Here is a 115,343-nt window from a genome sequence, read left to right on the forward strand (position 1 = left end):
ATTGCATACGTTTTAAATGAAGAAAGCTTAAAGATAGCTGTAAAAGTACTTGCCGAAGCTTTAAAAGTTTACAAAGACTAATGACGATATCCCACAATGTTTCTTTAAAACCTTTCAATACTTTTGGCATTGATGCTAAAGCAAATTCATATTGTAACATAACTTCAATTGAAGATTTGCAGAAAGTTTTAAAAACCGAAAGTCAAAAACCTTTATTCATTTTGGGTGGTGGCAGTAATATGCTACTAACCCAAAATGTGAATGCTTTAGTACTTCACATTAACCTAAAAGGAAAAGAAATTGTTGAAGAAACTGAGGATAAAGTAATCGTTAAAGCCATGGCAGGCGAAAACTGGCACGAATTTGTTTTATGGTGTCTCAAAAATGGTTATGGTGGTATAGAAAATTTATCACTAATACCTGGAAATATCGGTACTGCTCCTATTCAAAACATTGGCGCTTATGGAGTAGAATTAAAGGATGTGTTTGTTAGTTGCGAAGCTGTAAATATTAAAGATCAATCTTTAAGAACCTTTTCTAAAAACGATTGTAATTTCGGCTATAGAGAATCTATTTTCAAACAAGATTTAAAAGGTGAATATATTATTACAAGCGTTAATCTTCAGCTTACTAAACACAACCATACGCTGCATATGGATTATGGAGCCATTAAACAAGAACTTGAAAATTCAAATAGTACTAAACCAACAATTCAAGATATTTCAAAAGCTGTTATTGCCATTAGAGAGAGTAAATTACCAAATCCTAAAGACATAGGTAACAGTGGTAGTTTTTTCAAAAACCCGATAGTTTCAACAGAACATTTTAATCGACTGAAAGAAAATTTTCCTGAAATACCTTCATATAAAATTTCAGATTCTGAAGTCAAAGTTCCTGCCGGATGGCTAATAGAAAAAGCTGGTTTTAAAGGTAAGCGTTTCGGTGATTATGGTGTACACAACAAGCAAGCTTTAGTACTCGTTAATTATGGTAACGCCAACGGAAAAGATATTTTTGAATTGGCACAACTCATTCAAAAAACAATAAAACGACTTTTTGAAATCGATATTGAAACTGAGGTCAATATTATCTAAAAAAAACAAAAGTCATAATTCCAATAATTATGACTTTTGAATTTAGAATAATTTTAAAAATGCTATTAACCAATTACTTCGTATGAAGAATAAATTATTCTAATTTATGTAGATCACCTTATCGGTGCATTATTTTATTCTGATAAAGTGTATTTAATTATATTTACGTTTTTAAATCCCGATTTGGATTACAAATATCAAAAAAACTTTGATTTAATAAATTTTGAGCATCACACCTACCGAACAAAAAATCATCGATTTCCTTCAAAAAGGAGATAAGCGTGCTTTGAATTTACTTTACGAGCACTATTCCAACAGTTTATATGGAGTAATTTTAAAAGTAACTATCAATGAGGAAATTGCTGAAGATGCTTTACAAGAAACTTTTGTAAAGGTTTGGAAAAATGCTTCTAAGTACGACCCTAAAAAAGCAAAACTCTTTACATGGCTATACCGTATAGCTAGGAATACTGCTATCGATAAACTGAGAAGTTTTAATAATAGATACAAAAAAGAAGTCCAAATCGATACTTCAAACGTATATATATTACCAACATCGAAAATAAACCAAGATGTCTTGGATATTAAAGAGCATGTTGGACGATTAGATGAAAAGTACCAAATTGTGTTAGATGCCCTATTTTTTCAGGGAATGACACAACAAGAAGCGAGTGACGAGTTAGACATTCCTTTGGGTACTATAAAATCTAGATTAAAAATAGGATTAAGGGAACTGAAAAAGGTTTACAATCCATAAATTATTTGATCATGGAAACAAAATTACATAACTTCTTAAATTCTGATTTGCTTAGCAAATATATACTAGGTGAAACTTCTCATGAAGAATCTAAAGAAGTTGAACATTTTATTTCTAATTATCCAGAGGCTGAGAAAGCTTATGATGAACTTCAAGATAATTTAGAAATATTAGCAAAAATTGACGCTGTTGATGCACCTAATGTTTTAGGTGATGTGTTAGAAGCTTTAAATGATGAGCCAAAGGTGATACAACTTCAACCAAAAAGAAGTACGCCTTGGTATAGCATTGCTGCTAGTGCAGCTGCTGTATTGTTTGCTGTAACATCTTTTATGTTATATCAAAAGAACCAAAATTTAAATGCTGAAAACAATGTTGTTGTAGATGAAATCTATGACTTAAGGAGTGACATTGAAAAAAACAATTCTAAGTTAGATGAACTTTCTAAAGAATTGATGAAGCTTAACAACCCAGACGCTAAAAAATATGTTTTTAATGGTAATGATCGTGCTAAAGATTTAAAAACTGTAGCATACATTAACCCAGTAGATAAAACATCTATGATTGATGTTATTACACTACCTCAATTACCAAAAGAACAACATTATCAAATTTGGGCCGAGCTTCAAGATAAAATGGTTAATCTTGGTATTTTAGATGAGTCTGACCGTAAGTTGAAACAAATTCCTTATATGGAAGATGCACTCGCACTTAGTATAAAGATTGGAACTGATGGTGATGACACTAACGAAAACAACACTGAAGTTGCTGAAATCTCATTAAAAGAAGAGAAATAAGATTTTTTTTTTTTTGAATAAAGCACATGACTCTTTATGAATCATGTGCTTTTTTATTATATATAGTTAAAAAGTATTGTTAACTAATTGTCCTTAATTTATGCAATAAATGTAAAAGCATTATCTTTGCACCAAATAAAAGTTATGAAGTTATTACTACTTACATTAGGATTATTAGCTCTTGGATTTGCAGGAATAGCTATTAAAATCTGGGCAAAAAAAGATGGGAAGTTTGCAGGAACTTGTGCTAGCCAAAACCCAATGCTAAATAAAGAGGGTGAAGCTTGTGGTTTTTGCGGAAAAACTCCAGATCAATTTGAAAACTGTAACGAAACTCAACATTCTTAAAGCTTAATGTTGTCACTTCCCTCGGTGCTCTTCATTACGTTTATTGTAATTGTTGGTATCCAAATTGGTTATTATTTAAGTTTTCTTGTTACTTTCTCTGTAAAGCGAGCTGAAAATAAGCAAAAGACAAATATTCCACTTTCAGTTATAATTTGTGCAAAAAATGAAGCCGAAAATCTTAAGAAAAACCTTCCTTTAATTTTAAATCAAGATTATCCGAATTTTGAAGTTGTTTTAGTAAACGACAGCTCTTCTGATGATACATTAGAAATTATAGAGGACTTTGCATCCAAACACACTAACATAAAGTTAGTAGATGTAAAAACCAATGAAAGGTTTTGGGGTAATAAAAAGTATGCACTAACGCTTGGTATAAAAGCATCTAAACATGAGCATCTAGTTTTTACAGATGCTGATTGCAAACCAATATCAACCAAATGGCTGTCTTACATTGCAGGAAGTTTTTCTAAGGAAAAATCAATTGTTATTGGTCATGGAGGCTACTGTAAAAAACCATATTCGCTATTAAACAAGCTCATACGCTTTGAAACCACTATGACAGCTTTACAATATTTCTCCTATGCCAACCTAGGTTCACCTTATATGGGAGTTGGTAGAAATATGGCTTATAAAAAGGATTTGTTTTTTGGTAATTCCGGTTTTAGCAATCACGTATTTATTAATTCTGGTGATGACGATTTGTTTATCAACGAAACTGCAAACAAATCGAATACATCAATTTGTTTCAATACCGATAGTTTTACGGTTTCTGAACCAAAACACAAGTTTAAAGATTGGATTTTACAAAAACGAAGACATATCAGTACTTCTAAATTCTATAAGTTTAAGCATCAGTTTTTGTTAGGATTATTCTATATGTCACAATTTCTATTTTGGGCATTAGGAATCTTACTTCTTTCCCTAAATTTTAATTGGCAATGGGTTTTAGCTTTAATTGTATTGAGATTTGTCATATACTTCTTCTCTTTCGGGTTCACTGCTAAAAAATTAGGAGAAATAGACTTATTAGTTTTATCACCTTTTTTAGAATTATGCCTTATTACATCTCAATTATTTATCTTTATTGCTAATCTTATATCTAAACCCAAACATTGGAAATAAAAGACGCTATTAGCAAAGCCAAAAACAACAATCAAATTGCATTCAATTTTCTATTAGATACTTATTGGAATGATGTTTATGCATTTCAACTAAAAAGAACTGAAAACGAAAATGATGCTGAAGACATTACCATACAAACATTTTCTAAAGCTTTTGATAAAATACATACCTATAATGAGGATTATAAGTTTAAGACTTGGTTAATTACCATTTCCAAAAACATACATATAGATTTAGTTAGAAAGCAACAACGTAGTTTTAGAAATACATCAAAAGACAACGAAGACAGCTATCTCGATATTATAGACGACTCTCCTTCTCCTGAAGATAAAATTATTACAGAGCAAAACTTAGCTAAACTCTTACGTGATATTAAAAAGTTGAAACCGCATTATCAGGAAGTTATTAATTTAAGGTATTTCCAAGAGCTTAGTTATAAAGAGATTTCAGAAGAACTTAAAGAACCTATAAACAATGTAAAGGTGAAGTTACTTCGTGCTAAAAAACTATTAGCAGAGATTATTCAAAAGAAATAATGCGATTTAGTCTAAAAACATTAGGACCAGGTTTATTATTTGCCGGTGCAGCAATTGGTGTTTCTCATTTAGTTCAATCTACAAGAGCTGGTGCAGAATTTGGTTTTGGTTTTATTTGGGCTTTATTACTCATTAATGTAGTAAAATATCCTTTTTTTCAATTTGGTCCAAGATATGCATTAGCTACAGGCGAAAGTTTATTGGACGGCTACAAGCGACTTGGCAAACCTGTTTTGATAATTTATTTCATATTGACTTTTTTAACCATGTTTACTATACAGACTGCGGTTACTATTGTAACTGCTGGTTTGGCCAGTAGTTTATTTGGAAACTTTATTTCGGTTGAAATCTGGACAATCATTATTCTTGCTGTTTGCCTAGGAATTGTACTTAGAGGCAGATATAAGTTTTTAGACCAGCTGATGAAAATTATAGTCATTATGCTTACCGTAAGTACTATTATAGCTGTTTTTTTAGCTTTAAAAACTGATAACCAAACTATTGTTTTCACCCAAATCATTCCTGAAAATGCTAGTAGCATAGGTTTCTTAATTGCTTTTATGGGATGGATGCCAGCACCTTTAGATGTTTCTATTTGGCAATCGCTTTGGGCCATAGAAAAGCATAAAGATAATAACGATTATGATGTAAAATCCTCTCTATTTGATTTTAATGTAGGATTTATAGCTGCCATATTTGTTGGGCTTGGTTTTATTGCGCTCGGCACTTTAGTAATGTTCAATTCTGGTGAAACTCTCAGCGATAAAGCTTCTGTTTTTGCCAATCAGCTCATTAGCATGTATACAGAACAACTGGGAAATTGGTCTTATATTATAATTGGTATTGCGGCATTTACAACAATGTTTAGCACTACGCTTACTACTTTAGACGCTTCTCCTAGAGCAATGCATAAAACCACAGAGCTATTATTCAAAAAGAAACAAAACAACGGTTTTCTTTTATGGGTTTTAGTTTTAGTTGTTGGTACTATTTCAATATTTTTATTTTTAAAATCTGAAATGGGTTTCCTAATAGAATTGGCCACGATACTTTCTTTTGTTACAGCGCCATTTTATGCTATTGCTAATTACAAATTAATTACCAGTAAGCACACACCAAAAGAATGGAGACCAACACTAAAACTTCATGTTTTATCATGGATTGGCATTCTGTTTTTAATTGGTTTTAGTATTTGGTATCTATTAACACTCTAGCCTATTTTTATTATTAAGTTCGTATCTTTGTAAATTGAAATTACAATTTGCATGGAAACAAAAGTTGCTTCAAATATATTACCAGAACGTAAACCAAAATGGCTTAGAGTTAAGCTTCCTACCGGAAAAAAATATACTGAGCTTAGAAGTTTGGTAGATAAATATAAACTAAACACTATTTGTACTTCGGGAAGTTGTCCTAATATGGGTGAATGTTGGGGAGAAGGTACTGCAACTTTCATGATTTTAGGTAATGTTTGTACACGTTCTTGTGGATTCTGCGGTGTAAAAACCGGAAGACCAGAAACAGTAGATTGGGATGAGCCAGAAAAAGTGGCACGTTCCATAAAAATAATGCAAATAAAACACGCTGTTTTAACAAGTGTAGATAGAGATGATCTTAAAGATATGGGAAGCATTATGTGGGCAGAAACCGTGAAAGCTGTACGACGCATGAACCCTGAAACCACTCTAGAAACTTTAATTCCAGATTTTCAAGGTATAGAAAAGCATATCGACAGAATAATTGATGTTGCGCCAGAAGTTGTATCCCACAATATTGAAACGGTTAGACGTCTTACGCGTGAAGTAAGAATTCAGGCAAAATACGACCGTAGTATGGGAGTATTAAAATACCTAAAAGAACAAGGTCAACGAAGAACAAAGTCTGGTATAATGCTAGGCTTAGGTGAGACTAGAGAAGAAGTTATTGAGACGCTACATGATCTTAAAGATAATAATGTAGATGTCGTAACTATTGGCCAATATCTTCAACCTAGTAAAAAGCACTTACCTGTTCAGCGTTTTATAAATCCTGATGAATTCAAGGAATACGAAGAAATTGGATTGGATTTAGGCTTTAGACATGTTGAAAGTAGTGCATTGGTTAGATCCTCTTACAAGGCTCAAAAACACATTAACTAATGATTAAGGTTGCCATCAATGGCTTTGGTAGAATTGGCAGAAGAGTTTTTAGATTATCACTTCAAAATCCAAAAATTCAAATTGTTGCTATAAATGATCTCGCTGACAGTAGAACGCTTAGTCATTTATTAAAGTATGATAGTATTCATGGTGTTTTAAATGAATCCGTTTCATTTGATGGAAATCATATCATCCTCAATGATATTAAAATTCCACTCTACAGGGAAACGAGTCCAAAATCTATAGATTGGTCATCTGTAAGTCCAGATGTGGTAATAGAGTCAACAGGAAAATTCAAAACCAAAACAGAACTCCAACAACATATAAACAACGGTGCCAATTCTGTTATTCTCTCTGTTCCTCCTTTAGAAGATGATATTAAAACTATTGTTTTAGGTATTAATGATAATCTTTTAGATGATTCTGACACTATATTATCAAATGCTTCTTGTACTACAAACAATGCTGCACCAATGATTTCTTTAATTAAGGAGCATTTAGGCATCAAGCAGGCTTATATTACTACGGTTCATTCCTACACAACAGATCAAAGTTTACACGATCAACCTCACAGAGACTTAAGGCGTGCTAGAGCAGCTGGACAATCTATTGTACCTACAACAACAGGTGCTGCAAAAGCATTGACTAAAATTTTCCCAGATTTATCTGATGTTATAGGTGGTTGCGGTATTAGAGTCCCTGTTGCCAATGGTTCATTAACTGATATTACCATTAATGTTAAGAGAGATACCTCAATAGAAGAAGTTAATTCTATTTTTAAAAATGCAGCAGAATCAAACTTAAAGGGGATATTAGAATACACTGAAGACCCTATAGTTTCAGTTGATATAATCGGAAATTCTCATTCCTGCATATTTGATTCTCAAATGACGTCTGTTATCGGAAACATGGTTAAAATAGTAGGCTGGTACGATAATGAAACTGGCTATAGCTCAAGAATTTTAGATTTAATTTGCAATTTATCGAATAAAAAAGCACTTTTGTCGAATAAATAATTATATTTGTTCAAATAAAGAAAGCTGAAATGTCCCAGATCAAATATCACATATTTGTTTTTTTAGCATGTTTTTGTAGTCTGGCTTTTGCACAAGAAGAAAGTGTAGAGGACGCAGACATGCTGTCATTAAGACTTCAAAACCGCATCGAACAAGCTAAGTTAGAGAGCGATAGAGGTGATTACTATAATGCTTTAGATAACCTTAATAAAGCTTTTGAAATTGCCGAAAAAATTGAAGATAAAGCCAGTCAAGGTAAAATTCACACTAAAATTGCCAAAGTCCAATTTTTGGTAAATGAGCAAGATCAAGCTAATATCTCCTTAAATAAAGCTAGTCAAATTCAACGTGAAATTAGCGACTATTCTGGTTTGGCTGTAACCTACAATATTAAAGGTGTAATTCACAGCACAAAAGGCGAATATCAAGATGCTTTAGAATACTTTACCGCATCAAAAAACTTATTTGAGCAAGAAGATTTAGAAGAATACATCTCTGAAGTAACCCTAAACGAAGCAAAAGTATTTATTGCTGAAAAACGTTATGAAGAGGCAAAAGATCAATTAGAGAAGACAATCATTTTAGCTAAAAAATACAATCAGGATAGACTCTTAAGTAGTGCTCTTATTCAGAATGGTAAAGTTTCAAGTGCTCTTGGAAATGATGATTTAGCACTTTCGCAAGCTGAAGAAGGTCTTATCATTGCTCAAGAAAATAACATTATTGAAAATGTTAACCAAGCATATCTTATAATTAGTGATATTCATAAAAACAAAGGAGATTTTAAAAATTCTTATGATTTTATAAAACGTCACATTGAGCTATCAGATTCCATTCTTAATGTAAAACGCGAAAGTCTAGCTCAAGGAGCAACTGGTGAATCTATAAATAAATATAAAGATGATGAAAATGCTCAGCTTTTAGCTCAGATTGAAGAGGTTAACGCAGAGAGTACTTTTACGAGGATAACAACCATTTTAAGTATTGCTTTAATCACAATTCTCTCGCTTCTAACATTATCATTATATAAGAATAATAATATTAGATTGAAAACCAACAATATGCTTCATAAGAAAAATGATGAACTTATTGTTGCAAAAGAAAAAGCGGAATTAGCTTCAAAAACCAAAGCAAATTTCCTTTCCACTGTTACACACGAGCTCCGTACTCCGCTTTATGCAGTAACAGGATTAACAAATATGCTTTTAGATGAAGAACCAAAAGAGCATCAGATTCCACATTTAAAATCATTAAAATTCTCAGGAGATTATTTATTGACATTTATCAATGATATTCTTCAGATCAATAAAATCGAAGCTAACAAAGTTGAGTTAGACCCAGAACAATTCAATCTTAAAAATAAAATAGAAAACGTAATGTCTGCGCTTAGCAATTCTGCTAATGACAATGACACTTCATTACACTTTGATTATGAAAAAGGGTTGCCAGAAACCTATATAGGCGACCAGCTAAAGATTTCCCAAATCTTAATTAACCTACTAGGAAATGCCATTAAGTTTACCAAAGATGGAGACATCTGGGTAAGAGCGTACAAAATTGCCCAAAAGGACAAAATGTACACGCTTCGATTTGAAATCGAAGACAATGGTATTGGTATTACAAAAGAAAAACAAGACCAAATGTTTGAGAGTTTCTCTCAAGGTTCAGTACAAATCAACAGAAAATATGGTGGTACAGGTCTAGGACTTTCTATTGTAAAAGGGCTTATTCAGATTCTAAAAGGTAAAATTTACTTGAAGAGTGAACTTGGAAAAGGCACAACATTCTTCTTTGAAATTCCTTTAGAATACACCGAAAATATTGATGAGCCAATAGTAGAGGAAACGAAAAAAACGAATAAAATGGAAGATTTGGATCTAAGCGATGTTAAAATCTTGATTGTTGAAGACAACAAGATTAACCAGATGATCACCAAAAAGATTCTTACCAAAATGGGTCTTTACTGTGATATTGTAGACAATGGTGAAGCAGCTGTAGAACAGGTAAAAGCTGTTGAATACAATGTTGTTTTAATGGATATTCATATGCCTGGAATTAGCGGATTGGAAGCCACAAAAATCATTAGAACTTTTGACAAAGAACTAACTATTTTTGCGCTTACTGCCGTAACTCTTGAAGATAAAATGCATGAATTCGGTGAAGCTGGTTTTGATGATATTATCTCTAAACCTTTTAAGCAAGAAGATTTTGAAAAGAAACTGTTCGCTGCTTTATCTGGTGAAAAAATTGTCTCTAGCTTTTTTAGCTAACAAATGATTTTATAGTCTCATCAAATTCTTTATTATTGAATATTTGCATTTGTATTGGCAAATAGTATAGCTTATCCTTAAAGCTTTCATAGTCCGACAACCTTACGTAATCCTTTTCGGTTGTTAAAATAGTCCCCTTCCTTTCTAATAATTCTATATCATTTGGCCTAAAGCTATAATGATCCGGAAATTCTAAATGCTCGAATTTCACCCCTTGCTTCTTTAAAAACTCTACTAACGGAGTAGCATTAGCAATACCTGTTACCAAAGTAAATTCTTGTAATTGATTTAATGGTAATTCCTTCTGCCAAGAAATTACATTTTTAGCATAGTCTATATAACTAAAAAATGCTTTTTGATGGGATTTGAGTTTTAACCTTCTAGTAATTTCATTCCTTTCTGCCTCCGATATAGAAGGATTACATTTTGTTACAACAACAACATCTGCACGTTTAGAACCAGATCTTGGTTCTCTTAGATTTCCTGTTGGTAAAACCATATCATTATAATACGGATTAGCATAAGATGTCAATAGAATATTAAACCCTGCTTTTACCTTTCTGTGTTGGTACGCATCGTCCAATAAAATTACTTCTGGCTTACTCTCCAAACTTCTCAATTCTGCAATACCATTTTGTCGGTTGCCGTCTACAGCAACTTTTATATCTTCGAACTTTCTAAAAAACTGAAACGGTTCATCACCTATAGTATCTGCAGTTGCATTTTCATCTGCTAAAACAAATCCCTCAGTAATTCTTTTGTAGCCTCTACTCAATGTAGCCACTCTTTTTTCTTCCTTCAATAACCTGATTAAATATTCAATCATTGGTGTTTTTCCTGTTCCACCAACACTAAGATTACCTACACATATTATAGGAAAATCATAAGACTTTGAAGATTTAACACCATTGTCGTACAGTTTATTTCTGAACCATGTCACCAAATAATAAATGGGTACAACAGGAAACAATATTTTTCGAATCAACTTCACGAGCACTAAATTATATTATTTTTGAAACAAATATACACTTATGATTGTTCAAGATGTTATAAATCAACTTCACGATTTAGCTCCCCTAGCCTATGCTGAAGATTTTGATAATGTTGGTCTTTTGGTTGGTGATAAAAATCAAGAAGTTACAGGAATCCTTGTTACTCTAGACACTCTCGAAAGTATCATCGACGAAGCTATAGATAATGACTGTAACCTCATTGTGAGTTTTCATCCCATTATTTTTAAAGGTTTAAAAAAACTAACCGGTAAAACCTATGTTGAACGTGTGGTAATTAAAGCTATACAGCACAACATTGCCATTTTCTCAATTCATACAGCTTTAGATAATGCTATTCAAGGAGTTAACGATATTATATGTAACCAACTTGGTTTAAACAATAAAAAAATATTAATCCCGCAATCTGACACTATAAAAAAACTTCAAACATATGTTCCTAAAGCACATGCTGAATCACTTAGAAAAGCACTTTTTGAAGTTGGAGCGGGAAGTATTGGCAATTATGAATCTTGCAGTTTTAATATTGATGGTGAAGGCACCTATTTAGGAAATGAAAATTCTAATCCAGTTATTGGAGAAAAAGGTAAATTACATACTGAAAATGAAACTGCTATTTCCGTTACCTTTCATAAACATTTAGAATCAATAGTTCTAAAAACGTTATTCAACACGCATCCTTACGAAGAAGTTGCCTATGAAATAATAACTTTAGAAAACACCAACCAACATATCGGTATTGGTATGGTTGGTGAACTAAAAATCGAAATGGATGCAGAAAGTTGTTTAAAATTCATTAAAAACAAGATGAATACTGAGTGTATAAGACATTCTGAAATTCTTGATATACCCGTTAAAAAAATAGCCGTTTTAGGTGGCTCTGGTAGCTTTGCTATTAATGCAGCAAAAGCCTCAGGAGCAGATATATTAGTTACAGCAGATCTTAAATATCACGATTTTTTCACGGCAGAAAAGAGCATTATTTTAGCTGATATAGGACATTATGAAAGTGAGCAGTTCACAAAATCGTTTTTAGTAGACTATCTCTCGGAAAAAATTACTAATTTTGCACCTGCCTTGCCGGCAGGCAGGATCATTTTATCAAAAATTAGTACAAATCCGGTTAAGTATTTATAATTATGGCAAAAAAAGCTGAAGTTTCTGTTGAAGAACGTTTAAGAGCATTATACGATTTACAATTAATTGACTCTAGAGTAGACGAAATAAGAAATGTCAGAGGTGAGCTTCCTTTAGAAGTTAGAGATTTAGAAGACGAAGTAGAAGGATTAAACACCAGATTAGAAAAGCTAAATGATAGCCTTGCTATTATTGACGATGAGATTAAAGGCAAGAAAAACTTAATTGAAGAAGCTAAGGCCTTGATCAAAAAATACAGTGAGCAACAAAAAAATGTTAGAAATAACAGAGAATATAACTCATTGACTAAAGAAATTGAATTTCAAGAATTAGAAATTCAATTAGCTGAAAAGCACATCAAAGAATTCAAAGTACAGATTGAGCAGAAAAAAGAAGTGATTTCTGGTACTAAAGATCGTTTAAAAGATCGTCAAGCACACCTTAAACACAAAAAAGGTGAACTTAATGAGATTTTAAAAGAAACTGAAAAAGAAGAAGAAGCACTTTTAGGTAAGTCTGATGAATACCAAAAGAAAATTGATGAGCGTTTAGTAAAAGCTTACTTAAGAATTAGAAACAACGTTAAGAATGGTCTAGCTGTTGTTGCCATAGAACGTGGTGCTTCAGGTGGTTCTTTCTTTACAATTCCTCCTCAAGTACAGGTAGAAATTGCTTCTCGTAAAAAAGTAATTACTGATGAGCATAGTGGACGTATCTTAGTTGATGCTGAGCTAGCTGAAGAAGAAAAAGCAAAAATGGATAAGTTATTTGCTAAGCTAGGCAAGTAATCCTAAAATAAAATATTGATATAGCCTCTGCATTTGCAGAGGCTTTTTTATTTTAATAGAATTTTAAAACAATACGCATTAAGGTTTTGTAATTTTAAACGACTATTGAAAAAAGAAAAAATTATATGAAAAAGATTTTATCTATTCTAATACTGAGCGTCGTTTTTAGTTGCCATAATCAAGCTCAAGTAAATCCAAAACAAAAAGCAGTAATTGAAGCCGAACCTACAGAAGTTCCTTTAGAAAACGGCAAAGCAAAAGCCTATTTTGCAAGTGGATGCTTTTGGTGTGTTGAAGCTATTTACCAAAGTGTAAAGGGTGTTGAAGAAGTTTACAGTGGTTTTTCGGGCGGACATACAGATGACATTACATATGAAAAAAGTCACTCAGGCACAACAGGACATGCCGAAGCTGTTGAAGTGATTTATGATCCAAAAGTGGTGAGTTTTTCTACTTTAGTAGATGTCTATTTTGGATCACAAAATCCAACTCAAGTTAATGGACAAGGACCAGATAATGGACCTCAATACCGTTCAATAATTTTCTACCAGAATGATGAACAAAAGAAAATTATTGAGGAAAAGAAAGCTGCATTAGCTAAAAAGTTAGATGCTACAATAGCTGCTGAAGTGTATCCTTTTCAAAAGTTTTATAAGGCATCAGCCTACCATCAAGATTTTGAAAAACGAAATCCAAATCAAAGCTATGTAAGGGCTGTTTCTATTCCGAGATTAAATCGTTTTAAGGCTAAGTTTCCTGAATTGTTAAAAGACGAAGAAAAGCACTAAATTAAATGCTTGTTAGAAGACTAAAAAAACTGTCATTCTGAATTTATTTCAGAATCTGTAACGAGTTCAGATTGACAGAACACTTTTTTGCTAAACACCTTATTTTTTTGTCGCCTTTAGCTCAAAAATCATAGGAAACAATTGGTTTTTCATCTTATATAATCCTGTTTCAGTTTTTGTTAAATCAGGAAACACATCATAAGGACTCTCGTCATATTCATTAAGATAGTCTATTTGCAAACCAGCTTCAATAAGTGCGTTTACCACTTCACTCAATCCATGGTTCCAGCCGTATTCCTTACTCACCATTTTTGAAGATTGATTAGCATACGTACCTTCGTACTCTTCATAAATTACTTCATCTTGACTGTAATGATATTTCATTTCTGGTTGACCATCAACATAATCAAACATCCAAAGAATAGGATGAAATTCAACAATATAAAACATACCTCCAGTTTTTAAACGTTCCGAAATCATTTTAGCCCAAGGCTTCAAGTCGGGCAACCATCCAATAGTACCGTAACTTGTAAAAACAATATCAAACTTATCCTTTACGTATTCAGAAGTATCCAAAACATTACAACATACAAACTCAGCATTAAGCTGCAGTTCGTTATTAAGTTGCTTGGCAAGCTTAATGCCTTCATTACTTAAATCCACACCAACGCATTTGGCTCCCATCCTACTCCAACTCAATGTATCTTGCCCAAAATGACATTGCAGATGCAAAAGTGATTTCCCTTTAACATCACCTAAAGCCTTTAATTCATATGGCATTAAAGAAGATTTACCAGACTTAAAAGATGCTAAATCATACATTTCACTTTGCGCATGTATAGCTACTTTTTTGTTCCAAGTTTCTTTATTAACATCAAAATAATTAGCGTACTTATCCATGGTTGATTAATTTTGATGTAATTTAAAACATCTTTTTATATGAAACCGCTTTACCTCAGCTTAATATGTCTATTAGTACTTTCATCATGCAAATCTGAAAAAAAAGAAACAGCTATTGAGGAAGAAGTAATCGAATTAAGTGTTGCTGAAAAAATCGCTAATGCTCATGGTTACGAACATTGGAAGAATGTTGAAAAAGTAGCATTTACTTTTAAAGTAGATAGAGACACCATAAAAGGCAGTGGTCGTTCTTGGCAATGGTTTCCTAAAAAAGATAGTGTTGTAATGCATGCTGGAGAACAAAATGTAAAATATATAAGATCTAAAATCGATATTGTACCATCAAATGCTGATAAAAATTTCGTTAATGATAAATTTTGGTTTTTTGTCCCCTTTCAATTAGTTTGGGATACATCTGCAACCATATCAGAACCAAAATCAGCAATAGCTCCAATTAGCAAATCTGAGATGCAAATGATTACTATAACCTATCCAAAAGAAAGCGGCGGTTACACCCCTGGTGACGCTTACGATATTTATTTTGATAAAGATTATCTAATTAGAGAATGGACGTATAGACAAGGAAATTCACCAGAACCATCATTGTCTAATACATTTGAAAACTATAAAGATTTTAATGGTATTAAAATCGCTATTGACCATAAAAAGGAAGGTGGTAATTGGAATCTTAATTTCTCAGATATTGAAATTTCAATGAGGTAAAAATCTTAAAATTCAATTTTTAAAAATCCAAAGGAAAGTCTATCTGCGTATATATTACAAACTAAATATTCCGCCATAGGCGTCCATATATATTCAAATCGCTTCAATTAGAAAAAATTGAAGCGATTTATTTTTTATATGCATCCAAACGTCTTTAAGCACTCACTAATTATCCTTATTTTTATACTCAGATTACAAAAATCAACTAAAACTAAAACACATTGTCTGACTATAAAACAGGTCTTAATTATGCAAAAATACAAGACCAAAACGATTCTTTAGCGCAGTACCGCAGTCAATTTCATATTCCAAAAGACAAAGACGGAAATGATTGGTTATATTTTACAGGAAACTCGCTTGGACTACAACCAAAGAGCACACAAAAATACATTCAACAAGAATTAAACGATTGGGCAAACCTTGGTGTAGAAGGTCATTTTGAAGCCAAAAACCCATGGATGCCATATCACGAATTCTTGACTGAAAGTATGGCGAAAATTGTAGGTGCAAAACCTATAGAAGTTGTAGTGATGAACACGCTAACCACTAACCTACACTTGCTAATGGTTAGTTTTTATCAACCAACGAAAACCAAGTATAAAATTGTAATTGAAAGTGATGCGTTTCCGTCAGATCGATATGCTGTACAAACACAACTAGATTTTCATGGTTTTGATGCTAATGAAGATTTAATTGAATGGAAACCACGCGAAGGCGAAGAATTACTAAACATTGAAGATTTAGAAACAATCCTAGAAGAACAAGGCGATGAGATTGCTTTGCTTTTAATTGGTGGTGTTAATTATTACACAGGTCAATATTTAGATTTAAAACGTATTGCCGAATTAGGTCACGCCAAAAACTGTATGGTTGGTATCGATTTAGCTCATGGCGCAGGAAACATTCAACCAGAATTACATAATTCAGGAGTCGATTTTGCAGCTTGGTGTACTTACAAATATTTAAATTCTGGACCAGGTAGTTTAGCAGGTCTTTTCGTTCACGAAAAACATGCACACAATAAAGATTTAAAGCGATTTGCAGGTTGGTGGAGTCACAACAAAGACACACGTTTTAACATGCGTCAACCATTAGACGTTACACCTGGCGCCGAAGGTTGGCAACTTAGTAATCCGCCAATTTTATCTATGGCTGCCATAAAAGCATCTTTAGATATGTTTAATGAGGTTGGTATGGAAGCTTTACGCAAAAAATCAGAACAACTAACAGGTTATTTTGAGTTTTTAATTAATGAATTAAACAACGATAAAATAAAAATAATCACACCAACAGATCCAAAACAACGTGGTTGCCAATTATCGATTCAAGTTAAAGATGCCGATAAAAGTTTACATCACAAATTAACCAAAGCTAATATTATTACAGATTGGCGCGAACCTGATGTGATTCGTTGCGCACCAGTACCACTTTACAACAGTTTTGAAGATGTATTTAGAATGGTTGAAAAGTTGAAAGAAATTTTAAATTAAACGGTCACCTCGAGCGCAGTCGAGAGGTCAAAAAAAGGTCTCGACTGCTCTCGACCAGACAACTAACATAATGAAACAAAAAGAAAACATATTAATCATTGGCGCAGGTTTATGCGGTTCACTTTTAGCACTACGTTTAGCACAAAGAGGTTACAATGTCAATGTTTATGAAAGCAGACCAGATCTACGCACAACAGACATTTCCGCAGGAAAATCAATCAACCTTGCCTTATCAGATCGCGGATTTAAAGCTTTACGTTTAGCAGATGTTGAAGATAAAGCTCGTGAGATTTGTATCCCTATGAAAGGCCGATTAATACATGATATTGAAGGCAACACCTTTGCGTCCAACTATTCTGGTCGTGATAACGAATACATCAACTCAATTTCAAGAGGCGATTTAAACGGCATGTTATTAACTGAAGCCGATAAATACGACAATCTAACCATTCATTTTAATACAGAATGTGAAACAGTAGATTTAGATACAAACACCGTTCATTTTGTAAACCGAAACACAAAAAAAACATTTAACGTCACTGCAGATGTTATTTTTGGTACAGATGGCGCAGGTTCAGAATTAAGAAAAAGCTACTTTTTACAGCGTAAATTCTTGTTTAGTTTTTCTCAAAATTTCTTAACGCACGGTTACAAAGAATTAGAAATTCCTGCAGCAAAAGACGGAAGTCATCAAATCAACAAAGACTATTTACACATTTGGCCAAGAGGAGAATATATGCTTATCGCCTTAGCTAATTTAGATGGAAGTTTTACGGTAACCCTATTTTTAGGACATGAAGAAGGTACTTATAATTTCAAAGATTTAGATACTGAATACAAAATAAAAGCCTTTTTTCAAGAGCAATTTCCGGATGCTTTAGCGCTAATTCCAAATATTGCTGAAGAATTTGCAAACAACCCAACAGGTGCGTTAGGAACTATAAAATGTTCACCTTGGCATTATCAAGGCAAAACTTTAATTTTAGGTGATGCCGCGCATGCTGTTGTTCCGTTTTACGGTCAAGGAATGAATGCCTCTTTTGAAGATGTTGCTGTTTTAGATAGCATTATCGATAAAAATGAAGGCGATTGGGAAACCATTTTTAAAACCTACCAATCGGTTAGAAAAGCAGATGCAGATGCTATTGGCGAATTAGCAGAAGAAAACTATTACGAAATGCGAGATCATGTTGCTAATCCAATTTTCAAGAAAAAACGCCAGCTAGAAATGCAATTAGAAAAGCATTTCCCAGAGCAATATTTTTCAAAATACTCGATGGTCACATTCAATGAAAATATTGGCTATAACGAAGCTATGACCAAAGGTCGTGCGCAAGACAAAGCCATTTTAAACATGATTGCAGCCAACGAGATTGATTTAAATGATGACCTTTCAGTTTTATTAAAAATAGTACAAGAAAAAACTAACGACATCATTGATGATGACAACGTTGCAAAAACAATGCATCATTAAGATAAAAATATTATGAATACAAACGAAGGAACTAAAGTAACACCAAGAGGCGCATATCCACACGTAAAAGTGGTAGGCGATTTCATTTTCGTTTCAGGAACCAGTTCAAGACGAGCAGACAACACAATTGCTGGTGTAGAACTTATTGACGAAATGAACACCAAAAAATTAGATATCGAAGTACAGACTAGAGAAGTTTTAAAAAACATCGATAAAAATTTACAAACGGTTGGTGCAAGTCTAAAAGACGTTGTTGATGTGACCACTTTTTTAGTAAACATGAACGATTTTGCAGGTTATAACAAAGCCTACGCTGAGTTTTTTGAAAAAGCTACTGGACCAACAAGAACAACTGTTGCTGTACACCAATTACCACATCCAGATTTATTGGTTGAGATTAAGGTGATGGCTTATAAAAAAGAATAAAAACTGTCATGTCTAGCGCAGTCGAGACATCTCATTATGTGATTTCTCACATTCGTTCGAAATGACAAAACAGAAGAATGAACATCAAAAACTACATAAACGGAGATTTCTATCTTCCCATTGCTAATAAGTGGATTGACAATTACAATCCTTCAAATGGTGAAGTCTATGGACAAATCCCAAACTCATCAAAAGAAGACGTAGAGCAAGCTTATCAAAGTGCTAAATCTGCTTTTCCTAGCTGGAGTCAAACTACATTAGAAGAGCGAAGCAGAATTCTAATTAAGATTTCAGAATTATTAGAAGCCAATTTAGACCGTTTTGCAGAAGCCGAAAGTAAGGACAACGGAAAACCCGTAAATCTCGCCAAAATGGTCGATATACCAAGAGCAGCAAGTAACTTCAGGTTTTTTGGTAATGCCATTACCCAATTTGCAAGTGAAAGCCACGAAAGCGTTGGTCAAAACGCTGTAAATTATACACTACGCCAACCTATTGGTGTTGTTGGTTGTATTAGTCCGTGGAATTTACCTTTATATCTGTTCACTTGGAAAATAGCACCTGCAATCGCGGCAGGTAATTGCGTCGTTGCCAAACCAAGCGAAGTCACACCAATGACGGCTTATTTGTTAGGCGAAATTTGCAACGAAGCTGGTTTACCCAAAGGCGTTTTAAATATTGTTCACGGTTTAGGCACTACGACAGGTCAAGCTATAGTAGAGCATCCCAACATCAAAGCCATTAGTTTTACTGGCGGAACAGCAACTGGAGCACATATTGCCAAAGTTGCAGCACCAATGTTTAAAAAATTGTCTTTAGAATTAGGAGGAAAAAACCCAAATATCATCTTTGCCGATTGCGATTATGATGATATGTTAAGTACAACCGTACGCTCGTCGTTTGCTAATCAAGGTCAGATTTGTTTATGCGGAAGCCGAATTTTTGTAGAAGAAACTATTTACGAGAAATTCAAAACTGACTTTGTAGAAAAAGTAAAAAGCTTGAAAGTTGGTCATCCTTCTGAAAAAGACACTAAAATTGGTGCTTTAGTTTCAAAACCACATCTTGAAAAGGTGAAAAGCTATATCGAAATTGCTAAAGAAGAAGAGGCAAATATTTTATATGGCGGAAACGAAGTTACTGTTGAAGGCTACGAAAACGGCTACTATTTGCAGCCAACAATTATCGAAGTAAAAACAGACGATTGTCGCGTGAATCAAGAAGAAATTTTTGGTCCAGTAGTTACCATAATGCCATTTAAAACTGAAGACGACGTGTTAAACATGGCTAACAAAGTAAAATACGGATTATCAGCAACACTTTGGACAAATAACCTAAAACGCACGATGAGAATGAGCAACCAACTACAAACAGGTATTGTTTGGGTAAACACTTGGATGATGCGCGATTTACGCACGCCTTTTGGTGGTGTAAAAGCAAGCGGAGTTGGTCGCGAAGGTGGATTTGAAGCTTTACGCTTTTTTACTGAGGCTAAAAATGTGTGTATAAAGTATTAATTTGATGTCGCCTCGAGCGCAGTCGAGAGGTTAATTATGAAAACGTATTTTGTTTACATATTGAAATGTTCAGATGGTTTAACTTATACTGGAATAACAAATAATATTTCTAGACGGTTTGAAGAGCATCAAAAGGGATTAAACAAAACCTGTTTTACATATAAAAGAAGACCTTTAGAATTAATATTTCAACAAAAGTTTAACAATGTAGAACAAGCAATATATTTTGAAAAGAAAATAAAAAAATGGAGTGCAAAAAAGAAATTTGCTTTAGCTATTGGAGAGTATAATTTGTTGCAAATTTTAGCCGAATGTAGAAATGCAACACATTCTAATTTTAAACCGAACAGTTAAGTAGGTCTCGACTGCGCTCGACCAGACAAAATTATGGACTTAAAACTAAACAACAAATACGCACTAGTTTGTGGTAGCACAGCAGGTATTGGTAAAGCAACTGCTTTAGCTTTAGCTGAAGAAGGTGCAAATATCACACTAGTAGCAAGAAACGAAGACAAGCTAAAGGCAGTTTTAGCCGAATTACCAAAACACAGAAATCACGATTATATTGTTGCCGATTTTTCTAATCCGATGGAATTGAAAGAAAAAGTTGAAAGCTACATCAAAAACAATCACGGATTTCATGTGTTGGTAAACAATACAGGCGGACCAGCTGGCGGACCAGTTTTTGATGCAAAAATTGAAGAATTTGAAAGCGCTTTTACACAGCATTTAAAATGTAATCATGTATTAGTACAAGCGGTTGTTCCGTTTATGAAAGATGAAAATTATGGACGTATTGTTAATGTAATTTCAACGTCTGTAAAACAGCCATTAGATGGACTTGGTGTAAGCAATACCATTCGAGGTGCTGTAGCTAACTGGAGTAAAACCTTAGCTAATGAACTTGGTCAGTTTGGCATTACCGTAAACAACGTATTACCTGGAGCAACAGGAACAGAACGTTTAACCGAAATCATTAAAAACAAAAGTGCTAAAACTGGTAAAACAGAAGAAGAATCTGCTAACGCTATGAAAAGTGCTGTACCAGCAAAACGTTTTGCTAAACCAGAAGAATTAGCTGCTGCAATCACCTTTTTAGCAAGCGAAAAAGCGAGTTATATAAACGGAATTAACCTTCCGGTTGATGGTGGAAGAACAAAAAGTTTATAATAGCCCATCCTAACCTTCTCAAAAGGAAGGAATAGATTGAGCAAAAAATACCATATCTTTATATCAGTAATTATTTTATAACAAAACTCTATTCCCGGATGAGTTTTTCCCCTTTGGGGAAATTAAAAAGGGGCTTTTATTATGAGTAAATTATATCCTCCGATTAACTTTAAAGCATGGATTGAAGAAAACCGTCATTTACTTAAACCACCTGTTGGCAATAAAGTTGTTTGGAAAGATGGTGATTTTATTGTGATGGTTGTTGGCGGACCAAATAGCCGTAAAGATTACCATTATAACGAAACACCAGAATTTTTCTATCAAGTTGAAGGTGATATTACTTTAAAAGTTATTGATAACGGTGAACCAAAAGATATTTATATAAAAGAAGGTGAAATCTTTTTGTTACCACCAAAAGTTCCGCATTCACCTCAACGTGGAGCAAACACTGTTGGATTGGTGATAGAATATCCTCGTGAAGAAGGTGTACAAGATGCCTTACTTTGGTTCTGCGAAAGTTGTACAACTAAATTATACGAAGAAGATTTTACTTTAGATAATATCGAAACCGATATGCCTAAAATTTTCGACAAGTATTATGGTGATAAAGAAAAACGTACTTGCCCTAATTGTGGCTCTGTTATGGAACCACCTAAAAAAGTACAATTAGAAGAATAATATTGTTCTTTCAAAAAAAAGCGATAAAAAAAGCACGATTTAATTTATAAAAGATTCCTGCCTTGGCAGAAATGACAGACATGGAAAACAAACGTAAACTAAGAATTAACGGTCATTCTCACCTTCTTCCTTATCCTGAAGAAATTCCTGAATTCATGAAAGATAAAGGGATTTTCTGGGTTGATAAAGATCGTAAATTCATGCTTCAAAAAGATTGGAACAGACCAATTACAGACTCAAGTTTTTTCTTAAATGAGAAGTTGGCTTGGATGGAGCATTTTAAAATAGATCATGCTGTTGTTTTAAATTTATCCCAACTTTATGGTAATGGTTTGCGTTTGGAAGAAATGAAGCAAGCGTTGCGTTTTCAGAATGATTTTAATGCTCGCATTCAACACGACAATCCAAGTAAATTTACATGTGGTTTTGTAGTACACCCTGGTTTTGTGAGAGGTGCTTGTTGGGAAATAGAACGTTGTGTTGAAGAACTTGGTTTACAACTACTTTGCCTTCCTACACATTATATGGATACTATTGGAACTTGGCGTTGCATTTTTGATGAGGAAAACGAACCAATTTTTGAACTGGCTAACAAATATAATTTAGCTGTTGAAATCCACCCTTATGATGGTGAAAAATTCATAAAATTAGAAAACACATCTTGGCGTTTCCATTTAATATGGATGTTAGCACAATGCGCAGATGCGTATCACTTTCTAACCTTAAATGGGTACTATGAAAAGTACCCTAATATGCGCGTTTGTTTTGCTCATGGTGGACAGTTAGCACAAATAAACCTTGGTCGTCGTATTCAAGGATTTGATGGTAGACCAGATTTATTTGAAGGTAAAAAACATCCTAGAAAAGCGGTGGGTCATAAAAATATTTTCTTTGATACTTTGGTACATGATACAGGTTCATTAGAGCTATTGATAAAAAATCAAGGCTACAAACAAGTTATTATGGGTCTTGACGATCCTTATCCATTAGGTGAAATGGAAAGTGCCAAACAATCTTCTTATCCTGGAAAAATTTTGGATTTAGCATTTGAAAGAAAAATTATAAATGAAGAAGAACAAAATGCCATTTGGAAATGCAACGTAATACAATGGCTATGTGGAGATGATGAAGTGGCCAAGGACAAGCTAATTAATCGTATTTTATCTTGATAAGGTTATTTTTCTGACAATAATTTCTATATTTAGAACCTAATCAAACAATCATTTATCATGAAAAAACTTGGAGGTTACATGGTCTTTTTTGGCCTTTTTGCTATTGTTCTAGACTTTTTTGACAGAGTTCCTACAATACTTATGTGGATTTATTCTTGGGGAGATACTGCGGCTTGGGCCATAAAAATAGGTCTTGTTGTTTTAGGTGCTGTTCTCTTCTTTGTGGGCAAACCTGCAGAAGATCAACCTCAAGAAGAAGCGGTACTTCCAGAAAAAGAAACTGCCGAATAAAAACTTTTCTTTTATTATTTTTTATGTTTTTCTTACCTGAAAAATTAGACCACTATGTTGTAGAACATTCTGAGCAAGAACCTCAATTATTACAAGAGCTTACTCGAGAAACCTATCAGAAAATTTTGCAACCTATTATGCTTTCTGGACCTTATCAAGGTAGGGTTCTAAGCATGATTTCTAAATTAGTGAGACCAAAAATCATATTAGAGTTAGGTACTTTTACTGGTTATGCTACACTTTGTTTAGCTGAAGGCTTACAAATAGATGGTGAAATTCATACTATTGATATTAACGAAGAACTTCATGATTTTCAGCGTAAATATTTTGACAAATCTGGATTTGGAGAACAAATCATACAACATACTGGAAATGCTTTAGATATCATTCCTAGTTTAGACATGTCTTTCGATTTAGTGTTTATTGATGCTGATAAGCCTAATTACAGTAATTACTTTCACCTTATAATTAACAAACTTAATCCTGGAGGTATTATACTTTCTGATAATGTATTGTGGCATGGAAAAGTTGTAGAACCATTAAACGATAAGGACAAATCCACTAAAGCAGTTTTAGACTATAATACACTTTTAAAATCCGATGAGCGTGTAGAAACTGTTTTATTACCTATACGAGATGGTTTAACAATTAGCCGAAAGAAATAAAAAAAGAGCTTTGTAAAATAACACAAAGCTCTTTTTAATTTTTGATTGGTTTAACTTACTGCACCGCTTGCAGAGCATCAATATTTCCATAGCCAAAACTACCATTCTTATTTGGGTAGAATTCCGCTGATTGCTTTAATCTGTTTAAAACTTGCGTTCTAGACCAACTTGGGTATCTCGACCAAATTAAAGCTGCAATACCAGCCGTAGTTGCTGTAGCTACAGACGATCCACCAGTATAACGACGCTGTCCATTGTAAAACCCTAAAACAGGAGGAGCTTTACTTGTATTATTATCACCTTCCATAATAATAGTAAAATCAATTTTACTTCCACTATGGCAAGTTTCACATCTCTCATAATTTGGCCCATCATCAACTCCAGTCACTGCAACTGTTTCGCTCATCGTAGCTGGAAAAATCACACCAAAACCATTTGTAAAACTTGTAGAAGTTCCGCCTGCGGCAAAAATGAGTTTACCTTTACTGTAAGCATATTTCACCGCATCTTTAATATTTCCTATAGACCAAACATAACCTATAGACATAGAAATAATCTTCACATCATTTCTATTTCCTAATTGTGTTAAAGCTGCTGAAACGCCTTTTCGTTCGTGGTAATCATTCAATAATACATCTTCAGTTGCTCTATAAGCTACTAAATTGGCATTGTATGCTACACCAACTGGCATGCCATTATCATTTCTTGGCGCAGCCATTGTAGAAGCCATAGCGGTTCCGTGACCACATTTGTCGTGCGGACCGTCATAATTACTACTCCACCACCACGCAGAATCTATAAAAGTACCATACTTCTGCACAAAGCGTCCGTTAGAATAGCCATCGTTAAAACCGCTAGAATTCAATAAGGATTGTGATTGAGACACACCAGTATCTATCAACCCAATAGTTACTCCAGAACCTGTAGTATAGTTCCAAGCTTGTTGGATGTTATGCTCATTAAAATGCCAAGACACTTGAGCATTATTTGGTGCCACTGTTGTGTAATGCGAAGAATTTATAGTATCAGCATTTTTATCACAACCTGAACTACTTTTAGCTATGCTATTTGAATAGTGGTTGTAACCATTAGGTTCTAAATACCTTACATACGGATTTTTCCTTAGTGCTATGATAGTTTCAATGTTTTTTACCTCAACATCAATTACAGTAATAATTTCATGCTCAACAAGCCTTAGCTTAGCTTTAGGCGTATCTTCAAACTTTAAAACCGTATTTATAATTTCCTCTTTTTTTCGTTCTAGAGCTGAATCTTCTGTTTCACTAAAGCTTTGACCTTTGTTTCCATAGCCAATAGTTAAGATGTTTTGTCCGTGAGTGACAGCGCTCCACAAAAAGTGTTCGTTTTGTTTACTCCAATCAAAGTCTCCTGTTTTTTTGATTGTTTGGGAAATTTTGGAGTTTATTTCCTCAATAGAAAGCGGCTTTTTTGAAAATTGAAGTTCTTTTGAATCTAAAGAATCCGATTCAAAAACAGATTCATCTTTTGTACAAGCCCAAATAGTAAGTAATACTAATGCAAGTAGGCTGAGTTTTTGTTTTTTCATTTAATATGATTTAGATGGTTATTCTCTAAATATATTAAATATTTACCAACTCAAAGAATGTATTTTTACGAATACGGTATTTTATGTTATTCTATTTTAAGAATATAGAATTATTTTTCTCTTTTGATAGAACCAGAAAAATCTTCTATCTCATCTCTTACCTTATTAATTTCCTTTTGGATTTCTTTAGTTGTATCATTATCCATGATGTTACTCTCCTTAGCACTTTTGGTAACTTCATGCTTTATGTCGTTAGTAGCATCCTTTAATTGGCGCATACCTTTACCAAGACCTCTGGCTATTTCAGGAATTTTATCTGCACCAAAAACCAATACTACTATAAAGAGTATAAATATAATTTCGGTACTTCCGATGAATAAGAATGTTGTTAAGTGTATCACGTTGCAAATATATAGTGAGTTTATGAATAAAACGATATCTATAAAACAAAAAAGCCGACTTTAACAAGTCGACTTTTATTATTACTTGGACTACTTCTTAGTCTTCTGTTTTATTTTTAAACTTGTCAAAGTCGCTTTCCTTCTCTTCTATTGGCCATGAGTTGTTAGAAGTATCTACATCAGCAGTTTCTAAATCAGGGTCTACAGTAATAGATACAATTTCTTTTTCAGAAGCAATAGCTTTACTAACCTCTTTATCATTTAGTCTCCAAATCTGAGCAGGATATGTTATCTTTTCTTTAGAACCGTCAGCATATTCATACTGAACGATAAGCGGCATTACCAAACCTCCTGGTTTATCAAAAGTTACTTGATAGAAGTATTTTGGAGTTTCTTTGATTGCCTTTTGTTCTTCTGGCGTAAAATTATCCATGATGTATTCTTTTACTGTCGGAAGATTTTCCATTGTTTCAGCGTTCTTGATAGCATCATCATAACCTTCTTCTCCTTCACCTATAAAATACACTAATGAATTTGGATCGATATTATAACGCTCTGCTAACCTTGTACCATTATCGTTTGGTTTAGATGTTACTGCAAATTTCTTTACTTCTTTAATACCAATATCTGTATAATCTGTAGTATAGAACCAACCTCTCCAGAACCAATCTAAATCAACTGCTGAAGCATCTTCCATAGTACGGAAGAAATCTTCTGGTGTTGGGTGTTTAAACATCCAACGTTGTGCGTATTCTCTAAATGAATAATCAAATAAATCGCGTCCCATTACGGTTTCTCTTAAGATATTCAACCCTGTTGCAGGCTTACTGTAAGCATTATTTCCAAATTGGTAGGTATTAAGACCTTTCGTCATAATTGGCGCGATGTAATCTTGATCACCTCCCATATATCTTACAATATTTTTTGCTGGACCTCTACGAGAAGGATATTTATCATGACCTTCAGATAAAGCTGTAGGGTTCCATTCCCCAAAATCTTGTTCTGCAACATACTGAACAAATGTATTCAAACCTTCGTCCATCCATGTCCATTGACGCTCATCGCTATTCACAATCATTGGGAAAAAATTATGCCCAACTTCATGAATAATTACACTGATCATTCCATATTTAGTTCTCTCAGAATAGTTACCATCTTTATCTGCACGACCAAAATTGAAACAAATCATAGGATATTCCATTCCCATTGGTGTATTTACAGAAATGGCTTTATGGTAAGGGTAATCAAACGTCATACGTGAATAAGATTTTAAAGTACTCGCCACAGCTCTTGTAGACCACTCTTCCCACAACGGATTACCTTCTTTTGGATATAATGACACAGCCATAACATCCTTGTCTCCAATTTTTACAGCCATCATATCCCAAATGAATTTTCTTGACGTTGCAAAACCATAATCACGCACCATTTTAGCTGAAAACTTCCAAGTTTTTTTCTTTTTGCTTTTAGATTTTTCTGCTTTTATCGCTTCATCTTCAGTTACAATCATTACAGGATTATCATAAGATTTTTGAGCTTTTTTGTAACGCTTCATCATCTCTTTAGAAAAAACTTCTTCTCTATTGGTTAAAACACCTGTAGCGTCTACAATATGATCTGCAGGTACTGTAATGTTTACATCAAAATCACCAAATGGTAAAGCAAACTCATCACGACCCCAGAACTGAGAATTCTGCCAACCTTCAACATCATTATAGACTGCCATACGTGGATAAAATTGCGCTATGGTATACAGATTATTACCGTCTTCTTCAAAATGCTCATAACCTGAACGGCCACCATCTTCAACATGGTTATTAATGTTATACCACCATTTAATTTTAAAAGAAAATTTATCACCTGTATTCATTGGTTTTGGTAGCTCAACACGCATCATGGTTCTATTAATTGTGTATGCTAAATCTTTACCATCAACATTTTTTACATGTTCAATGTTAAAACCACCATCAAAAGGTTCTTCTAAATAGGTTTTTACAGCTCTAGAAGATGTTGTAGCTGGGCCAATACCAGAAGAGTTTATTAAAGGTGTTTTAGAATCTTTGGCACGCATATTTTGATCTAGCTGTACCCAAAGATATTTTAATTCGTCTGGTGAGTTGTTTGTGTAAGTAATGGTCTCATCACCATATAATTTTGTGTTATCATCATCTATTTCAATATCCATCTTATAGTCTGCTTGTTGCTGGTAATAAGCTGGACCTGGCGCACCAGAACCTGTTCTAAACATGTTTGGAGTTGCAAACTCATCATACAACTGTTTGAATTTGTTTTGGTTAGTATGACCCGGCTTACGTTCAGGTTTTGTCTCATCTTGAGCATATGTGCTTGCTGAAACTAAAAATAAAGCACACAGAAAATAGTTGAAAATTTTCATATGAAATTTTTTGTTTAAAAAATGAGCCCTAAAATAATTATTTAAGGCGTTTTTAACGTTTTTTTAATCAAAGTTTAACATGCATTCATCATTGTCTGGGATAAGTAGAAAGCTCTTATTGACGTCAAAAGCTTTTATCCTAACAATATTTTGCTGAGCAGGAAGTATATCAAACAAAACCTTATTTGTTATCTCAATGGTCTTTACGTCAGAAACATTCTCTATTTCAAGATAGCAATAGGTAATGTCATCTTTATATTCTTTCCCGATATAATTGAAACTTAGTTTTTGACCGTTAACTTTAACTTGAAGTTTATCTTCCAAATAACGTTTTATATATGCTTTGATTTCTTCTGCTTTGTTGTCTGGTGCTAAAATGATGTCTTCATCATAGCGTTCTCGTAGAAGCTTTTCAAAATCATCAATAAATATTTGACTGATAATCTGTACAGATCTTTGATCTTTTACATACTCAACTTCTGTAACACTTACATAGTATTCATGCTGAATATCATTAGATGTAAGCAAAGGCATTAAGAAAAAAGCAAAAGCTATTTGAAGTAATTTCATTTTATAAAATTGATTTTTTAAGCAAATCCAAAAAACATTCCAAAATTACTCTTTAACAGCGGATTCTCTATTTTTCTTGTAAGCTTTTAACTTTGCTTTTAGAAAATCTATGGCTTTGAGGTCGTTGTTTTCGTAACATAACGCTTTAAACCCATCATCTTCCTGACAAAACATAAAGTATTCATTCTTTAAATTATCGGCTAAAGTATCGGTTTCAAAAATAGCTGTTTCATATTCTCTTCTTAGCCTGCTTATGCATTTTTCCTCTTCATCTAAAGCTACTATTTCCTTGAGTTTTTTAGTTCTTCCACTTACTGTGTTAAGTATTTTATGTAAGTTAAGAGAAACTCCAGCGCCGAAAGGACCTCCATTTATTGAACCTATTGGTCCACTATCCGCATCATGGAGCTTACGTTCATTTTGCGTTAACGGTTTGCCTTTGTAACCTGGAATTCCTAAATCGTAAAAATTAATTTCTGTTTCTGCATCTGAGTTTTCTAGATCAGACTGCAAACTTCCTGTCAAAATCTTACCTACAATAACCTCTCTAAGTTCATTAATTGCTTCGGTGAGTTGCACTTTGAAATATCCTAAATTGACGATAGAATCGGTGATGATAAATTGTTTGTTTTGATATTTTAAACTAGAAATAAACAAGGTATCTGAAGCCTTTGCCACAATGGTAAAACTCCCATCCTCTTCTGATACCGTATATTTTGAAGCAGTTTGATTTAAAATATGTATGCCTTCAACTTCGTCATTAGCTTCTAGCTGTCCATTTATTTCTTTCCGTTGAGCATTACCAACAGAAATAAAAAAAAACAACAGTAAAACGAGAAGTTTTTTAATCTTTATCACCTTCTTTTTTTAGGAAAGATTTGCTGAGTTGGGTAATACGTTCTAAGAATTGTATTTCTTTGTCTTCTTCTAAAAGCTCTTCATCAATACCTTGCTCTTCCACATAATCAATAAACTCACCTATTTTTTCTAGAGGTATATCAAAATTGTTGTGGATGTAATTAATACTATAATTATCTAAAGCCTGTTTGAATGGAGTTCTTTTTAGTTCTTTTTCTTTTTTTGTTTTAGACTTCTCTTCAATATCTGCTACCTGACTTACTAAAAACCCAGCAAGGTTTACAAGGTTAAGCATGTGTTCCATTCCTGGATTATACTCATTAAATGCAACGTTTTCCGCTTCCGTTTTATAGTCTGCCGAGAACTCAAAATCTTCAATATGATCTAATCCAAAATAAACATCATCTAAACTTACGTTATAGGTTCTTACATTTTCAAGATCTGCCCCAAGATTTCCTGTTAAACCAAAAGGCAAGAGCACCACCTCATCTAGCTTATTAACTTCTTCTACCAAAATCACTGTAAGTTGTTTAGACTCTATTACATCCTCAGTAATTGTAACTTTAAAATCCTGAAATTGCAAAGCGCCAAATTCAATGATATCATTAACAGCAACATTTATCTTAAAATCACCTTTTTCATCTGTGACTGTACCTTTATTTGATGATAAATTAAAAACCGTTACCCCTTCCTTATCTGGTGATGAAACAATAATTCTTCCATTGACAGGAAACCTCTCTGTTTCTTGAGCAAAAACTGAAATGGATAAGAGAGTAAATAATATGAGTAGTGTATTTTTCATTATGTTGGTTTTATTGTAATAAATTTCGGATATATTCTTTAAATCTCATAGCAATACCTTGATAAATGTTTGTTAAAACCGTAAACGGATATTCTAAAAAAGTCTTTTGTACTTTGTATTTTTGAAAAAAATAAAACCTAATATTTTGAAATCCATATTAATTGCCAGTACTTCTACAATACATGGAAGTGGTTATTTAGAGTATCTTTTAGATGAACTTAAAGTACATTTTAAAAATGCTAATGAAATCTTATTCATTCCTTACGCAAGACCTGGTGGTATTTCTCATGATGAATACACCTCAAAATCTAGTGAGGCCTTTCTTAAAATAGGAAAAACGGTAAAAGGTATTCATGAATTTGAAAATGCAAAAGATGCTATTGAGAATGCTAAAGGTATATTTGTTGGTGGTGGTAATACTTTTGTTTTAGTTTCACAACTATATAAAAATGATGTCCTTTCTTCCATAAAAAATGTCGTGAATAATGGCATACCATATCTTGGTACAAGTGCCGGAAGCAATATTTGTGGACTTACAATTAATACTACTAACGATATGCCTATTGTTTATCCACCAAGTTTTAAAACTTTGGGTTTTGTTCCTTTTAATATCAACCCTCACTATTTAGATCCCATTCCTGGCAGTACACACATGGGAGAAACTAGAGAAACACGTATTAAGGAATTTCATGCCTATAATACACAACCCGTTATTGGTCTTAGAGAAGGTAGTTGGATTGAAGTAAAAGATGAAAAACTAACTTTAAGAGGTAACCTTGAAGCTAGAATTTTTGAATATAGGAAATCCCCTTATGAAATAGAAACTAATTCTGATTTAGCTTTTCTGAAGTAAAATTATATTCTCTTCAGAAAGTGATATCCTAAGATTTCAAAACCTTCATTAAAATAAAACTTGTGTGAAGGATGATTACTTACATAGGTATTCAACTCTATGGATTGGCATCCTTGTTGTTTAACATAATCATGTACCCAAGCCATAAATTGCTTACCTAAACCATTACCTCTAAATTCTGGCTCTATGTAAACATGATCTAGTTCAACAGACCTTCCACTATAATGCCTGGTACAGAACCACATACCACAAACACCAATAATAATATCATTTTTTAATATCACAGCACATTTGTAATTCTGATATTTTATTTCCTCGAATCGTGATTTTAATAACTCTTCACTAATCTTAGCTTCATTCAACTTAAAAATTAGCGGAACTATATTTTCCAAGTCCTCATTTGAAATAATTTTGAAATGATAATCCATAATTAAAAACTATATAATATCCTAAACACTAAATTAATAAAGGTTTATAATTTTATAAATAAAAAAGCGCCTCAATGAGGCGCTTTTTTTAACTAACTAACTCAAATAATTGTCTAATCCTTAGACATCTGTTCTTTTAAAACGCTTAAGAAACATTTCTGCATCTTTTGCCTTTGCTTTCTGTGCATGTCTTAAAGGTGTTAAGCCTTTATCACAAGTGCTATGAACTTTTGCACCTGCTGTAATTAACACTTTAATCATATCTACACGATTATATTTTGCAGCATAATGAAGCGGCATCATACCGTTAGATTTCACATTCAAATCTGCACCAGCTTCAATGAAGTTTTTTACTACGTCCATATCGCCTGTGGCTACTGCTTTACAAAGCGGACTAACCTCAACTGGTTTTACCGCTACATTTTCAAAATTTGAAATTTCTACTTCGTTTGTTGCATTTAAATTACTGATTGAAAAGCCCAATGCTAAAGCTAAAATTACTACTGTTTTTTTCATGATGAAAGATTTTAAAATTTAATTGATTTGTTTTTTGATATACTAAATAGACGATATAAAATTTATTCTGTTACACCCTCAAAAATTTTATAACATTTTTTTAACGCTTTGAAAACAAATATGTTAATGCTTTCACAAAAGCTTCAACCCTCATTATTACTACTTTACTAAAACTTAAAATAGAGTTAATCTCTTAAATTTTTTCGGTTAACAAATTTGTAATAGTGTTGTATATGTTATCTTTGATATGTTAAAAATTCACTCATGAACAAAAAGGTTATTTTAATGATTTTAGATGGTTGGGGTAAATCTCCTGACCCTAAAGTCTCAGCTATAGACAATGCAGAAACTCCATTTATAGATGCTCTTTACACACAATACCCAAATGCAAGCCTTAGAACAGATGGGTTGCATGTTGGTTTACCTGAAGGACAAATGGGAAACAGCGAAGTTGGACACATGAATCTCGGTGCTGGACGCATTGTATATCAAGACCTAGTGAAGATAAATCTTGCGGTTAAAAACAAAACTATTCAAGATGAGCTAGTCTTAAAAAATGCCTTTGAGTATGCTAAATCAAATAACAAAAATGTTCACCTTTTAGGTTTAGTAAGTGATGGTGGTGTACATTCACACATCAATCATTTGTTTGGACTCATAGATGCCGCTAATGATTACGGTCTAGAGGATGTTTTTGTACATGCGTTCACAGACGGTAGAGATGTAGACCCTAAATCTGGTTACGGTTTTATTTCCGATCTAGAAGATCATTTAGAAAAAACTACTGGCAAACTTGCAACTGTAACAGGGCGCTATTACGCCATGGATAGAGATAAACGTTGGGAACGTGTTAAACTAGCTTACGATGCTTTGGTTGAAGGTAAGGGAGACCATACTACCAACATCTTAAAATCTATTCAAGAAAATTACGAAAATGATGTCACAGACGAATTTATAAAACCTTTAGCTATTGTTGATGATAATGACAATCCTAAAGCCACGATTAAAAATGATGATGTTGTTATTTTCTTCAATTTTAGAACGGACAGAGGTAGACAATTAACACAAGTTTTATCTCAGGAAGATTTTCATGAATATAACATGCATAAGCTAAATCTTCACTACGTTACTATGACGAATTATGATGACAGTTTTACAGGCATCAACGTTGTTTTTAATAAAGACAACCTCACCGAAACCTTAGGTGAAGTCCTAGAAAAGCATCACAAAAAGCAGATTAGAATTGCTGAAACAGAGAAATATCCTCATGTTACTTTTTTCTTTTCAGGAGGTAGAGAAGAACCTTTTGATGGTGAAACAAGAATTTTGAGAAACTCACCAAAAGTTGCCACTTATGATCTTCAACCAGAAATGAGCGCTTACGAACTGCGTGATGCCTTAGTACCTCAATTACAAAAGGGAGATGTTGATTTTGTCTGTTTAAATTTTGCAAATGGAGATATGGTTGGTCATACAGGTGTTATGGAAGCTGCTATAAAAGCTTGTGAAGCGGTTGATGAATGTGTAAAAGATGTTGTTACAACAGCATTAGAAAACAATTATACAACAATCTTAATTGCAGATCATGGCAATTGTGAAACCATGATAAATCCTGATGGCACACCTAACACAGCTCATACTACAAATCCGGTTCCTGTAATTTTAATTGATAAAGATTTAAAAGAAATTAAAGACGGTATTTTAGGTGATATTGCTCCAACAGTATTAAAACTTATTGGTATTCCTCAACCGGAAGCAATGACACAACACAGCCTTGTATAAGGTTGTTATTATTGTACCTTTGCCTCTCAATTTGAATTAATAGCATGAATTTTCAGGATAGATTGATTATAGCCGTAGATTTTGATGGTACCATTGTTGAAGATGCCTACCCTAAAATTGGTAAAACAAGAATCTTTGCTTTTGAAACTTTAAAACGCCTACAACAAGATGGTCACAGACTCATACTTTGGACCTATAGATGCGGATCAAAACTTCAAGAAGCAGTTGATTTTTGTAAAGATAATGGTATTGAATTTTATGCTGTTAATGCTAGCTTTCCTGAAGAAAAATTTGACGAAACCAGAAGCCGTAAAATCCATGCGGATATCTTTATAGATGACCGTAATATAGGAGGCATCCTCGGTTGGGGTGAAGTTTATCAACTAATTACCAACGAGGAGCCTGATATTAAAAGTGTCAAGAAAAAATGGTGGCAGTTTTAATAAACTTAATTTCCATTAAATCATCTCATAATAAGCTTTATCTATAGCTTCTCTATGATCTGGATGTGCAATATTAACTAAAGCCTTTACACGCTCTTGAATGGTTTTTCCATATAAATTAGCTACACCATATTCTGTAACTACATAATGTATGTGTGCTCTTGTTGTTACCACACCTGCACCAGGTTTGAGCGTTGGCACTATTCTACTAACGCCTTTTTTAGTAACAGACGGTAACGCAATAATGGCTTTTCCGCCTTCACTTAAAGATGCGCCTCTAATAAAATCCATCTGTCCTCCAACACCAGAATACATATGTCCACCTATAGAATCTGCACAAACCTGACCAGTTAAATCAACCTCTATTGCCGAATTTATAGCAACCATCTTAGGGTTTTGTTTTATTATAGAAACATCATTAGTGTAGTTAGAAGCTCTCATTTCTATAAAAGGATTATCATCTACATAATCGTATAAACGCTGTGAACCCACTAAGAATGTAGCTAAAGCTCTACCTCTATTAATACCTTTGTAATTACCATTTATAACATCTTCTAAAATCAAATCGATGACTCCATCAGAAAACATTTCTGTATGTAATCCTAAATCTTTGTGATTATGTAATCTTGTTAATACCGCATTAGGAATATTTCCTATTCCCATTTGCAACGTACTTTTATCTTCAATCAATTCTGCTATATAATCACCTATTTTATTTTCAACGGCAGAAGGCTCAGCCATATCATGAGTTGGCAAAGGAATATCGCATTCTACAAAAGCATCTATTTCTGTATGATGTATTATTCCTGCACCGTGAGTTCGTGGCATCTGTTTATTTACCTGAGCAATGACGTAATCTGCATTATCAATAGCAGCCAAAGTAGCCTCTACAGAAACACCTAATGAACAATAACCATGTTTATCTGGAACCGAAACATGTATAAGTGCTACTTGTAAGTCAACTATATTTCGTTTGAATAACAATGGCACCTCACTTAAAAAGACAGGTGTGTAAGAACCGTTTCCAGCGTGTAGCGTATGTCTTACATTCTTTCCGATAAAAAAGGAATTGACATGAAAACTTTCAGCATATTCTGGATTAGCGTAAGGAGCTTCACCTTCAGTATGTAACTGGCAAATCTCAACATTTCGTAATTCTTCATGTCTATCGGCAAGTGCTTTAACCAATAAGGTCGGTGCTGCAGCGGCTGCTTGCACATATATTTTATCGTTAGACTTTACAACTTTTAATGCTTCTTCTGCGGTAACTGTTTTATACATTTTATATCAATTTTTGTACTACAAACTTATAACAGTAAAGTTATTTAAAAACTGCTATTTATCATGTTTTAGTAAAATTATAAAATCGTTATAATTACCTATCTTTGCAGCTCAATTTAGGAAACATGATTATCGTAAAAACAAGAGAAGAAATTGAATTAATGCGTCAAAGTGCACTTATAGTTTCTAAAACTTTAGGTATGCTCGCAAAAGAAGTTAAAGAAGGGGTTACCACCAATCATTTAGATACAATAGCTGAAGAATTTATTAGAGACCACGGAGCTTTACCTGGCTTCAAAGGACTTTATGATTGTCCTTCAACGTTATTATGTAGTGTTAATGAAGCTGTTGTACACGGATTACCTACAGACACACCCTTAAAAAATGGAGATATTGTTTCTATAGACTGTGGAGCATTGATGAACGGTTTCTATGGAGACCACGCTTATACCTTTGAAATTGGTGATGTTGCTGAAGACACTAAAAAATTAATTAAAACCACTAAGGAGTCTTTATACGTAGGTATAGAGCAATTGAGAGTTGGTAATAGAGTTGGTGATGTAGGCTTTGCTATACAGCAGTATTGTGAAGCTGAAGGTTATGGTGTTGTAAGAGAACTTGTAGGACACGGATTGGGACGTAAGATGCATGAAGATCCTGAAATGCCAAACTATGGAAGACGAGGACGAGGTAAAAAATTTATTGAAGGAATGGTTGTTGCTATAGAACCTATGATAAATATGGGAACACATCGCGTAAAACAACTAAAAGATGGTTGGACAATCGTAACACAAGATGGTAAACCAAGCGTACATTTTGAACATGATATTGCCGTTGTAGATGGGCAACCAGAAATACTTTCGACCTTTGCTTATGTTCATGAGGCTTTAGGAATCACCTCGACTGAAGAAGATAAATTTAGACAAAAAGCATTGGTTTTATAATTACACCGAATGAACATTACGCAATTAGAATCCGAATTAACATCCCTAAGGGCTGAGTTAAATAATCATAAGTTATATAGTGCTTTAGAATCCATTGAAGATATCAAAACTTTCATGGAGCAACACGTATTTGCTGTTTGGGACTTTATGTCTTTGCTTAAAGCACTTCAAAATCAACTGACCAATACAACTGTACCTTGGACACCTGTTAAAAATCCATCCACTGCACGTTTTATTAACGAAATTGTACTTGGTGAAGAAACGGATGTTAACGAATTAGGTGAACCTAAAAGTCATTATGAAATGTATTTGGATGCTATGGATCAAATTGGTGCTAACACATCTCAAATCTCAGATTTCATTAACTATATTGTTAATGGTGATTCTATACTTAATGCTGCGAGAAAATCGGATTTAAATTCTGAAACTCTAAAATTTGTTCAGTTTACATTTGATATTATAAATACTAAAGAATCACATAAAATTGCTTCGGCTTTTACTTTTGGAAGAGAAGATGTTATTCCTGATATGTTTTTTCAAATTATAAACCAATCTAAAACTGAAGATGAAACCTATAGCAAGTTAACCTACTATCTCAATAGACATATAGAGTTAGATGGTGATGAGCATGGTCCTTTATCATTAAGAATGATTGAAGAATTATGTGGAGAGGATACTACTAAGTGGAATGAGGCTTTAGAAATCTCAAAACTTGCTTTACAATATAGAATTTCACTTTGGGATGGTATTTATAATTTAATTACTTCTAACAAAACTATTGAAGTTTAGTAGTATTGAAACGTCTTTCAAAATTTATATTAAATCTTATTCCGAGACCTTTATTAATAAGGCTAAGCTACGTTGCTAGACCTATTTTAGCATTAATACTAAAAGGTAAGCGCTATACAGATCCCATTGATGGTAAAAGTTTTAAAACGTTTTTGCCTTATGGCTATGTAAAACAGCGTGAAAATATTTTATCGCCTTCTACCCTTTCTTTAGAGCGTCATCGTTTACTATGGTTGTATTTAAAAGATGAAACTGATTTCTTTTCAGCTCAAAAAAAAGTGTTACACTTTGCGCCTGAACAGTGTTTTTTAAAACGCTTTAGATCACTCAAAAATTTAGATTACACTACTACTGATTTATTATCACCAATTGCAGACGTTAAAGCTGATATATGCAATCTTCCTTTTGAAGATAACAGTTATGACGTTATACTCTGCAACCATGTTTTAGAACATATTCCTGATGACACAAAAGCAATGCAAGAGCTTTATAGAGTTATGAAACCTGGAGGTTGGGGAGTTTTTCAGATCCCTCAAGATTTAAATCGAGAGATGACATTTGAAGATGATTCTATTACCGATAAAGCCGAACGTGCTAAAATTTTTGGACAATACGACCATGTTCGTGTTTATGGTAGAGATTATTTTGAAAAATTAAGAAGTATTGGTTTTAAAGTTGACGAAGTAGATTATACTGATACTTTATCAGACTCTGAAATTGATATTTTTCGTTTAGCTAAAGGAGAGATAATCCCAGTTGTTTACAAAAAATAGATTGAAATGAGTCAACAGACATTTATAATAACAGGTACATTATTCGGAATGTTAGCTATAATATTTGGTGCGTTTGGTGCTCATGCATTAAAGAAAATCTTATCTGAAGACCAGCTTAAAAGTTTTGAAACTGGTGTAAAATATCAAATGTACCACGCTATAGTTTTACTTGTACTTGGGTTTAATTTTCAGTTTTCAACTTCTGCAATGTACTGGTGTTTTACTTTGGGAATTATCTTATTTTCTTTTAGTATCTATGGTCTAGTTTTAAGCGATGCTAAAGGAAAAAAATTACGTTTCTTGGGTCCAGTCACACCACTTGGTGGTTTACTTTTTGTAATTGGTTGGTTACTTGTGATTATACAAGCTACATAAACACTGTTTCTATTTAAACCCTAATTATTCAGGAAAATTATTCAAAGAAAGTGTTTCTAATTCTCCGTTCTCGTTTTCAAAAATAAAATATGCTTTAAGCTCTTGTCTCGCATATAAGAAATCTGTTACCTTTTGTATTCCCATGGCCTGAAAAGCTGTAGCGTATGCATCTGCAGTCATACAGTTTTCTGCAATCACAGATACGCTCAAAATATTAGTTCTTGTTGGGTAGCCTGTTTTCGTATTAATGATATGTGCATAACGATTGCCATCTTCATCTACTTTAAATTTTCTATACGTACCCGACGTTGCCATAGCTTCATCCTTAAGCGCGATGACTTTAGAATAGGATTGTTCACCTTCAAAATTAGGATCATCAATACCAACTTTCCATAATTTGTTTTTTTCTAGGTTAATGCCTTTCACTCGTATTTCTCCACCTATCTCAACCAAGTAGTTCTCAATATTTTTACTTTCTAAAAATTCACCAATAACATCAACTCCGTAGCCTTTGGCAATGGCATTAAAGTCTAAATAAGAATTTGTGCTTTTTATTACTTTTTTGTCCCTTAATCCCATTCTATTAAAACCAACAGTTTTCATCAAACTATCGATAGCTGTACTATCTATATTGGTTATTTTTCCTTCGGGACCAAAATCCCATGCATTAACTACAGACCCAATAGTTGGATCGAAAGCTCCTTCGGTTTCTCTATAAATACGTTTTGCAGTTGTAAAAACACGCTCAAAATGTCTATCTACTTCGGGAGATTCTCCTTTATTAATTCTAGAAATTTTTGAATCGGTCATATATGTAGACATAGATTCGTTTACACTCTTGAAAAGCTCATCAAATTGCTTATTGAAATTTACATCGTCTTCCGAATAGTATTGTATATTATAAGTAGTACCAAATACAGGACCGTTTATCTTTATATTCTTTGGTTCGCTTTCGCATGAAAAAAACGCAATAAGAATAAAAATAATGAGAAGCTTCTTCATAAATTTTTATGGGAATAATATTAATTTATGTTCATATCAATAACCTGAATTCCGTTATATTCAATAAGGTATTCTTCGTTTAAGTAAATAGGTAAATCCTCACCGTTTGGGTTGCCTAAGCCTACTCCTGCATAAAGTACTTTTGCATTTTTTTCAAAAGCGTGTTTTTTGAACGTCTCCATCCAAACTACATCAAAATTATTAGGATTGTCTGGCAATATTACAGCTCTAACCACCACAAAATAGTATTGACTATTTTTATCGATACATACAAATTGCGGGTGTCTTTTTAGTTTACTGTTTATGGCAATAAATTCAAAACCACGTGATTCTAAATCTTTACCAACATGATTCATCGCTAAGTTATGTATTTCTTGAGGTGTAAGGGCTTTGCTCATAATACAAAGATACAAAGTTGTTATTTAAACCTCACAAATTTTGCACTGCTAAAGGTGTAGTTTGAAACTGGAGTAATGGCATCGTCTTCTAACTCATACCAAGGAGATATTGTAGTATCTGTAAGATTCTTAACTAGGTGAACGCTCTGAGCCGGAGTGTTGCCTTGAAAAAGTAAGAATAACTTTTCTCCGCTTTCATTTTCCACTTCATCACATATCATCACAATATGCCCAGGAGAGCCACCTTTAATCAGCATATCACCAATTTGTAAATTTTTTGAATTAATAGGTTTCAACTCATTATAAAGTGATAGCGTACCAGAATACATATAAATAAGATTCAAGTACTTGTAAAAATTGTCTTTAGAATTGTTGGCTGCAGCCGTTTTATGAAAAGTTACTTTATTTCCATTGATTTTTGGTCGGTACCCTTCGGCATATTTTTTCCAAGAACAATAATGACCAGATGTAAAATTAAAGCCAATCTCATCTTTTCTATTGTTGTCCCAAAGGTATTCACTTCGTATTCTTATTAATGCGTCTGCGCATTGTTGCAAACCGTTTTTAGGCACGGGTACTTCAAGTATACCTATATGACCTCTTTGCCAAAAATATTCAGTGTCATCATAGTTTATAATCTTACTTCCGTAAGCTTTTAACTTGTAATTTCTAAGACACTCTTGAAAACTGCCTTTTGGGTAATTTATGCGCTTATAACCTTCCGGTACATTCACTCTAGATTTTATCGTTAAACTATCCTTATTGATTAAACTTGGAGTTCTTATGGTTGACTCAACAACACTTACCACTTGTTTTACAGGCTTAAATTGATAAGCCAAAACAACTACTGAAATAATTAATAATAAAACGAGTAAAGCTTTTTTCATATTAAGAAAAACGTTTGAACATTCTATTTTGTTATATAAAACTCAGAATTATTAATTTTAAGGCACTTATGAAACAGTTAATTCTTATTTTCTTACTTATTATTTTCTCATGTGAAGAAAACAAACCTAATCTACCAGATCCTTTAGAAGCCGGTTGGAAAGGTGAATCAGTTTGTGAAGTTATTGAGAACAGCAAAGAACTTAGAGTTTTAAAATGCACATTTGAACCTGGTGTAGGTCATGAAAAGCATTTTCATAATCCACACTTTGGTTACGCATTAAAAGGAAGTAAGTTCAAAATTAAAGATTACAAAGGCACAAGAGAAGTTAATGTTCCAACTGGATATACTTTTAAGAAAGATAGTATTACAACTCATGAAGTTTTGAATATTGGTGATAGTACAGCTGTTTTTCTGATTATGGAATACAAGTGAATTTTATTTCTTATCTTTTATATTGAAAAAGATGAATTATGAAAACTTCAAATCGCTTTGATAATGCTATCAAAAAATTATATACCGCTTTTCACAATAACACTCTAAATCCTGAAGATTGTAAACAATGTGCGGTAGGAAACATTTTGGATCACAAAGATAGTTGGAAACATCTAACGGACATTCATGGCTCTATACGTCTAAATTATGTTGGTTTGGTACATCAAAATCTTGGTAGAAAATTTAATGGTTATTCACCTTTAGAATTACTTCAAATCGAAGCTGCTTTTTTAAAAGCTTGCGGTTACGATTTAGGAAGGAGTTTCTGTCATAAACCAGAAAAACCAATGACAAAAGATATACTTTTTAAAGGCCTTTCTGAAGTGGTTTCAAAACTTTGTGAGTTAGATGGACAATCAGATGTGATGGATTGCTCTGAGCTATTTGACTTTAATGCTATAAAGCAAATGCTTTAGTTTGCAAATAGAAATAACAAAGCATTTCAATGAAATATGCAAAAAAACAGCCCATATTTCAAAAATATAGGCTATTCTAAATTAATTAAATTTATACATTAATAATAAGTGTATTCATATCTTAATGATTGACTTATGCTACCTCCCTCAGTCATATAAGTTCTTTCCATCACAGTAGGATAGCCGCTATTGTTATAGGTATACTCATAAGATATTGTTCCAGTTAATTCATCTGTATCAGAATTATATTCACTAGCAGCATTAATATTATTATTTGAAGATGCTCCTAATAACTTTCTAAAATAATCTGGTTTGACATTCTTAAGTGGATGATTTTTGTCATCATAACTATATGTCAAATAAGTCGGAGACCAAAAGTAATCACTATTTTCATATCGAGTCATATTACCATTTGAATCAAATTCCATAGTTTCCGTATTAGAGATATTATCTACATCATCACAATCTGAAAATTCTGCATCTTCATAATAGAAATGTCTAAATAAACTAACATTTTGAGTACTATCATCATATTCAAATTCAATTCTATCGACCTCAGGTAAATCATCGCTATAAGAAATATCTTGACAAATTTTTACAACTAAATCATTTTCATATTCTAGATAATCTATCTCAGTTCTAGTATCACCCCAAGCATCTAATTCAACCTCTGTGAATGAAACCATAATATTTTCTGAATCATATTCATAAGTTGTTTCAATTGATTCACCATAAATATTTGTAAATGTCATACTAGACACATTGCCTTCTGAGTTATACTCATAAGTAGTTGTCTCCTCAGTAACACCACTGCTTATTTTTTTAATTGTTTTAATTTTTGATCCATCACCTGCAGAAGGTGAATCATTGTCACTGTTTTCAGATGAGCATGACAAAATAATTGAAGATAAAGTAAAAAGTAATAGTTTTTTCATATTGTTAAATTTCAGACAAATATATAATTATATACAAATTACACAACTCAACAACACTCAATAAACAAAAAGCCGACTCTAAAAGAGTCGGCTTTTTGTTTTTTTATATGTTTGGCTTATCCACCAAAGTCGTCAAATCTAATGTGTTCATCTGGGATACCAAAATCCTCACCCATTTTCTGAACAGCTTGGTTCATTAATGGTGGACCACAAAAGTATAATTCGATATCTTCTGGCGCATCGTGAAGGCTTAGGTAATTATCAATAACACAGTTATGAATAAATCCTACGAAACCATCACCTGCTTCATCATTGATATCTTTCTTCACTTTCCAGTTATCTTCCTCAAGAGGTTCAGATAATGCCAAGTAAAATTTAAAGTTAGGGAAATCTCTTTCTAATTCTCTAAAATGCTCTAAATAGAACAATTCACGCTTAGAACGACCACCATACCAATAGGTTACTTTTCTACCAGTTTTTAATGTTTTGAATAGATGATACAAGTGAGAACGCATTGGCGCCATACCTGCACCACCACCAACATAAAGCATTTCACTTTCAGATTCGTTGATAAAGAATTCACCGTAAGGACCTGAAATTACTACCTTATCGCCTGGCTTTTGAGCAAAAATGTATGAAGAGGCAACACCAGGATTTACATCCATCCAGCCATTTTTATTTCTATCCCATGGTGGAGTAGCTATACGTACGTTAAGCATAATTTCTCTACCTTCTGCTGGGTAAGAAGCCATAGAGTATGCACGCTCTACCGTTTCATTATTCTTCATTACTAAAGGCCAAAGACCAAACTTATCCCACTCTGCTTGAAACTTATCTGGTGTTTCGTGCTCTTCAGGGTGAGCTGTAATATCTATATCTGAATATTTAATTTCACAAGGTGGAATTTCAATCTGAATATATCCACCAGCCTTGTAATTCATATCTTCAGGAATTTCTACTACGAATTCCTTGATAAATGAAGCTACGTTATAATTTCTTACAACAACAGCTTCCCATTTTTTGATACCAAAAATCTCTTCAGGAATGGTTATTTCCATATCCTGCTTTACTTTTACTTGACAAGCCAAACGTGCACCATGTTGCAATTCTTTTCTAGAGAAGTGAGGTGTTTCAGTTGGTAATGCTTCACCACCACCTGATAATACATGACATTCACATTGGATACAAGTTCCACCACCACCACAAGCAGATGGTAAAAAGACTTTTTGTCCACCTAAAGTACTTAAAAGTGTACCTCCAGAAGCTACTTCTAATTCTTTTTCACCATTAATAGTGATCTTTACAGGGCCAGAAGGAGATAATTTTTGTTTTACAAATAGCAATAATGCAACCAGTACTAATGTTACTAATAAAAATGCACCTACTGTTGCTACTATTGTTCCGATTGTATTTGCGGCTAATATCATCATACTAATCAATTACTTGTTTGTATTTTCAGCTACATTTAAGTTAGACTCAACTTTAGCTTCTTTGTTTACTTCTTCTTTTATTGTTTCGACAGTTGCAGTTTTGTTTTCAGGTTTAGACTCTTCATCACCACCTGTCAACATTCCACCAAAACTCATAAAACCAATCGCCATTAGACCTGTAATAATAAACGTAATACCTAAACCTCTTAAAGCTGGTGGTACGTTACTATATCTAATTTTTTCACGTATAGCAGCAATAGCTAAAATTGCCAAGAACCAACCAATACCAGAACCTACACCATAAGTTGTAGCTAAACCTAAAGTTGGTATTTCTCTAGATTGCATAAATAAAGAACCACCTAAAATAGCACAGTTTACAGCAATTAATGGTAAGAATATACCTAATGAGTTATAAAGTGATGGGGAAAATTTCTCAACCACTATCTCTACTAATTGTACCATCGTTGCGATTGTAGCAATAAACATGATAAAGGATAGGAAACTTAAGTCATAAACTGCATAATCTTCTCCTAACCATTTTAATGCTCCTGGTTGTAATATATATTGATCTAACAACCAGTTTAACGGTACTGTAATTGCTAAAACGAAAATTACGGCAGCACCCAGACCAACGGCAGTAGACACTTTTTTAGATACAGCTAAGTAAGAACACATCCCTAAAAAGGTTGCGAATACCATGTTATCTATAAATATCGATTTAAAAAATAATTCTATATGTTCCATATTTTTAAAAGTCTTCAGTTTTCAGTTTTTCAGTCAACAGTAGCTTATCTGCATACTGTTAACTTATTTACTGATTACTTAATTATTAGTCTTCTATTAAGTCTTTATTTCTTGAACGTTGTACCCAGATAATAATACCTACAACTATAAGTGCCATTGGCGATAATAACATAAAACCGTTATTTTCATAACCTATAGAATATAGTCCTGTTTTTTCAATAGGGTCACCCAATACTTTAAAACCTAATAAAGTACCAGAACCTAAAAGTTCTCTAAAAAATCCTACTATAATTAATATTACACCATAACCTGCAGCATTACCAATACCATCAAGAAATGATCTCCAAGGACCGTTACCTAAAGCAAACGCTTCAAAACGTCCCATGATAATACAGTTAGTAATGATAAGCCCAACGAAAACAGATAAGGTTTTACTTAATTCATATGAGAAAGCTTTAAGCACTTGGTCAACTATAATTACTAAAGCTGCAACAACTACAAGCTGAACTATAATTCTAATTTTAGAAGGAATAATATTTCTCATTAAAGAGATAACCACATTCCCTATACCTAATACAGCCATTACTGATATTGCCATTACTATAGACGCTTTTAATTGCGCTGTAATCGCTAGAGCAGAACAAATACCTAATACTTGGATAGTAATTGGGTTATTATCCGCTAATGGATCAGTAATTAATTTGGCATCTTTTTTTGATAAAAGTCCCATATGATTAGTTGTTTTTTAAGTTATCGAAATAAGGCTTGTAAAGTTTTAAATCACTTTTTATCATTGCTGTAACACCATTTCCTGTAATGGTAGCACCAGCAATAGCATCAACCTGATTATCTGTTTTATCTTCGTTTTTAGGATCTGCGTTACCTTTAGCAACATCAATTCCTTTAAAAACTCCTGCTTCAGTTAATAAATGCTCTCCGTAGAAATCGTCCATAAAGAAACGTTCTTTAATATTAGCACCTAAACCTGGCGTCTCACCTTTATGATCAAAATAAGCACCTTGAACAACCATATCTTTATCCATTGATATGAATCCCCAAATAGCATCCCATAAACCTTTACCATATATTGGTGCTACATAATAAGTCTTACCATCTTTTTCACCTATAAATAAAGGTAATTGTCTAGGTTCACCAGCAGCTGCATTAGACTTTTGCTTTTTAATATCAATTAGATACGGCTCCTTATTATTCTCAGCAACATATTCGTCACCTGTTTGAGTTTTTAAGATTTTTCCATCAGCATCAACAGTGATAACAATTTGTTCTTTTATGTATTTAGAAAAATCTTCTGGTGCTTGTTCTGTAGAAACAAAAATCGCACTACTCTCATCATTATTGTTAATACCCATTGCGTATAGAATATTTTGTTGCTTTTCTATACGTTGGTTTTCAGAAATTTTTGGAGCTAAAGATGACGCTGTAAAGGCTAATAAAGCTCCTACAATAAATACCATTATGATGGCAAATATTATTGTGTAAATATTACTGTCTGTTTTATTACTCATCTTAAGCTGTTTTTACTTTTACACGTTTCATTCTTTTCTTCACATTACCTTGAACTACGTAATGATCAATTGTAGGTGCAAAAACGTTCATTAATAAAATTGCTAACATCACACCTTCTGGATATGCTGGGTTGAATACACGAATCATAATTGAAATAAAACCAACTAAGAAACCATATATCCATTTACCTTTTGTAGTTTGAGAAGCCGTAACAGGATCTGTTGCCATAAAAACCGTACCGAAAGCAAAACCACCAATTAATAAATGATGCCAGAACTCAGTACTCATTAAGCCATAAAACTTACTAGATTCTGTGATCCATCCTGAACTTACAACACCATTAAAGATTAAGCCCATTACTAAAGCTCCTAGTACTGAAGATAACATAATTCTCCAGCTTCCAATTTTAGTGAAGATTAAGAATAATGCTCCTAATATGATTAGTAAGGTTGATGTTTCACCAACCGATCCTGGTATAATACCGTAAAACATATCCATAACATCATATCCTGCTGCTTTACCTTGTGCTAAACTTCCTAATATTGTTTCACCAGATATGGCATCTACATTTTGACCTGCCGCAATCATTTGATCACGTTCAACTGCTCCATGTACCCATACTTTATCACCTGACATCCATGTTGGATAAGCGAAGAATAAGAATGCTCTTATCGTTAAAGCTGGGTTAAGAATATTCATTCCTGTACCACCAAACACTTCTTTACCAATTACAACACCAAAGGCTACTGCTACTGCTAACATCCAAAGTGGTGTATCTACAGGAACTATTAACGGCACTAACATACCTGTTACTAAGTACCCTTCTTCTACTTCGTGTTTTTTAATAACAGCAAATAGGAATTCTATTGCTAAACCAACACCATAAGATACAATGACTAATGGTAAAACTTTTTGCAAACCGATAACTAAGTTATCCCAATTCCAAAATGCTCCATCAAAGAATCCAGCCGCAGGAGCAATTTCTCCTAAAGCTAAGTGGTGCTGATAACCAGCATTGAACATACCGAAAATTAAACATGGTACTAAAGCCATGATTACAATATTCATTGTACGTTTTAAGTCGTCCGCCGCCTTAATATGTGTACCACCATGAGTAGTTTCGTTCGGCAAGTATAAAAATGTATGAAGTGCATTAAAAGCCGGAGCCATTTTAGTGCCTTTATACTTTTCTTTAAGATTATGTAAATTACTTTTTAAGCTCATTATCCTATCTCTTTAAGCATTAAGTCTAATCCTTCTCTAATTATTTTTTGGTGTGGTTGCTTAGATACACAGATAAATTCTGTTAATGCAAAATCTTCTGGTGCAACTTCATACATCCCTAAAGCTTCCATTTCATCTAAATCTTGATACATACAAGCTTTTAGAATTTGTAATGGATATATGTCTAATGGAAAAACTTCTTCGTAAGAACCTGTAACAACAAATGCTCTGTGCTCACCATTAGTATTGGTATTTAAATCAAATTTCTTCTTAGGGTTTAACCATGAAAATGTTAAAGCTCTAGATGTTGAAACTTTATTGAAAATTGGCTTATTCCAACCAAAAAACTCGTAATCATCTCCTTCTGGAATAACTGTAATTACATTACTGTAATAATCTAAATTCCCATCTGGAGCTACTTGCTTTCCTGACAATACGTTTCCTGAGATAATACGATCATTACCGTCTTTATCAACTCCGTTATCATACACCATAGTTGAAACCTCTGAACCAATCTTAGTTTTAAAGTATCTTGGTTTTTTAACTGAAGATCCTGCTAAAGCAACAATACGTTCAGCATTGAATTTACCAGTTAAAAGAAGCTCTCCTATAATTACCAAATCTTGAGCATTTACTGTCCAAGCAACTTCACCTTTATTAATTGGATCAACTTTGTTGATAAGAGTTCCTACGTTTCCTGACGGATGTGGTCCTGAAACTTTATGAACAACAACATCATTCAAACCTGCAAGAGGAGAACTGTTGCTACCTACAGAAACATGAACCTTACCTTCTGTTAACTTTGATAAAGCTGTTACTGCTGTTTGTAATTCAGTTTCTTTTCCTTGAAGAGTATAATCTAAATCTGCAGCTAAAGGTGCACTAGCATAACCCGAAATAAAGATTGCCTTTGGCGAATGCTCTGGGTTTGCTACTACATCGTAAGGACGTTGCTTAACAAAAGCCCAACATCCCGACTGTAATAAATGAGCCTTTAATTTATCTGCATCTGATGATAAATCAAATTTACCATGATCCACATAAACCTGCTCCTTATCTGCAGTTATTTTTATAGCGTCTATACGACGTCTTGGTCCACGTTGTACTTCAGTTACTTCACCAGAAACTGGCGATACAAACTTCATAGCCTCATAATCTTTATTATGAAATAAAGTCTCACCTGCCTTAACACGCGTACCTTCTTTAGCAATAAGTTTTGGGATAATACTGTGGAAATCTTCGGGTCTTACAGAGTAGAAATTGCTTACTATAGCATTTTCTGTTGCTTTTTCGGCGTTACCTACAAGCTTTATGTCTAAACCCTTTTTAATTCTGATGTCTTTTGACATATGTATTAAAGATTAGTTATCTAAAAATCGGTGCAAATTTAATAATTAATGCGCAATAATATTTCAAAATAAAGTTAGTATTTTTATTTATAATGATTATAAATAACTAAAACCACCAAGGCATAGAATTTGATTATCTTTACACCATAGTTTTATTACATATGAAAAAAACACACAGTTTCGTTATTCTTTTTTTGACTTCATTAAGCCTTTTAGCTCAAGTAGAAGAAGTTAGTGCACCATATTTTATAAAAACCATCACTTTCAAAAGCAATACAACCCAAGGTCAATTACCTATTCTAAAACTTGGTGAACAATTAGTTTTAGAGTTTGATGCGCTTACTGGTTACGAAGAAGATTTTTACTACGTCATTGAACACTTCAATTTTGATTGGACACCGACAAATTTGGTAAAATCGGAATACATAAGAGGTTTAGACAACCAACGCATCAGAAATTACGAAAACTCATTTAACACATATCAAATCTACTCACACTACACTTTACAAATTCCAAATACTCAAACCCGAGCTATTTTAAAAAGTGGCAATTATATGATTTCAGTCTATGATGACTACGAAGAACTTATGTTTAGCAGAAAATTTATGGTCTATGAAGATTTAGTAAATGTAGGAGTTCAAGTAAAGCGCTCTAGAAATGTTAAAGAAATTGCTGAAAAGCAATCTGTAGATATGGTGATTTCAACCAGTAGTCTTAATTTCAATAACCCTTTGGAAAACATCAAAACATTGATAATTCAGAATAACAATCTAAACACATCTATCTCTGACTTAAAACCTCAATATACGCTAGGAAATGAGCTTATTTACAGATACAACAAAGAATCTGCTTTTTGGGGAGGTAATGAATATTTCTATTTTGAAAACAAGGATGTTAGAGCAGCTAATGTTGGAGTTCAATTTATAGATTTAAAAGACATTTACCACAGCTATTTGTTTACCAATGTATCTAGAAAAAATTTACCATACACTTACAATCCTGATATTAACGGTAATTTTCTGGTAACAGCCATCGACACCGAAAATGTTGATGTAGAAGCAGATTATACTATGGTACACTTTTCCTTAAAAAACGAAGAATTACTCGATAAGGACATTCATGTTTATGGTAATTTTAATGCTTTTGCAATTGAAGATTTAACCAAAATGCAGTACAACCCAGAAAGCGGTCGATATGAAACTATGTTGAGATTAAAGCAAGGATTTTACAACTACAAATATGTAGCTGTAGATAAAACAACCAAGGAGTTAGACGAAGGAGCTATTAGCGGAGATTTCTGGCAAACCGAAAACAATTATAAAGTATTGGTGTATTACAGAGATTTGGGAGCTCGCTTTGATCGACTTATTGGATTTGGCGAAGCAAATTCTGAAAACATAACAAACTAAACTTTATTAATTAGAAGTTCCTTACACTAGTATTTCTTTTTATCTTTCTATATCCTAAAAGTTAAAGACCCAATGGAAAATGATATTGCCCTATTTTCTGAATTATGCAATGAACTTTTTGAGCAGGAAAAAAAACAACCTGTTGCCAAACTCATTCCATCTTCAGAATTATATAAAAAATTAGACTTATCATTAAATGCGGAAGGACTAGTCGATGAGCAACTAAAAGAATCTCTCAGACAAATTATAAAGTACACACCTAAAACCGCCTCCAAATCCTTTTTCAATCAACTTTTTGGTGGTCGTTTAAACAAAGCAACATTAGGTGATTTACTTGCTGTAATGTTAAATAACAGTATGTATACCTACAAAGTCGCTGGCCCGCAAGTAGGTGTTGAAAAACAAATCATAAAAAATATTTGTCAACTAGCAGGCTACAATCCAGAAAGTGATGGAACATTTGCACCTGGCGGATCCATGACTAACATGATGGCTTTGATTATGGCCAGAGATTATAAAAACGAATCTGTTAGAGCCACAGGGATAACCAAACCTATGACGCTTTACACTTCGATTGAATCGCACTATTCGCTTTCTAAAAATGCTGCCATGACTGGTATTGGACGTAATCAGGTTCGGTTTGTCCATACAAATGAAAAAGGCCAAATGTCAGCGACACATTTAGAAGAACTCATTATAAGCGATATAAAAGAAGGCTACGAACCCTTTTTTGTTAATGCTACAGCAGGAACTACTGTACTTGGAGCATTCGATAATATTGAAGAGATTAGCAAGGTCTGTAAATCACATAACTTATGGCTACATGTAGATGGAGCGTATTGTGGAAGTGTTATTTTTAGTGAAAAATATAAGCATCTTGTTCGCGGCTTAGAACACTCAGATTCTTTTAGTGTTAATGCCCATAAAATGCTAGGCACACCTTTGAGTTGTTCTATAATTGTAACACAGCACAAAGAACAACTTCATCATTCCTTTTCTAATGAAGCAGATTACCTTTATCAAACTGATGGTGATGAATTCAACTTAGGAAAAACCTCTATTCAATGTGGAAGAAGAAATGATGCCCTGAAGTTTTGGACGCTATGGAAGTCCGTTGGTACAAATGGGTTAGAGAAGATTGTAGACAAACAGTTTAAAATGGCTGATATTGCTAGAAATTACATCAAAAACCACGAAGATTACACACTCTATAGTTTTGAAGAATCCATATCTGTTTGTTTCAATTATAAAAATATTCCAGCGAAAGAATTATGCACAGCACTTTATGAAAACTCTGAATTAATGGTTGGGTTTGGAAAGTTCAAAAATCAAGAGTTCGTCAGGATGGTTACCATCAATAGCTTGCTAGATGAAGCGTCAATTTTTTCGTTTTTTGAAACCTTAGAAGCATTTGCATCTCGTAAAATGTTAAAAATCACCACTACTTAACAGATTTTATGGTGCTTCATTCAAAAAATATGCTATTTTAGCATACAATTTTACAAGATTAATGGTACAACAAGTTACAAGCGGGATTAAAATTTCGGTAGAAACCAATTTTGAAGGCACATTTTATAAGAATTATAAAGTGCACTTTGCTTTTGGCTACAAAGTAACTATTGAAAACCAAAGTAAAGATTCCGTCCAATTAAACTCTAGACACTGGAAAATACTTGACGCCTTAAACAATGAAGAAATTATTGAAGGTGAAGGTGTTATTGGTAAAAAACCTGTTTTAAAACCTGGTGAATCTCATACTTATAATTCTGGCTGCTTACTAACGTCTCCTTTTGGAGCAATGCAAGGCCACTACAATATGGTTAACTTTACCAAAGCCAGCAAATTTAAGGTTTACATTCCTTCTTTTAAATTGAGCGCTCCATTTGCACTTAACTAATTATTATAGTTTTTCAAGAATTCAAACTTGTAGATTTTAGACTTTTGTTCTATTTGAAAGAACAGACAGTTTGAATAATGCACAAAATTGTATTCTGCATCTATATCAAAATTCGCTGAACAAATTTTATAAACTCCATCGCAATCAATATTTCCGTAAGGTGAAATACGTCTGAACCTATACTCAAACTCATGATTTAAACTGTAAAGCTCAAACCACGCTCCTGCCGCTATTCCACCAAGCCACTGCGCATGATGTTCTTTTTCGTCATTGTGTTTAGGCTTAATAGTTCCAACTACACTCGGACTATAATCTTTCAATGTATCTAAAAACAACCTCCTATTTTCTTTACTCACGGATGATTTAAATTCCTTTATCTCACCTTTTTCAGAAACAACATAAACATCATTTTCCGTATCAGCTATTACCACGTTTCCGATGGTACTAGGCGTAAACCATTTAGAACGTTTCAAATCTCTTTTTATCTTCGAATAGGTAATTGAAGCTATTAGTGTATCCGTCACAAACCTTGCACAATTACAAGCATCTTTTATAAAAGCAGCATACCTTATAAAACCTTCGGATTGCATTTTATTTATATGGTTCCGAGCCAAATTATAGTCTATTGTATCACAAACCGAAGCATATAAATTACCATCACCATGAGTTAATTTAGGATTAGCAGCTAGAAACTTTAGAATTTCGTCTAGATTCTCAATTCTATCGTTTTTAATCATAGCCTTCAAAGGAAAATTGAGCTCAAAATCGGTTTCTTTTCCTCTCACTCTACCATTAGGCGAAGGCGTGATGTAACGTCCAAAATCGTGATATTCTAAAACACCTGTAGACTTCTTAATAAGAACCAAAGCTGCATGACCTGCTCTTACGTGATTTTTATTCCCAATGAAAAAGAACCTGAGAAACTTAGAATACCATTCTTCTGCATGAGAAACAATAGTTTCTGGATAAGCCAGTGTTAAAATAAATGCATCATTTTTTACCATATTCAATTGACTAGAATTGAGAGGACAACTTACAAAAAATATAGTTTTATACGTCTCAGAAGTGTATTGATTGTAACCTATATTCTATTATAAATATTGTACCTTTACTGCTCTTAAATTTTAAACTTAAAAATAACGACAATTATGGGAAAAGGATTCTTTAATGTACCTGTTGCAGTTAACGAACCTGTTAAGTCATATGCTCCAGGTTCTCCAGAACGCGAAGCTGTAGCCGAAGCATACAAATCATTATTCAATAGTAAAGTTGAAGTGCCTCTATACATTAACGGAAAAGATATTAAAACTGGCAACACCAGAACTATGTCTCCACCTCACGACCATCAACATATTGTAGGCGAATACCATGTAGCTGAAAAGAAACATGTTGAAGACGCTATCTCTACTGCATTAGAAGCACGTAAAGCATGGTCTCAATTAACATGGGAACAACGTGCTGGTATTTTCTTAAAAGCTGCCGAATTAATTGCAGGTCCTTATAGAGCAAAGATTAACGCAGCAACTATGATTGCTCAATCTAAAACAATTCATCAAGCTGAAATTGACTCTGCTTGCGAATTGATAGACTTCCTAAGATTTAACGTTCAGTATATGACTGACATCTACATGGAACAACCAGAAAGTACAAGTGATGCTTGGAACCGTGTTGAATACAGACCTCTTGAAGGTTTCACATATGCCGTAACACCTTTCAACTTTACAGCTATTGCAGGAAACCTACCTGCTTGTATGGCATTAATGGGTAATGTTGTGGTTTGGAAACCAAGTGACAGCCAGATTTATTCTGCTAAAGTTATTATGGATGTATTTAAAGAAGCTGGTGTGCCTGACGGTGTTATTAATGTTGTTTTTGGTGACCCAGTTATGATTACCGATACCGTATTAGCTAGTCCAGATTTTTCAGGATTACATTTTACCGGTTCTACATTTGTATTTAAAGAATTATGGAAACAAATTGGTAATAATATCCATAACTACAAAACGTATCCGAGAATTGTTGGTGAAACCGGAGGTAAAGATTTCATTGTAGCACATAAAACAGCAAACCCAAAACAAGTAGCCACTGCTATAACTCGTGGCGCTTTTGAATTTCAAGGTCAGAAATGTAGTGCTGCTTCTAGAGCTTACATTCCTAAAGGTATTTGGAACGAGGTTAGGGATTTTGTTTTAGAAGACCTAAAATCTTTTAAAATGGGATCACCAGAAGATATGAGCAATTTTATTACTGCTGTAATACATGAAGGCTCATTCGATAAACTTGCTAAGTATATTGATGAAGCTAAATCTGCAAGTGATGCCGAAATTATTGCTGGTGGTGGTTATGATAAATCTAAAGGCTACTTTATAGAGCCAACAGTTATATTAACAACTAATCCAAAATATACAACAATGTGTACAGAGCTATTTGGCCCTGTAATTACTATATATGTTTATGAAGATGATGCATATTCTGAAACTTTAAAATTAGTAGACGAAACTAGCGAATATGCGCTAACTGGGGCCATATTAGCAACGGATAGATACGCTATTGATCAAGCAACAAAAGCGTTACAGAACTGTGCTGGTAACTTCTATATTAATGACAAACCAACTGGTGCTGTTGTAGGTCAACAACCATTTGGTGGAGCTAGAGCTTCAGGTACTAATGACAAAGCTGGTAGTGCTCAAAACTTATTACGCTGGGTATCTCCAAGATTAATAAAAGAAACTTTTGTAACTCCAACGGATTATAGATATCCTTTTTTAGGATAAGTTTCTAAACAACTAAAATTAAAACCCTTAAAGGATATTTTTCTTTTAAGGGTTTTTTATTGCGAATTGAAATTCATAAATGAAAAGTACAATCTGCATACATAATCTTTGTACCTTTAAGCTGTTAATCAAAATGTTCCAACATGAAAAAAAGCTACTTTACACTTTTATTTTTATTACCCTCACTAATTTTCTCTCAGGTTTCAATCACTTCAGGAATAACTCCAGATTTATCTTTATATGGAGAATCTACTAACTATCCTGGTGAAGGTGAGTATCAAATATTCTTAAGTTCAGATAACATTTTAGATAAACCAATCATTTTAGTTGATGGTTTTGATCCAGGCGACACTAGAGATATAACTGGAATTTATGATCTTTTGGATTTTGAAGGCACTTCAGGAACCGAAAATTTAGCAGACCTGCTTCGCGTGGAAGGTTTTGATATTGTAATCTTAAACTTCCCAACCTACGTAAGAACTGCTGATGGCGCCACTATTGATGGTGGAGCTGACTTTATTGAACGCAATGCAATGGTTTTGGTTGAATTAATTGATACTATAAATACTGCTAAAGCTAGCAATAGCCCTGAACAAAATGTAATTATCGGCCCAAGTATGGGTGGCATTATTACCAGATATGCTCTAAATTATATGGAAAATCAGACTTTAGATGCAGATACCAGATTGTATATCTCTTTTGATTCTCCTCATCATGGTGCGAATGTTCCTATTGGCTTACAACACCAATTGAATTTTTTAGCTAATAACGCATTAAGTCCTGTTACTGAATTGCAGCCTTTGATTAACGGTTTTTTAAAGTCTTCTGCAGCAAGACAGTTATTAGTCGATCATCTTGAAGCTCATTTATCTGGTGTTGATGCTTATACTTTTGATCCAGCATTAACGTTACCAGAACCTCATCCATTCAGAAGTATATTAGAAAATGACATTAACAGTTTAACAGCTTCAGGCTTTCCAGAGAATGTTAGAAATGTAGCTATTGTAAATGGTAGTGGTATTGGGAGTGCTTATCTAGCAAAAGACAACATTACTCCCGTGACAAATGGATTTGTAATTGCTGACACTACTATACCTGTAAGTTCTCCTATTGGTACTATTAATGTAGATATTGAATTAAATATGACACCAAGCGCAGGAACTCCACAACAAGTCAGTCGTTTCTTTGCTCCGCTTATTCCGCCTGTAGTACCAAATTTGGAATCTACAGCTGATTCTGGAACAACAAATTTTGACGGTGTAGATAGTGCGCCTGGTGGGTTATTCGGTTTATCTGCTCTAACTGGTGATCCTGGCACTGGTAGTGATATTGCAACAGATTTTATAAATGCCTTACAAATAGATAAGTTTAGCTTTATACCTACTGTAAGTGCTTTAGCTTTAGAAATCACCAATGAAGCAAGTGGAGACAATATTGATTGGCATCACAGTATCAATTTAGCAAGTAGAGGCACAACAGATTTAACTCCTTTTGACAATACTTTTTTACCTGATGATAACGAGTACCATCTACAACTAACTGAAAATAATGTTGCTTTTGCTCTATCAGAAATTCTAACTCCTCCTTTAAATATCTCTGAAATCAATAATCACAATTTTAGATTGGAAAAAACTGTAATTGAAAATAACCTAGTTTTGATCTCTGATGATTATACAGATGCTAACATTACTGTTATAGACATTACAGGAAATATTGTTTTCAGCAAAACAATAGCATTAGAAAATCGTACTGATATCAATATAAACGTTGGAAAAGGAATGTATATCATCAATTTAACTAGCGCTGATAATTCAGTATTTACCTCTAAGTTTTTTGTGAATTAAATTCAACTTTCATTGAACCTGAATATAAATAAGTTGATATTCAGGTTCAATGATAAGTTTATATCTATTTATATTTCAAAGGCAAATAAATTACCTTTTTTGTTTCGAAGAAATCTTCTTCAAAATAATCTGAAAGCAAATAGGCCTTTACATTTGTATATTGCTGTAATTCTTCTGTTAAATCTCCTCCTTTAAGATAAAGGATTCCATTTTTGAATTCGTTTTGTTGCTTTTTAGCAATTTTTCCTTTTACCCATTTTGTAAATTCTGGCATTGCTGTCACTGCTCTACTTACTATAAAATCATAAGTTTCATCAAGGGCTTCTACTCTACTGTGAGTAGTTTTTACATTATCTAGACCAATAGATTCTGCTACAGCATTAATTACTTTTAGCTTTTTATTGATACTATCTACCAAATGAAATTTACAATTAGGAAACATAATAGCCAATGGCACACCAGGGAAACCACCACCTGTACCAACATCTAAAATAGAAGAACCATCTGTAAACCTCATCACCTTTGCAATACCCAAAGAGTGTAACACATGTCTTAAATAAAGTTCGTCAATATCCTTTCTTGAAACAACATTGATCTTAGAGTTCCAATCTTTATACAAATCTTCCAACATTTTAAATTGATTGATTTGTGTATCTGTTAAATCAGGAAAATATTTTAGAACTAATTCCATGGTTTATACTTTTTGGCAAAAGTACTTAATTTTAATGTGGATAATTTAATACGCATTAATAATGCTGCATTTTAATTATTAACTATCTTTGAAGCCCATATAATGTATTTTAATCCCTTACGTTATATTATTAAATACAAAGACTAATGGCACAACAAACATTATCATTCTCTAGAGTTGATTCTGCAAAATTCTTTAGAACCCTTAACAAAAGAGTTAACAACTATTTCAAAGAGAATAACATTAAAAGAACAGGAAATTGGCAACTTTGGGTAAAAACAGTAGTGATGTTTGCCCTATTTTTAACGCCTTATTTTTTACTATTAACATTAGATATTCCCACTTGGGCTCAACTATTACTTACAATAGTAATGGGTATTGGAATGGCTGGAGTTGGAATGAACGTCATGCACGACGGTAATCATGGTTCTTTCTCAAATAAAGAATGGGTAAACCGATTAATGGGAAGTAGCATTTATATTTTAGCTGGTAATGTATACAACTGGCAAGTACAACACAATGTACTTCACCATACTTATACAAACATACACGGTCATGATGAAGATTTAGAAGCTGGTAGAATTTTAAGATTCTCTCAACATGCTGAGTGGCACAAACACCACAGATTTCAACATTATTATTCTATTTTACTATACGGTTTATTAACTATAAACTGGGCAATTACAACAGACTGGCAACAAATGAAGCGTTACATGAAACGTAAATTGTCTTATGGAAAATTACCTAATCCTGTTGTAAACTGGAGCAAATTGGTAATCTCTAAATTAATCTATGTTTCAATGTGGATTGTATTACCAATTTTGTTAACTGACTTAGCATGGTACAAAGTACTTATTGGTTTCTTCATTATGCATTATGTAGCAGGCTTAATATTGAGTGTTGTTTTTCAATTAGCGCATGTTATGGATGAAGCAGAAATGCCAATGCCAGAAAAAGATGGTACCATGAAAAACACTTGGGCTATTCACCAATTAAAAACCACAGTAAACTTCGGAGCTAAAAACTGGCTAATCAACTGGTATACAGGTGGATTAAATCACCAAGTAGAGCATCATATTTTTCCTAATATCAGTCATATTCACTATGGAAAAATAGCTAAGATTGTAAAAGACACTGCAAAAGAATTCAATTTACCATACAAAGAATACGAAACCACCAGAAAAGCAATTGCTGCGCACTTTAGATTTTTAAAAGAAATGGGAATGCAACCAGCAATGCAAGCATAATTTCTATTACTAAATTATAACATGAATCAACTATCAGATAGAATTAATAATCTATCAACTTCAGCCACCCTTGCTATGGCAGCGAAAGCTAGAGAGCTTAGAGCCGAGGGAAAAGATATTATTGGACTTAGCTTAGGAGAGCCAGACTTTGACACTCCCGATTTTATCAAAGAAGCTGCTATTGAAGCTATAAACCAAAACTATAACAGCTATACACCTGTTGATGGTTATGTAGAGCTTAAAGAAGCTATTATTACAAAATTCAAAAGAGATAATAATCTTTCATACACATTACCTCAGATAGTGGTTTCTACTGGTGCTAAACAGGCATTATACAACATTGCTTCTGTTATGCTAAATGAAGGTGATGAAGTTATTTTACCTTGTCCTTATTGGGTAAGCTACAGCGACATTGTTAAACTAAATGACGGTGTACCTGTTGAAGTAAAAACATCTATTGATAATGATTTCAAAATGACAGCCGAACAATTAGAAGCTGCCATTACCCCAAAAACCAAAATGATTTGGTACAGTTCTCCTTGTAATCCTAGTGGATCTGTTTATAGCGAAGATGAATTAAGAGCTTTAGCTGATGTACTTCAGAAACATCCTAACATTTATGTGGTTTCTGATGAAATTTATGAGCACATCAATTTTGTTGGTGGTCACTTTAGTATGGCTCAGTTTGAAGATATGTACGACAGAACTATTACGGTGAATGGTGTATCTAAAGCATTTGCCATGACAGGTTGGAGAATTGGTTACATTGGTGCACCAGATTGGATTGCTAGAGCTTGTAATAAAATACAAGGCCAAGTTACCAGTGGAGCCAATTGTATTGCCCAACGTGCTGTTATTACAGCATTAGAAGCACCTGCTTCTAGCGTAAAATATATGGTTGATAAGTTTAAAGAACGCAGAAAATTAATACTTGATCTTCTTGGTGAAATTGATGGTTTTAAAACCAATGAACCAGAAGGAGCTTTTTATGTATTCCCTAATGTTTCGGCTTTCTTTGGAAAAACCATAAAAGGAAAAACGATAAATAATGCTTCTGATATGTCTTTGTTCTTACTAGAAGAAGCTCATGTAGCTACCGTTACAGGAGAAGCTTTTGGAAATCCTGATTGTATCCGTATTTCTTATGCAGCTTCAGAAGATAATATTAAAGAAGCTATAAAACGTATTAAAGAAGTTTTGAGCTAAGTATTCTTTCAATACTAAAAAAACTAAAAAGCTATAATGATATTATTTCATTATAGCTTTTTTTATAATTAATAGGTTAATAGTTGAACAAATCCATCTGCAGAAAATAAGAATACCCATAACAGCATTAAAAAAATAATAGCTGTAACTAGTATTACTTTAAACATTCTTATCTTTTGTTCTTCTACAAGTCTTTTCCTAATACTTTTAAGCTGCTTAACTGTAGCTTTAGGTAAATTATATTCGGTTGTTTTCCCTTCTTTATAACCACCAAGTGTGTACTTAAACTTTTCTCTTTGAGAAAGTTGATTTCTGTTAAAGTTTATAACCTGCATTGAATTTGATGACATAGCAAAAGAACTTAAAAGGTGAAAGGTCTAAACTAAAAGACACTTTAAAAAAAGTGTCAGTTAAAAGGTCTTGTATATAACTATTCTTTTAAAATAGTGCTATAAGAATTGTAGCAAAAACTGACAGTTTTAATAGTGCTGCTACGTGATCTACTTTATTAAATTGTGAAGACTTAATTCGCTGTCTAATTCCGAAAACGGACTTTGCTGTAGACTTACTAAAGTTGTGCTTCACAACAGATTTGTAATTAGAGTTTAATAATCCTCTTGATGAGTTTTGAGACACCTCAATGGGTTCTGGTACAAATTCTAATTCTTGATTTAATACTAATTCCATGATTGATTATTTTAATTGGTTACACAGATATGACGCATAACTACAAAAAATGTTACACACTGAACTACAGCGCTTAACAAAAAATATAATCAAAAACCAATGAAATATCAGTAAAAATATAGGCTAGCTGTAAATTTATTTTTTTGAAAAAAAATTAAATTTATCTGTTACGCCAGAAAAAAGGCGTCAACAAAATAAGTACTGTAAACAATTCTAAACGCCCAATAAGCATTAAAAATGATGCCCACCATTGACCTAAAGGCGGTAATGCAGCATAATTATTTACTGGCCCAAATTGTCCCAATGCTGGACCTACATTTCCTAAACTTGAGGCCGAGAGCCCTATAGCAGATTCAAAATCCATTTGGAACATAGAGAATACCAACGCACCAACAATAAAAGATAACATATATAGTATAAAGAAACCTAGAACGTTAAATACAATGTCTTTAGAAATAGACTTCATATTATATCGTACAGGTACTATAGCATTAGGATGTAATGATCTTTTAAATTCCAAAAAGCCATTTTTTATCAAAATCAAATGTCGCACTACTTTTACACCTCCAGATGTACTTCCTGCTGAGCCACCTAAAAACATTAAGCCAAAAAAGAAAACCGTTAAAAATGGTGTCCACAATGTATAATCAGCAGACACAAAGCCTGTTGTTGTAATTACTGTTAATACCTGAAATAGAGCATGTCTAAATGCACTTTCAAATTCTCCTAAAACCATGGGGTGTTCTATAGATGAGATAGAAACATCCGCCCTAAAATAAATCAGTAAGGCAGCAATAACCGTAAAAATTGCTATAAACTTAAAGTAGAGTTTAAACTCTTCATCTTTAATAATTTTGGCTACTTTCCCTTTGAACAAATAATAGCTTAGAACAAAATTTGTTCCTGCCAAAAACATAAAGAATATTATAATGTACTGTATTGCTGGATTATCATTCCAATACGCTACGCTTGCATTTTTTGTAGAAAAACCACCAGTTGACAATGTACTTAATGCATGATTGATAGCGTCGAAAAAGGACATACCTGCTACTTGTAAAAGAATAGTTTCCGCAGCTGTGTAGCCTACATATATTAGCCATAAACGCTTTGCTGTATCTGTAATTCTAGGATGTAATTTATCACCACTTGGCCCAGGAGCTTCAGCAGCAAATAACTGCATTCCACCTACTCCCAGTAACGGTAAAATAGCAATTGCTAATACGATAATTCCCATACCGCCAATCCAGTGTGTTGTACTTCTCCAAAACAATACACCTTTTGGAATAATCTCAATATCATTGAGAATACTAGCTCCTGTGGTTGTATAACCAGACATCGTTTCAAAAAAGGCACCTGTAAAAGTTGGTATAGATTCGGTTACCAAATAGGGTAAAGTTCCTGAAAGCGACATAACAATCCACCCAAAAGCTACCACCATATAACCTTCACGCTTGTTCATCTCCTTTCTATGGTTTCTTGTACCTATCATTACAAACGAACCAATTAAAAGTGTCGCTAATCCTGCTAAAAATAAATTGAGGGTAACTCCATCATCATAGATAAGACTAATCAATGTCGCTATAAGCATAAAACCACCATTGAACAACAGAAGTAGTCCAAAAAAATGAAAAATGATTTTATAATTGAGTTTTATTCTAGACATAATATCTATGCAAAAAAGGCTTCTACTTCAGAAATAGAACGTGGTAAACAACACACTACAACACGATCTCCAGCCTCAATCTTAAAGCTACCTAATGGAATTATACCTTCCCCATCCCTAATAACACCACCAAAAATAGCAGACCTCGGAAAATTAAGATCTTTTACAACCTTATTAGTGATTTTAGAATTTGGTTTTACAACAAATTCAAGAAGTTCAGCATTCATATTGGTAAGCTTAGTCATAGCAACTACCTCACCTTTTCTGATGTATCTAAAAATATTGTTCGCTGCTAAGAGCTTTTTGTTAATCAAGGTGTCAATGCCTATAGATTGAGATAATTGATAATAATCCATATTCTCTACTAAAGCAATGGTTTTCTTTACTCCTTTAGATTTTGCAAGGAGACAAGACATAATATTGGTTTCCGAATTTCCGGTTACAGAAATAAAAGCATCCATATCCGAAATATTTTCTTCATCAAGAATGTCTACATTTCTACCATCTCCACAAATAACAAGTGCATTAGGTAATTCTTCAGCTAAATCTTCGGCGGTATCTCTTTTGCTTTCTACAAGTTTTACATTAAACTTACTAGCACAAAGATCTTTAGCTGTTTTATGACCTATTTGGCTACCTCCTAAAATCATTACGTTTCTAATATCTACTTTCACTTTTCCTGAAAGTCTGAATAGCTCTTCATCACCACCTTCAGAAGTGATAAAAACAACCTTATCACCTTCTTTAAAAATGGTATCACCTCTTGGTATTATAGTATATTGCGTTGCATAACGCTGAATTGCAATAGGTATAAAATGTAATTCAGAATATAATTCAGCAGCTTCTTTCACTGTTTTATCAACAAAACTCGCGGTTCTTGACAAACGCAATCCAAGCATCGTTAAAGCTCCTCCTTCAAACTCATAAGTGTCATTAAAACCGTACTGATTTAATAATAATTCAATCTCAGATGCAGCCAAGGCTTCCGGTGAAATCAATTCATCTATTCCGAACTTAGAAAACCCAACCTCTTCTTTATTTTCAATAAACTCGGTATTAGAAATACGAGCAATGGTACGTTTGGCACCTAATTGTTTAGCCAATACACTGGCTGTAATATTAGTTGTTTCAGAAGATGTTACAGCTATAAAGAGCTCTGCACTGTCAATTCTCCCTTCTTTTAAAATGGCTATTGACGTTGCATCTCCTTTTATGGTTTTAATATCTAAATGCTCACCTGCATAAGTCAGACTTCCTTTATTGGTATCAATAAGTGTTATCTCCTGTGATTCGTAGGATAATAATTTTGCTAAATGAAATCCAACTTCTCCCGCACCAGCTATAATTATTTTCATTGTTAATTATTAAAAAGATAGACAAATATACTAAGAAGTTGTAACTGTAGCTAAACTCTTAACTGTTTTCATTTTGTTTGAACTATTATAAGTCAATTTGTTTTGAAAACAATAAATTCTTGTCTGCTTTAAGTACTTATAACTTATGCATATATTTGCCAAAAAATTTTAATGGCTGAAAAAGTAAATCCATATAAAGATAGTGACCAATCCAAAAAGGCTCAGGTTACCCAAATGTTTGATACAATATCTAATGAATATGATGGATTGAATCGTGTTATTTCATTTGGAATTGATGTAAAATGGCGCAAAAAAGTAGTTAAGCTTGTTGCTGAAACTCAACCTGAAAATATACTTGATATTGCTACTGGAACTGGCGACTTAGCTATTAACCTCACTTCTACAAATGCTAAGGAAATAATTGGTTTAGATATCAGTGACGGCATGCTAGAAGTCGGTAGGAAAAAAGTAGCTTCAAAAAATCTTAGCGACACTATCTCTATGGTTATTGGTGATTCTGAAGACTTGCCTTTTGATGATAACACCTTTGACGCTATTACCGTCGCTTTTGGTGTTAGAAATTTTGAAAACTTAGAAAAAGGGCTTTCTGAAATTTTAAGAGTATTAAAGCCAAATGGTAGATTTGTTATTTTAGAAACCTCTGTACCAACTAATCCTTTATATAAATTTGGATACGGTATTTATTCCAAATTTATTTTACCTACAATAGGAAAACTATTTTCTAAAGACAGAGTTGCGTACAAATATCTCAGTGAATCGGCATCTGTTTTTCCTTATGGTGAAGCTTTGAACAATATTTTAAGAAAAATTGGGTTTATAAATGTCGAAGACAAGCCACAAACTATGGGTGTGGCTACAATTTACATAGCATCTAAAGCATAGTATGAAGCACATTGCCATCTTAATAATATCTCTGTTAGCGTTTCAAAGTACATCTGCACAATTATTTACAAAGGAAAGAGTTGCTAATAGTGTTGACAATATTGACATGAAACCTTTGTCTTGGGGTTATTTTTTAGGTTTCAACAGTTATGATTTCAAATTTCAGTATAATGAAAACCGAGAAGATATTCTTGTAGACAAAACCACAGGTTTTCATTTAGGTCTTATTGGTGACGTGAGAATCAATGATTATTTTAACCTTCGATTAGAACCTGGTGTATTTTTCACAACAAGAAACTTGCAATATTCTGAAAGTTATTTTCAGGGTATGGAGTATAATAATTCGGATTTATTACGCGAAGTAAAATCTACTTATGTTCATATTCCTTTATTAATTAAGGCTTCTACTAAACGCGTCAATAACTTTAAACCTTTTATAGTTGGTGGAGTTTCCATGGCTTTGAACCTCTCTAGCAATCAAGATAACCCAGACGATAATAGTGTTGGGGAATTTAGAATGACCAAAACCACCTATTTTTATGAAATTGGTTTTGGAATTGATTTCTACCTATTATACTTCAAATTTTCACCTTCAATAAGAGGTGTTTTTGCCATGAATGATGAAATTGTAAGAGATGCAGACCCTAATAGTCCTTGGACAGGCAATGTTGCCAAAATGCAGACTCGAGGTATCTTTATTAATTTTACTTTTCAATAGTTCGTCGCTTAAATTCGCTTAGAATTATTGCTGTAGCGTTAGCTACATTAAGACTTTCAGTAGTTTGGTTTTTCCCAAATTGAGGAATGGTTATTTTTCTTTCAACCATAGATTTTATGTTTTCGGAAATCCCGTTAGCCTCATTTCCTAAAATTACAACACCTGTTTCGGGCAAATTTGTTGTGTAAATATTTTCACCAGACATAAATGTGCCAAAACTATTTTTTTGGGATTTTAGATAATCTTCCAAATCTAAATAAACCACATTTACTCGTGTTAAAGATCCCATGGTTGCTTGTACCACTTTAGAATTGTAACAATCTACGGTTGCCTTACTGCATACCAAATCCTCTACTCCATACCAATCACAAAGACGAATAATAGTTCCTAAATTACCTGGATCTCTAACATCATCTAAAACCACTATTAATCCATCATTAGAAGGCTGAACTGGTTTTGGAATTTTAAAAATCGCTAAAGCTGTATTAGGATTTTTTAAAGATGATACTTTTTTAAGCTCTATCTCTGAAATCTCATTTGTTTTGTTTGCAGAAGTATCAAAAATCAATTCTGTTGTAAAAAGACTTTCGAGTTCAAAATCTGAATCAAGAAACTCATTGATACCTTTTATACCTTCAACCGTAAATAAACCCAATTGTTGTCTATTTTTTTTTTGACCTAAACTCTTAATTAACTTTATTTGGTTCTTTGATAACATTAAAATATCTTTTCTTTGCTTATTAATTACAAAGTAAACCTTTTTGAAATTATTTAAGCTTAATATTTATTTAAGTCCGATAATTTTAAGCTACAATGGTATTATTTTTGTTTACCAATACATTATCAAAATTTAAAGCGGTAACTTTTGAGTTTTCCAACAGGTACATTTTCATTTTCTAAACGACAAAAGCTAATTTGTCAATGTATTGTATTGGCCTCTATGATTATCTCTTTTACCTCTTGTAGCGTTGTAAAACGTGTTAAAGAAGGAGAACATCTTATAATCGAAAACACTATTCTTGAAGACGATAAAAAAACTACTGATGAGCAAATTAATAATATCGTCATCCAAAAAACCAATACAGGTGTAAATGGTTTTTTTAGTTTTCCTCTTAGGCTGCATATCTACAATTTAGCAAGACCTAACATAGATTCTATAATTGAAGCTAAAGTTTTAAGTGATTCTTCTAAAGTAAAATGGAAGACCAAATTATTATCTAAGAAACAGTTCGACAAAGACATAGAATTTAGAAAAAACTTCAATAGTTGGCTGAAACGTACTGGTGAAGCTCCTGTGATTTTTAATGAAGATAAAACAGAAAAAACAGCAACTAACCTTAGAAAATATTATTTCAGTAAAGGTTGGTTTGATAATGAGGTAAACTATGAAGTTGAAAAAGACAGTAATAAAAAGGCTAAAGTGACTTATAAAGTTACAAGAAACACACCTTATATTTTAGACTCTCTAAATCCAGTAATTAGTAGTGCTAGTATAGATTCGCTTTATCCAAAATTTATGAAGGCATCCTTACTAAAAAAAGGTGAGCAATATGACGAAAATAATTTTGAAGCTGAGCGCGATCGCATCAATACTTATCTAAGAAATTCGGGTTTTTATTACTTCGGACAAGATTATATCCGTTACGAAATGGATACCATTAATACCAACAAAAAAATCAACACTGATATTATAATCTCAAATAGAAGGATAAGAGGAGATGACTCAACGGCTACGGTTCCTTTTAAAGCTTACAAAATTAAAGAGGTTAATATTTTCACTGATGATAATTTTGATAATAGGTTCAAAGCCATTAAAGACACAACCGTTTATAAAGATTACACCTTATATAGCAAAGAAAAATTACGATTTAGACCCAAAGCACTTACAGATGCTATTTTTATAAACAAAGGTGATATTTATAGCGACTTAGCTAGAAGCAGAACATCACGATACCTCAACGACTTACAGATGTTTACTTACCCTAGCGTTGAATATGTTGAAAATGAAAATGACACAACCTTAACCGCAAACATATATTTAGCGCCAAGAAAAAAATATGATTTAGGTTTTAATTTTGATGTTACACAAAGTAATATTCAGACCATTGGGTTTTCATTCAGTACAGGACTAAAAATCAGGAATGTTTTTAGAGGTGCTGAAACTTTAGAATTGAATGGTATTGCTGCTATTGGAGCTTCTGATGATGCTTCAGACAATAGGAGTACCTTTTTTGACATTAATGAGTTCGGAGGCAACATACGATTGACAATCCCTAGATTGTTTACCCCATTTAACACGGACAAAATTATCCCTAAATATATGTCGCCTAGTACAGTTATTAGCCTTTCTGCGACTAGTCAGCAAAACATAGGCTTAGACAAACAAACGCTATCTGGTGTTTTAAGTTATAATTGGTATCCATCTCGTACAGTCACAAATAATTTAGAGTTGTTTAATGTTCAATACGTAAAAAACCTAAATACAAGTAATTATTTTGGTGTGTACTCCAACTCTTTTAGCAGACTAAATAACATAGCGAGAAACATAAATTATATAGGTAATGATGAAAGTTTAGAAGACCCAGAACTTACAAACCCATTCTCACCAGCAGACGTATTTATAAGTGATGTGCTTTCAGGCGATACGAGTTTATCACCAAATGACAATGACTATGTAACAGTAAATAATATTCAAGAACGTAAGGATAGGTTGACTGAAAATAACTTGATTTTTTCTACCAGTTTTTCATACAAAAAAGATAGACGTCAAAATATTTTCGATAATGACTTTTCTGTCTTTAGATGGAGAGTGGAATTGGCTGGTAATACACTTTCTAATATTTCGAGTTTATTGAGTTTACCAAAAAATGAGGATGGCAATTATGAAGCTTTGGGTGTAGTCTTTTCGCAATATTTTAAAACTGAAATAGATTACGTAAAATACTTTGACTTAGGAAGAAATAACATTTTTGCCTTTAGAAGTTACGCAGGTATAGCCATTCCTTATGGTAACTCCAATAGTATTCCGTTTGCTAAAAGTTTCTTTGCTGGAGGACCAAACGACAACCGTGCATGGAGAGCCTATAACCTAGGACCTGGTAGTTCTAGAACCACAAACGAGTTTAATGAAGCTAACTTCAAAATTCATTTAAGTGCCGAGCAACGTTTTAGCCTTTTTGGAAATTTTAAAGGTGCTCTTTTTGTTGATGCTGGTAATATTTGGAATGTAATGGATAACGTTACTGAAGAAGCCGCTACATTTGACAGTTTAAGTTCTTTAAAAGATATTGCTGTAGGCTCAGGGTTTGGTCTTCGTTATGACTTTGATTTCTTCGTTTTACGATTTGATGTCGGTTTTAAAACCTATAACCCAGCTTTAGAAGAAAATAATAGATGGTTTACGGATTACAATTTCAGAAATGCCGTTTATAATATTGGTATTAATTACCCATTCTAAGCCTAAGAAACACCCCTTACTTTCTACAACGTTTTCGATATTTTATCTTAAATCTTATTATAAAAACCACCTGATTTTAAGGTTAAAAATCGTATTTTTGATATCTAATTTTCAATCATAAAATTATGAGTCACAATATTAAACCTGGTGTTGCAACAGGTAGAGAAGTTCAAGAAATTTTCAAATTAGCTAAAGAAAAAGGCTTTGCCTTACCAGCTGTAAATGTCATTGGATCTAACACAATCAATGGTGTTTTGGAAACCGCAAAATCTTTAAATGCACCTGTTATCATTCAATTTTCAAATGGTGGTGCGCAATTTAATGCAGGTAAAGGTCTTGGTAATGAAGATCAGAAAGGTGCTATTGCTGGTGCTGTTGCTGGTGCTAAGCATGTACATCATATGGCAGAAGCTTACGGAGTACCTGTAATTTTGCATACGGACCATTGTGCTAAAAAACTATTACCTTGGATAGACGGTTTATTAGATGCTAGCGAAAAGCACTTTGAAGAAACAGGAAAACCTCTTTACAGTTCTCATATGATTGATCTTTCTGAAGAACCAATCGAAGAAAATATTGAGATTTGTAAACAGTACCTAGAGCGCATGAGCAAAATGGGCATGACTTTAGAAATTGAACTTGGTATTACTGGTGGTGAAGAAGATGGTGTAGACAATACAGATGTAGACGATTCTAAATTATACACACAACCAGAAGAAGTTGCCTACGCTTATGAAGAATTGAGTAAAGTAAGTGATCAATTTACTATTGCGGCTGCTTTTGGTAATGTTCATGGTGTTTATAAACCAGGTAACGTAAAATTAACTCCAAAAATTCTTAAGAATTCTCAAGATTATATTTCTGAAAAATACGGAGTTGGTCATAATCATATCGATTTTGTATTTCATGGTGGTTCTGGTTCTACTCTAGAAGAAATTAGAGAAGGTATAAGCTATGGTGTTATAAAAATGAACATTGATACAGATATGCAATGGGCTTTCTTAAGCGGAGTTAGAGATTATGTACAAGATAAGAGTGATTATCTTCAAACTCAAATAGGAAATCCAGAAGGCGAAGATGTCCCTAATAAAAAATACTACGACCCTCGTGTTTGGTTAAGAAAAGGCGAAGAAGCTTTCGTTGAAAGACTTAAAAAAGCATTCGAAGATTTAAATAATGTAGATACATTATAGAAGTTTCTTAATAGTTTGAAAACCCATTAGGACTTAAAATCAAAGTTTTAGTGGGTTTTTCATTTTATATCGAATGAGAATGTTCAGATAGTTTTTTCAATTTTTGAGTTGTAATTAATAAAATCGTAATTTTGTAGACTTAAATTTTTGAATAACTAACTCGATTAAGGTTATTTTTTAATTCTTAATCAAAAATCATCCTGAGACTTGTCAAAGGATCCAAAATCTAAAAATTTATATGGCTTGGTTTAAAAGAAAAGATAAAGGCATACAAACTTCTACCGAAGAAAAAAAAGACACCCCAAAAGGTCTGTGGTACAAATCACCGACTGGTAAAATTATAGACACAAAAGAATTAGAACAGAATTTTTACGTTAGCCCTGAAGATGGTTACCATGTTAGAATAGGCAGTAAAGAATATTTTGAAATTCTTTTTGATGATAATGAGTTTAAAGAGCTAGATGCTGACTTAAATTCTAAAGACCCATTAAAATTTGTCGACACAAAGAAATACCCAGAACGCTTAAAAGCAGCACAAGCAAAAACTAATCTTAAAGATGCTGTACGCTGTGCTGTTGGTAAATCTAAAGGTCAAGATTTAGTGATTGCTTGTATGGACTTTGCATTTATTGGTGGATCTATGGGAAGTGTTGTTGGTGAAAAAATTGCACGTGCAGCAGACTATGCTCTAAAAAAGAAAACACCTTTTATGATTATTAGTAAATCTGGAGGTGCTCGTATGATGGAGGCTGCTTTATCTCTAATGCAGTTAGCTAAGACTTCAGTAAAGCTTGCACAATTAGCAGATGCAGGCATTCCTTATATTTCTTTATGTACCGATCCTACAACAGGTGGTACAACAGCATCTTTTGCTATGTTAGGTGATATCAATATTGCTGAGCCTGGCGCTTTAATTGGATTTGCAGGACCAAGAGTTGTAAGAGATACAACAGGAAAAGAATTACCTGAAGGTTTTCAAACTTCAGAATTTTTACTAGAGCACGGTTTCTTAGATTTCATATCTCACCGTAGAGATCTAAAAAATAAAATAAACCTCTATATTGATTTGATAAAGAATCAACCTTTGAGAGCTTAAAACATCAAAAAAAAAAAGAGAACCAGTTGGTTCTCTTTTTTTTAGTTTAATGTTACACCTATTTCTTCTCCATTATTAAATGTAAAGGTTGCTTGATTATCGCATTCTCCTTCTCCATAATCAAAAAGTCCACCAAAATTGGTGCGTTGTACATCAAAGGATCCGCTCACAAAATAAGTACAACCTATTTCTCTACGTAAAGGTATAATAACCTCGTAAGTATGTGTATTTCCATTCAGAAAAGTTGAGGTCCAATTGCCTGTTATTTCAAAAACATTATCTGAAAAAGCACCAGAACCAAAACCTTCTACCCATTCTCTAATTTTTGTACCTTCTCTTGAAGCTTGAACTCCATTTGGCCAAATTACTGTAATACTTAAATCGTGCGTAAATTGTGGATTACCATTTTCGTTGGATAATTCTTTAAGAATAGAGCGACTTGCTATAATATTCTTGGCATCTAAGTAAAAGTCTACTAAATTATAATTTATAGTAATTTGCTGGGCTTCGGGATCTCTAGTATAATCAAAAATGATTTGACCTCTAACTAGGTGACCATTGAATAAGCAACCATCAGTACCAAAGTCCACCGTTACTGCTCTATAGTTTTGTTCGGCCACAACAGTTATGGTAATACAACTAGGTATATTATTTGCTTGAATTGTTCTATCAGCTAAATCTGATTCTTGATCTTCATAAACTTGAATAATTAGATCTCCTAAAATGTTATCAATTTGATCTATCTCAGCCGATCTTTGAACTTCTAAAGTGTTTTCTAGCTGATTTTCGGTCTCAATTGTTTCCTCATTTTCACTACACGAAGTAAAAACCAAGCTTAATACTAGGAAACTAAATAAAAATGTGCTGATTGAATTAATTTTTTTCATGATTACGCTTTTTTGTTAATATACTGTTAAGACCAGCCTACATAAAAAAGGTTTAAATCATTGAAAAAAATTATTTTCCTTTCTTCAGAAAAATTGAAAATTCTGTACCAACATCTACTTTACTATCTACAATCACTTTTCCGCCTAGTGATTCAATATGATTTTTAGTAATAAATAATCCTATTCCTCTAGCATCATCATTACAATGGAAGGTTTTATAGATTTGAAATATTTTATCTCCAAACTTTTTCATATCAATACCCAAACCATTATCCTTTATATTCAATACAACATAATCTTTTTGGATACTAGAGGTCAATTCAATCTGAGGAACTCTTTTTTCAGATCTATATTTTATAGCATTAGTAAGAAAGTTTAAAATTATACTATCTAAGTACGCCGGAATGCCCTTAACATGATGATTTTTATCAATGTTATTTAAAATTATAGCATTCGTACTTTTAGCAAGAGCAGTTATATTATAGATTGCCTTCTCGGAATAATCGAATAAATTTAAATCTTCAATTTCGCTTTTATTAATCACTCTTTTACTTTGAGCAACGTCAGATAAATGGGAAACGGTTTCTTGTAAATTTTGAGCTGCTAATTTTAAAGTTGAAAAATTATCGTTATCGTTTATCCAAGGAAAATCTGTTTCTAAAAATTCTATCAATGTTGCTAAATTGCCAGAATGTGATCTTAAATTATGAGTAGTAATATCCGCAAAAGAATTTAGTCGTTCATTTTTATCTTGAACAAGATTGAACTTCATTTTTAGTTTTTGCTGATTCTTTTTTCGCTCAGAAATATCAATAAATTGCCATATCATTCTATGTGGAATGCCATGCTCATTATTATTCAAAGAAACTGAGATTAGCATCCAAATAATTTCACCACTTTTAGAAAAAAATCGCTGCTCAACTTGATAGTCCGCAATTTGACCTTCTATTAGCTTTTTATATTTTTTGGCATGAACATTTAAGTCTTCTTTTAAGACAATATCCTTAACACTGATATTGTATAACTCGTCTTTAGAATAACCTAATAATTTACAAAGGCTGTCATTGACTTTTAGCCAACTTCCTTCTAAATTTAAAACAGCAATTCCGTTGTAGGTATCATTAAAAACTTGCTCTAAAGCATCGTAAGTGTTGGGGAACTTACTTTGAGGATATAGCATTTTCATGCATGTAAAATTATACCCTACAACATGTTAAAAAGAGTTCAAATAAACAAAAGATGACCTCAAATCATTAATCGACTCTTAAACCTTTCTTAAAATAAATGGTAAACTCCGTACCAACATCAACCCTACTCTCTACAATCACTTTGCCGCCTAAAGACTCTATATGGTTCTTTGTAATAAACAACCCTAAACCTATAGAATCTTCCTTATTATGAAAAGTCTTGTACATCTGAAATAACATCTTACCATACTTTTCTAAGTCAATTCCTAATCCATTATCTTTTATTTTCAGAGCTACATATTCTTCATCTACTTCCGTGCTTAGTTCTATAACCAAAGGCCTTTTATCCGATCTATATTTTATTGCATTCGTAAGAAAATTTAAAACTATACTATCTAAATAAGCAGGAATTCCTTTAATAAAAATATCGTCAGGTAATTCATTATATATAGTAGCTTCAGCATTTTGTGCTAAGGCAATAATGTTATACATAGCTTTCTCTATGTAATCATATAGATTTAGATTTTTTAATTTAGAAGGTTCAATTTGTCTGATTTTTGCTACTTCCGTTAAATGAGATACAGTTTCTTGTAAATTTTCAATTGCTGTTTTAAGCAACAAATAATTTTCATTGGTTTGAAGATTTGAAATATCGCCTTCCAAAAAACTTGACAATGTTGCCAAATTACCTGAATGAGACCTTAGATTGTGTGTAACAATATCTGCAAAAGAAGTTAACCGTTCATTTTGTTCTTGAGCTACACTAAGCATAGCTTTTAGCTTATACTGACTTTTTTGTCTTTTGGTAATATCCGTAAACTGCCATATCATATGTGGTCTACCTTCCTTAAAATACACAAGTGACACATAGATTAACACCCAAATTACAGAACCATCCTTATGAAAATAGCGTTGCTTAACACGGTATTTATCAATTTTTCCTCGTACCAGTTTATCATATTTCTTTTGATGTACACCTAAATCCTCAATATATATGATGTTATTAATATCCATATTGAAGAGTTCCCATCTGGTATACCCAAAAATATCACAGACACTTTCATTAACCTTTAACCAATCTCCTTCAAGGTTTACTATAGCAATACCATTATATGTATTATTAAAAATGCGTTCTAGGACGTCAAAAGCATTGAAGAAATTCCGCTGAGGGTTTGAAACTTTCATACATATAATTTTAAAATAATTATTGAAAGCCACAGATTAGCAAGGGGATGCTATTGATTTACAAAACCATAAAGTCAAAAATCAATTATAAAAAGTTACGAAAAAAATACTAAATGACAAAAAAACATTATATTTGCCGCTCGAAAGAAAGGCTTTCGAGTACATAAAAATCATTTACAATAATATTAGCATGTATTTATCAAAAGAAAAGAAAGAAGAAATCTTCACAAAACACGGTAAAGGAAAGAACGATACGGGTTCTGCTGAAGGACAAATTGCATTATTCACTTACAGAATTAACCATTTAACAGAGCACTTAAAACAAAATCGTAAAGATTTTAACTCTGAGCGTTCTCTTGTAAAGTTAGTAGGTAAGCGTCGTGCTTTACTAGATTACTTAACTAAAAAGGATATCTTAAGATACCGTGCAATAGTAAAAGAATTAGGATTAAGAAAATAATCAGAAAAAGAGGCTTCGCGCCTCTTTTTTTCATTTATATCAACTCGCTTTCGAACGAGTATAACCATCGGAATTGAAGAAGCTAAATACGGTTTTTCATTGGTCAAAAAACAACAACTACACACAACAACACAACGACCTTTGTTTAACTTTGTACTAACAGGAAAAACTTTTAGTACTTGAATTAAAAATTTATGATTCCAAAAACTTACAAAGAGGTCATTGACCTTGGTGATGGTAGAGAAATCTCTATTGAAACCGGAAAACTTGCAAAACAGGCACATGGCTCTGTTGTTGTACAATCGGGTGAAACCATGCTACTTTGTACTGTAGTTTCTAACTATGAAGCTGCAAACGTAGACTTTTTACCATTAACGGTAGATTACCGTGAAAAATTTGCTGCTGCAGGACGTTATCCAGGTGGATTCTTTAAGCGTGAAGCACGTCCAAGCACTGAAGAAATTTTAGTAATGCGTATCGTAGATCGTGTGTTACGTCCATTATTCCCTAAAGATTATCATGCTGAAACTCAAGTTATGATTCAGTTAATGTCTTTAGACAAAGATGTTATGCCAGATGCCTTAGCTGGTTTGGCTGCATCAGCTGCAATTCAATTAAGTGACATTCCTTTTGAAACTCCTATTTCAGAAGTACGTGTTGCTAGACTTAATGGAGAATTTATTATCAACCCTAGTTTATCACAATTAGAACAGTCAGACATCGATATGGTTATTGGTGCTTCAGAAGATTCTGTGATGATGGTTGAAGGTGAAATGAGCGAGATCTCAGAAGAAGAAATGGTTGAAGCAATCAAGGTTGCTCACGAAGCTATTAAAGTTCAAATCGAAGCTCAAAAACGTTTAGTTGCTCAAGTTGGTAAAAAAGAAACTCGTGACTATGAGCCTGAGCCAGAAGACGAAACTATATTAGAAAAAGTAAAAGCTTTTGCTTACGAAAAATGTTACGACATTGCTAAAGGTGCATCATCAAAACACGATAGAGGTTTAGCTTTTTCCGAAGTAAAAGAAGCTTTAAAAGCAGAATATACTGAAGAGGAACTTGAAGAAGTTGGTGGATTGGTTTCTAAATACTTTAGTAAAGTACAGAAAGAAGCCGTACGTAACTTAGTACTAGAACAAGGTATCCGTTTAGACGGTCGTAAAACTACAGAAGTAAGACCTATTTGGTGTGAAGTAGATTACTTACCTTCTACACATGGTTCTTCAATATTCACACGTGGGGAAACTCAAGCTTTAGCAACCGTTACTTTAGGAACATCTCGTGAGGCTAATGTTGTAGACAACCCATCATTAGAAGGTGAAGAGCGTTTCTATTTACACTATAACTTCCCACCATTTTCAACTGGTGAAGCAAGACCTTTAAGAGGAACTTCTCGTCGTGAAATCGGTCATGGTAACTTAGCTCAACGTGCTTTAAAACGTATGGTTCCTGATGATTGTCCTTATACAGTACGTGTAGTTTCAGAAGTATTAGAATCTAATGGTTCGTCTTCTATGGCTACAGTATGTGCTGGTACAATGGCATTGATGGATGCTGGTGTACAAATGATTAAACCTGTATCTGGTATCGCTATGGGATTAATTTCTGATGGTGAACGTTACGCTGTTTTATCTGATATCTTAGGTGATGAAGATCATTTAGGTGATATGGATTTTAAAGTAACAGGTACAGAAGACGGTATTACTGCTTGTCAAATGGATATTAAGATCAAAGGCTTAAGCTACGAGATTTTAGTAAACGCTTTAAACCAAGCTAAGGAAGGTCGTATGCACATTCTTGGAAAATTAACAGATACTATTGCTACGCCGAATGCTGACGTTAAAGGTCATGCTCCGAAAATGGTTACAAGACGTATTCCAAATGAATTTATTGGAGCACTTATTGGCCCTGGTGGTAAAAACATTCAAGAATTACAGAAAGAAACAGAAACTACTATTGTTATCAATGAAGATCCTGTAACTGAAGAAGGTATCGTTGAAATCTTAGGAGTTGGTTCTGAAGGTATTGATGCTGTATTAGCTCGCATCGATGCTATGTTATTCAAACCTGAAGTTGGTAGCATCTACGAAGTAAAAGTGATTAAAATGTTAGATTTTGGAGCTGTGGTAGAATATACTGAAGCACCAGGAAATGAGGTTTTATTACACGTAAGTGAGCTTGCTTGGGAGCGTACAGAAAATGTATCTGATGTTGTAAACATGGGAGATGTATTTGATGTAAAATACTTCGGAGTTGACCCAAGAACGAAGAAGGAAAAAGTGTCTCGTAAAGCTATTTTACCAAAACCTGAAGGTTGGCAAGATAGACCAAAGCGTGACAACAATAAAGGTGGTAACAGAGACAATCGTGGACGTGATAATCGCAATAGAGATAATCGTAGAGACGATAGAAAACCTAGAGATAATAGAAAGGAAGATTAATTTCTTTTAACTATCATTAAATATTTTAAAGTTTCCAAAAAGAATATCTTTTTGGAAACTTTTATTTTTTGCAAATCATAATGTTATTATAAAATTTTCTTAAATAACAGTTTATGAAAGTCTAAAAGCAATTTTAAGAGCGTAGATAAAGTATATCTTTAATTAATACCCTCTTATATGACAACAAAAAATACGTATCCAAAAAGAAGAAAAAACTTCTTTCAAAAATCTATTAACAAATTAAATGGGTTTTTCCACAGTAAAGGAAAAACTGAAAGCCCGCAGAATAGAACAGTTCTGATAAGTACATTTATTTTAATTCTTATCGGAATTTATTTTTTCTCCGTGTTTCATGGAGATTTTGAACAATTCAATGCAGAACGAAGAGCATCTACCCTTGGTCTCACATTTATTATCATCGCAACTGCCCTATTCATTTACAGAGCACTTTTCTTTTTATATACAGGGTATAATTACATTAAATACAAACCTATAAAATCAGTTAAGGATAATGAGCTTCCAACTTGTACAATAATTGTTCCTGCATACAACGAAGGTAAACAAGTATACGACACTTTAATAAGTCTTGCTAAAAGCAATTATCCTAAAGAAAAAATTCAATTATTATCAATTGATGATGGAAGCTTAGATGACACTTGGGATTGGATGCTGAAGGCGAAAGAGGAATTAGGTAGCAGATTAGATATATTTCAACAACCAGAAAACAAAGGAAAACGTCATGCATTGTACCGTGGGTTTAATGTAGGAACTGGTGATATTTTTGTAACCGTAGATAGTGATTCTATTGTTACAGAAGATACTATTAGAAACTTAGTTAGTCCTTTTGTAAAAAATGAACAGTGTGGTGCAGTCGCGGGCAACATTAGAGTCCTGAATAACAAAAAAGAGATGCTTCCTAAAATGTTGGATGTTAGTTTTGTAATGAGTTTTGAATTTGTGCGTTCCGCAGAAAGCAATCTTAACTCTGTACTCTGTACACCTGGTGCATTAGCTGCATATAGAAAAACTGCTGTAATGCAGTGCCTACCAGAATGGATTAATCAAAAGTTTATGGGACAGCCTTCAGACATTGGTGAAGATAGAGCCATGACAAATATGATTTTAAAACAAGGTAAACATGTACTTTTTCAACGTAATGCTGTTGCCTACACTAATGTCCCTGAAAAATATCCTGGACTTTATAAAATGTTTATTAGATGGGGACGCAGTAACGTACGTGAAAATCTAGAAATGGCTAAATATGTATTCTCAAATTTCAGGCAAGATTCTAAATTAGGGATAAGACTACTTTTTATTAGTCAATTTTCAAGATTGTTAATGAGCTATCCATTTTTAATATTTATGCTCTTTTTTGTAGTAGTTCACCCTTTGCTATTTATAGGATCTACTTTGATAACTATTTTAATTTTATCTACTTTCTCTTTATTATTCTTTTTTAATAGATATAAATCATTACAAGGTTTTTGGGCCTACACCTATAGTATTTTTTATACTTTTGGATTATTCTGGATAACACCATACGCTATTGCTACAGCTAATAAAAGAGGTTGGCTTACTAGAGGTCTAGCTCAGAAATAATTAAAATTCAACACAAAACAATTGTGTTTTGATAGGGTTAATTGTGAAAAACTTACAATATGTCACCGACATACTGTCACAATTAACCCTTTTTCAATTGTCTTCAATTTCCATATTGCTAAATATTTCTCCTATTACTTTTCAATATGTTAAGATTTCGCAAGAATTGTTTGAGACTCCTAAATTCTTCAAATCTGTTTTTCTATTTGGCACTATCGCACAGTGTTTGTGGCTTATATAGCGACTGACAAGTAAAGTTTAATTAAAATTTAATTATGAAAGTATTAGTAATAGGTGCCGGAAATATGGGCTTAACCTATTCAGAAGGAATGGCAGATTCTTCTTTATTAGGAAAACAAAAGTTAAGAATCTACGATACAGATCCTAACACAATTGAGCGTCTAAGAAAGACTCAAAAGTTTGATGTATACACATCTCTTGAAGATGGTTTACCTAAATCAGACATTATATTCTTAGCAGTAAAACCATATCACTGCGAAGGATTATTTAAAGATATGAAACCTTTAATCAACAACGAGCAAATATTTGTATCGTTAATGGCAGGTGTAAGTATAGACACTATTCAAAAAGGTTTGGGCATAAAAAAAGTTATTAGAACTATGCCTAATCTACCTGCAAAAGTTGGTAAAGGAGTTACATCTTATACAGGTTCAAAAGCTATATCGCGAGTAGAACTTTTAATGGTAAGACACCTATTAGATACCACAGGAACGTCTATCCATGTAGATACTGAAAAATTTATTGATGCCTCAACAGGTATTTCTGGTAGTGGACCAGCCTACGTATTTTACTTTATGCAATCTATGCTAGAAGCTGCTCAGAAAATGGGCTTTTCAGACTATGATTCTAAAGTGCTTGTAAGCAACACTTTTGAAGGTGCTATTGAATTGTTTAACCAATCTGATATTTCACCAGAACGTTGGATTGATAAAGTTGCCTCTAAAGGAGGAACAACTCAAGCAGCAATAGACTCAATGGAAGACAACAATGTAAAACAACTTATTCAAGATGCAGCTTATGCTGCGTTTGATAGAGCAGTTGAATTAGGAAAAAACAAATAAAATGAAAGATGATATTAAACGTGTGGTCGTAAAAGTAGGAACCAACGTTTTAACCAATAAAGATAATAGAATTTTAGGACCAGTCCTAAGAGAATTAGTACGCCAAATAGCTGTACTATACGAAGAAGATATTATGGTAATCCTAGTGTCTTCAGGTTCTGCAATTGCAGGAATGGAAGTTTTAGGAGATACTAAAATTGATGATAAATCTATAAGACGACAAGTTTATTCGGCAGTTGGACAACCAAGAATGATGCGTCATTACTATAGTATTTTCCATGATTATGGAATGCGTTGTGCTCAAATATTAGCTACAAAACGTGACTTCGATCCTGGAAAACATAGACAAAACATGATTAATTGTTATGAAGGACTATTGGCTGAGGGAGTTATTCCTATCGCTAATGAAGATGATGCTGTATCCTTAACCATGTCAATGTTTTCGGATAATGATGAGTTAGCAAGTTTAGTTGCTGAGCTGTTAGATGCAGATCGCTTAATTATCTTATCAGATACTGACGGCCTTTATACAGGTCATCCTGATGATGAGGAATCAAGAAAATTAAATGTCGTAAAAACAGACCAAAACGTAGAAAAGTATGTCTGTGCTTCAGATAAAAAAGAAGGAGAAGGTCGTGGCGGTATGGCTTCAAAATTAAAGATAGCCAAAGGAACTGCTAATAAAGACATACCTACTTACATTGCTAACGGTAAACGCGAAAATGTAATTGTAGATATAATTAATAACAAACAAGTTGGTACTAAATTTATTAGTGCCTAAAAATAAAATTTATGAAACTTTTAAATACAGATATAAAAAACAAAGTATTAAAATCCATGGCAGAAATTCTGGATCGTAAACGCGATGATATTATTGATGCTAACAAAAAAGATTTAGAAGCTTTTCAAAAGGAAGACCAAGCGCTTTTTGATCGTTTAATTGTAAACAACAAAAAAGTTGATGAAATGATCGAAGCTGTAAATTCCGTAAGACTTCAAGACGATCCTGTTGGGCAAGAAATTTCAAATAGAACCTTAAAAAATGGACTAAACATAGTAAATACTACTGCGCCATTCGGAACTATTCTTATCATCTATGAGTCTCGACCAGATGTTACTATTGAAGCTGCAGTTTTAGCCTTTAAGGCCAATAACAAAATTTTGCTAAAAGGTGGTAAAGAAGCTTATAACAGTAATATTATTTTAGAACAATGCTGGCACGAGGCTTTAACTGAAAACGGTTTATCTAAAGATTGGATTAAGTTATTACACTTAAAACGTGAAGAAACGCAAGAATTTCTTAGAAATCCAACTGAACCTTTAGATTTAATAGTACCAAGAGGTGGAGAGCGACTTATTGAATTCGTAAAAACTCATGCTACATGTGCCGTACTAGTTAGTGGTAGGGGAAATAATTTCTTGTATGTTTCTGAAAAAGCAGATTGGAGCAAAGCCGTTAATGTAATCATTAATGCTAAAACCGATAAAATTTCAGGATGTAATGCACTAGATAAAGTCCTTATCAATAAGAACATTCCAGAGTATGAAACCAAATTAGCTATGCTGCAACAAAAGCTAGAACAGTATAAGGTTGAAATAATAGCTGATGAAAGTGTTTCTAAGGTATTGGAGAATGTTAGCAAAGTATCCCAAGATAGTATTTGGTTTGAAGAATTTTTAGCATTGAAACTTCTCATTGCTTCAGTTGATAGTATTGACGAAGCCACAGAAATGATTAATAAGTACTCAGGAAAACATTCAGCAGCTATTATAACTGAAGATAAAAATGAGGCATTAACTTTTATGAATAATGTAGATAGTGCTGCTGTTTACCACAATGCTTCTACTCGATTTACCGATGGTGGTCAGATGGGAGTTGGTGCTGAGTTAGCCATTAGTACAGATAAACTACATCACAGAGGTCCATTAGGTTTAAAGCAATTGGTAACCAATAAATATTATGTTTTTGGTGATGGACAAGTAAGGGTTTAATTATCTTAATACTCTAAAAACCAGCTTAAAATTTGATATTCTAGGAAATAATTATTATATTATGGGTTATGATTCAAGAAGATAAAATAAAATATAGTGAAGAATTAAGTAATTCTATAAGTTATTTAGAGAATTTAGGATATAACAATATTAAGGCAGATTTAGAAGGTTACGAAACCCCTAAATCCTATCATAAAAAAGAAAGTGACATAGATATCACTCCAGATATTGTTGCTGAAAAGGAAGGTAGAAAGCATATTTTTGATTTAAGCTTAAAATCAGAAAGACCTAAACTTCTAAAATCCAAATGGTTATTCTTAAATACTTTAAGTCAACTTAAGTCTTACCGTTTTAGGTTAATTACAACAAGAGGACACTACAAATTCACTAATGAAACTGTAGATGCCATTCATCTTGATACTGTAAAACTGCTTAAAATTTAATTTTTTGAAAGATTTTGTAACATTTTGTAACGTTGCTACGTATAATAAAGGAACAACTTACTGTTCATTATAATTTAGCACAAATCGAAATTACATGAGACAACTTAAAATTACCAAGCAGGTAACTAACAGAGAAACGGCATCGTTAGACAAGTACTTACAAGAAATTGGTAAAGTAGATCTAATTACTGCAGATGAAGAGGTTGAATTAGCACAGCGAATTAAAGCTGGCGATCAAGTTGCTTTAGAGAAGTTAACCAAAGCCAACTTACGTTTCGTTGTATCTGTTGCAAAACAATACCAAAACCAAGGTTTAACCTTACCTGATTTAATTAATGAAGGTAATTTAGGTCTAATCAAAGCTGCACAACGTTTTGATGAAACTCGTGGTTTTAAATTTATTTCGTATGCTGTATGGTGGATTAGACAATCTATTTTACAAGCATTGGCTGAGCAATCTCGTATTGTTCGTTTACCATTAAATAAAATTGGTTCTATTAACAAAATTAATAAGACTTTTGCATTCTTAGAGCAAAGTCATGAGCGTCCGCCTTCTGCAGAAGAAATAGCAAAAGAGTTAGACATGACCATTAATGATGTTAAAGAATCAATGAAGAATTCTGGTCGTCACGTAAGTATGGATGCTCCACTTGTTGAAGGTGAAGATTCTAACCTATATGATGTCTTAAGAAGTGGTGAGTCTCCTAATCCTGATAAAGATTTATTACATGAGTCTTTAAGAACAGAAATAGAGCGTGCTCTTGAGACACTTACTCCACGTGAAGCAGATGTTATCCGTTTATATTTTGGACTTGGAAACCAACACCCAATGACATTAGAAGAAATCGGTGAAACATTTGATCTAACTCGTGAGCGTGTAAGACAAATTAAAGAAAAAGCTATTCGTAGATTAAAGCATACGTCTAGAAGTAAAATATTAAAAACATATTTAGGATAACTTTTAAATTTTAAAACTCTAATTTCTATATTCAAAATAATTATTAGAGTATTTAGAGTAAAAATGATTTAAAAGTTTGTTTGGGCTCGGTTTTTTGTATATTTAGCCACCAACCTAATAAAGGTAACAACAGTTACAAAACATAACTGTTCGTTTTTTGATTGATGAAAGAACCCACGGCTGATTACCGTGGGTTCACTTTTATATCAACTTATCACTTTTTAAAATTCGTTTTTTAATTACCTTTGCAAAAAATTAAACACAACACTTACAATGGCTTCAAAAATTATAGCTCCTTCAATGCTTGCTTCAGATTTTGCTAATCTTCAACGTGATACGGAAATGGTAAATAACAGTGAAGCAGACTGGTTTCATATCGATGTTATGGATGGGCACTTTGTTCCTAATATTTCTTATGGCATGCCTGTTATTGAAGCTATAAAAAAACATGCAAAAAAACCTCTTGATGTTCATTTAATGATTGAAAAACCTGAACGCTATATAGAAGAGTTTGCTAAGGTTGGAGCAGATATTATTACTGTTCATTACGAATCTACTATTCATCTTCACAGAACACTTAGACAAATTAAAGATGCTCGATGTAAAGCAGGAGTTGTACTAAACATTACCACTCCTCTAGTCGTTTTAGAAGATATTTTACCAGAATGCTACATGGTATTATTGATGTCCATTAACCCTGGATTTGGTGGACAGAAATTCGAAGATATTACCTATAAGCGTATTAAAAAACTACGTGAAATGATAAACGAGCAAGGTTTAGATACACGTATTGAAGTTGACGGTGGTGTTACCGATAAAAACATCAAACAACTTGTTGATGCTGGTGCAGATGCATTTGTTGCAGGAAGCCACGTTTTTAAAAGTGACAATCCTACCGAAACCATTAAAACACTAAAAAACCTTGCTAATTCTTAAAAACTTATAGTTGTTTTATCAGGTAGTTTACCAAGTCTGTTGTAGTTACAATTCCGACTAAACAACCGTCTTCTACCACAGGTAAAGCATGAAATTCTCTTCTGGCTAAAATTTTAGCAACCTCTTTAATTGATGTATTAGCATCAACAGTTACTACATTTTTTACCATGACTTGTTCTATGGTAAACATGTTATACACCAAGCTATCGACATCACTTTCAGACTCGTCTACTGCATCAGCAAAACTAATTCTCAACAAATCTGTATAGCTCAACATTCCTATAACTACTTCTCCTGAAACTATTGGAATATGTCTTATTTTATGTCTCTTGAATAATCGCTCTGCAGTCTCTAAATCTCCATCTCTATCCATCGCAATAATATCTGTTGACATTATTGAAGAAATTGGCGCTATATATTCCATAACATAAGTGTTTTATAATTTATACTATTAAAAGTAATTTATAAAACACTTAAAATTCATGACAAATATCATAGAAGACTATGATTTAAAATGAAATTTTAGGTTTGTAAAGATGCTTTATTTTTTGCTACCGTAGCCGTAGTTATAGCCATAGTTATAACCATAGCCGTAAGACTTATTTGTATCTACGCCATTGATGACATAGGCAATATTTTTCAACTTACCTGAATCAAACAAGTCTTTAGAATAACTAAGCAGTTTTTTCTCAGTGTAATTTGCCCTAACGAGATAAATGGTCGCATCTGCTAATTGAGATATCAGCATAGTATCTGTAACTAGTATTGTTGGAGCCGTATCTACAACAATATAATCGTAGTCTTGTTTAGCTTCTTCAATTAATTTTTTAAACCTACCGTTTGTTAATAGATGTGCTGGATTGGGCGGAATACTACCCGATAAAATAATATCATGATTAGGGTGCTTATCAAAGCCTTTAATCAACGTATCCTTCCAGCTACAGTCACTATCATGTAAATAATTAGACAAACCTGGTTTATGCTTATCCTCATGAATATGCGTATGTATTTGAGGATTTCTTAAATCAGCACCAATTAATAACACTTTTCTGTTTATACTAGACAAGGCTAGAGATAAGTTAATACTTGTGTAGGTTTTCCCTTCACCCTTTATTGTTGAAGTGCAATAAATAACTCTTCCTTCTTTTTCTTTAACAGGAAGAATATAGTCTACATTAGAACTCAAAATTCTAAACGCCTCAGCCTGTATTGAATTATCCTCAGGATCTTTAAAAATTAAATTCTCTTCCTTTACTTTTGGTAATTCACCAACAATTGGAATTCTAGTGTCTCGTGTTAAAACATCTTCTCTTCCTTTAACTTTGGTGTCTAACAATAGAGTAAGATAAATCACGCCAAAAGGAATTAAAAGTCCAGCAGCCAATGCTATCATATATATACTCCTTGGATTTGGAGATACTGGTGATGAATTGGAAATTGCATATTCTACGACTTTTATTGAAGGTTCAGTAATAGCTAAATTTATTGCTGCTTCTTCTCGTTTTTGTAATAAAAATAGATATAGTGTTTGCTTTATTTCCTGCTGCCGTTTTATTTCAAGCATTATCTTTTCTTTTGCAGGCAAATTATAAACTTGAGAAGCATACTTTTTATTTTTACGAAGTAATTGTTGCCTAGATGCCTCTAGTTGATTTTTATAAGAGGCTATAGAAGTTTTAATATTGGCTCTTAGATCCTCTATCTGTTCATTTAAAACAATAATGTTAGGATTATTTTTACCACCACTAACAGACAAATTATCTCTTTGAAGAACCAAAGTATTAAAGTTTTCTACTAACCCGTTAATGCTTGTATTTTCAACACCTATATTTGTAGGTAACAAATCCGACTCGGGATTAAGTGTTAATAATGTTTCTTCTAATAAATCAGATAAAATAAGTTGATTTTCTACGCTAAACAATTCTTGTTCTGATATTGTTCGCTGACTAAGCCCTAATTCTGCATCAGATTCAACAGTTATTAAATTATTTTGCTGCTTAAAATCTCTAATACCCAATTCTATTGAGTCTAATTCTTCTGCTAATAACAAAAAACGTTCATCAATAAAATCAATTGTTCTCCTAGAAACCTCTTGCCTATCGTTAATACCATCTTCATTAAAGACATCGATTAATGTATTTAAAATGCGTTCATTTTTGGCTTTACTTTGACTATTATAAGTTAACCTTAGTAAATCACTTGATTTACCGACAGTACTAACATTTATGCCATTCTTTAAGTTTTTGGTAACTGGAACTACTGGAGCAAACTTTATGATATAAGTTTTACCTTGTAGTGCATTAATTTTGGATCTTGAATCTAAATTAAGTTCAAAAGGGAGGTTATGCGTGGCTTTTGTGGTATCAAAATCGGGAAAGATTAAACTTTTACCATTTTCACCTTTAGAAACTTCAAAGGCATTTGGAGTGACTCTAATATAATAAGTAGAAAAAGTATTTATACTATCATTTTCTACTTTTCTTAAAAAGTCAAATGGTAATCGATCTATTTCTGTAGTTAAGACATTCCCTTCTTCATAAAATCGCTGTGTTAAATCAATACGCTTTACTACATCCTCTATTATACGGTATGATTTTAAAATTTCGATCTCATTTTCTAAATTAATATTAGATCTATTGAACACGAAAGCTGAAGAAGGCAATTCAATACCTTTAGCTTTATTTAAAATTTTAATTTTAGCACTAGATTTAAATACTTTAGGAGTGTATCTCAAGTAAAGAAGTGCACATAAAAACGCCAAAATAATACCCAAAACAAACCAATACCAATATTTTAGGTATTTGCTTATTTCGTTTTTTATCAACTCTCCTTGATCTACTTTATTTGAAATTACGGTATCTAATTTACTATTCATGATTATCTCGTAATTAAAACTATTGTAGAAAACAAAATTGATACCACAGATATTAAAGTTCCCACATTACCAACAAAACCTGCACTCTTTACTTTAGGGTTATTTGGATTTACAACTATAACATCGTTAGGTTTAATAAAATTATATGGACTATCTAGCCAATCTGAAGTTGTTAGATCTATATGTGTTATCTGGCGAATCCCTTCTTCATCACGCATAACAATAATATCTTCTCTTTGTCCATTTATGGTCAAATCTCCTGCATAGCCTATGGCTTGAAGAAGTGTAATGTTTTGCTCAGTAAAGTTATAGGTACCTGGTTGGTTCACCTCTCCCAAAACAGTAACCTTCGCATTAATCAACCTTACATCTACAGAAGGTTGTTTCAAATGACCTCCTTCCTCTAAAAGCTTTTTTAAATACAGAGCAAATTCTTGAGTTGTTTTCTCTTCTACAGAAAGCCTACCCAAAACTGGAAAATTAATAGTTAAATCTTCAGAAACCAAATATCCTTGTAGCTGCATTAACTGAATACTGTTTCCACCACCACTATTGTTAACTCCTTTGTTGTAAGGTCTTGCTGATTCTGGTATTAGTGCACTAACATCAATTCTTAATACATCATTGGGCTGAATTTTTGCATTAGTGTATTTTATTTCGTCATTTACTCTAGCATCTACATCTTGTAAATAAAGAATCTCCTTTTTAGAGGCACAAGAAAAACACATACCTACACAAAAAACTATTAATATATAGCGCTTTAACATTATCTATTTTTTAGCTTAAAACAAATATAAATGAATTATGCATCTTACAAAGTAATAATTAATAAGTTAAAGTTTTACTTATCAATATCATTGACCAGTTAAGATCTTTTGTTACTCGAACGAACTAACCAATCATACAAGAAATATAACGAATATAAAATTGTACCACTAGCTAATAAAATAACGAGTTGTAAATGAATATCTAATTTTTTTGCTTGAAAAGCAATTATTATAAGTAATACATTTATAAATACAATAATCGAAGTTGTTTGCTTATGAGTAAAACCTAAACTTAAAAATCGGTGATGTAAGTGGTTTTTATCTGCGGAAAAAGGACTCTTCTTATGAACAATAAGTCTTATAAAAAAGATTCTTAAAGTATCTAACAATGGGAAAAACAAAAATGCTAAAACCAATACAGGTGAAGAATTTTTATACATATTTACTCCAAAATCCTGAGAACTATCTATAAACCTAACTGCAAAAACCGATAAGATAAACCCTAAAATCATAGAACCTGTATCACCCATAAACATTTTATTACGTTTAGAAAAATTTAACCTCAAGAAGGGAATCAAAGCTCCAATTACAGCTGCAGCCAATACAACCATACTAATATCATCGTACCGATAAAAAACAAAACCGAAAGCTACCGTTGCCATAAGCGCCAAACCACCTGCTAATCCATCTATTCCATCAATGAGATTAAAAGCATTTATAATTAAGACATAAACAAAAAGGGTGAATACCACAGATAACCAATAAGGCATTATGGTGATATTCAAAATACCTGACAAGCCTACAATTCTGGTATCTGTGAAAATTATAAGCAATAAAGCTGCTATAAGTTGCCCTGAGAACTTTTTACGTGGAGACAAGATGAGGATATCATCCTTTAATCCAAGAAAAAACAAAAGGGTTATACTTCCCAAAATCAACAGTAAGCTTTTTGTATCTAACAAAGCCCCAACTATTGTTATAGCAACAACAACACCCAAATAAATACCAATACCACCCAAATTTGGTACTTTCCCTGAATGACTACTTCGGTCATCAGGATCATCCATTAAATTTTTAGCTTTTGCAACATTAATAATTGCTGGGTAACTAGATACAGATACTATTAAAGATATAAATGCAGCTACACATAAAAATAAACCTATATAATCCTGAGGGTTAAAATTTTCGAGTAATTCCTTTACCATATTTACCTAAATTCACAATTATTTGTGACTTCCAAAATGTATTAATAATTTAAAAATTCGATAAGATATCTAACATTATACATTAGGTCTTAAATTGTTTGATTTTAGACACGTTTTTCAAAAAAACAGTTAACACGTTTCCGGTATTGTTAGACTTCACAGCCCGATAATCTTCTTTAGTTTTTTGAATAATATTCTTCAAGCTCTTATTACTTGCGCCACCAATTCTCATTTTAACAATGGTTTTAGGGAGGTAATGAAAATTGTAATTAGACTCTTTAAAGATACGTAAAATAAAATCATAGTCCGCTGCTATTTTGTAATCTAGATTGAATCTACCGTGCTGATTATAAAGTTCCTTCTTCAGATAAAGTGTTGGATGTGCAGGCATCCAACCCTGTCTAAGTAATTGCGGAGTAAAGTTCTCACTTTTCCAATTACGTACAATATTTTCAGGATCATTAAAAGACACATAATGCAAATCTCCATAGACGCCATCTGCTTCAAAAGCTTTAAAACGCTCTACGATTTGAGAAATACAATCTTTATCGGCTAAAAAATCATCAGAATGAACAAAACCTACTATATCTCCAGTAGAATTATCTATCCCTTTATTCAGGGCATCATAAATGCCTTTATCTTTCTCAGATATTATTACAACATTTGAAGCATTTTGTGATAGTTCCTGAATTTTCTCTAGCGTTCCATCACTAGATTTTCCATCTATAATAATATATTCAATATTTGGATACGACTGACTTAACACCGATTCCATACATTTTTCAATAGTATTGACACTATTATAGGTTGCTGTTATAATTGATACCTTCATTTAGCTTTTAGAAAACACTCTATTTTTTATTTTAACAGCAGGATTACCTTGGTATATACTATAAGCCTCTAAAGTACCAATTGCTACTGAACCCATACTTAATACCGCATGACTTTCAAAAACTACCCCAGGAGCTACACTACTATTAGCGCCAACCCAACTACCTTCTTTCAAATGAATTGGTGCAACAATTAAATCGAAACTTGTAGATTTATAATTGTGATTACCACATTGCAACAAAGCGCCTTGAGAAATACATACATTATCTTCTATTGTAACCGTATCAAGATTATCAATCCAGACTTCTTCGCCAATCCAACAATAATTACCTATTTGGAGTTTCCAAGGATATTTAATATTAACATTAGGTTTTATTACAACACCTTTTCCTATCTGTGCACCAAACACTTTGAGTATAAACACTTTTAAGCTAGAAAAAACATTCCATGAAGCCTTCAAAAAAACGAAATTGAATACGTACCAAATAAGGCATTTTAATTTGGAAGCTGGTTGGTACCAACTATTGTTATATGAAGACAAATCTGTTTTCAAAGAATAAAATTATATATTTGAAGCGTCAGATTTTAATAAGTCATCAAAATATTTAATAGTATGCTTTAGCCCTTCTTTTAGTTGAATTTTCGGCTCCCATCCATTTAATTCTTTGTGCGCTAAACTAATATCTGGCTTACGTTGCATTGGATCATCCTGAGGAAGAGGTAGGTGTATAATTTTAGATTTTGAACCTGTAAGACTAATGACTTCCTCTGCTAATTGAAGCATTGTAAATTCTACTGGATTACCAATATTTACAGGACCTACAAAACCATCTCTACTATTCATCATTCGTATAGTTCCTTCAACCAAATCATCAACATACTGAAAGCTTCTTGTCTGGGTTCCATCTCCAAAAACCGTAATATCATCACCTCTTAAAGCTTGTACTATGAAATTTGAAACCACTCGTCCATCTTTCGGATGCATTCTTGGACCATAAGTATTAAAAATCCTGATGATTTTTACATCTACTTGATTTTGATTGTGATAATCCATAAACAACGTTTCGGCACAACGCTTTCCTTCATCATAACAAGAACGCAAACCGATAGGGTTAACATTTCCCCAATAAGATTCTGGCTGTGGATGAACATTTGGATCTCCATAAACTTCACTTGTAGAGGCTTGTAAAATTTTAGCATTTACTCTTTTTGCAAGACCCAACATATTTATAGCTCCCATCACAGAAGTCTTAACCGTTTTTATAGGATTATATTGATAGTGCACTGGTGAGGCTGGACAAGCTAAATTATAGATTTCATCTACCTCAACCATGTACGGATTAGTAACATCGTGTCTCACCAACTCGAAATAATGGTGATCCATCAAATGCTCTATATTACGTTTTGAACCTGTGAAGTAATTATCTAGACAAATAACCTCATTACCTTCATTTAATAAACGTTCACTAAGGTGCGACCCTACAAAACCTGCTCCTCCGGTAACTAAAATTCTTTTCATAAATCATGTATTAATAGCGTTCAAAAATAAGGTTTTATTTTGTTCTAACAGCTCTGGATTTTCTGTAAATTTTTTAGCATAAACTATTGATGCACTACTCCATCTACTAAATTCCTTATTATCCATGGCTGCAAAAAAATCTAGTGCATTTACAAACCTATCCGTATGAAAAACCGGTATATCAAAACCTATATTTTGCTTTTCCAAATTCTTCCATGGGGTTTGATCTGAAATTATAACAGGGCAGCCATTTTGCCAAGACTCCATTATAACATGACCAAAATTTTCATGATGAGTTGGTAAAAGTAAGACATGTTGATCTTTTAAATAATTTACGATTTCAGAATGCTGAATTGCACCTAAATATTTCACACTGATATTCTGAGGCAATTTTTCTTGTTCGTGTTTACATTTTTTCCAGTATTCTTCTTCTTCAATCGGACCAATTATGCTAAAGTTAATATGATATCTTTCATTAACTTCTGAAAGAAATTTAATCGCACTCAACAAATTCTTTTTGAATGCTATTCTTGATAGAAAAAATACATTTATCTTATTAACCTCTTTAACCTTATGGAGATTAGTTAAGTTTATTTTACCCGATAAGTTTGGTGCTATCAAAACTTTAGACTGATCCCCAAAACACTTCTTTATCTCTAACATTTCACTTTCAGCTGTTGCGTGCCAGGTTATGTACCTATGAAATCGCAATACCTTAAATAAACTCAAAAAGAGCTTTTTCTTTATTGGCTTTATACTTAACGCACCTTTGCCTAGCATACCTCTTGGGGCTAAAACCCTTCTTATCATGACATTTCTATATAATATAAGGGGCATCAAGGTGAATTTTTTTGAAAATATTGAATTGAAGTATATAACGTCAAAATTTTCTTTTAAAAGGAAATTTTTATAAAACCTATATGTCTGATGTTGAGAATCAATATACACGATTTTATAACCTTCTCTTTCTATCCAAATATTGAGAGATTTTTGGTCTATATCTAATTGTTGGTCTATGTCTGAATTTGATGTTGCAACGTAAACATCAAACTCTTCCTTAATATAGTTTATCAAATTAGCAACAGATTGTATGGGACCACCTGCCTTATATGCAGGCAAAAACCAATCAATCATTATTAGTAGCTTTTTTTTAACCATTTACAATATTTTTATATATCTCTATATATTTTTGAGCTATAATATTTGCACTAAACCTCTTAGAGTTATCATATCCTTTTTTTATCAAATCTCTACGATATGATTCATTATTTATAACTTTTAAAACACCTTTTCTAATAGAGTCACAATTATAGGGGTCGACTAATGAGGCTGAGTTATTAGCTATTTCACTCATTGCTCCTACATTAGATGTAACAACTGGCCGACCTATAGTTTGAGCTTCTATAATTGGCATACCAAACCCTTCATAGAGTGATGCAAAACATAAAAGATCGCACTCTTTATATAATTCCACTATTTCGTAATCAGATATATCTACATAGTTAGAATATTCTAGTTTATATTCACTTAAGATTTTTTTCTGATCATTTTTAAGTTTACCTATTATAGTTAAGGAACATTGAATTCCTGATAAAGCTTTAAAAATCCTCTTTAAATTTTTATTTTCCTTAGTCCCAACACATAAAATATTGGGTCTATATGTATTGAACTCTTTTGGCGAATTTACATAACCCTCACCTATCGGATTATTAATAACCACAACTTTTGATTTCACAAAAGGAATATATTTATAGACCTCATCTTTTGTATAGTTTGAAATAACAGTGATTTTTTTTACGAATAATGCTGGCAACCAAAACCATAAAGCAAGCATAAAAAATCTTTTGATTGGATTTCCTTGTAGAGCAGAAATCATATCATGAATTGTTAAAACTGTATTTCTACCAGAAGTTATAGCAATATAATTAACATGGCCAGTAATATGATTTACTTCTTTTCTGTTATGTTTGACAAATTTTAAATTTTCTATTATTGATTTAAAACTAATGCTAGACCAAGGTAACTCTAACCTCTCTACTTCAATTTCTTTTTCTAAATAAGGCTGAATTGTATTAAATACAGTTTCAATACTATAAAATCCAGCTTGCGATTTTCTAAAAAATAGACCTAATTTTAACTTCACTATCTAAGAAAATATTTATTGAAAATTTTGAACATAATTTTACGAATTAGCAAAATAGGAATTATATAAGTAATAAAATTCCCCATAACTTTCATCATGTTAAAACTATAAACACTTAACAAAAAGTAAAACGGCACTATAAAAAGTACTCCCCAGAACATATTTGGGGATTTTAAAAATAAAAATTTCATACTCCAACCAAAAACAATTCCTAAAAACATCAATAAGACCATCATTCCATACACACCAAAATCTATATATGCATCAGTCATAAAACCAATACTATGAGATGCCTTTCCATTATCCCAAAGCTCTAATCGTGTATATTTATTGGTATGATCTGAATCGTCAACTACAGCCTTTTCTGGAAAAAAAATTCTTGGCTTAAAATAAAATAATGTAGACTCTTTAATTATTTCACCTCTCTCGTAAGGTATATATTGAGGTACATTTCTTAGAACAATTGAGAAAAACTCAATATAACTTACTCTATCTAATAAAGCTTCTGTAGCAAACCCCACATCTTCTAGAGAAAATTCAGAGGCTTGATTAAAGAATTCACTAATGGCGTCAGATTTGTCTACAACAACTCGTTGAGAACGCTCACCACCAGAGAGATATTCCCTATAATCCTTTTTTATAGCTGTCCAAAAAACACCAAAAGAAAGAACAAAAAGAAATATGACTGAGAACTTTAATATAGTCTTGGATTCTAGTTGATTTTGTAAGGAGAGTAAAGCAATAACTACTATTAAAATTATATCTTTAAATCCTGAAAAATACCCTGTAAAACCTATAAAAACTTCTAAAACTAAAACAAAATAAAGTACCTTTTTACTTTCGTTAAAAAAATTACAGTATACAAAAGTTAAAAGCAAAAGACCCCATTTCAATTTAGAAAATGCTGTTACAATTGTATTAATACCTGGTAAGCTATTTCTAAAAGCTAACAAAAAAGAAATACCTAATGAAAATAGGATATAATTCCTCAAAACTTTTTTGGGATCGTAATCAAAACTGATTTCCTTTAAAATGTCAAAATTAGTAAACCTCTTTTTCAAAGGTAAATAAATACCTATTGTAAAAAATATTAGACCTATATTACTAATATAATTAGCTTGATAGATAAACTCATCATCCTTATGGAAACTAAATTGCACATCCAATGTTGAGTTGGTTAAGCTACCGTAAATAAGTTTGATATTAATTTGCAACCACTGAAACAACAAAGCAAGAAATACTGTTAAGAATATTGGGTTTCTTAACTTGAAAAACATCCCTACTATAAACAATAAAGGAAAAAGTGAGATTAAGGAATTGAGGAAATGGGGGCCAATAATAGAAGTAAACAATATGAATACTGATAATATAGACATTAATCTTTTTTGACTTACATCCATAATGACTCTTGCTTTAAAACTTCTAATATTTTTTTCAAATTCTTGCGAGAAAAAAACCTAATTTTTAATTTCTTAGTCTTTGACTTTTTTAGTAATGATTTTTCAAAAACGCTATTAACATCAATAGTTTTTAAATTTATATTAAAACGAGAATTTAAATTTTCTGTTATTAAATTATAATTTTCTAGAAAAAAATCTAACTCAAAAATAACAACATCATCAGGGTATCTTTTTTTAAAATCTAAAATGTTGTTATTATAGACACTCCAGGCTCTATAAGCCTCTCTTTTCTTTAAAATCAAAAGTAATGGATAAAACAACAAATGCTTAAGCCTTATTATTTTACTCATACCCACACCTTTTTTTAATTTATGTTTATATCTTCTGATCAAAGAATTTTCAACCTCATCATAATGTCTAAAAATTGCGATACATTTTACATTTGGTAATTTTTCTTTCCAAGCTTGTAAGTATAACGTGGTTCTAGGTTCTTTCCATCCCCAAAAAGTTTGATTGCTACGTTTCTTTAAAAATGAATTAATTTTATTTTCTGTGGATTTTTCAAAATCCAGATTTCCTTTTATATCACCTTTAATACCTCGTGTATCAAGCCCCTTTTCCTTTAGGTCAGTTTCATGAATTTTTAAGATCTCTAAATCTTCAAAATGGCCTTTTTTGTTATCAAAGCCGTGTGAAAGTAAATCTTCTCCAATAAATAACCCTGATTGTTGAAGTAGATTTCCTGAAAGCGATGTTCCAGACCTATGCATTCCAGCTATTATTATAATATCTTGAGACAACTGACTATGTTTAGTTTAATGAGTTTTTAACTTTTCTAGCTTTTTGTAAAATACAATTTTATAAAATTTAGATTCTAATCGCAAAAACCTCAAAACTCTAACTACTGTCCACTTTACAAACATGAAAAATAAATCATCGTACTTTTTAAGTTCTTTAATATAGCGCTTTCCTAACTCTAAATCATTCTGCTTTAAAATATAGAAATATTGATTTAGATAAGTTGGGTATACTTTCCATTTAATAATCTTATTTAAATGTTGCCTTAATTCAGGCTTTAAAGTTGACAAATAGCATTGATATACTTCGTAATTTTCCTTCATTCTAAAGAATGATGCTTTTAAATCCCTACTTAATTGACCAGTATGCTGTCGGACATTTACTAAAATATTACCATACATTCCAACAGGTGCATCCTTAGAGAGTAAACACCACATTTTAAAATCTCCAACATAAATCATAGACTCATCAAAATAACCCACCGACTCACAAGCTTCTTTAACTAAACAAACATTAGCGATATTTCCAGAAATACTTCCAAATAGTAATGAGCTTATAGCATGATTTTCTACAGAAATAGTTTTATTATTAAAAACTGTTGGACGTTTTAAGTAATTTCCATTAACATCTATACCCTGAAGTCTAGAAAAACTGAATTTAACCTCAGGGAATTCTCTATGAAACCTTACCATTTCGACAAGACAATTAGGTAACATGATATCATCTTGGGCCCATAAATGTACTAAATCTGCTTTTGCTTTTTTTATTAGCAAATTTAAAGTTGGAAACAGACCTTGATTTTGTTCATTTTTATATAAAGTGACCCTAGGGTCCTTTAGAGTTTTTAAAAATTCATAACTTTCATCTTTGGAGCAATCATCACAAATCAAAAATTCGAAAGTAATCTCTGAATCATCTTGTCTTAATACCGATTCTACTGATTGCTGTAAAAATGCCATCCCTGTGTAAACAGGTAATACTACACTTATATCTGGCTTAGAGACCTTATTCATTTAGTTCGTTTTCAAAAGCTTTTACAATATTGCTAAAGTTATAACTCATAATTTTTAATCTTGCTTTTTCACCCATTAATTTTAGCTCACTTTTGTTCAAATTCACAAGTATATCTTTCAACTCTAACAAATTATCATAACTAAAAACAAAACCTGTTTTGTTTTGAGAGACTAAGTCCTTAACACAGCCAACCTTATTAGATACTATTACAGATCTACCACTGGCCATAGACTCATTAACAGCTAAACCCCATGTCTCACCAGGTCCTTTTGATGGAAGACAATAGACATCTGCCATTCTATATACCAAAGGCATCCTTTTTTGATTTTGAAAAGTTAAAAACTTTATATCATCATTTTCAAACTCTTTTAATTTTTCCTCCAAAGGACCACTACCAATTATTAGTAGCTTTAATAATTCTCCTCCTTCTTTTTTAGCTTTATTGAAAGCTTTGATTAAAAAATCAGGCTGTTTTTTAGATTCTAATTTACCTGAGAAAACGATTAAAATATCCTCTGAACTATATCCTAAACTTTCTCTCCAATTTTTAGCATCAATTAAGTAATTAGGATTTTTTTCATCACTAAATCGATCATTATCTATAGCGTGAGGGGAGCAAACTAACTGATCAGGTTTTAATCCGTGCTTTAAAAAATAGGCTTTACTTGCCTCTCCAACAAAAAAAGCCTTATCTACGTAACTATAAACTTTCCTCAACACCAAACGTCTTAATGTTGTCTTTAATCCGACAACCTCATCCAATAATGTAGAATCACCTCTAAACCAAACAGGAATCTTTCCTTTAAAATGACGCATAGCCAAAAGATGGCTTTTAAAATTCCAACCAAAAAACAGTATTGCATCAGGCTGAAATGCTTCAATCTTAGCTATCAATGTTGGATTATCTATACCAAAAAAATGGTGAGAACCAGGTTTTTTAGACACATTATCCACAAATTCATAATCATAGCCTTCTCGTAATGGTATATCCCATTTTATTGTTTTACCAAAAACTTTATCCTCCACAGACTCGTTAGTCTGAGACCAAGTATAAAACACTTTTAAACCAAGTTTATTCCTTTTTTCTAACAACTGAAATAAAGGAGCATAATACTGAATAGGATGACTTATAACTACAGCTATTTTTTTCATTCTTCAGTTACTAATTTAACAACACTTTATCCATTGCTTCTGCTAATACCTTAGCAGATTGTTTAGATGTATATTTATCTAAAGGCTGTAAATTTAGAGTCCAATCATCTATTTGCTGAAAAGACTTTAGAATGTGTTCTACACCAATTTCAATTTCATTTTTAGTAAATCCGTTTTTATAAGGGAATAAAAACCTTTCAGCATTGCATTGCCTAATCACTTCAACTGCTGAGCTATCATTATGCAACATAGAAAACAAAGGTCTATTACTTAATAAGCATTGAAATGTTTTTGATGCGGTATAATGTTGTTCTGTACTACCAAATAACAACACCTTATCTGCTTTGGATAAAAAATTTAAAATGTGTAGAAATGGATATCGCTCTCTATTTTCAAAAACAATATCATCTATTCCTTTATCCTTAGCATATGATGTAATTCTCTTTGCAGGATACATTCCTGTACCTACAAAGTATAATCTAATTTTATCGTCCCAATCTCCTTCTTTTCTTAGTTTAGCAATCACCTCAAAGAACGATTCTACAAAGAGATGTGAATTAGGTAAGAATGCACCTGCATAAACCCATGGTTTACAATCTGGTTGGTTGTCCCAAGGGTATTGAATATCGTTGAGGTGAATTTTATGATCATTTGGATCGAAACCGTATGGCATTCCTGCATGTACTGGTTTTACCTTAAAGTTTCTGTCCAACACAGACTGATAATAAGGTGTAGATACACCTGTTATCAAAGCAGCTTTTTTAACCGCAAAAGGTTCAAGTGTTTTTGCCACAACCTGACTTAATTTGGCTCTTAAGTTATTTTGATTGGTTATGTCCCTTACCCATGGGTCTATATAGTCTATACCATAAGGGATTTTAGTTTTATTATATAATAACCTTCCTAGAATAGCAGTGTAAAATGATGGTATGGGAATCCATATAAAATCTATTTTACGTTCTTTGCAAATTCTGAGAGCTTCTTTTTTTAGGAAAGGAAAAGCTCTTAGACCAATATCACCAACAATTCGTGGTTTAAAAACCTTGTAAGCTTTGGTAAAAACAACTTCGATATCTTCTGAAGCTGTCTTTTCCATTAAAGGATCTAACCTCTCTTCATAATATTCTGATTTTACAGTTAGCAATAATGGCTTCCAACCAAAACCTTTTAAATAATTACCTATTAATCGTGGTCTTTGAACACCTGCTAGATTAGCAGGAACCCAATGTGGGTATATAATAAGAACTGTATTCATTAAAATATTTCTAAAAGTTTAGTTTGTTCCTCTTCCCATGAAAACTGACGTGCACTATTCCATCTATTTATTTTAGCTTGATGAATAAATAAGTTCTTATCTATTTTAGATAGTTCATTTGAAAGAGAGCTTTCTATCAATTTTCCTGCTTCAAAATTTATAGACTCTAAAAAATTACGTTGCCCAAAGGTATCAGTTGCCAAAACATACAAACCAGCTTGAACATAGGCTAGAAATTTATTTGTTAAACAAATATTTCTATTATAATCAGCTTTTTCACTCTCTAAAGCCAAACCTATATCCATAGTCCTTAAAAACTCATGAAGATCTGATTGCGACATAACTTCATGAAAGATTACGTTTTTTGCAAACACTATATCCTTTACGTACTCTTTATTTACGTTACCAATAAGATGAAACTCAATATCTGAATGAGCTTTGGCTGCACTAAACACCTGCTCTAGTCCCCTATTTGGCCCAATGTACTGGGAAAACCAAACTGTTTTCAGCACGTTCTCTTCTGTCGCTATTGGCTTTATAAAATCATCTCTTTTAAATGCATTAATAATGGTCAATTGGTACACATCTTTAGATATACTATACTTTTTTTTACACTCTAAAGCTATACCTTCTGATGCATAAGTAATAGTATTTGCTTCATTAAAACTATACTGCATAATCCTATGCCTATTAGTTTTCTCAAGTTTTTCATTAAAATACAAACTTTCCCCTGGATGATAGTCTTCAATATCTAACTGTAGATCTATATCCTGACTTTTTGAAACCCATACAGCAGGATAAAATGCACCTAAGTTATGTGCCACAATTCTCTTAAACTCTATATCTCTAGATAATTGCTTAACTACATTTAATAGTTGTGCTGTCTTATCATTACTTGCAAATGCACAAACCTTGTAATTGTTTTTATAAAAAGGATTGATTCTTATAGCTACCTTATGTTTTATTTTAGAAACAATAGTTGATAAAAACTTTTGTTTCCTATCAATTTCAATAAAGTTAACTTCTTTATTGTCTGACTTGATTTTCTCTGAAAGCTCCAAACTCCAATCATGATGTTTATAGCATACTACAGTACACACATAATTTGATTTTAAACTTTCAAATTCTTTAACTAAACGAGGGTTTGAAGCGATACTAGAAGTAGTTATAAAAAGTAGTTGCTCCATTTGATTTTTTTACAACATAAGCACAGACTTTATTTCTTTAAGAAGAAGTTTTATCTACAAAATCTGTTTTCATAATTTGTCGTTGTAAATATCTCAAATTATTATTTATATGACAAACATTATTCCTTTTAGAATTACATTTTATATTCATAACAAGGTAATTCTAAATATTATTTTAAATCCCGAACAAATATTGAGTTTTGATTAATAATCTATAATTTATGCACCCAATAAGATATAATTTTTGCAATTTTCCAGCCAAAAATTTTTTTAAAAAACTCTATTACATTACCTCCTAATACTGGTAAATAATCTATCTGAGCTAAATCTTTAGAGCGACTTAATACCATAGACGACAGATCTTTAAACTCTGGAAAAGCATCAATAGCAATAAGCTTGTATTGTAAAGCCATGGCATTTTTATAAGCTTGCGTTGTTTCTAAACCTTTAAATTGTGCTGACTTGGATTCTAAAGCCGTAATTTGACTTTCTAAATGCTTCCTTTTTTTTTGATTAGCTATATTCTTACCATTAATATGTTTTCGATAATAATTAAAAACATTTGGAGTAAAAATAATTTTCTCAGCCCTTGTTGCTACTCTACAAAAAAATTCACCATCTTGGTCTTTGCTTAAATCTTCATTCCAAGGTCCTGAATCTTTTATTAAAGATTTAGGAGTTAACCAAGCACTGGTTTGAATCATATTATGATGCTCTCCATCGGCACCATATAAATTTAAAAGCAGTTCTTTAGGATTATCTGTTGTATATAAAAATGCTCTATCAGTTATTTTACCCGTATGAAAACTCTCATAAAAATGTTTAGTACTGCATACTGTTATACTTTTAGAGTTTCTTTCTAATTGTGCAAGTTGGTTCTGAATTTTATCCTCACTTATTAGATCATCAGCATCCAAAAATTGTATATAATCACCAACTGCCAAATCTAAGCCATAGTTTCTCGCAGCACAAGCTCCTTTACCTCTATTCTTAACAACCCTTATATTATCTGAAGCATACTCTTTTGCTAATTCATAAGAACCGTCCTCTGAACCATCATCTACAATTATAATCTCCCAGTTTTTATAAGATTGATCAATAATAGATTTTATTGTTTCCTCAAAAAATGAAACAGAATTGTATAATGGAATTATAATCGAGACCTTTATATTATTCATATATTTTTAATAAGCTTAGCAGGAACACCACCGTATATAGCATTGGGCTGAGTCGATTTTGTTACTACAGATCCTGCAGCAATAATGCACCTCTCCCCTATAGTCACTCCTGGCAAAATAGTAACACCTGAACCTACCCAAGCTCCATCACAAATTCTTATAGGCTTTTTAATCAAACCTCCCTTCCAAGCTGCTACGTTTTTATCTGAATAAATATGGTCATGTGTATATAGTGTACTATTTGGACCTATAGCAACTGTATCGCCAATGATTACATCATCAACAAGGTCAATTATCGTGTAGTCTCCAATATTAGTATCATTTCCAATGACTAATTTTCCTGATTTTTCTGGCTCTCTAGCAAATATTGAGCAATATGTTTCAATACTTACATTATCACCTATGACCCAATCACTTTTAACATAAAGCCTAGCGTTTCTACCTAATTTGAAATTTTGCCCAGTTACTAAACTAAAATTAGTGTCAATAATTATAGTTGCATCATCTTCCGTTATGCACTTGTTTCCTATGGTTAGTTTTGCACTTTTACCTATTCCGAAATTAGTCATCCTTCCAAGGACAGCATTGTTTCCTATATTTATTTTTCCTTGACCTTCAACTTTAATAGGAAAGGTGATTTTTGGTGATTTCCCAAAACTAATATTGTTAAGCTTGTAAAACCAAAACAGTTTTCTTAATACCTTTTCTTTTAAATATTTTGCGTAACTGAAAATCATAATACTTTAACTAATAACCGAATTTAATATAGAAAAAAGGGTTACATTTTTACTTTCTTTATAAAGTTGAAAACTTTTTTTAAATGAATGATGCTTAGCTGCTGACAAAACAGCTCTACTCTGTTTTTTATAATTAAGCTCTAGAGCCTTATCTGCTTCCTTTGCAGATAAAGGACAACTATTACTTTTAAGCATTTCTTCTGAAAGCAATAAATATTTAAAAGGCACATAGGGATCTGTTCTATTATCATTCATTTGCTGATCGTCATGCTCTCTATACCAAACCAAACCTTGAGGCATCAAGACTACATTTTTGCTTTTTGATAGTATATGCCACATCTCAAAATCTCCAAGGTGCTGTTTTCCCGTAAAACCACCTACTTCGTCAAAATCTACTTTTTTTATAATAGCAGAGAGAGGTGCTTTATGAAAAATTGGAAACTCAAAATAGTGCCTATAATAAGCCTCTCTTGGACCTAACATAAATGGGTATATGTTTTGTTTATCTTGACTTAGTGAACACAAGCCATAAGCAGACTCGGGGAATTTTTCCATATAAAAAACCAATTGTTCTAAGCCAAAAGGGTAAATTATATCATCTGCATCTAAATATTTTAAATATTTTCCATTAGCGTAGCTTGCTGCTTGGTTTCTATTTGGATAGTCCCCTAAGTTGACATCATTAATATAAACCTTAATTCTAGTATCTTTCTGAACATAAGATTTTGCAATAGCTACAGAATTATCCTTAGATTGATCATCTACAATAATTAATTCCCAGTTTTTATAAGTAGAGGCAATAACACTTTCTATTGCTTCCCCAATATATTTTTCCCTATTATATACTGTCATTAATACAGACACCAATGGCTTCTCCATAATTATAAAATATTTCTCATTTTAGTATAGGAATTGTGTGCTTTTTGAAAATATTTTAAACGTGTTAAATACGTCTTATATTCCTTAAGGTCTGTTTTACTATGATCATTTTCTACAATCGACTTGTACTTTTGGTATAATTTAATATCATATTGATTTATGTCCTCTATAAGCTTTATTGTATCTGAATCAAAAGTAATTGAATCGAGTTCATTCTTAGTAGAGATATTTAAGGAATTATAATACGGATAATATTTCCAGTCTACTTTCTGATATATTTGAAACAAACTCTCATTAAACATCTCTTGGATTCCAACATACATAAAGTCTTTCGAAATATTAGATTCTGCCTCTTTAAAAATCAATTCCATATTCAAATCATTTCGAAATTTTTGTCCTGATATCCACGCTGTTTGCATATTAGAAAAACCATAAACTTTATTATTCTTTATAAGTTTATACAAACTCTTTTCTTTTTGAAACTCTCTATATATGTATGATTTAGGCATTCTTAAATACTGTCTAATATGAGATTTCACTCTGTCAATAGGGTCTCTAAGAAAAGTTACATACCTATAATCTCCTTCGATATTCATATAATTATGGATACCATAATGATAATGCCCTTTAAGCACCTTAAAATCTTTCGGCTCTATATCTCCATTTTTATATTTTTCTTGTAATTCAACAAACTTAATGTTGTCCCAAGGATGTATTTCTTTGTTAGAATATTGAAGTTTTAGTAAGATATCAAGTGAAGTTCCAGCAGTTTTTGGTATATGTAAAAAAAATAATCGCATTGCTATAAAATTTCTTTTTTCTTTAGTTAAAACCTGTTATTCTAACTATAGTGATTGAAACAAGCTTTCAATTTCATCATAATTTTTAATAGTATTTCTTAAATCAGGAGCATTCATCTTCTTAATATTAGCCTTTACAGAATAACTATCAACTCCTAAAAAAGAAAATATTCTGTCACAAACGGCTTGATGATTTTCTGACACTAATAAATCTTTTTCGTATGATACTTTTATATGAGGTATATTTTCAAGGCATTCTTTTTCCATATTGGTAAATTTTCTACGCCATAATACTGATTTTTTGAATTGAGTTGGGTCAATATATAGCTCTTTATCTTTCTTATTTTGAATATCTTCTGATTTATCTACAAACCATTTACCCAAACTAAATGCTTTGAACGACGATACATTATGTGCTAATTCATCCTCACGATGTAAAAAAATAAACTTCCATCCTTTTCTATGTAAATCTTCTAAAAGCCCCTTAACATTACTGATTTTTTGATCTGTATACAATTGGTAAATCTTAACTTTAAAACCATAAATTGATACATCTTTAGTCTCTGGCTTTCTTGAATTACTCTCAATGTATTTGTTTGGAGACAAAAAAATAGGAGACTTTTTATTTCCGAATATTTCTTGGTCGCAAAAAATTTTTGGATGTTGATTTATTAATTTTGTTAATAAAGTACTACCTGTTCTACCTTGGCCGAACACAATGAATTTAACTTTCTTTTCTGTGTTAGGGTTTTTATGATGTCTGTAGTGATATCTTTGAGAAAAAATCGATTTTAATCCGTTTTCTTTAATTAAATAATATAGTCTTCTCACTCTAAATTTTTATACTTCTATTTTAATATTTGGCTCTGTAGTTCTGTTTAAATTTCCTAAAATAATAAGGTTTCCAAAAATTTAGACATCTTAATAGAATTCTGTTGCATGTTTTTAGATTTTTCTTTCTTAGGTAATACATCATTTTAACAACAACACCCCAATTTTTATTAATGTTTGAAGCAAATAATCTATTAGTCTCTTCAAAGGTATTAATAATATCTATATCTGATGTATTTCTTAATACCGCTAGAGTGTCTCTAACCAAATACTTATGCAACTCATATTCCTGAACATCATTTAGCTTTGGTAGTATCTTTTTTATCAAGGGGATTCTATTGAAATATGATTTTATCGAGTAATGCCCCTCACTTATACGATGTTTATCAACAGCATCTCTCCTTATAAAATAATCAGGCTTTCCATCTATTTTTTTGTATCTCGGATTTTGAAGTAGCGCATGGACGTGAAACTCCCAGTCCTGAGAACTTTTAGCTTCTTCATCAAACCTTAGACTACTATTTATTAAATAGCTACGTTTCCATAAGGGTCCTGTTGTTTGCCAAACGACGTCTCCTCTGAGAAATCGGTTAAGATCATTCTCTTGAGTAAATTTATTCCACAGTCTATCAGAATCATCTATACTTTCAGTGAAAAAGGCACCTTGAAAAATCAAAAAATCGTAATCTTCAGATTCATTAATTGAATTCACTCTATTATGTAATGTTTCCTTTTGCAGAATATCGTCCGAATCTAAAAACACAACATAATCACCTTTAGCTTTTTCTAAACCTAAATTTCTACAAACAGGTGCGCCTTTTTTAGTTGTGAAATCCGATCTTAAATAATAATTTATCTGAGAAGAGGCTTTGCACACTTCCTGCATAAAACTATTGGTACCATCTGTTGAACCGTCATCTACAACAATAACTTCCCAGTTTTGGTATTTTTGATGCTTTATAGAATTTAAGGTTTCTAATAAAACGTTTTTTCTATTGTAGGTTGGAATTACTATTGAAATTAGCGGGTAACTCATGACTAATGAACAAGAGATTTAAAAAAATTAAACTCTTGTTCTTCAGAAAACTTAATTTTAACAAGATTATGTCCCTCTTCACCATGCTTTTGCAATAATAAAGCGCTTCTATAATACCCTAAAAAAGCATTGGCATGCTGCTGAATATTAAATGGCTCAATGAGATAGCCTGTTTTTTTATCAACAATAATTTCGTTAACGCCACCTACACTACCTGTTATAATAGGTATACCATAACTCATTGCCTCTATGAGTGTAACACCAAAAGCCTCTTCTTGCCCTGTAAGCAATCCTTTACAATTATGTGCTGTAAAAATACTTGCCTTTTGCATTAAGGCTTTTACTTTTTCTGAATTTACACTTCCTAAGATTTGTATTCTATCTTGATATTTTGATTTTATCTTTAGAAGTTCTACTGTTGTTCGAAGGGCTCCATCACCTGCAATTATAAGTTCTCCTTCTAAGCCCTGTTCGCAAGCTAACTCAAAAGCGTTTATTACTATATCTGCTCCTTTAAAATCTACAAGCCTACCTACATATAGTATGGTAAATTTATTTGGCAGAGGTCTTTTTTCATTTTCTTGAATACCAAAATATTTGGTTAAAACTCTATTTTCTGGAATCTTAATATCTAATAGTTTTTCCTTAGTACATTTTGAATTTGCTATAAAAAAAGCATGTTTTGAAAGCTTTAAAACCTTGGAAACGTAATCTGAACTAAAATGTTTTCTATTAGGATTAGTATGTGAGCGTAAATCCCAAGTAACATCATAACCATGACAATGTATATAAATCTTTTTTTGTGTTTGTTTTATAACATCATAAAAGCCCAAAGCAAAGTCTATATAATGAAACAATACTACGGAAGAGCTACTTTTTGTTAAAATACGCTCTAAGCGTTTCTTAATAACTTTTTTATAATCTTGCTTTTTTACTGAATTGTACAAACGATAAGATAACTCAGCTCTTGGGTCTATGGATGTTACAGGAATACCTGCAAATTTCTTTTGCTCGTAATAATCAACAACTACAATACTTTCTACTAGCGGTGAAATGAGCGCTAATTGTCTAGTAAGCCATGATTCGGATACAATATTAAGTTGTCTTACCACTACAATCATATCATCCTAAGATTTGGGTATAAGATTAACAATAGCTTTGCTATTAATCTTCTACTTGCATTATGAAAAGGTAATTTACTTAGTTTGGGGTTAAGTATATATTTTCTAATAGCTTTCTGTTCTTTGTCTGAATAATATGTATTTCTAATTTTTGGGATTTCGCCCGCACTATATTTGCTAAAGTGGGTTTCACTAAGTCCACCTTCTTCATAATAAGCTACTAAAAGATTTATTTTTTTAATACTAACACCTTTAAATATGGTTCTTAAAAACCAATCGTAATCGGCTTTAATTTTATAAGATAAATTGAAACCACCCAGTGTATCAAACACCTTTTTTTTACAGAATATGGCTTGGTGGCATATCATTTTTTGGTAAAGACTAATTTTTTCTACTTGAAAATCCGTAATACGCTCTTCTTTGGTCTTAGGATTAACATAGATAACATCTCCATAAATAATATCGGTAGGCTTAACCTCTATAGCTTTTGCTACATTTTTTAATGTGTTTTTATCATAAAACAAGTCTCCTGAGTTTAAAAAAAATACATACTCGCCACTTGCCTGCAGTAATCCCTTATTCATAGCATCATACACCCCTTTATCAGGTTCACTTATACTATGATGTATCTTAGCCTTATGATTCTCAATAATAGTTGTACTTCCATCATTACTACCACCATCAATAACAATATATTCGTAATCCTTGAAGGTTTGGCAGAAAACACTCTGCATAGATTTTTGCAAACCTGATGCATCGTTATAATTTATGGTTATAATAGAAAAAAGAGCGTTTTTTTTCATAAAATGTTATAATGAAGATATCTCATGCATATTTCAGTATCTCTACAAACAAGATTTAATATACTTTTCTACCTCAAAAAATTTTTTTTCAATGGCTTCTAATTCCTCAAAGTCTTTGTCCCACCATCTAATTTTAAGCAAATTTTCAATAGTCTCTTCCTTAAATCTGTATTTTATAATTTTGATTGGAGCGCCTACAGCTACAGCATAAGGAGGTATATCTTTGCTAACTACTGAACCAGCTCCTATTACAGCTCCATCTCCAATTGTTATGCCGTTTAAAATTGTAACATTGGCGCCAATAAAAACATCATTTCCTATTAGGTTTGAAGGAACCTCATCAATTTTATTTTGCTCAACTAAACTGTATCCATTTTGTTTTCTAACAGAATAAAACATTGGATTAGTACTGATACCATTAATAGGATGGACACCAAAGCCACAAACTAAGTTAGGACCAATGGAGCAAAACTTACCAATAGAAGTATTCATTATATATGAATTCAATGCTATATAAGTATAATCTCCTACATAAGATTTTATCACTTTATAAGGACCATTAATCCTAGATTTTTGGCTTATGCTATTTTTTTTTTGTGAATTCGTAACCATATACCAATCTATAGAGTCTTCACCTAAATGCCTTAAGTTAGGTAAGATTCTAAATAAAATTTTCTGTAATAATTTCTGAAAATAATTCAACTTGAATTTACACTATTAGTAGTTAAACATTTTTAATTCAGCAGCAGACTCATGATTAAAAAATTCTTGAAGTTCAATATTCATTTCTTTTTTATAAGAACCAGACTTACCTTTTCTAAAGAATTCAGCTCCTTGCTTTCCTGTCCATGCCTTATGTCCCATGCCACCTGTTTCTTTCACTCTGACTCTCATTTTGTCGATATGATTACCTTCAACAACCTTTCTTAATATCTCTTCTGACCTTTCTATTCCTACAAAGTCACAAACTCGCTTCAATTCATTAATAGGATTTAACAAAAGATCTTCGTATCTAACTGTAATCATCTCACAATCATAAGGATTTTCAAACCAAAGCCTAACGTGCTTGTGCCATTTTGATGGATATAGATCTTTACCATCTATAACCATTTCTCTGAGGGTAGTTTCTAAACCTCTCTTTCGATTAAAGTGATAATATGAAACTAAAGAATCTCTACCATCTCTTACAAGATATATAACTTTTCGATAATGTCTTTGTGGTAAATCATGAGACTTAAAAAAATTTATTGTCCCAAATCTTTTATAAAATTTTCTAGCATGAACATCAGGAACAATTTCTTGAGCAAGTTTATCAGGCATATATTCAGTATCAATACCATAAAGCATACCCGCAATTAATGATTGCATCCATGTATTTCCTGACTTAGGGTATCCAACAATGAATACATCTTCCTCTTTGGTTTCTGTAATTGGAATTAAAAAATCCGTTTTTGACAATTTTTTTAATTCTCTATTAGTATTCAATTCTACTAAATCAGACAAATAGGATTTAGGACTGCTTAATAAACGTAGAAAATTTTGAAAATTCATTCTTACTTATTTTATAATCCATTCTAACTTAGGTGCAACAACTCCTGGCCACTTTTCTACCATATGCGAACCATGTTGTCCAACACTTTCCACATTAAATCCTAAATAATCTATTGGTTTAGTTAAAAAGCCTATTCCTGGCTCACCTAAATGTAATTTAATAGTATAAGATGTTGAATTCAATAGATTTGGCGGTATAATCAATTTTAAATCTCCTTGATTTTTATTTATATAACACGTACTCCCAAAAGCCACTTCTCCGTTTACAGTCAATAGCTGCATAACTATCCTAGCATTACTAAATTTTACGTTTATAGAATATTTTATGTGTACAGCTATTTCTTCGTTTGATAAAAAATTCCCTCTTAACTCATCATTAGAGTTTTTTAATTCAACATTCAAAATTTGAGCTCTAGATTTATCGTCATAGTCTTGATTAAATTTGACATCAACTTTACTTGTTGAACTATCAAGATATGCATCAATGGTATCATTAATTAGACCTGAATAAGACACATTTCCATTCACTAATAACAAGCCTCTATTACATAACATTCGCATACTGCCCATATTATGACTAACAAACAGTACAGTTCTTCCTTGTCCTTCACTAACTTCTTTCATCTTACCAATAGCCTTTTTTTGGAACTCGGCATCGCCTACAGCCAAAACCTCGTCCACTACCAGGATATCTGGTTCTAAATGTGCAGCTACTGCAAAAGCCAAGCGTACATACATCCCTGAGGAGTATCTTTTTACTGGTGTATCTATATATTTAGCACAACCTGCAAAATCAACAATTTCATCAAACTTATCTGCTATTTCTTTCTTGGTCATTCCTAAAATAGCACCATTGAGGTAAATATTTTCTCTTCCTGTTAATTCTGGATGAAAGCCTGTACCTACTTCTAATAGTGACGCAATTCTACCATGACAAGTTATCTTTCCTGTAGATGGAGCTGTAACTCTGCTTAGTAATTTAAGTAAGGTAGATTTTCCGGCACCATTTTTTCCTATTATACCTAAAATCTCACCTGGTTGAACTTCAAAATTTATATCCTTTAGCGCCCACACATAATCTGAACCACCTTTTGAAGTTCTATCATTTACATCTCCAACCTTAAGATACGGATCCTCTTTGCCTCTAACCTTATACCACCAACGGTTAATATCATGAGACAAAGTACCAGTACCTACAGCACCCAATCTATATTGTTTTCCTAAATTTTCAATTTTTATAATTGGCTTATTCATACTATACTGTATCCATAAAAGTTTTTTCAACCTTATTAAAGGTCAATGTTCCTATTAGTAAAAAAACAATCATTGTAAAAAAACTGTATCCTAAATTAACCCAACTGAATTCACCTACACCTGTAAAAGCATACCTAAATGTTTCTATAATAGCACTCATTGGGTTTGCCAAAACAAGCATTTTTAGATTTTCATTATCTATTTCGCTCAAAGGGTATATTATTGGTGTAGCATACATAGCTAATTGTACAGAAAAAGCAATTAAGAATCTAAAATCTCTATACTTTGTTGTAAGTGCGGTAATAAGCAAACCTAAGCCTAAAGCTAAACCTGCTGTGATAAGAATGAGGACAGGTATTAAAAGCAAAGATACATTTGGGTTAATATTTGCATCTGTAAAAAATACATAGTAGAAATAAACGATTAAGAATAATACAAATTGCACCCCAAAAGTTAAGAGTTTAGAAACAACAATAGATAATGGTGAAATCACCCTTGGGAAATAAACTTTACCAAAAATTTTGGCATTAGCTATAAAGGTTTCTGAAGTGGTCTTTAGAGCTTCGGAAAAATAATTCCAACTTACTATTCCTGCTAAATAAAATATTGGTTGCGGAAGTCCATCGGTACTCATTTTTGCTATACCACCAAACACTACCATAAACATTATAGTTGTTAGGATGGGCTGTACAAAAAACCACAAGGGCCCAAAAATAGTTTGTTTATAAACAGCAACGAAATCTCTTCTTACAAACAAGAATAATAAATCTCTGTATCTCCAAACCTCTTTTAGGTTAAGATCCAAAAGCTTAGTTTTTGGCTCTATAACAAGCTTATAATTCTCTGGGGTTTCACTCATGTATTAAAAATATTGTGTGACTAAAATTAAAATTTTTGGTTGTTAATTTTTTACCAAAAACCAATTGTTCAACAACTCTTCTCTATTGTATAACATTGGTGCTTTGGTTTTCCAATCTAACACTGTAAAACCAGCATGCTCGCAAATGGCTTGTCCTGCAGCTGTATCCCATTCCATTGTTGGTGCAAATCTTGGGTAACAATCGGCTTTACCTTCAGCAACCATACATAATTTTAAAGAACTGCCTTTAGACATTAAGTTAACCTCACCATGTTTTTCTCGCATCTCATTTACATAAGCTTCTGTTTCTGGTGACATATGCGAACGACTTGCTACAACAGTAAAGGTTTTATCTTCCCTTTCTAATGGTAATTTGGAACCTTCCTTAACCAAATCTTCAACCGAATAGTTTCGAAGATCAACGTTTACTTTATAAGAACCGTTTTCTATTGTAGAAAAATATAGCTCACCAAGCGCTGGTACAAACACAACACCTAGTTGTGTTATTTGGTTATCAATAAGCGCAATGTTTACTGTAAATTCCCCATTACGTTTTATAAATTCTTTGGTACCATCTATAGGGTCTACAATCCAAAGTTGCTTCCAATCTTTTCGTTCTTCATAAGGCATTTCCTTACCTTCTTCGGACAATACTGGAATGTCAGTAGCTTTTAAGTGTGCTACAATAATATTGTGAGATGCTATATCAGCTTTTGTTAAAGGAGAGTCATCACCTTTTAATTCTACACCAAAATCATCAGAATTATAAATCTCTAAAATCGCTTTTCCTGCTTCTAGGGCTGCGTTAATACCGAGATGCAGTAATTCAGTGAGGCGGTGAGGTTGGGAGGTGGTGAGGCTTTTATTATTCATTTTACTTACTTAGTTTTTTGTTTAAAGCTTGTTTTAAACGGTATAGCATTTTTCTAGTTGTACTGATGTTATTTTGTAATGTATTATCGAAAGTTATATACCCTATACGTTCTGCTATTACTAACTGCGTTTCTTTTCCGCTAATGATCCTGATGCTATATTTAAAAATCGAATAAAGTCTTTTGTTGATCCTCTACTTGAACCCTCTGCAATATTTGAAGGCAAGGAAACAGCTGCTCTTCTAAGTTGAGAAGTCAATCCAAAGTTTTCAGATGCGGGAAAATCTTTAGTAAGCTTATAAATATCCTCTACTAAATTTAAGCTTAATTTATAAACTTCTAAATCTTTATGAGTCATTATTAAAATTTTAAAATTCCTATTCTAAAAACTCACCACATCATCATTTTCCAGTATCACCGCCTCATCGTACACTGCATCACAGTATCACTCTCACTGTATCACTCTCACTGTATCACTCTCACTGTATCACTCTTAAATAATCATTCCAGCACCAATAGTTTCATTGGTTTGCTCATCTATGATGATTATACTTCCTGTTTGGCGGTTTCTTTTATAAGCATCAAAAAATACCGGTTTAGCCGTTCTAATAGACATGCGTACAATATCGTTCATTTCCACCTTATCAATACCTTCGATTCTGTGTAGAGTGTTGATATCTATTTTGTACTTCAATTCTTTAACCATTGCCATACACTCATTCGTTGTATGTTTAACAACAACTTTTGTACGCGCTTGCATTGGTTTTGAACTCATCCAAGTCACCAAGGCTTCTAAATCCTGACCAACTTCTGGAACATTATTTTCTCTAACAATCATATCTCCACGACTGTTATCAATTTCATCCTCTAAGGTCATGGTTACAGACATCGGAGCAAAAGCCTCTTCAATCTGTTCGCCATCTAATTCAATGGTTTTTATAGTAGACACAAATCCTGATGGTAATGACTTTACTTTATCACCAGGTTTAAATACTCCACCATCAATTCTACCTGCAAAACCTCTGTAGTCCTGATTTTCTAAAGTATGAGGACGAATAACCGACTGAATAGGAAAACGACAATCTACCAAATTATGATCACTTGAAATATGAACTGTTTCTAAATGGTACATCAAGGTACTTCCTTTGTACCAATCCATATTTTCAGAACGATTTACCACGTTATCTCCTTTCAAAGCTGAAATAGGAATAAACTGAATATCGTTAATGGCTAACTTGGAAGAGAAAGCATTAAAATCCTTTACAATTTTATCATAAACCTCTTCACTATAATCGACTAAGTCCATTTTATTCACACACACGATAGCATGAGGAATACGTAACAAAGACGCAATAAAAGCATGACGATGTGTTTGCTCTAACATTCCTTTACGTGCATCAATAAGTATAATTGCTAGGTTAGCAGTTGATGCACCTGTTACCATATTACGCGTATATTGAATATGACCTGGCGTATCTGCAATGATAAATTTACGCTTTGGAGTAGCGAAATAGCGGTAGGCTACATCAATAGTAATACCTTGCTCACGCTCCGATTTTAAACCGTCAGTAAGTAAAGATAAATCCACATAGTCGAAACCTTTACTTTTACTCGACTCTTCTACAGCTTCTAATTGATCTTGAAAAATTGATTTACTATCATATAATAAACGTCCTATAAGTGTACTTTTTCCATCATCTACACTTCCAGCTGTTGTAAATCTTAATAATTCTATATCTTGATATTCCATTCTTTCTTTTCTAAATAATATTAAAAGTAACCTTGTTTTTTACGATCTTCCATAGCTGTTTCTGCACGTTTATCATCTGCTCTACCTCCACGTTCCGTAGTACGCGTTGTTGCGATTTCTTCTATAATTTTTTGAAGATTATCAGCTTCAGATTCTACAGCACCTGTAATTGGCATATCTCCACAAGTACGGTAACGAATAGTCATATTAACCACTTCTTCACCTTCTTTTAAAGTGATAAATTCTGAATTTGCTAATATTACACCGTCTCTAACCACACAATCACGTTGATGAGAGAAATACAATGATGGTAAATCAATATTTTCCATTTTTATATATTCCCAAACATCCATTTCTGTCCAGTTTGAAATTGGAAACACTCTAAAATGCTCACCATAATTCTTTCTACCATTAAAAAGGTTCCAAAGTTCTGGACGTTGGTTTTTAGGATCCCATTGTCCAAACTCATCCCTATGAGAAAAGAAACGTTCTTTGGCACGTGCTTTTTCTTCATCACGTCTTGCTCCACCCATAGCTGCATCAATTTTATGATCTTCTAGTGTATCTAAAAGCGATACTATTTGAAGTGAATTACGTGATGCATCAGCACCTGTTTCTTCCTTAACACGTCCTTTATCAATAGCCTCTTGCACAGATCCAACGATAAGCTTTACCCCTAAGCGCTCTACCAAAGCATCTCTAAAAGCTATAGTTTCAGGAAAATTG

The 115,343-nt window shown here is 32.6% G+C and carries 117 protein-coding genes (2 of these 117 only partly in view); 55 read left to right on the forward strand and 62 right to left on the reverse strand.

What is annotated here, in order from left to right; translation table 11 throughout:
- The 11 genes from AC2H4K_RS03810 to AC2H4K_RS03860 all read left to right on the forward strand — a co-directional run.
- A protein-coding gene (locus tag AC2H4K_RS03810; protein ID WP_281138463.1) for a pyridoxal phosphate-dependent aminotransferase crosses the window boundary here: on the forward strand, positions 1–81 show its 3' portion. The gene continues 1,110 nt to the left of window position 1, outside the view; only the last 81 of its 1,191 coding nucleotides appear in the window; the start codon falls outside the window, past its left edge; its stop codon occupies positions 79–81.
- Positions 81–1,094, forward strand: a complete 1,014-nt coding sequence (murB, locus tag AC2H4K_RS03815) for a UDP-N-acetylmuramate dehydrogenase (RefSeq protein ID WP_281138464.1) — start codon at positions 81–83, stop codon at positions 1,092–1,094. Before AC2H4K_RS03810 ends, murB begins: the two co-directional genes overlap by 1 nt.
- Before the next feature lie 223 nt (positions 1,095–1,317).
- Positions 1,318–1,851, forward strand: coding sequence for an RNA polymerase sigma factor (locus tag AC2H4K_RS03820; RefSeq protein ID WP_281138465.1), 534 nt, complete (start codon positions 1,318–1,320; stop codon positions 1,849–1,851).
- A gap of 11 nt (positions 1,852–1,862) precedes the next feature.
- Complete coding sequence (locus AC2H4K_RS03825) at positions 1,863–2,648, forward strand: anti-sigma factor (protein ID WP_281138466.1); 786 nt, start codon at positions 1,863–1,865, stop codon at positions 2,646–2,648.
- Between the two features lie 144 nt (positions 2,649–2,792).
- Positions 2,793–2,996, forward strand: coding sequence for a membrane or secreted protein (locus tag AC2H4K_RS03830; protein WP_281138467.1), 204 nt, complete (start codon positions 2,793–2,795; stop codon positions 2,994–2,996).
- A gap of 6 nt (positions 2,997–3,002) precedes the next feature.
- The gene (locus tag AC2H4K_RS03835) at positions 3,003–4,118 is read left to right on the forward strand and encodes a glycosyltransferase (RefSeq protein ID WP_281138468.1); all 1,116 of its coding nucleotides are present in this window, start codon (positions 3,003–3,005) and stop codon (positions 4,116–4,118) included.
- Positions 4,109–4,654, forward strand: a complete 546-nt coding sequence (locus AC2H4K_RS03840) for an RNA polymerase sigma factor (protein ID WP_281138469.1) — start codon at positions 4,109–4,111, stop codon at positions 4,652–4,654. Before AC2H4K_RS03835 ends, AC2H4K_RS03840 begins: the two co-directional genes overlap by 10 nt.
- On the forward strand, positions 4,651–5,868 hold the full coding sequence (locus tag AC2H4K_RS03845; protein ID WP_493743060.1) for an Nramp family divalent metal transporter: 1,218 nt from the start codon (positions 4,651–4,653) through the stop codon (positions 5,866–5,868). The genes AC2H4K_RS03840 and AC2H4K_RS03845 overlap by 4 nt, the downstream gene beginning before the upstream one ends.
- Positions 5,869–5,919: 51 nt before the next feature.
- Positions 5,920–6,792 carry a lipoyl synthase gene (gene lipA / locus AC2H4K_RS03850; RefSeq protein WP_281138471.1) on the forward strand — a complete coding sequence of 291 codons (873 nt, stop codon included), beginning with the start codon at positions 5,920–5,922 and terminating at the stop codon, positions 6,790–6,792.
- Entirely contained in the window at positions 6,792–7,808 is a 1,017-nt protein-coding gene (gene gap / locus AC2H4K_RS03855; RefSeq protein WP_281138472.1) for a type I glyceraldehyde-3-phosphate dehydrogenase, read from the forward strand. Before lipA ends, gap begins: the two co-directional genes overlap by 1 nt.
- Positions 7,809–7,837: 29 nt before the next feature.
- On the forward strand, positions 7,838–10,078 hold the full coding sequence (locus AC2H4K_RS03860) for an ATP-binding protein (protein WP_493742856.1): 2,241 nt from the start codon (positions 7,838–7,840) through the stop codon (positions 10,076–10,078).
- On the opposite strand, the gene lpxK is transcribed toward AC2H4K_RS03860, so the two are convergent.
- The gene (lpxK, locus tag AC2H4K_RS03865) at positions 10,071–11,069 is read right to left on the reverse strand and encodes a tetraacyldisaccharide 4'-kinase (protein WP_281138474.1); all 999 of its coding nucleotides are present in this window, start codon (positions 11,067–11,069) and stop codon (positions 10,071–10,073) included. The genes AC2H4K_RS03860 and lpxK overlap by 8 nt on opposite strands.
- 40 nt (positions 11,070–11,109) lie before the next feature.
- Between lpxK and AC2H4K_RS03870 the strand changes: the two genes are divergently transcribed.
- The 3 genes from AC2H4K_RS03870 to msrA all read left to right on the forward strand — a co-directional run bounded on the left by AC2H4K_RS03870 (position 11,110) and on the right by msrA (position 13,801).
- Positions 11,110–12,225: a Nif3-like dinuclear metal center hexameric protein gene (locus AC2H4K_RS03870; RefSeq protein ID WP_493742857.1), complete on the forward strand. Its 1,116-nt coding sequence runs from the start codon at positions 11,110–11,112 to the stop codon at positions 12,223–12,225.
- A gap of 2 nt (positions 12,226–12,227) precedes the next feature.
- Complete coding sequence (locus AC2H4K_RS03875; protein ID WP_281138476.1) at positions 12,228–13,013, forward strand: zinc ribbon domain-containing protein; 786 nt, start codon at positions 12,228–12,230, stop codon at positions 13,011–13,013.
- Positions 13,014–13,138: 125 nt separating this feature from the next.
- Positions 13,139–13,801: a peptide-methionine (S)-S-oxide reductase MsrA gene (gene msrA / locus AC2H4K_RS03880; protein ID WP_281138477.1), complete on the forward strand. Its 663-nt coding sequence runs from the start codon at positions 13,139–13,141 to the stop codon at positions 13,799–13,801.
- A 99-nt stretch (positions 13,802–13,900) separates the two neighbouring features.
- On the opposite strand, the gene AC2H4K_RS03885 is transcribed toward msrA, so the two are convergent.
- Positions 13,901–14,701 (reverse strand): methyltransferase domain-containing protein, encoded by an 801-nt coding sequence (locus AC2H4K_RS03885; protein ID WP_281138478.1) that lies wholly within the window; start codon positions 14,699–14,701, stop codon positions 13,901–13,903.
- 39 nt (positions 14,702–14,740) lie between these two features.
- Between AC2H4K_RS03885 and AC2H4K_RS03890 the strand changes: the two genes are divergently transcribed.
- The 11 genes from AC2H4K_RS03890 (at position 14,741) to AC2H4K_RS03940 (ending at position 24,307) form a co-directional block, all read left to right on the forward strand.
- The gene (locus AC2H4K_RS03890) at positions 14,741–15,424 is read left to right on the forward strand and encodes a hypothetical protein (RefSeq protein ID WP_281138479.1); all 684 of its coding nucleotides are present in this window, start codon (positions 14,741–14,743) and stop codon (positions 15,422–15,424) included.
- Positions 15,425–15,645: 221 nt separating this feature from the next.
- A complete protein-coding gene (gene kynU / locus AC2H4K_RS03895; protein ID WP_281138480.1) occupies positions 15,646–16,914 on the forward strand; it encodes a kynureninase in 1,269 nt (422 codons plus the stop codon).
- A 70-nt stretch (positions 16,915–16,984) separates the two neighbouring features.
- On the forward strand, positions 16,985–18,388 hold the full coding sequence (locus AC2H4K_RS03900; RefSeq protein WP_281138481.1) for an FAD-dependent oxidoreductase: 1,404 nt from the start codon (positions 16,985–16,987) through the stop codon (positions 18,386–18,388).
- 12 nt (positions 18,389–18,400) lie between these two features.
- Positions 18,401–18,814 carry a RidA family protein gene (locus AC2H4K_RS03905; protein ID WP_281138482.1) on the forward strand — a complete coding sequence of 138 codons (414 nt, stop codon included), beginning with the start codon at positions 18,401–18,403 and terminating at the stop codon, positions 18,812–18,814.
- A gap of 77 nt (positions 18,815–18,891) precedes the next feature.
- Positions 18,892–20,331 carry an aldehyde dehydrogenase gene (locus tag AC2H4K_RS03910; RefSeq protein ID WP_281138483.1) on the forward strand — a complete coding sequence of 480 codons (1,440 nt, stop codon included), beginning with the start codon at positions 18,892–18,894 and terminating at the stop codon, positions 20,329–20,331.
- Positions 20,332–20,367: 36 nt separating this feature from the next.
- Entirely contained in the window at positions 20,368–20,685 is a 318-nt protein-coding gene (locus AC2H4K_RS03915; protein ID WP_281138484.1) for a GIY-YIG nuclease family protein, read from the forward strand.
- Between the two features lie 33 nt (positions 20,686–20,718).
- Complete coding sequence (locus tag AC2H4K_RS03920; protein ID WP_281138485.1) at positions 20,719–21,501, forward strand: SDR family oxidoreductase; 783 nt, start codon at positions 20,719–20,721, stop codon at positions 21,499–21,501.
- A gap of 141 nt (positions 21,502–21,642) precedes the next feature.
- A complete protein-coding gene (locus AC2H4K_RS03925) occupies positions 21,643–22,179 on the forward strand; it encodes a 3-hydroxyanthranilate 3,4-dioxygenase (RefSeq protein WP_281138486.1) in 537 nt (178 codons plus the stop codon).
- Between the two features lie 80 nt (positions 22,180–22,259).
- Positions 22,260–23,348 (forward strand): amidohydrolase family protein, encoded by a 1,089-nt coding sequence (locus AC2H4K_RS03930; protein WP_281138487.1) that lies wholly within the window; start codon positions 22,260–22,262, stop codon positions 23,346–23,348.
- Positions 23,349–23,408: 60 nt separating this feature from the next.
- Entirely contained in the window at positions 23,409–23,642 is a 234-nt protein-coding gene (locus AC2H4K_RS03935; protein WP_281138488.1) for a hypothetical protein, read from the forward strand.
- Between the two features lie 23 nt (positions 23,643–23,665).
- Complete coding sequence (locus AC2H4K_RS03940) at positions 23,666–24,307, forward strand: O-methyltransferase (RefSeq protein ID WP_281138489.1); 642 nt, start codon at positions 23,666–23,668, stop codon at positions 24,305–24,307.
- Between the two features lie 55 nt (positions 24,308–24,362).
- Here AC2H4K_RS03940 and AC2H4K_RS03945 read toward each other — a convergent pair whose 3' ends face one another.
- From AC2H4K_RS03945 to AC2H4K_RS03970, 6 genes are all read right to left on the reverse strand, one after another.
- On the reverse strand, positions 24,363–25,874 hold the full coding sequence (locus AC2H4K_RS03945) for a S8 family peptidase (RefSeq protein WP_281138490.1): 1,512 nt from the start codon (positions 25,872–25,874) through the stop codon (positions 24,363–24,365).
- Between the two features lie 110 nt (positions 25,875–25,984).
- Positions 25,985–26,275, reverse strand: a complete 291-nt coding sequence (locus tag AC2H4K_RS03950; RefSeq protein WP_281138491.1) for a Sec-independent protein translocase subunit TatA/TatB — start codon at positions 26,273–26,275, stop codon at positions 25,985–25,987.
- Positions 26,276–26,372: 97 nt separating this feature from the next.
- Positions 26,373–28,670, reverse strand: coding sequence for a M1 family metallopeptidase (locus tag AC2H4K_RS03955; protein WP_281138492.1), 2,298 nt, complete (start codon positions 28,668–28,670; stop codon positions 26,373–26,375).
- Positions 28,671–28,733: 63 nt separating this feature from the next.
- A complete protein-coding gene (locus AC2H4K_RS03960) occupies positions 28,734–29,240 on the reverse strand; it encodes a DUF6702 family protein (RefSeq protein WP_281138493.1) in 507 nt (168 codons plus the stop codon).
- A 45-nt stretch (positions 29,241–29,285) separates the two neighbouring features.
- The gene (locus tag AC2H4K_RS03965; protein WP_281138494.1) at positions 29,286–30,098 is read right to left on the reverse strand and encodes a peptidase associated/transthyretin-like domain-containing protein; all 813 of its coding nucleotides are present in this window, start codon (positions 30,096–30,098) and stop codon (positions 29,286–29,288) included.
- Positions 30,085–30,900, reverse strand: coding sequence for a carboxypeptidase-like regulatory domain-containing protein (locus tag AC2H4K_RS03970; RefSeq protein ID WP_281138495.1), 816 nt, complete (start codon positions 30,898–30,900; stop codon positions 30,085–30,087). Before AC2H4K_RS03970 ends, AC2H4K_RS03965 begins: the two co-directional genes overlap by 14 nt.
- Before the next feature lie 145 nt (positions 30,901–31,045).
- On the opposite strand from AC2H4K_RS03970, the gene pepE reads away from it, so the two are divergent.
- Positions 31,046–31,753 carry a dipeptidase PepE gene (pepE, locus tag AC2H4K_RS03975; RefSeq protein WP_493742858.1) on the forward strand — a complete coding sequence of 236 codons (708 nt, stop codon included), beginning with the start codon at positions 31,046–31,048 and terminating at the stop codon, positions 31,751–31,753.
- Between the two features lie 2 nt (positions 31,754–31,755).
- Here the strand turns inward: pepE and AC2H4K_RS03980 are convergent, their stop codons facing one another.
- Both AC2H4K_RS03980 and AC2H4K_RS03985 read right to left on the reverse strand, forming a co-directional pair.
- The gene (locus tag AC2H4K_RS03980; RefSeq protein WP_493742859.1) at positions 31,756–32,181 is read right to left on the reverse strand and encodes a GNAT family N-acetyltransferase; all 426 of its coding nucleotides are present in this window, start codon (positions 32,179–32,181) and stop codon (positions 31,756–31,758) included.
- A 120-nt stretch (positions 32,182–32,301) separates the two neighbouring features.
- Positions 32,302–32,697 carry an ankyrin repeat domain-containing protein gene (locus tag AC2H4K_RS03985; RefSeq protein WP_493742860.1) on the reverse strand — a complete coding sequence of 132 codons (396 nt, stop codon included), beginning with the start codon at positions 32,695–32,697 and terminating at the stop codon, positions 32,302–32,304.
- 264 nt (positions 32,698–32,961) lie between these two features.
- Here AC2H4K_RS03985 and gpmI point away from each other — a divergent pair, with 264 nt between their 5' ends.
- Both gpmI and AC2H4K_RS03995 read left to right on the forward strand, forming a co-directional pair.
- Entirely contained in the window at positions 32,962–34,479 is a 1,518-nt protein-coding gene (gene gpmI, locus AC2H4K_RS03990; RefSeq protein WP_493742861.1) for a 2,3-bisphosphoglycerate-independent phosphoglycerate mutase, read from the forward strand.
- Between the two features lie 44 nt (positions 34,480–34,523).
- Positions 34,524–34,922 (forward strand): BT0820 family HAD-type phosphatase, encoded by a 399-nt coding sequence (locus tag AC2H4K_RS03995; RefSeq protein ID WP_281138500.1) that lies wholly within the window; start codon positions 34,524–34,526, stop codon positions 34,920–34,922.
- A 15-nt stretch (positions 34,923–34,937) separates the two neighbouring features.
- Here AC2H4K_RS03995 and AC2H4K_RS04000 read toward each other — a convergent pair whose 3' ends face one another.
- The gene (locus AC2H4K_RS04000) at positions 34,938–36,203 is read right to left on the reverse strand and encodes an acetyl-CoA hydrolase/transferase family protein (RefSeq protein ID WP_493742862.1); all 1,266 of its coding nucleotides are present in this window, start codon (positions 36,201–36,203) and stop codon (positions 34,938–34,940) included.
- Positions 36,204–36,328: 125 nt separating this feature from the next.
- Here AC2H4K_RS04000 and map point away from each other — a divergent pair, with 125 nt between their 5' ends.
- The 4 genes from map to AC2H4K_RS04020 are packed head-to-tail and all read left to right on the forward strand — an operon-like array spanning position 36,329 to position 39,084.
- Positions 36,329–37,147 carry a type I methionyl aminopeptidase gene (gene map / locus AC2H4K_RS04005; RefSeq protein ID WP_493742863.1) on the forward strand — a complete coding sequence of 273 codons (819 nt, stop codon included), beginning with the start codon at positions 36,329–36,331 and terminating at the stop codon, positions 37,145–37,147.
- A gap of 9 nt (positions 37,148–37,156) precedes the next feature.
- On the forward strand, positions 37,157–37,936 hold the full coding sequence (locus AC2H4K_RS04010; protein ID WP_493742864.1) for a DUF3050 domain-containing protein: 780 nt from the start codon (positions 37,157–37,159) through the stop codon (positions 37,934–37,936).
- A 5-nt stretch (positions 37,937–37,941) separates the two neighbouring features.
- Positions 37,942–38,709, forward strand: coding sequence for a class I SAM-dependent methyltransferase (locus AC2H4K_RS04015; RefSeq protein ID WP_493742865.1), 768 nt, complete (start codon positions 37,942–37,944; stop codon positions 38,707–38,709).
- Positions 38,710–38,715: 6 nt separating this feature from the next.
- The gene (locus AC2H4K_RS04020; protein WP_493742866.1) at positions 38,716–39,084 is read left to right on the forward strand and encodes a DUF423 domain-containing protein; all 369 of its coding nucleotides are present in this window, start codon (positions 38,716–38,718) and stop codon (positions 39,082–39,084) included.
- Between the two features lie 24 nt (positions 39,085–39,108).
- Here the strand turns inward: AC2H4K_RS04020 and AC2H4K_RS04025 are convergent, their stop codons facing one another.
- From AC2H4K_RS04025 to AC2H4K_RS04035, 3 genes are read right to left on the reverse strand one after another with little or no spacing between them, the layout of a single operon-like run.
- Positions 39,109–40,086: an FAD:protein FMN transferase gene (locus tag AC2H4K_RS04025; protein ID WP_493742867.1), complete on the reverse strand. Its 978-nt coding sequence runs from the start codon at positions 40,084–40,086 to the stop codon at positions 39,109–39,111.
- Positions 40,087–40,106: 20 nt separating this feature from the next.
- Positions 40,107–40,484 carry a DUF8840 domain-containing protein gene (locus tag AC2H4K_RS04030; RefSeq protein WP_493742868.1) on the reverse strand — a complete coding sequence of 126 codons (378 nt, stop codon included), beginning with the start codon at positions 40,482–40,484 and terminating at the stop codon, positions 40,107–40,109.
- A gap of 20 nt (positions 40,485–40,504) precedes the next feature.
- The gene (locus tag AC2H4K_RS04035; RefSeq protein WP_493742869.1) at positions 40,505–41,371 is read right to left on the reverse strand and encodes a DUF4846 domain-containing protein; all 867 of its coding nucleotides are present in this window, start codon (positions 41,369–41,371) and stop codon (positions 40,505–40,507) included.
- A 68-nt stretch (positions 41,372–41,439) separates the two neighbouring features.
- On the opposite strand from AC2H4K_RS04035, the gene AC2H4K_RS04040 reads away from it, so the two are divergent.
- Both AC2H4K_RS04040 and AC2H4K_RS04045 read left to right on the forward strand, forming a co-directional pair.
- Positions 41,440–41,805: a cupin domain-containing protein gene (locus AC2H4K_RS04040; RefSeq protein ID WP_493742870.1), complete on the forward strand. Its 366-nt coding sequence runs from the start codon at positions 41,440–41,442 to the stop codon at positions 41,803–41,805.
- A 38-nt stretch (positions 41,806–41,843) separates the two neighbouring features.
- Positions 41,844–42,281 (forward strand): Na(+)-translocating NADH-quinone reductase subunit F, encoded by a 438-nt coding sequence (locus AC2H4K_RS04045; protein WP_493742871.1) that lies wholly within the window; start codon positions 41,844–41,846, stop codon positions 42,279–42,281.
- Between the two features lie 98 nt (positions 42,282–42,379).
- Here the strand turns inward: AC2H4K_RS04045 and AC2H4K_RS04050 are convergent, their stop codons facing one another.
- From AC2H4K_RS04050 to AC2H4K_RS04080, 7 genes are all read right to left on the reverse strand, one after another.
- Complete coding sequence (locus AC2H4K_RS04050; protein WP_281138511.1) at positions 42,380–43,216, reverse strand: hypothetical protein; 837 nt, start codon at positions 43,214–43,216, stop codon at positions 42,380–42,382.
- A gap of 116 nt (positions 43,217–43,332) precedes the next feature.
- The gene (nqrF, locus tag AC2H4K_RS04055) at positions 43,333–44,643 is read right to left on the reverse strand and encodes an NADH:ubiquinone reductase (Na(+)-transporting) subunit F (protein ID WP_281138793.1); all 1,311 of its coding nucleotides are present in this window, start codon (positions 44,641–44,643) and stop codon (positions 43,333–43,335) included.
- A gap of 12 nt (positions 44,644–44,655) precedes the next feature.
- Positions 44,656–45,390, reverse strand: coding sequence for an NADH:ubiquinone reductase (Na(+)-transporting) subunit E (gene nqrE / locus AC2H4K_RS04060; RefSeq protein WP_281138512.1), 735 nt, complete (start codon positions 45,388–45,390; stop codon positions 44,656–44,658).
- 85 nt (positions 45,391–45,475) lie between these two features.
- A complete protein-coding gene (locus AC2H4K_RS04065) occupies positions 45,476–46,120 on the reverse strand; it encodes an NADH:ubiquinone reductase (Na(+)-transporting) subunit D (protein ID WP_281138513.1) in 645 nt (214 codons plus the stop codon).
- 4 nt (positions 46,121–46,124) lie between these two features.
- On the reverse strand, positions 46,125–46,916 hold the full coding sequence (locus AC2H4K_RS04070) for a Na(+)-translocating NADH-quinone reductase subunit C (protein ID WP_281138514.1): 792 nt from the start codon (positions 46,914–46,916) through the stop codon (positions 46,125–46,127).
- A 1-nt stretch (position 46,917) separates the two neighbouring features.
- On the reverse strand, positions 46,918–48,141 hold the full coding sequence (locus tag AC2H4K_RS04075) for an NADH:ubiquinone reductase (Na(+)-transporting) subunit B (protein WP_281138515.1): 1,224 nt from the start codon (positions 48,139–48,141) through the stop codon (positions 46,918–46,920).
- Positions 48,141–49,490, reverse strand: coding sequence for a Na(+)-translocating NADH-quinone reductase subunit A (locus AC2H4K_RS04080; RefSeq protein ID WP_281138516.1), 1,350 nt, complete (start codon positions 49,488–49,490; stop codon positions 48,141–48,143). Before AC2H4K_RS04080 ends, AC2H4K_RS04075 begins: the two co-directional genes overlap by 1 nt.
- Positions 49,491–49,651: 161 nt before the next feature.
- Here AC2H4K_RS04080 and AC2H4K_RS04085 point away from each other — a divergent pair, with 161 nt between their 5' ends.
- From AC2H4K_RS04085 to apaG, 3 genes are all read left to right on the forward strand, one after another.
- On the forward strand, positions 49,652–50,899 hold the full coding sequence (locus AC2H4K_RS04085) for a type IX secretion system plug protein (protein WP_281138517.1): 1,248 nt from the start codon (positions 49,652–49,654) through the stop codon (positions 50,897–50,899).
- 72 nt (positions 50,900–50,971) lie between these two features.
- Positions 50,972–52,348: a pyridoxal phosphate-dependent decarboxylase family protein gene (locus AC2H4K_RS04090; RefSeq protein WP_281138518.1), complete on the forward strand. Its 1,377-nt coding sequence runs from the start codon at positions 50,972–50,974 to the stop codon at positions 52,346–52,348.
- A gap of 61 nt (positions 52,349–52,409) precedes the next feature.
- Positions 52,410–52,796 carry a Co2+/Mg2+ efflux facilitator ApaG/CorD gene (gene apaG / locus AC2H4K_RS04095; protein ID WP_111682085.1) on the forward strand — a complete coding sequence of 129 codons (387 nt, stop codon included), beginning with the start codon at positions 52,410–52,412 and terminating at the stop codon, positions 52,794–52,796.
- Here the strand turns inward: apaG and AC2H4K_RS04100 are convergent.
- On the reverse strand, positions 52,793–53,800 hold the full coding sequence (locus AC2H4K_RS04100; protein WP_281138519.1) for a DUF6695 family protein: 1,008 nt from the start codon (positions 53,798–53,800) through the stop codon (positions 52,793–52,795). The two genes, apaG and AC2H4K_RS04100, sit on opposite strands and share 4 nt — an antisense overlap.
- A gap of 144 nt (positions 53,801–53,944) precedes the next feature.
- Here AC2H4K_RS04100 and pruA point away from each other — a divergent pair, with 144 nt between their 5' ends.
- Positions 53,945–55,570, forward strand: a complete 1,626-nt coding sequence (gene pruA / locus AC2H4K_RS04105) for an L-glutamate gamma-semialdehyde dehydrogenase (RefSeq protein ID WP_281138520.1) — start codon at positions 53,945–53,947, stop codon at positions 55,568–55,570.
- A gap of 143 nt (positions 55,571–55,713) precedes the next feature.
- Complete coding sequence (locus tag AC2H4K_RS04110; RefSeq protein ID WP_281138521.1) at positions 55,714–57,414, forward strand: T9SS type A sorting domain-containing protein; 1,701 nt, start codon at positions 55,714–55,716, stop codon at positions 57,412–57,414.
- 64 nt (positions 57,415–57,478) lie between these two features.
- On the opposite strand, the gene rsmG is transcribed toward AC2H4K_RS04110, so the two are convergent.
- Positions 57,479–58,105, reverse strand: coding sequence for a 16S rRNA (guanine(527)-N(7))-methyltransferase RsmG (gene rsmG, locus AC2H4K_RS04115; protein ID WP_281138522.1), 627 nt, complete (start codon positions 58,103–58,105; stop codon positions 57,479–57,481).
- A 146-nt stretch (positions 58,106–58,251) separates the two neighbouring features.
- Between rsmG and AC2H4K_RS04120 the strand changes: the two genes are divergently transcribed.
- Both AC2H4K_RS04120 and AC2H4K_RS04125 read left to right on the forward strand, forming a co-directional pair.
- The gene (locus tag AC2H4K_RS04120) at positions 58,252–59,352 is read left to right on the forward strand and encodes a fatty acid desaturase family protein (protein ID WP_281138523.1); all 1,101 of its coding nucleotides are present in this window, start codon (positions 58,252–58,254) and stop codon (positions 59,350–59,352) included.
- Positions 59,353–59,373: 21 nt separating this feature from the next.
- Positions 59,374–60,558, forward strand: coding sequence for a pyridoxal phosphate-dependent aminotransferase (locus AC2H4K_RS04125; RefSeq protein WP_281138524.1), 1,185 nt, complete (start codon positions 59,374–59,376; stop codon positions 60,556–60,558).
- Between the two features lie 68 nt (positions 60,559–60,626).
- Here AC2H4K_RS04125 and AC2H4K_RS04130 read toward each other — a convergent pair whose 3' ends face one another.
- The 4 genes from AC2H4K_RS04130 to trkA form a co-directional block, all read right to left on the reverse strand.
- Complete coding sequence (locus AC2H4K_RS04130; protein ID WP_281138525.1) at positions 60,627–60,908, reverse strand: hypothetical protein; 282 nt, start codon at positions 60,906–60,908, stop codon at positions 60,627–60,629.
- 88 nt (positions 60,909–60,996) lie between these two features.
- Positions 60,997–61,245, reverse strand: a complete 249-nt coding sequence (locus AC2H4K_RS04135) for a hypothetical protein (protein ID WP_281138526.1) — start codon at positions 61,243–61,245, stop codon at positions 60,997–60,999.
- Positions 61,246–61,405: 160 nt separating this feature from the next.
- Positions 61,406–62,908 (reverse strand): TrkH family potassium uptake protein, encoded by a 1,503-nt coding sequence (locus AC2H4K_RS04140; RefSeq protein WP_281138527.1) that lies wholly within the window; start codon positions 62,906–62,908, stop codon positions 61,406–61,408.
- A 5-nt stretch (positions 62,909–62,913) separates the two neighbouring features.
- Complete coding sequence (gene trkA, locus AC2H4K_RS04145) at positions 62,914–64,263, reverse strand: Trk system potassium transporter TrkA (protein WP_281138528.1); 1,350 nt, start codon at positions 64,261–64,263, stop codon at positions 62,914–62,916.
- A gap of 171 nt (positions 64,264–64,434) precedes the next feature.
- Between trkA and ubiE the strand changes: the two genes are divergently transcribed.
- Both ubiE and porT read left to right on the forward strand, forming a co-directional pair.
- Positions 64,435–65,166 carry a bifunctional demethylmenaquinone methyltransferase/2-methoxy-6-polyprenyl-1,4-benzoquinol methylase UbiE gene (gene ubiE, locus AC2H4K_RS04150; RefSeq protein ID WP_281138529.1) on the forward strand — a complete coding sequence of 244 codons (732 nt, stop codon included), beginning with the start codon at positions 64,435–64,437 and terminating at the stop codon, positions 65,164–65,166.
- 1 nt (position 65,167) lies between these two features.
- Positions 65,168–65,884: a type IX secretion/gliding motility protein PorT/SprT gene (gene porT, locus AC2H4K_RS04155; protein ID WP_281138530.1), complete on the forward strand. Its 717-nt coding sequence runs from the start codon at positions 65,168–65,170 to the stop codon at positions 65,882–65,884.
- On the opposite strand, the gene AC2H4K_RS04160 is transcribed toward porT, so the two are convergent.
- Positions 65,871–66,602 (reverse strand): TrmH family RNA methyltransferase, encoded by a 732-nt coding sequence (locus tag AC2H4K_RS04160; protein WP_281138531.1) that lies wholly within the window; start codon positions 66,600–66,602, stop codon positions 65,871–65,873. The two genes, porT and AC2H4K_RS04160, sit on opposite strands and share 14 nt — an antisense overlap.
- 147 nt (positions 66,603–66,749) lie before the next feature.
- Here AC2H4K_RS04160 and tamL point away from each other — a divergent pair, with 147 nt between their 5' ends.
- The 3 genes from tamL to accD all read left to right on the forward strand — a co-directional run bounded on the left by tamL (position 66,750) and on the right by accD (position 71,630).
- Positions 66,750–69,341: a translocation and assembly module lipoprotein TamL gene (gene tamL, locus AC2H4K_RS04165; protein WP_348634881.1), complete on the forward strand. Its 2,592-nt coding sequence runs from the start codon at positions 66,750–66,752 to the stop codon at positions 69,339–69,341.
- 125 nt (positions 69,342–69,466) lie between these two features.
- The gene (fbaA, locus tag AC2H4K_RS04170; protein WP_281138532.1) at positions 69,467–70,534 is read left to right on the forward strand and encodes a class II fructose-bisphosphate aldolase; all 1,068 of its coding nucleotides are present in this window, start codon (positions 69,467–69,469) and stop codon (positions 70,532–70,534) included.
- 238 nt (positions 70,535–70,772) lie between these two features.
- Complete coding sequence (gene accD, locus AC2H4K_RS04175; protein WP_281138533.1) at positions 70,773–71,630, forward strand: acetyl-CoA carboxylase, carboxyltransferase subunit beta; 858 nt, start codon at positions 70,773–70,775, stop codon at positions 71,628–71,630.
- Between the two features lie 41 nt (positions 71,631–71,671).
- Here the strand turns inward: accD and AC2H4K_RS04180 are convergent, their stop codons facing one another.
- From AC2H4K_RS04180 to AC2H4K_RS04190, 3 genes are all read right to left on the reverse strand, one after another.
- Positions 71,672–72,517 (reverse strand): hypothetical protein, encoded by an 846-nt coding sequence (locus AC2H4K_RS04180; RefSeq protein ID WP_281138534.1) that lies wholly within the window; start codon positions 72,515–72,517, stop codon positions 71,672–71,674.
- A gap of 70 nt (positions 72,518–72,587) precedes the next feature.
- Positions 72,588–73,703 (reverse strand): sensor histidine kinase, encoded by a 1,116-nt coding sequence (locus AC2H4K_RS04185; protein ID WP_493742872.1) that lies wholly within the window; start codon positions 73,701–73,703, stop codon positions 72,588–72,590.
- Between the two features lie 67 nt (positions 73,704–73,770).
- Positions 73,771–74,889, reverse strand: coding sequence for a sensor histidine kinase (locus tag AC2H4K_RS04190; RefSeq protein WP_281138536.1), 1,119 nt, complete (start codon positions 74,887–74,889; stop codon positions 73,771–73,773).
- A gap of 190 nt (positions 74,890–75,079) precedes the next feature.
- On the opposite strand from AC2H4K_RS04190, the gene rpsO reads away from it, so the two are divergent.
- The 9 genes from rpsO (at position 75,080) to rpe (ending at position 84,800) form a co-directional block, all read left to right on the forward strand.
- Positions 75,080–75,349, forward strand: a complete 270-nt coding sequence (gene rpsO, locus AC2H4K_RS04195; RefSeq protein WP_281138537.1) for a 30S ribosomal protein S15 — start codon at positions 75,080–75,082, stop codon at positions 75,347–75,349.
- 194 nt (positions 75,350–75,543) lie between these two features.
- Positions 75,544–77,790, forward strand: a complete 2,247-nt coding sequence (locus AC2H4K_RS04200) for a polyribonucleotide nucleotidyltransferase (protein ID WP_281138538.1) — start codon at positions 75,544–75,546, stop codon at positions 77,788–77,790.
- 177 nt (positions 77,791–77,967) lie between these two features.
- Entirely contained in the window at positions 77,968–79,389 is a 1,422-nt protein-coding gene (locus tag AC2H4K_RS04205) for a glycosyltransferase family 2 protein (protein WP_281138539.1), read from the forward strand.
- 275 nt (positions 79,390–79,664) lie between these two features.
- Positions 79,665–80,471, forward strand: a complete 807-nt coding sequence (proC, locus tag AC2H4K_RS04210; protein ID WP_281138540.1) for a pyrroline-5-carboxylate reductase — start codon at positions 79,665–79,667, stop codon at positions 80,469–80,471.
- Position 80,472: 1 nt separating this feature from the next.
- Positions 80,473–81,252 carry a glutamate 5-kinase gene (proB, locus tag AC2H4K_RS04215; protein WP_281138541.1) on the forward strand — a complete coding sequence of 260 codons (780 nt, stop codon included), beginning with the start codon at positions 80,473–80,475 and terminating at the stop codon, positions 81,250–81,252.
- Positions 81,253–81,263: 11 nt separating this feature from the next.
- On the forward strand, positions 81,264–82,463 hold the full coding sequence (locus AC2H4K_RS04220; RefSeq protein ID WP_493742873.1) for a glutamate-5-semialdehyde dehydrogenase: 1,200 nt from the start codon (positions 81,264–81,266) through the stop codon (positions 82,461–82,463).
- Positions 82,464–82,531: 68 nt separating this feature from the next.
- Positions 82,532–82,906 (forward strand): hypothetical protein, encoded by a 375-nt coding sequence (locus AC2H4K_RS04225; protein ID WP_493742874.1) that lies wholly within the window; start codon positions 82,532–82,534, stop codon positions 82,904–82,906.
- Between the two features lie 94 nt (positions 82,907–83,000).
- Entirely contained in the window at positions 83,001–83,864 is an 864-nt protein-coding gene (locus AC2H4K_RS04230; protein ID WP_040247666.1) for a sigma-70 family RNA polymerase sigma factor, read from the forward strand.
- Positions 83,865–84,137: 273 nt separating this feature from the next.
- Positions 84,138–84,800, forward strand: coding sequence for a ribulose-phosphate 3-epimerase (rpe, locus tag AC2H4K_RS04235; RefSeq protein WP_493742875.1), 663 nt, complete (start codon positions 84,138–84,140; stop codon positions 84,798–84,800).
- A gap of 4 nt (positions 84,801–84,804) precedes the next feature.
- Here rpe and AC2H4K_RS04240 read toward each other — a convergent pair whose 3' ends face one another.
- The 31 genes from AC2H4K_RS04240 to cysD all read right to left on the reverse strand — a co-directional run.
- Positions 84,805–85,224 carry a CBS domain-containing protein gene (locus AC2H4K_RS04240; RefSeq protein WP_493742876.1) on the reverse strand — a complete coding sequence of 140 codons (420 nt, stop codon included), beginning with the start codon at positions 85,222–85,224 and terminating at the stop codon, positions 84,805–84,807.
- Between the two features lie 117 nt (positions 85,225–85,341).
- Positions 85,342–87,675 (reverse strand): GumC family protein, encoded by a 2,334-nt coding sequence (locus AC2H4K_RS04245; protein WP_493742877.1) that lies wholly within the window; start codon positions 87,673–87,675, stop codon positions 85,342–85,344.
- A 2-nt stretch (positions 87,676–87,677) separates the two neighbouring features.
- Positions 87,678–88,442 (reverse strand): polysaccharide biosynthesis/export family protein, encoded by a 765-nt coding sequence (locus AC2H4K_RS04250; protein WP_493742878.1) that lies wholly within the window; start codon positions 88,440–88,442, stop codon positions 87,678–87,680.
- A 98-nt stretch (positions 88,443–88,540) separates the two neighbouring features.
- Positions 88,541–89,647: a glycosyltransferase family 4 protein gene (locus AC2H4K_RS04255; protein ID WP_493742879.1), complete on the reverse strand. Its 1,107-nt coding sequence runs from the start codon at positions 89,645–89,647 to the stop codon at positions 88,541–88,543.
- Between the two features lie 82 nt (positions 89,648–89,729).
- Positions 89,730–90,479: a glycosyltransferase family 2 protein gene (locus tag AC2H4K_RS04260; protein WP_493742880.1), complete on the reverse strand. Its 750-nt coding sequence runs from the start codon at positions 90,477–90,479 to the stop codon at positions 89,730–89,732.
- Positions 90,480–91,031, reverse strand: a complete 552-nt coding sequence (locus AC2H4K_RS04265) for a WcaF family extracellular polysaccharide biosynthesis acetyltransferase (protein ID WP_493742881.1) — start codon at positions 91,029–91,031, stop codon at positions 90,480–90,482. It lies immediately after the preceding gene.
- 9 nt (positions 91,032–91,040) lie between these two features.
- Positions 91,041–91,997: a UDP-glucuronic acid decarboxylase family protein gene (locus tag AC2H4K_RS04270; protein ID WP_493742882.1), complete on the reverse strand. Its 957-nt coding sequence runs from the start codon at positions 91,995–91,997 to the stop codon at positions 91,041–91,043.
- A gap of 3 nt (positions 91,998–92,000) precedes the next feature.
- Positions 92,001–93,155 (reverse strand): glycosyltransferase, encoded by a 1,155-nt coding sequence (locus tag AC2H4K_RS04275; RefSeq protein ID WP_493742883.1) that lies wholly within the window; start codon positions 93,153–93,155, stop codon positions 92,001–92,003.
- Positions 93,148–94,140, reverse strand: coding sequence for a glycosyltransferase family 4 protein (locus tag AC2H4K_RS04280; protein WP_493742884.1), 993 nt, complete (start codon positions 94,138–94,140; stop codon positions 93,148–93,150). Before AC2H4K_RS04280 ends, AC2H4K_RS04275 begins: the two co-directional genes overlap by 8 nt.
- Positions 94,140–95,516, reverse strand: a complete 1,377-nt coding sequence (locus AC2H4K_RS04285; RefSeq protein WP_493742885.1) for a DUF8712 domain-containing protein — start codon at positions 95,514–95,516, stop codon at positions 94,140–94,142. The genes AC2H4K_RS04280 and AC2H4K_RS04285 overlap by 1 nt, the downstream gene beginning before the upstream one ends.
- Positions 95,517–95,530: 14 nt before the next feature.
- Complete coding sequence (locus tag AC2H4K_RS04290) at positions 95,531–96,340, reverse strand: sulfotransferase family protein (RefSeq protein ID WP_281138554.1); 810 nt, start codon at positions 96,338–96,340, stop codon at positions 95,531–95,533.
- A 15-nt stretch (positions 96,341–96,355) separates the two neighbouring features.
- Complete coding sequence (locus AC2H4K_RS04295; RefSeq protein WP_493742886.1) at positions 96,356–97,351, reverse strand: glycosyltransferase family 2 protein; 996 nt, start codon at positions 97,349–97,351, stop codon at positions 96,356–96,358.
- On the reverse strand, positions 97,344–98,504 hold the full coding sequence (locus AC2H4K_RS04300) for a glycosyltransferase family 4 protein (protein WP_281138556.1): 1,161 nt from the start codon (positions 98,502–98,504) through the stop codon (positions 97,344–97,346). Before AC2H4K_RS04300 ends, AC2H4K_RS04295 begins: the two co-directional genes overlap by 8 nt.
- Before the next feature lie 10 nt (positions 98,505–98,514).
- A complete protein-coding gene (locus AC2H4K_RS04305) occupies positions 98,515–99,759 on the reverse strand; it encodes a glycosyltransferase family protein (RefSeq protein WP_281138557.1) in 1,245 nt (414 codons plus the stop codon).
- The gene (locus AC2H4K_RS04310) at positions 99,759–100,946 is read right to left on the reverse strand and encodes a glycosyltransferase family protein (protein WP_281138558.1); all 1,188 of its coding nucleotides are present in this window, start codon (positions 100,944–100,946) and stop codon (positions 99,759–99,761) included. Before AC2H4K_RS04310 ends, AC2H4K_RS04305 begins: the two co-directional genes overlap by 1 nt.
- A 212-nt stretch (positions 100,947–101,158) precedes the next feature.
- Positions 101,159–102,124 (reverse strand): glycosyltransferase family 2 protein, encoded by a 966-nt coding sequence (locus tag AC2H4K_RS04315; protein WP_281138559.1) that lies wholly within the window; start codon positions 102,122–102,124, stop codon positions 101,159–101,161.
- The gene (locus AC2H4K_RS04320) at positions 102,121–102,861 is read right to left on the reverse strand and encodes an acyltransferase (RefSeq protein ID WP_281138560.1); all 741 of its coding nucleotides are present in this window, start codon (positions 102,859–102,861) and stop codon (positions 102,121–102,123) included. The genes AC2H4K_RS04315 and AC2H4K_RS04320 overlap by 4 nt, the downstream gene beginning before the upstream one ends.
- A gap of 6 nt (positions 102,862–102,867) precedes the next feature.
- Positions 102,868–103,740, reverse strand: coding sequence for a glycosyltransferase family 2 protein (locus AC2H4K_RS04325; RefSeq protein ID WP_493742887.1), 873 nt, complete (start codon positions 103,738–103,740; stop codon positions 102,868–102,870).
- Positions 103,741–103,742: 2 nt separating this feature from the next.
- A complete protein-coding gene (locus tag AC2H4K_RS04330; protein ID WP_493742888.1) occupies positions 103,743–104,540 on the reverse strand; it encodes a hypothetical protein in 798 nt (265 codons plus the stop codon).
- Positions 104,541–104,585: 45 nt separating this feature from the next.
- Positions 104,586–105,371: a sulfotransferase family protein gene (locus tag AC2H4K_RS04335; RefSeq protein ID WP_281138563.1), complete on the reverse strand. Its 786-nt coding sequence runs from the start codon at positions 105,369–105,371 to the stop codon at positions 104,586–104,588.
- Between the two features lie 22 nt (positions 105,372–105,393).
- Entirely contained in the window at positions 105,394–106,407 is a 1,014-nt protein-coding gene (locus AC2H4K_RS04340; protein WP_493742889.1) for a glycosyltransferase family 2 protein, read from the reverse strand.
- 2 nt (positions 106,408–106,409) lie between these two features.
- Positions 106,410–107,528, reverse strand: coding sequence for a glycosyltransferase family 4 protein (locus AC2H4K_RS04345; protein WP_281138565.1), 1,119 nt, complete (start codon positions 107,526–107,528; stop codon positions 106,410–106,412).
- The gene (locus AC2H4K_RS04350) at positions 107,525–108,331 is read right to left on the reverse strand and encodes a glycosyltransferase family 2 protein (protein ID WP_493742890.1); all 807 of its coding nucleotides are present in this window, start codon (positions 108,329–108,331) and stop codon (positions 107,525–107,527) included. Before AC2H4K_RS04350 ends, AC2H4K_RS04345 begins: the two co-directional genes overlap by 4 nt.
- Positions 108,332–108,373: 42 nt before the next feature.
- Positions 108,374–109,033 carry a CatB-related O-acetyltransferase gene (locus AC2H4K_RS04355; RefSeq protein ID WP_493742891.1) on the reverse strand — a complete coding sequence of 220 codons (660 nt, stop codon included), beginning with the start codon at positions 109,031–109,033 and terminating at the stop codon, positions 108,374–108,376.
- A 15-nt stretch (positions 109,034–109,048) separates the two neighbouring features.
- Positions 109,049–109,882: a sulfotransferase domain-containing protein gene (locus AC2H4K_RS04360; protein ID WP_493742892.1), complete on the reverse strand. Its 834-nt coding sequence runs from the start codon at positions 109,880–109,882 to the stop codon at positions 109,049–109,051.
- Positions 109,883–109,888: 6 nt separating this feature from the next.
- The gene (locus AC2H4K_RS04365; protein ID WP_493742893.1) at positions 109,889–111,136 is read right to left on the reverse strand and encodes an ABC transporter ATP-binding protein; all 1,248 of its coding nucleotides are present in this window, start codon (positions 111,134–111,136) and stop codon (positions 109,889–109,891) included.
- A 1-nt stretch (position 111,137) separates the two neighbouring features.
- Complete coding sequence (locus AC2H4K_RS04370) at positions 111,138–111,995, reverse strand: ABC transporter permease (protein ID WP_281138570.1); 858 nt, start codon at positions 111,993–111,995, stop codon at positions 111,138–111,140.
- A gap of 42 nt (positions 111,996–112,037) precedes the next feature.
- The gene (gene cysQ / locus AC2H4K_RS04375) at positions 112,038–112,868 is read right to left on the reverse strand and encodes a 3'(2'),5'-bisphosphate nucleotidase CysQ (RefSeq protein WP_493742894.1); all 831 of its coding nucleotides are present in this window, start codon (positions 112,866–112,868) and stop codon (positions 112,038–112,040) included.
- 120 nt (positions 112,869–112,988) lie between these two features.
- A complete protein-coding gene (locus AC2H4K_RS04380; RefSeq protein ID WP_493742895.1) occupies positions 112,989–113,225 on the reverse strand; it encodes a four helix bundle protein in 237 nt (78 codons plus the stop codon).
- Positions 113,226–113,360: 135 nt separating this feature from the next.
- Positions 113,361–114,617: a sulfate adenylyltransferase subunit 1 gene (locus tag AC2H4K_RS04385; protein WP_493742896.1), complete on the reverse strand. Its 1,257-nt coding sequence runs from the start codon at positions 114,615–114,617 to the stop codon at positions 113,361–113,363.
- Between the two features lie 20 nt (positions 114,618–114,637).
- Positions 114,638–115,343 carry the 3' portion of a sulfate adenylyltransferase subunit CysD gene (gene cysD / locus AC2H4K_RS04390; protein WP_493742897.1) on the reverse strand. Its footprint extends 200 nt past the window's final position, so 706 of the gene's 906 nt are visible here — the last part of the coding sequence; the start codon falls outside the window, past its right edge; its stop codon occupies positions 114,638–114,640.

Source organism: Winogradskyella sp. 266wxhm, from assembly GCF_058964685.1.

Coding starts and splice junctions, on each gene's coding strand:
- murB (WP_281138464.1), top strand. CDS start 81: ATGACGATATCCCACAATGTTTCTTTAAAACCTTTCAATACTTTTGGC.
- AC2H4K_RS03825 (WP_281138466.1), top strand. CDS start 1,863: ATGGAAACAAAATTACATAACTTCTTAAATTCTGATTTGCTTAGCAAA.
- AC2H4K_RS03830 (WP_281138467.1), top strand. CDS start 2,793: ATGAAGTTATTACTACTTACATTAGGATTATTAGCTCTTGGATTTGCA.
- AC2H4K_RS03835 (WP_281138468.1), top strand. CDS start 3,003: ATGTTGTCACTTCCCTCGGTGCTCTTCATTACGTTTATTGTAATTGTT.
- lipA (WP_281138471.1), top strand. CDS start 5,920: ATGGAAACAAAAGTTGCTTCAAATATATTACCAGAACGTAAACCAAAA.
- gap (WP_281138472.1), top strand. CDS start 6,792: ATGATTAAGGTTGCCATCAATGGCTTTGGTAGAATTGGCAGAAGAGTT.
- AC2H4K_RS03860 (WP_493742856.1), top strand. CDS start 7,838: ATGTCCCAGATCAAATATCACATATTTGTTTTTTTAGCATGTTTTTGT.
- AC2H4K_RS03870 (WP_493742857.1), top strand. CDS start 11,110: ATGATTGTTCAAGATGTTATAAATCAACTTCACGATTTAGCTCCCCTA.
- AC2H4K_RS03875 (WP_281138476.1), top strand. CDS start 12,228: ATGGCAAAAAAAGCTGAAGTTTCTGTTGAAGAACGTTTAAGAGCATTA.
- msrA (WP_281138477.1), top strand. CDS start 13,139: ATGAAAAAGATTTTATCTATTCTAATACTGAGCGTCGTTTTTAGTTGC.
- AC2H4K_RS03885 (WP_281138478.1), bottom strand. CDS start 14,701: ATGGATAAGTACGCTAATTATTTTGATGTTAATAAAGAAACTTGGAAC.
- AC2H4K_RS03890 (WP_281138479.1), top strand. CDS start 14,741: ATGAAACCGCTTTACCTCAGCTTAATATGTCTATTAGTACTTTCATCA.
- AC2H4K_RS03900 (WP_281138481.1), top strand. CDS start 16,985: ATGAAACAAAAAGAAAACATATTAATCATTGGCGCAGGTTTATGCGGT.
- AC2H4K_RS03905 (WP_281138482.1), top strand. CDS start 18,401: ATGAATACAAACGAAGGAACTAAAGTAACACCAAGAGGCGCATATCCA.
- AC2H4K_RS03910 (WP_281138483.1), top strand. CDS start 18,892: ATGAACATCAAAAACTACATAAACGGAGATTTCTATCTTCCCATTGCT.
- AC2H4K_RS03915 (WP_281138484.1), top strand. CDS start 20,368: ATGAAAACGTATTTTGTTTACATATTGAAATGTTCAGATGGTTTAACT.
- AC2H4K_RS03920 (WP_281138485.1), top strand. CDS start 20,719: ATGGACTTAAAACTAAACAACAAATACGCACTAGTTTGTGGTAGCACA.
- AC2H4K_RS03925 (WP_281138486.1), top strand. CDS start 21,643: ATGAGTAAATTATATCCTCCGATTAACTTTAAAGCATGGATTGAAGAA.
- AC2H4K_RS03930 (WP_281138487.1), top strand. CDS start 22,260: ATGGAAAACAAACGTAAACTAAGAATTAACGGTCATTCTCACCTTCTT.
- AC2H4K_RS03935 (WP_281138488.1), top strand. CDS start 23,409: ATGAAAAAACTTGGAGGTTACATGGTCTTTTTTGGCCTTTTTGCTATT.
- AC2H4K_RS03940 (WP_281138489.1), top strand. CDS start 23,666: ATGTTTTTCTTACCTGAAAAATTAGACCACTATGTTGTAGAACATTCT.
- AC2H4K_RS03945 (WP_281138490.1), bottom strand. CDS start 25,874: ATGAAAAAACAAAAACTCAGCCTACTTGCATTAGTATTACTTACTATT.
- AC2H4K_RS03955 (WP_281138492.1), bottom strand. CDS start 28,670: ATGAAAATTTTCAACTATTTTCTGTGTGCTTTATTTTTAGTTTCAGCA.
- AC2H4K_RS03960 (WP_281138493.1), bottom strand. CDS start 29,240: ATGAAATTACTTCAAATAGCTTTTGCTTTTTTCTTAATGCCTTTGCTT.
- AC2H4K_RS03970 (WP_281138495.1), bottom strand. CDS start 30,900: ATGAAAAATACACTACTCATATTATTTACTCTCTTATCCATTTCAGTT.
- AC2H4K_RS03980 (WP_493742859.1), bottom strand. CDS start 32,181: ATGGATTATCATTTCAAAATTATTTCAAATGAGGACTTGGAAAATATA.
- AC2H4K_RS03985 (WP_493742860.1), bottom strand. CDS start 32,697: ATGAAAAAAACAGTAGTAATTTTAGCTTTAGCATTGGGCTTTTCAATC.
- gpmI (WP_493742861.1), top strand. CDS start 32,962: ATGAACAAAAAGGTTATTTTAATGATTTTAGATGGTTGGGGTAAATCT.
- AC2H4K_RS03995 (WP_281138500.1), top strand. CDS start 34,524: ATGAATTTTCAGGATAGATTGATTATAGCCGTAGATTTTGATGGTACC.
- AC2H4K_RS04000 (WP_493742862.1), bottom strand. CDS start 36,203: ATGTATAAAACAGTTACCGCAGAAGAAGCATTAAAAGTTGTAAAGTCT.
- map (WP_493742863.1), top strand. CDS start 36,329: ATGATTATCGTAAAAACAAGAGAAGAAATTGAATTAATGCGTCAAAGT.
- AC2H4K_RS04010 (WP_493742864.1), top strand. CDS start 37,157: ATGAACATTACGCAATTAGAATCCGAATTAACATCCCTAAGGGCTGAG.
- AC2H4K_RS04020 (WP_493742866.1), top strand. CDS start 38,716: ATGAGTCAACAGACATTTATAATAACAGGTACATTATTCGGAATGTTA.
- AC2H4K_RS04025 (WP_493742867.1), bottom strand. CDS start 40,086: ATGAAGAAGCTTCTCATTATTTTTATTCTTATTGCGTTTTTTTCATGC.
- AC2H4K_RS04030 (WP_493742868.1), bottom strand. CDS start 40,484: ATGAGCAAAGCCCTTACACCTCAAGAAATACATAACTTAGCGATGAAT.
- AC2H4K_RS04035 (WP_493742869.1), bottom strand. CDS start 41,371: ATGAAAAAAGCTTTACTCGTTTTATTATTAATTATTTCAGTAGTTGTT.
- AC2H4K_RS04040 (WP_493742870.1), top strand. CDS start 41,440: ATGAAACAGTTAATTCTTATTTTCTTACTTATTATTTTCTCATGTGAA.
- AC2H4K_RS04045 (WP_493742871.1), top strand. CDS start 41,844: ATGAAAACTTCAAATCGCTTTGATAATGCTATCAAAAAATTATATACC.
- AC2H4K_RS04050 (WP_281138511.1), bottom strand. CDS start 43,216: ATGAAAAAACTATTACTTTTTACTTTATCTTCAATTATTTTGTCATGC.
- nqrF (WP_281138793.1), bottom strand. CDS start 44,643: ATGATATTAGCCGCAAATACAATCGGAACAATAGTAGCAACAGTAGGT.
- nqrE (WP_281138512.1), bottom strand. CDS start 45,390: ATGGAACATATAGAATTATTTTTTAAATCGATATTTATAGATAACATG.
- AC2H4K_RS04065 (WP_281138513.1), bottom strand. CDS start 46,120: ATGGGACTTTTATCAAAAAAAGATGCCAAATTAATTACTGATCCATTA.
- AC2H4K_RS04070 (WP_281138514.1), bottom strand. CDS start 46,916: ATGAGTAATAAAACAGACAGTAATATTTACACAATAATATTTGCCATC.
- AC2H4K_RS04075 (WP_281138515.1), bottom strand. CDS start 48,141: ATGAGCTTAAAAAGTAATTTACATAATCTTAAAGAAAAGTATAAAGGC.
- AC2H4K_RS04080 (WP_281138516.1), bottom strand. CDS start 49,490: ATGTCAAAAGACATCAGAATTAAAAAGGGTTTAGACATAAAGCTTGTA.
- AC2H4K_RS04085 (WP_281138517.1), top strand. CDS start 49,652: ATGAAAAAAACACACAGTTTCGTTATTCTTTTTTTGACTTCATTAAGC.
- AC2H4K_RS04090 (WP_281138518.1), top strand. CDS start 50,972: ATGGAAAATGATATTGCCCTATTTTCTGAATTATGCAATGAACTTTTT.
- apaG (WP_111682085.1), top strand. CDS start 52,410: ATGGTACAACAAGTTACAAGCGGGATTAAAATTTCGGTAGAAACCAAT.
- AC2H4K_RS04100 (WP_281138519.1), bottom strand. CDS start 53,800: ATGGTAAAAAATGATGCATTTATTTTAACACTGGCTTATCCAGAAACT.
- pruA (WP_281138520.1), top strand. CDS start 53,945: ATGGGAAAAGGATTCTTTAATGTACCTGTTGCAGTTAACGAACCTGTT.
- AC2H4K_RS04110 (WP_281138521.1), top strand. CDS start 55,714: ATGAAAAAAAGCTACTTTACACTTTTATTTTTATTACCCTCACTAATT.
- rsmG (WP_281138522.1), bottom strand. CDS start 58,105: ATGGAATTAGTTCTAAAATATTTTCCTGATTTAACAGATACACAAATC.
- AC2H4K_RS04120 (WP_281138523.1), top strand. CDS start 58,252: ATGGCACAACAAACATTATCATTCTCTAGAGTTGATTCTGCAAAATTC.
- AC2H4K_RS04125 (WP_281138524.1), top strand. CDS start 59,374: ATGAATCAACTATCAGATAGAATTAATAATCTATCAACTTCAGCCACC.
- AC2H4K_RS04130 (WP_281138525.1), bottom strand. CDS start 60,908: ATGTCATCAAATTCAATGCAGGTTATAAACTTTAACAGAAATCAACTT.
- AC2H4K_RS04135 (WP_281138526.1), bottom strand. CDS start 61,245: ATGGAATTAGTATTAAATCAAGAATTAGAATTTGTACCAGAACCCATT.
- AC2H4K_RS04140 (WP_281138527.1), bottom strand. CDS start 62,908: ATGTCTAGAATAAAACTCAATTATAAAATCATTTTTCATTTTTTTGGA.
- trkA (WP_281138528.1), bottom strand. CDS start 64,263: ATGAAAATAATTATAGCTGGTGCGGGAGAAGTTGGATTTCATTTAGCA.
- ubiE (WP_281138529.1), top strand. CDS start 64,435: ATGGCTGAAAAAGTAAATCCATATAAAGATAGTGACCAATCCAAAAAG.
- porT (WP_281138530.1), top strand. CDS start 65,168: ATGAAGCACATTGCCATCTTAATAATATCTCTGTTAGCGTTTCAAAGT.
- AC2H4K_RS04160 (WP_281138531.1), bottom strand. CDS start 66,602: ATGTTATCAAAGAACCAAATAAAGTTAATTAAGAGTTTAGGTCAAAAA.
- fbaA (WP_281138532.1), top strand. CDS start 69,467: ATGAGTCACAATATTAAACCTGGTGTTGCAACAGGTAGAGAAGTTCAA.
- accD (WP_281138533.1), top strand. CDS start 70,773: ATGGCTTGGTTTAAAAGAAAAGATAAAGGCATACAAACTTCTACCGAA.
- AC2H4K_RS04180 (WP_281138534.1), bottom strand. CDS start 72,517: ATGAAAAAAATTAATTCAATCAGCACATTTTTATTTAGTTTCCTAGTA.
- AC2H4K_RS04185 (WP_493742872.1), bottom strand. CDS start 73,703: ATGAAAATGCTATATCCTCAAAGTAAGTTCCCCAACACTTACGATGCT.
- AC2H4K_RS04190 (WP_281138536.1), bottom strand. CDS start 74,889: ATGAAAGTTTCAAACCCTCAGCGGAATTTCTTCAATGCTTTTGACGTC.
- rpsO (WP_281138537.1), top strand. CDS start 75,080: ATGTATTTATCAAAAGAAAAGAAAGAAGAAATCTTCACAAAACACGGT.
- AC2H4K_RS04200 (WP_281138538.1), top strand. CDS start 75,544: ATGATTCCAAAAACTTACAAAGAGGTCATTGACCTTGGTGATGGTAGA.
- AC2H4K_RS04205 (WP_281138539.1), top strand. CDS start 77,968: ATGACAACAAAAAATACGTATCCAAAAAGAAGAAAAAACTTCTTTCAA.
- proC (WP_281138540.1), top strand. CDS start 79,665: ATGAAAGTATTAGTAATAGGTGCCGGAAATATGGGCTTAACCTATTCA.
- proB (WP_281138541.1), top strand. CDS start 80,473: ATGAAAGATGATATTAAACGTGTGGTCGTAAAAGTAGGAACCAACGTT.
- AC2H4K_RS04220 (WP_493742873.1), top strand. CDS start 81,264: ATGAAACTTTTAAATACAGATATAAAAAACAAAGTATTAAAATCCATG.
- AC2H4K_RS04225 (WP_493742874.1), top strand. CDS start 82,532: ATGATTCAAGAAGATAAAATAAAATATAGTGAAGAATTAAGTAATTCT.
- AC2H4K_RS04230 (WP_040247666.1), top strand. CDS start 83,001: ATGAGACAACTTAAAATTACCAAGCAGGTAACTAACAGAGAAACGGCA.
- rpe (WP_493742875.1), top strand. CDS start 84,138: ATGGCTTCAAAAATTATAGCTCCTTCAATGCTTGCTTCAGATTTTGCT.
- AC2H4K_RS04240 (WP_493742876.1), bottom strand. CDS start 85,224: ATGGAATATATAGCGCCAATTTCTTCAATAATGTCAACAGATATTATT.
- AC2H4K_RS04245 (WP_493742877.1), bottom strand. CDS start 87,675: ATGAATAGTAAATTAGATACCGTAATTTCAAATAAAGTAGATCAAGGA.
- AC2H4K_RS04250 (WP_493742878.1), bottom strand. CDS start 88,442: ATGTTAAAGCGCTATATATTAATAGTTTTTTGTGTAGGTATGTGTTTT.
- AC2H4K_RS04255 (WP_493742879.1), bottom strand. CDS start 89,647: ATGGTAAAGGAATTACTCGAAAATTTTAACCCTCAGGATTATATAGGT.
- AC2H4K_RS04260 (WP_493742880.1), bottom strand. CDS start 90,479: ATGAAGGTATCAATTATAACAGCAACCTATAATAGTGTCAATACTATT.
- AC2H4K_RS04270 (WP_493742882.1), bottom strand. CDS start 91,997: ATGAAAAGAATTTTAGTTACCGGAGGAGCAGGTTTTGTAGGGTCGCAC.
- AC2H4K_RS04275 (WP_493742883.1), bottom strand. CDS start 93,155: ATGGTTAAAAAAAAGCTACTAATAATGATTGATTGGTTTTTGCCTGCA.
- AC2H4K_RS04285 (WP_493742885.1), bottom strand. CDS start 95,516: ATGTCTATATTATCAGTATTCATATTGTTTACTTCTATTATTGGCCCC.
- AC2H4K_RS04295 (WP_493742886.1), bottom strand. CDS start 97,351: ATGAATAAGGTCTCTAAGCCAGATATAAGTGTAGTATTACCTGTTTAC.
- AC2H4K_RS04300 (WP_281138556.1), bottom strand. CDS start 98,504: ATGAAAAAAATAGCTGTAGTTATAAGTCATCCTATTCAGTATTATGCT.
- AC2H4K_RS04305 (WP_281138557.1), bottom strand. CDS start 99,759: ATGAATACAGTTCTTATTATATACCCACATTGGGTTCCTGCTAATCTA.
- AC2H4K_RS04310 (WP_281138558.1), bottom strand. CDS start 100,946: ATGGAGCAACTACTTTTTATAACTACTTCTAGTATCGCTTCAAACCCT.
- AC2H4K_RS04315 (WP_281138559.1), bottom strand. CDS start 102,124: ATGAATAATATAAAGGTCTCGATTATAATTCCATTATACAATTCTGTT.
- AC2H4K_RS04320 (WP_281138560.1), bottom strand. CDS start 102,861: ATGATTTTCAGTTACGCAAAATATTTAAAAGAAAAGGTATTAAGAAAA.
- AC2H4K_RS04325 (WP_493742887.1), bottom strand. CDS start 103,740: ATGGAGAAGCCATTGGTGTCTGTATTAATGACAGTATATAATAGGGAA.
- AC2H4K_RS04330 (WP_493742888.1), bottom strand. CDS start 104,540: ATGCGATTATTTTTTTTACATATACCAAAAACTGCTGGAACTTCACTT.
- AC2H4K_RS04340 (WP_493742889.1), bottom strand. CDS start 106,407: ATGAGTTACCCGCTAATTTCAATAGTAATTCCAACCTACAATAGAAAA.
- AC2H4K_RS04345 (WP_281138565.1), bottom strand. CDS start 107,528: ATGATTGTAGTGGTAAGACAACTTAATATTGTATCCGAATCATGGCTT.
- AC2H4K_RS04350 (WP_493742890.1), bottom strand. CDS start 108,331: ATGAAAAAAAACGCTCTTTTTTCTATTATAACCATAAATTATAACGAT.
- AC2H4K_RS04360 (WP_493742892.1), bottom strand. CDS start 109,882: ATGAATTTTCAAAATTTTCTACGTTTATTAAGCAGTCCTAAATCCTAT.
- AC2H4K_RS04365 (WP_493742893.1), bottom strand. CDS start 111,136: ATGAATAAGCCAATTATAAAAATTGAAAATTTAGGAAAACAATATAGA.
- AC2H4K_RS04370 (WP_281138570.1), bottom strand. CDS start 111,995: ATGAGTGAAACCCCAGAGAATTATAAGCTTGTTATAGAGCCAAAAACT.
- cysQ (WP_493742894.1), bottom strand. CDS start 112,868: ATGAATAATAAAAGCCTCACCACCTCCCAACCTCACCGCCTCACTGAA.
- AC2H4K_RS04380 (WP_493742895.1), bottom strand. CDS start 113,225: ATGACTCATAAAGATTTAGAAGTTTATAAATTAAGCTTAAATTTAGTA.
- AC2H4K_RS04385 (WP_493742896.1), bottom strand. CDS start 114,617: ATGGAATATCAAGATATAGAATTATTAAGATTTACAACAGCTGGAAGT.